Raw genomic sequence first — 107,624 nt, forward strand, 5'->3', positions numbered from 1 at the left:
GCACGGGTGTGACCCCTAAATCACGATGGATTCGCAAGCGAGCGACGCCGGACCCGCGCATTTCCTCATCACCCTCTAAACGGCCGCCGGCAAAACCAGTTCCGCACGCAACCCTCCCTCGTCCCGTCGTGACAGGGTGATGGTGCCCTGATACTCCCGGACGATCTCGCTGACGATCGAAAGACCGAGCCCGGTTCCGGGCTTGCTTTCGTCGAGCCGCTTGCCGCGCTTCATCGCCACTGCGATCTGGTCGGGATTGAGCCCCGGCCCGTCGTCGTCGATGTCGAGAACGATCCACTGCCGGCCGGGCTCCTTGGCATGAACCTCGCTCGGTGCCGGCCTGACATTCAGCCACACCTCGCCACGGGCGTGGCGGGCGGCATTTTCGAGCAGGTTGCCAACGGTCTCCTCGACGTCCTGCAGCTCCATGGCAAGAACCAGTCCCGGCGGGTTGATCGACAGATGGACCTGCTTTTCCGGATTGAGCTTGCGCATGACGCGCACGAGGCGTTCGAGCGCCGGCTGCGCTTCGGTCCGCGCCAGCACGGACTCGCGCTGCGCCGCAATCCGGGCGCGGCTCAGATAGGATTGAACCTGGGTCTGCATTGCATCGACCTGAGTGCGCACCAACTCGCCATGCGATGCCTCGAGCACCCGGGCCTCGTTGAGCAGGACCGCGATCGGTGTCTTCAGCGAATGGGCAAGATTGCCGACCTGCATGCGGGCGCGCTCGACGATGCGGCGGTTGCTGTCGATCAGGGCATTGACCTCGTTGGCGAGCGGCTGGATCTCACGCGGGAAAGCGCCGTCCAACCGTTCGCTTTCGCCGGCGCGGATCTTCTCCATCGAGCGCCGGACCTCATCGAGCGGCCTCAGGCCGAAGAGAATGGTGAGCGCGTTGACCCCGAGCCCTCCCAGACCGAAGATGGAGAGCGCGATCGTCAGGTTGCGGGTGAAGCGGTTGATATCGGCCTCGAGCACGTCGCGGTTGCCCGCCACGCGAAAGCGCGCCGTATGGCCCTGGATGTCGAGAACGACCTCGGTCTCGGAGACCTCGACCTCGTTCCCGAAGGGATCCTTGGTGGTGTAGAAGCGAACATAGCCGGTATCGAACGGCACCTCGTCGACGCTGGCGATCGGTAGCTTGCCGTTGCCGAGCGAGGTCGAGATCAGGGGCGGCGTATCGAACTCGCCGATCGGATCGACGATCCAGTACCAACCGGTCTGCGGCTGCGAAAACCGGAGGTCGCCAAGCTGCGGACTGCCCGACAGCACCGTCCTCTCGTTGACGGAGATCGAGTTGACGACGTTGAAGAGCTGGGCGCGCAGCAGGTCTTTGAAACCGCGCTCGGAGCCCTGGCGATAAAGCTCGGAAATCACCACGCCGATCACGACGAGAGCCACCACCGCCCAGACGGTGGAGACCACCAGAACGCGTGCGGTGAGCGATCTAATTGCCATTGCCCGGCGCTTGCATTCGGTATCCGAGACCGCGCACCGTTTCGATCAGATCGTTGCCGATCTTCTTGCGCAGCCGGCCGATGAACACTTCGATCGTATTGGAATCGCGATCGAAATCCTGATCGTACATATGCTCGACCAATTCTGTGCGCGAAACGACCTGGCCCATGTGGTGCATGAGATAGGAGAGCAGCCGGAACTCGTGCGACGTCAGCTTCAATGCGACGCCATCGACCGTTGCCTTGGAACCCTTGGTGTCGAGGCGGACCGGGCCGCAGACGATCTCCGAGCTCGCATGGCCGGCGGCGCGCCGGATCAGGGCGCGGATGCGGGCAAGAACTTCTTCGACGTGGAAGGGCTTGGCAACATAGTCGTCGGCGCCGGCATCGATGCCAGCCACCTTGTCGCTCCAGCGATCACGCGCCGTCAGGATCAGGACCGGCATGGTCTTGCCGTCGCCGCGCCATTTCTCAAGCACGGTGATGCCGTCCATTTCCGGCAGGCCGATATCGAGGATCACGGCATCATAGGGCTCGGCGTCGCCGAGATAGTGCCCCTCCTCGCCATCATAGGCCTGGTCAACGACGTAGCCGGCCTCCTTCAGCACCTCGGCGAGCTGCCGGTTCAGGTTGGCGTCGTCCTCGACAATCAGAATGCGCATCCGTCTTTACTTCCTCTCGCGGCCATCCTGCTGCATGCTTCGCCAAATCTGGCTGATTTAAGGATAAGAACATGCAGCCATTCAAAGTGCTACAGCGACCTTCGTACGCCAGATACGGCACGCGGCGCTGCAGGGATAGCCTACATCGGCACCTTGACGGTGACCTTCTTCGGCCTACCGCCATTGCCAGGAACAAGCACGGTGATCACGCACTGGCCATCGGACGTCGGCTGTGCCGACAGCAACTCGCCACCAGTGTCGGCAACGACCTGCGCTGCAGCCGCGCTGCAATCGCCGGACACACGAACGACAATATCCGACGGCACGCTGATCGCAGGCGGGCTGAAGCCGGCGAGGCCTGCAGCAAGCGCGGCTATGATCACTGGTGAAGACATGAACGCACTTTCGACTTGGGAAGCATCATGGCAGAAGCAATAACCGAACGAGGCTGAATGGCAAATGAATGTCGGCCATTTGGACCGGCAGGCACTACCGGGAAACGCATTACCTTCCCCGAATTCCGACCTTAGATTGCGGCGATTCTTCCCTGGTGGAAACCCGCATTGCTCATTCTCTTGCCAAGCCATAGCCGCTTCCTGCGACAGTTTTAGCGACGCAATCACGCGAGGAACACGGCCCGAAACCCAAGGCGGCCCGACGACGCCGGACAACGGTCAGCTTTCGTTAAGCATGTTTCGTTAGCATCTCTTCGCCGGCATGCGCTAACGCGAAAGAGCCCGTTCCCGATCAAGCGCGGCATGGCTGCGCACGCATTTTCTCGATTCTTTTGAATCCTTTGGCGGCTGTCGCTCGCAGCGTGAATCAAACATCTCAGAAACTGATTCAGGTCCGTCGGCGCCGCTCCCGAACAAGGCTCAGCCATCGTGTCCTTCGAACCAGTCGACGCAATCCGTCATGGCGGCACCGATCACGCCGCAGCACCGTTCTCTCTTAATAGAGAGCCGCGAAACGGCTGGCCCTTTGCCGCAATCTATGCGCGCAAATTACTTCAAAAGTAGCTGCAACTTAAACCTGTTGACGTCCGGACGCGATGCGTGCTGTGTATAAACGAAAAATTAATCGATTTAAAGATTTTTCAATCGTTTAAATGATTTAAGCCACTGATTTACAAAGCCTTTGCGATGTGAAATTGTCCGCCACACCTTACATCATGAAACCGTCACAGAACCCGGGAGGATCGCATGCAGACGCTCGCAAACAACCAGCCCGCATCTCAGCAGTCCAAAGTACCGCAATCGTTGCTCGACCGTTTCGAGAGCGAATGGCGTGAGATGCGCGCCGCGAGCGAGGCAACGCCGAAGCCGGTCGCACCGGCCGAATGAGGCCCGCCAGAGTGGCGCGCCTAGGCGTCACCGGCCCTTCATATCCATAGACTGTCGTCGGACAGCGCCTGTTTAAGGCGTTTTTCGACATTCCGTAGCGAACCGGCGGTGAGCCTACCACCGCCGGTCGCGGCGTTTCCGGCCCTATGCCGCAGGTGATCGACCACTGACCGCAAAAGCCATAAAGGCAGCCCGATCAGGCTCCGCCAGCGCCCTTCTCGAGCCCGCGCTTCAAGGACACCCCTTGCAATTTTTGTAGTGATTTTCAGCCTTTTTGCCATTCGGCAAAAGCATGTTAATCTTTCTTCATGCTGACGGAAGAGATCGAAAGACTCGCGCTGAGCCTGCCTGGAACGGAGGAAAATGCGCATTTCGGAACGCGAGATTTCCGCGTTGGGAAGCGTATTTTCATGAGCCTGCCGGAAGCCGGGCGCGCCGTTTTCAAGTTCACACCGGATCAGCAGCGCATGCTTCTGGAGATGGAACCCGGCGTCTGCGCCGCGGTGCCCGGCGGCTGGGGCGACCGTGGCTGGACCTCGCTCTATTTCGTCCAGGCCGACGAGGATCTCGTGCGGCAGTCGATGGAGACGGCGTGGCGCAACGTTGCGCCGAAGAGCCTCGTCAAGAAGAACGGCGGCAGCCATTAGAGGCGTCGCGGGCGACACACTGCCAAAACGATTCCGCCGCCTCGACTAACCCCTTGTCACTCCACGTTTTCCTGCCCCACTTCCAGCGGCCAGGTGACGAGATAATCCTCATAGTCGTCGACGTCGATGCCGTCTTCCGCAACGGTGCGGCCACGGACGGAAATGCCGGCGGCGTGAACCGTTTCCGGATCGGCCGAAATCAACGGATGCCACCAGTAGAGATCGCGCCCTTCAGCCACCAGCCGGTAGCCGCAGGTCGGCGGCAGCCAGGCGATCTCGCGCACGGCCTTCGGCGTCAGCTGGATGCAGTCGGGCACCGTCGCCTGGCGGTTGGGATAGTCCTTGCAGCGACAGCTCTCGCCATCGAGAAGCGTGCAGCGGATCGAGGTCCAGGCGATCTCGCCGGTGTCCCAATCCTCGAGCTTGTTGAGACAACAGAGGCCGCAGCCGTCACAGAGGCTTTCCCACTCGGTATCGGTCATGTCTTCAAGGCTTTTCGCCTTCCAGAAAGGCATTTCGCCCATCGTCATCACACTTTCGTCAAATCGCTCGCGATACAGAAATTTCGCAGAAAATTGCCGGTTTTTTAAGGCCGGCGGCGCGATATGCAAGTAGATTGGAATTTGACGCCGTGCAAATATTACATGGCGCCGGCATGATGCCGTAGAGCCTTCAGGTGGTTGAGACCGTGCGGGAACCGAGGAAAGACGATAATCGGCCGAAGAAACGGCACATCTTTCTCAGGATCGACTCCTGGATCGATTCCTCAGTCTGGAATGCCGGTTTCAAGCTGGGGCAATGGTGGGAAGACACTACCATCTTCTTCCGCCGCTTCCGCGTGACGGGCTGGAAAAAAGCCGTCTTCGAGGTGCTCGGCGAAGGCATGAACTGGGGCACTGTCGGTTCGGTGCTGATGCTGGCGCTCGCCCTTCCGGCCTTCGAAGAAACCAAGGGCAACTGGCGTGCCCAGAGCGATTTCGCCGTCACCTTCCTCGATCGTTACGGCAACGAGATCGGCCATCGTGGCATCATCCACGAAGATTCCGTACCGATCGACGAGCTGCCCGATCATCTGATCAAGGCGGTGCTGGCGACCGAAGACCGGCGCTTCTTCGACCATTGGGGCATCGACTTCCTCGGCCTTGCCCGCGCCATGACCGAAAATGCACGCGCCGGTGGCGTCGTCCAGGGCGGTTCGACACTGACGCAGCAGCTCGCCAAGAACCTCTTTCTGTCGAACGAGCGGACGATCGAGCGCAAGATCAAGGAAGCTTTCCTCGCCGTCTGGCTCGAATGCAACCTGTCGAAGAAGGAAATCCTCCGGCTCTATCTCGACCGCGCCTATATGGGCGGCGGCACCTTCGGTGCGGCAGCCGCGGCGCAGTTCTATTTCGGCAAGTCGATCACCGACGTGAGCCTTGCCGAGTCCGCGATGCTTGCCGGCCTCTTCAAGGCGCCAGCCCGCTACGCCCCGCACGTCAACCTGCCGGCCGCACGCGGACGCGCCAACGAGGTTCTGACCAACCTCGTCCAGGGCGGCCTGATGACCGAAGGCCAGGTGATCGCCGCACGCCTCAACCCGGCGACGGTCATCGACCGCGCCCAGGTGAAGGCGCCCGACTTCTTCCTCGACTGGGCTTTCGACGAAGTCCAGCGCATCGCCCGCCCCTTCGCGCAGCATTCGCTGATCGTGCGCACCACGATCGATATGGGCCTGCAGAATGCCGCTGAAGATTCAGTGGAATCGAGCCTGCGCCAATATGGCGAGAGCTTCCGCGTGAAGCAGGGTGCGCTGGTGATGGTCGAAAACGGCGGCGCCGTGCGGGCCATGGTCGGCGGCCGCGATTATGGCGAGAGCCAGTTCAACCGTGCGACACGAGCCCTGCGTCAACCGGGCTCTTCCTTCAAGGTCTATACCTACGCGGCAGCGATGGAAAAGGGCATGACGCCGGAAACGGTTGTCGTCGACGCGCCGATCACCTGGCGCGGATGGTCGCCGCAGAATTATGGCCGCAGCTATGCCGGCCGCATCACCATCCTGACGGCCATAGCCAAGTCGATCAACACCATTCCCGTGCGCCTCGCCAAGGACAAGCTCGGCACTGACCTGATCGCCCAGACGGCCAAGGACATGGGCATCGAGACGCCGATCCGCACGGACAAGACCATGCCGCTCGGCACCTCGGAAGTAACCGTGCTCGACCAGGCGACGGCGTACGCGGTCTTCCCGGCCGGTGGCATGCAGTCACGCCGGCACGGGATCAGCCAGGTCCTCAACTATGACGGCGACATTCTCTACGATTTCGGACGCGACGAGCCGCCGGCCCGGCGCATCCTCTCCGAAACCGCCAATACGTCGATGAACTCCATGCTGACGCAGATCCCGGTCATCGGTACGGCGCGCAAGGCTGCGCTCGACAACGGCATCGTCGTCGGCGGCAAAACCGGCACAACACAGGCCTATCGCGACGCCTGGTTCGTGGGCTTCACCGGCGACTATACGACCGCGGTCTGGTTCGGCAACGACGACTACACCTCGACCAACAACATGACCGGCGGCTCGTTGCCGGCGATGACCTTCAAGCGGCTGATGGACTACGCCGAACAGGGCATCGAACACCGGACGATCCCGGGGATCACCGCGCCGACGGCGCCGGCAAAGCAGCCGCCGCAGGTGGCAACCGCGAAGCCGGATGAAAACGCGTTGCCGCCGCTGGTGCGGCCGCGCTCGCTTTCGACCGATGTCACCCGGCTGCTGCGCAGCATCGGCGAGACCTTCGAAAAGGCCCCCGCACTGAAGGCGCCCGAGAAGGCCGGCGGCAAGCTTGCCTCTCTCGGCGCGGATGAGGAACCACGGTCCGCACAGGCGAAGCCCGATGCCGCCAGCAACTGACGTTTCGGGCATGTCCACTCTTCTTCCGCTTCGCGGTTGCGGTGTCGGGTTCGGGACCGGCGACGCGGTCGCCGTTGCGCCGGGCGCGGATTTCGGCGACATAGGGTGTCAACGCGGCGGTGCTGAGCCGCAGGACCATATCCGGTAGAGTCGCCCTTGTTTCGAATCCCCTTCCTCGTCGCGCTTACCCTTGCCATCGCCTTCGGCGGCGGCATCGCCTCGGCGGTATGGGCGTTGAAAGCGACCGTCGGCTTCGGCTCGATCGCGATCGGCCCCTGGGTCGCCTTTCCCGAGGCGCAGACGGCCAATGCCGACCCCTATGCCAAGGCACATCGGGCGCGCGCCGGCGAACTGCTCTATGGCGGCGCTGAAGGGCTGATGTTCAGTGCCCAGGTCGATAGCAAGGGCGAGAAGCTTCAGGCGGCCTGCTCCTATGATGTTGCGGGGCTGACGCCGCAGGCCCGCTTCTGGACGCTTTACGCCGCAAATGCCGAAGGCCTGCCACTGAGGCCCGGTTCCGACCTCCCCTCGGCGCTCAATTCCTGGAGCGTTCTGCGCGGCGAAAACAGCAACTTCAGCATCCATGTGTCGCCGAATGCGAGGCCCGACAACTGGCTTGCCGTGCGCCACTCGGGCACGTTCCGGCTGGTGCTGACGCTGCTCGATACGCCGACGGCCGGCTCGTCCGGCCTGATCGATCTCGCCATGCCGGTAATCACCAAGACGGGTTGCGGCGATGCGTAGCGTGCTCTTCGCCACAGTTCTCGGCCTGGTCGGCGCCGCCCTGCTGCACATCATCATCGTGCTGGCGCTGCCGCAGTTCACCGGCCGCGATGCCTATACCCGCATCCTCGGGCTTTTGGAGATGGACAGTTTCTTTGCGCTGACCAGCACACCAGGGCCGACCGGCCTTGCCAATGACGATCCTTATCTGAGAACCGCGGTCTGCAGCTTCTCGATCTCGGATGGGCCGGCGCGTTTCCTCGCCAGCGGCAACGTGCCTTTCTGGTCGCTCGCCGTCTTCGACGGCAATTCGAACGAGGTCTTCAGCATGAACGACCACACGGCGGTCAACGGCAAGCTGGACCTTGTCGTCGCAACGCCAATCCAGTTGGTCGAGTTGCGAAAATCTCCGCCACAGGCGCTTGCACAATCGATCATGGTCGAGATGAAGGAACAGGATGGCTTTGCCGTGCTGAGAGCGATGGCGCCGGTCGACAGCTTCGAAGAGCAGGTCCGGAACTTCCTTGCGGAATCGACCTGCGAACCGTTCCGTCGCTAGAGCATCCGCTGTGGTCGTCGAGCAACAGGGGCAAGCTAAGAAAATCCACGCCGAGATGCGCGGCGATGATTCGATGCCGCGTCAGGCGCAGCAGTGCATGGGGGATGAGCCCGCAGAACCGGGCAAGGACAGTGTCTTGAACGCGACCGTTTGTGTCGCCTAATACGCAGGAGTGCCGCGGCTCACTGCTTCTTGATGCGGCGTCCGTCCGGCGCTGTCGGCTGCGGGTCGCAATCGAGGCGCTCGTAGCGGATGCCGGTGAACAGCAGCACTTTCGCTCCACCCGAAATGGCCGGAGGCCGGTGCGGAGGTATACGAACCTTGCGGTCCTGAATTCTGATAACGTCTGCCATGCTCGTCTCCACAAAGTCTTGAGACGGATGAACTACCGTACAGATTTCACCCTGCCCTTCTCGGGCCAGCGCATTTTCCCAGATCTTTCCTGGACAGGCGCGCCTTTCTCGTTTGCTCCTTCTTCCGGTCGCCCGGATGTTGCTGTTCTGGTTCACGACGCGACCCGATGATACCGGGTCCACTTCGATTGAGCCACAGGTTGGTTAACAGATTACTAATAAACGATCTGCAACCCCAACCTGCGTTCAGTATGTCTGTCGAACGGTCCCGGCGATGTATCCAAGGTAACAACGGCAATCCGGGCGAAGACCCGCCTCACCCGCTAGCGCCGGGACATCAAACCGAACAGGAAGGACACGCCCGCAACGGCAACCAGGGTCGACAGAGGCTCTTCGCGCACACGCTCGCGCACGCGCTCAGCCAGAAGATCCGCCTCGCCCTGCACAACCGCTTTCGTGCTCGTTCCGATCGCCGTGACCGCTTCCGTCAGGCGGGCGATTTCCGCGCGCAGCTCGGCGATCTGTGCGTCAACCTCGGCGCGGGCGTCCGATTCGGCTTCACTCACGGCAACTTTTTCCACCGCTTGCAGTTTCTTTTCGACCATTACAACGCTCCCTTGTCTGCGCGGGCTCAACGCGCCGGCTGGCGTTTGGTTCCGCCAAAAACCGTTGAAAGCAGGTTCGCGAAACGCAAAACGGGCGACCAGGGCCGCCCGTTTTTTTTCCCATCAGACAAGGCGCGCCGACGCGCCGTGTGCGGATCAGTTCTCGCAGTAGGGATCGTCGATCTGGCAGCGAACCATCGGAGCCGGACGGGCGCGCTCATAGACGGTGCCGTCGTCCTGCCGCACGCGCACGCCGTCGTCGCGGCGTTCCCAATCACGCCGATCCTCGCGTTCCGTGCGCTGACGGCGCCATTCGTCGTCGCGCCACTTGTCCTCGTCGCGCTGTCGGCGCTCCCAGTCGCGCTGATTGCTGCGCCGCTCACGCTCCCAGTCACGGCGCTCGCGCTCGCGCTGCCGCTCCCAATCGCGGCGATCACGCCGGTCATCGACCCAATCCGGTCCGCGGCGCCAGCGATCGCGTTCACGATAGAAATCGCGGCCGCGGTAGTTGCGGTCCCAATAGTTGTCGAACTGGAAGACAACCGTCGGAATGCCGAGCGGGCGATAATAACGCGGTTCGACATAGACGCGGTTGCGTCGATAGTCGGCCTGGACATAACGGCCGGCAACCCAGCCACGGCCGCCGTAGAACGACACGTCGCACCACGGCAGATCCGCAAGGCAGCCATGGATTTCGACTGATTCGCCCACCGGGATCATCGACACCGCCGGGTAGCGCGTGCTCGGACCGGAGCGCATGTTGACGTTGGCGGTAGCAAAACCCTCGGCAGCCTGCGCAATCGCCGGAGCCACAAGGAGCGCGCAGACCGCCGCTGCGCGCAGAATAAATTTCTTCACAGTTCCATATCTCCCATGGAGAGGCCCCTCTTCACACGGCCCCAAACGTCGGCGGGCGTCCGGGCCCTTCACCGTCGCCGCGATAACTCATGACAGCATGTGGATTTTTTATGGCTACGGCCGCGGATGTCCCCGAGATTTGCGGTGCCGGCGCGGCGATCCGTAGGCGCTCCGCCCGCCCTCGGTGTGCCGCAAGCCTGAATAAAGCTCCAACATCCATAGTTAACAGTACGCTAAAGTTGCGGCACGTATTACATACACACCCAGCGCTAACGCTTTCCTAAGTCCATGCGCTTAGTGATTTTGCTGGGGTTTCAATATGTTGCAGAACGCAAGTGAGCCGATGATCAAGGCATATTCCTACATACGAATGAGTACCGAACGACAGTTGTCGGGCGATAGTCTCCGTCGTCAGTTGGAACTGTCTCGCAAGTATGCAGCGGACAACAATCTGCTGCTCGATGAATCCCTTAAAGACATCGGCGTATCCGCTTACTCAGGCGCAAACGTCGAAGTCGGCGCACTCGGCAAATTCCTCGAAATGGTCAGAGATGGCCGGATCGAAGCAGGTAGTTACCTGATCGTTGAAAGCCTCGACCGACTAAGCCGTAAACGCGTACTCGACGCATTGCCGCCGTTCATCGATCTGCTCAAGGCGGGTATCATCGTCGTGACGCTCGCCGACAACCAAGTTTACTCGATTGAATCGGTTGGCGATAACTGGACTCAACTGATTATGAGCCTGTCGATCATGGCTCGTGCGCATGAAGAATCGCAGCGCAAATCAGATCGAATCAAAGCAGCGATCAAGGCCAAGCGAGAAGCCGCGCTTAACGGTGATGGCCGGTACAACTTCAATCTGCCGAAATGGATTGATGCTCAAAAGACCGGCGATGGCATCCGGTATGTTCTGAATGACCACCAACATGTTGGTTTCCGCGCGGAACTGAGCCGGTTAGGCGCATAATTTCCATTGAGAATTGAGCCATGTGAACCTTCCCCTCAACGCGGTGAGCGACGGGGGCAACGGAGTGATCCACATGGGACTTTTAAACATCATCCGTCGGATGGCACTGCGCGAGAAGCTGTCGGTTCGCGAGATCAGCCGACGAACCGGATTGTCGCGCAACACGATCGCGAAGTACTTGAGCGCTGGCACGATCGAACCGAAGTTCGCGATACCAGAGCGACCAAGCAAGCTCGATCCTTTTGCCGATAAACTGGCCGGCTGGCTGAAGACCGAGGCCGGGAAGTCGCGCAAGCAGCGTCGAACGTTGAAGCAGGTTCACGCCGATCTGGTGGCTCTTGGCTTTGCCGGCTCTTATGGCCGGGTGGCCGCTTTCGCCCGTGATTGGCGGGCTGATCGGCAGCGTGAGCAGCAGACGACGGGCCGCGGCATATTCGTTCCGCTGTCTTTCCGCCCAGGTGAGGCATTCCAGTTCGATTGGAGCGAGGACTATGCCGTCATAGGCGGAGAGCGCGTGAAGCTTCAGGTCGCGCACATCAAGCTGTCGCACAGCCGTGCTTTTCTGCTCAGAGCCTACTTACTGCAGACGCATGAGATGCTGTTCGATGCCCACTGGCACGGCTTCCGGGTGTTCGGCGGCGTGCCTGGTCGCGGCATCTATGACAACATGAAGACGGCGGTCGATCGCGTGGGACGGGGCAAGGAGCGGCAGGTCAACATCCGCTTCCTGGCGATGACGAACCACTACGTCTTCGAACCCGAGTTCTGCAATCCGGCGGCAGGCTGGGAGAAGGGTCAGGTCGAGAAGAACGTCCAGGATGCCCGTCCACGGCTGTGGCAACAGATGCCGGACTTCCCAGATTTGGCGGCATTGAATGCCTGGCTGGAACAGCATTGCCAGAACCTGTGGCGGGAGACATCGCACGGCACCTTGCCTGGCACGATCGCCGACATTTGGGTCGCAGAGCAGGCCGCGTTGATGGCGTTGCCTAGCGCTTTTGACGGCTTCGTCGAGCAAAGCAAACGCGTCTCACCGACATGCCTCATTACCTTCGAACGGAACCGCTACAGTGTGCCTGCATCCTTTGCGAACCGGCCCGTCAGCCTGCGGATTTACCCTGAGCGGCTGGTCGTTGCGGTACCGAGGGCAATATCCTATGCGAACATGCGCGGGTCATTGAGCGCAGCCACGACAAACCGCCGCGAACGATTTACGACTGGCGGCATTACCTTGCGGTCATCCAGCGCAAGCCCGGTGCCTTGCGCAATGGTGCGCCCTTCCTGGAATTGCCGTTGGCCTTTCGGCAATTCCAGGACCAGATGCTTCGCCGCCCTGGCGGTGACCGTGAGATGGTCGATATCCTCGCGCTTGTGCTTCATCACGACGAACAGGTCGTCGTCAGGGCTGTGGAACTGGCTCTGGATGCGGGCGTGGCGACCAAGACGCACGTGCTGAATCTTCTGCACCGGCTGATCGACGGCAAGACGACCGACGGCCCGGACATCGATACGCCACAGGCGCTGACCTTGCTGCGTGAACCCAAGGCCAATGTCGAACGCTACGACGGCTTGCGCGTCCGGATCGTAGGAGGTCGCCATGCGTCATGATCCTGCCAGCGCGGTACGTCGTCATCATGCTGCGCAGCCTGAAGATGTATGGCATGGCCCAGGCCGTCACGGACCTGATCGAGCAAGGGGCTCCGGCCTTCGACGCGGCCGTGCCGGTCCTGTCCCAGTTGCTGAAAGCCGAAATGGCCGAGCGCGAGGTTCGATCCATCGCCTATCACATGAAGGCTGCCCGCTTCCCGGCCTACAAGGACCTCTCCGGCTTCGACTTCGCCGCCAGCGAGATCAACGAAGCGACCGTGCGCCAGTTGCACCGATGCGAGTTCATGGACGGAGCGCAGAATATCGTGCTCGTCGGCGGGCCGGGCACAGGCAAAACACATGTCGCGACAGCACTCGGCATTCAGGCGATCGAGCATCATCGCCGAAAGGTCCGCTTCTTCTCGACCATCGAATTGGTCAACGCGCTCGAGCAGGAAAAGGCCAAGGGCAAGGCGGGCCAGATCGCAGAGACGTTGGTCAGGCTCGACGTGCTGATCCTGGACGAGTTGGGATACCTGCCGTTCAGCGCCTCCGGCGGCGCATTACTCTTCCACCTGCTGAGCAAGCTCTACGAGCGGACCAGCGTGGTGATCACCACCAACCTCAGCTTCAGCGAATGGGCCACGGTCTTCGGCGACGCCAAGATGACGACCGCTCTCCTCGATCGTCTGACCCATCGTTGTCACATCCTGGAAACCGGCAACGACAGCTTCCGCTTCAAAGCCAGCTCGGCCGCTGCGGCCCAGAAGAGAGGAGAAAAAGCCAATCCCTTGACCAAACCCTGATCAGAAAACCATACTCAGAGGTGGCTCACTTCTCGGTGGAAAAACCGGCTCAGTTCCGCGCGGAAACCAACATTTTAGTGCTTCTTCCTGCTTGTTTGCGATGTGAGTTGCAGATACGCCAACGGCCTCTTGCACTGCGTTTGCGATGCCGTTGACTAGCGCGTCCTCATCAACTCTCTTGATCTTGGTGATTTTCGCCATTGGGCCTTTCGCGGCGGTTGGTTCCGCCGTTCTCATTTTTATTATTGTTGCTCGTATTTACTGCGAGAACGCGTTTCCGGCGCGATTACTCGTACTGCGACAAGTTCTGCGGAGAACTCATGAAGCGATCCAAGTTGAATTGGCTTGCGTATCGCGTTGGCGAGATCGCAAACGTCAGGCAAAGCGCGTCTGCGAAGTCTGGCGAGTTGCCTTTCAACCGCTTGCGAATGCTGTCTTTCTTCTCGACCTTGATCTTGCCGTTATCGCTGTCATAGGTCGGCGTAACGAGTTCTTTGATCAGATCATCGTTGTTCGGGATGCTGAGACCGCCGTTGAGGAACCATTCTCGGCATTCCCACCAGATTTGATCGCGCAAGCGGCTGTAGAACTCGGGCTTACGCGTCGGTGAGTTCTGCACCATGATCTTGCGCGCAGGCAGACCCATGTAATGCAGGTTGACGTATGCGCCATTGCCGACGCCGTTAGCGTCTACGCAGATCGCCTTGGGGCGCAGTTTCGGAGGTGTTGCCTCGTACTCGTCGCGGACCTTCATCGCCAATTGCATGAGGTCCGTACCGTTCCATTTGCAGATGCCGATAATCTTGTTGTCGTGACGCTTCACGAGAACGCTACGGTCGCCGCCATCGGCAGGATCGAGACCCCAAATCACCGGATATGTCGGAGCCGGAACAGCGTCGGGATTGTCTACGGCTTCCTCTACTGCCCAACGCGGGATTAGGCCGTCCGTGTCGTTGTCGGGGAACTCGCCCTCGACCATGATCCGGTATAGGCGACTATCTTTGCCGCCATAGTCGATTGCTGCATCTTCTAGGTCTTGCGCCGTGATGTGCGGCGCATCGGTCATGCGACCGTGAACGTGGGTCCACAGTTTCGCGATTGTGCCGTTCCATGTTTCCCAAAAATAGCCGCTCGTAGTCGATGGGTTGGAGATCAGGCAGAGTTTAGCGTTCGGGTCGCGAATGATGTTGATGAGCGCTTCGTTGTAGATGAAGTCGGGAACACCAGTCGCCTCGTCAACGAAAATGAAGTTGTTCTTCTGGTGGAGACCACGCGCCGCCGCAACGTTGTCGGGACTGGCCAACGCGTAAGAGGCCATGCAACTCGCATGGTTGTGGTTGCGGCGAATTTTCTCGTTGTTGACGGTGAACCAGCCCTGAAAAGTTTCATCCATCCGACCGTAGAGGATTTGCAGTTCCTTCCAGATACCGCGTTCCAACTGGCCTTGGTTTGGTCCGTAAATTGTCACCTGCACATCATCGTGCGTGAACAACGACCACCAGACGAGGATTGCTAGTGCGTGCGTCTTACCGAAGCCAACTCCACCCTTGAAGGTAACGCGCTTATTGGCTTGAAATGCCCTGACAAACTCAATCTGCTTTTCCCTAAGCGTCGATCCAAATACGGTAAGTGCAAATAACGGAATGTCGTGGTGAAATTCATTGAGAAGCGCGATGATAGTGTCTTCTTCTTGCTTCTTCTCCTGCTTTGAAATGCTCATGCGTAAACAACCGGCTGTTAAATCCGGTGTATTTACCTGTTAGCCTTATTTTGCATGCTCAAACAGAAAAAGCCCCGTTTCCGGGGCTTTCCAATGCAATTTCCTGCTGCTTACTTCGATTTCTGGCGCGGTCCAGAACGTGCGGCGCGTTGCGCTTCCAGTTTGGCAACGAACCCCTTGTCGTTGACGAGTTCCTTACCGCCTTCGAGCAGGTCCAGCGCTTCCTTGAGGTCATCGACAAAGAAGAACTTCTTGTCGTCAACGACTTCGACAGCGGGGAAGCCGAAACTCACGCTGTAGCGGCCCTCTGCTTCCGGCTTCACCCAATGACCACGGTTCCACTTGACCGCGCCCGGCTTCTTAATCGCCGCATTTACAGTGTCGATCTGCCTTTCCAGCGCGGCAAGATAGGAATCTTGAACCGACTTGTTGCGAGCAACCGATTTAGTCGGACGGCTGGCCTTACCGATTTTAGAAAGGCGCGTGAGGAAGGGAGAAGTAACCATTGGTTCGTTCCTTATTGGGTTTGAGCATGCTTTTTGGCGGTTACACTTAAATACGGGGTAAACACCAATAGGACGACATCAATGAGAGTTCAATACGAAATCGCTAACGGACACAAACGCGGCGAAGATGGCTTGCTTGAGTTCATCAAGAGAAATCCCGGCATGACGAAGGATACCGCAATATCCTCGTGGATTGACAACAAGTTCGGAACATTCATCCGTGACAGCATTAGCGATGACTTCATAATCCCACTGACGAGCGAATCCGGTTTTGTCGTGGATTTTACATACGAGAGCGATGCCGACGACTTCATCAAACGCGCTGGCGGTCACAAGTTGGAGGAGTAATGGCGAAACGCCCAATGACAGAAAAACAACTGCAAAATCTCAAGAAGAACCACTTCCCGAAAGGCAAATCGGGCAATCCTAAAGGCAGAACCCCAACGCCGGAAGAACTGAAGATTTCGGCTGCGGAGATGTCGCCCGATGCGCTGAAAGAAGTACAGAGGCTTGCGAAGACCAGCAAGAATGACATGGTTCGCCTGAAGGCCAACGAATTGATCCTCAGTTACAACCTGTCTAAGGCCGCACAGAAGGTCGACGTATCCGGCGAGGTCCAACATACGTTTGGAAGCGATCTGCTGGCGAAGGCCGCGAAGGCCCGCGAAATCATCGAGGGGCACGTGATCGAAGTGAAACCGCTACCTCCGCCAGATAAAGACAAAGACGATAAGGACGAATGAGAGAAGCCCCGTTTCCGGGGCTTTTCCATGTCATTGCGATAGTTTCCAGGTCATGAGATATCGGCCTAGCGCGTCCCTGCCATCGATGCGGTCAATGACATACCAGTGCTCCCACTCTTCGTAGGTCTCCACGCGGCCACCCGATATGTGGTGAAACTCGTGCATCTCCTGTTTGAGCCGGAACACCACTCGGAATGTCTGCTCGCGGTCGCGAAGTTCCATACACTCGCCAACGCTATGGTAGCAGTATTCAAGTTGCCAATGCGTGTCCGGGCACATCATCGCATAATACGTATCGTGAGCCGGATAGTTGAGAAGGTTTGGATTCATCTTTTTGAGGATGACCTGTTCAAACCCCGCTCCCTGCGCATAGAAGTCACCCGCGACCTCTCCCAGCAAACAGCCATCGAAAAGTATGTCTTCGAGATCGGAGGTAGAGAGGGTCATTGCTGACCCTCCTTAGTTTTCCCTTGCTTGGCTGGCTTGGATACGAACGCATCCCATGACATCGTGTATTTGACACGCGGCCCAGTGGTCCGAACCTTCTTCGTGTCGAACACATAAGGATTGTCGAAGGCATCGCGCGAGACGATGTAGCGGGTCCGCTTACGGATGCTGGTCATGCTGCACCTCCTACGAAGGCTGCAAACTCGGCAAGCAAATGCTCCGGGCCGTAAGCGCCACTCTCGATATCATTAATGCGTCGAGCGAACGGCGATGTACGCGGAGCACGAGCCTGGGCGGGGACGAATGCAACGGAACGGAGGTCATGCGGGATGACCGCACGGAAGAGATCGCCGTTTCGGGTATCCACGAGAAGCGGCGAATAGAACTTGGTCTGCCCGTAGGGAAGCCAGTGCGCTTGGAAGCCGCCGCAAGCGGATACGTGAACTGCCACGCAAGTTGGCGACGGCTGAAATTGATTGCTCATTTTTTACTTCTTTCTAATGGACGAGCGCGCGCAACTCCTCGCGCCGAATCTTGCACTCGTCGGGATTTTGAAAATGGGATTCGATCTGCGGACCGGCCTAGCGGGTCCGTCACTGAAAGCAGCGATGTTGGGGTTCGATCTGGAACCTACCTTACGGGACCGAGACTCGATTTGTCGAAATTAAAAATCGCCAAGTCGAAAAAAGTTTTAAATCAAATCCGAATGATCTTTTTCGGCTCTGGTTAAGGTTAAGCGACTATCCGCGAAAAAACATATTGCCATCCCGAAATAAGACGGGTTAGAAGGAGCCCACACCGAGCCGATTACTTGCTCCGTGATCTTAGTCGAGCGCGACGGGACGCTCTTAGAGGTTCGACTCCTCTATCGACTACCAATTCGCAATAGCGCTGAATTGCACCCGAGGCGATGCCGGGGTGAACGATCACTTATGGAGTAAGACTATGGAATCCACCGCAAACGAAATCCTCGACACCCTTCGCAAGTATGTCCGCGCAACGGAAGCCCTTGAGATTCTCGGAATCGAATTCGCCGATCATATCAAGGACCTCACCGACAGCGCTCCGATCGACGTTGCGGACATCACCAATGCTTGCGAGGAATACAACGAGCGGAGTGAAGAACTCAGCAACGAGGTTAGCGAGACATGGGAAACGCTCTCGCAGTGGGCCATTCATAACTAATTTCTGAAATTTTAAGGGAACGCGACTAACCGGGACCGGAGAAATTCGGTCCCGCTTTTGGGGTATGGAGAAACGAATGGTACCGGCAGAACGAGTTATTGAACTACGGGATAGGACACGTGAATGGGCTGAGCGGCTACGCACCAGCATCGTGGATCGTGAGGAGAACTGGATTCGGATTGGCGTTAAAGGCGTCATTTGCGACATCGGAATTGGCCAAACGTTCAAGCCGAGTGAACCGGTCTTTATGGATCGGTTTGATGATTTCTTCGCGCAGCACGAAGCGTTTTTCATCGTCAACGACAAGCAGGCCAAGGCCGATGAAATCTTCGCGGGTGCAGACGAAGCGATGAGCATCCAGAGTATTGTCGAGATTGGACGTATCGGCGGCATGATCCGGCTTACGCTTATCGGTCTGAAGGATGCGAAGAAGGCTATGGAGTATCGGCTCGGACCGGCTGGAACCTATGTTGCACTCTTTGACCCGGAAACGATTGGCAATCGGTAAGTCCCCAACCGCTGAGGCCCCCAGGGAACTGGTGAGTTGAGGGCTGTTAGCCCTCAACCGTGATCTTGATAGCAGAAGGATCGACCCCGAACGTCAGAGCAAGACGGCGCTTGGCTTCGGGGATCGTGAGGCTTTCGTCCACAGTTGCGGACGGAATAGGAGCCGTGGGTGCCGGGCCGTCTGCTTCCACCAAATCCTCATCATCGACGTCATCGTTGGTGGTAGGGAAAAGCGGAATGCGATCAACAGGGGGAAAATCCAAACCGATCCCTGCGGCTATGAGTGAAATCGGATCGGTCGCCTCCTTGTTGTAGAGCGAAATCCAGTTGCCGTGCGAGATGTTCACGTTCGGATTGGCCTTGATGCGGGCCTTGTAGTTCTTGTTCAGACGAGCCTTAACTTCCTGAGCGGGAAACTCGTGAACAATACCGATCTTTTCCTTACCCTCTTCCCGCGTGTTTAGCGCGACCACGATCACGCGCTCAACGTCAACGTCTTCCATCCCCATCCAAGTACCCGTGTCGGGATCGCGGGGGAATGCGAACCACTGGTCCTGGGACGTGCGGATCGCGACGTTGAATTCGTTCTTACCCTTCTTGACGCGGCGCAGGCTCTTCTTCCCCGCGCGAGGGACACGCGACACTTCGTATCCCTGCTTCTCAAGATATTCGATGCCGATTTCGAGCAACCGCTTGGAGAAAAGCACCTTCTCAGGCGTCCCATAAATGTTCGTCATTTCGTTCTCATATGGTTTAAAGTGAACGCCATTATGCTCACACGAAATCCGGACGAACTCAACGGAAATTTCAGACAAATCATAATTTAGGATTCTGTTCTAAGTTTCTCCCGAAACAAACGATCGACAAATGCAGGACAAATAGATTTCGCGGGAGAAACGCAAACTTGTTCCAATTTTCTCGCGGACATATCAAATCTGCGGACACATGTTATTAAGATTTTTAAGAGCCCATAGGGGGTGGTGCGCGTGCGGCACCCTCAGAAGCGTCAAGGACGAGCGGCAGGGTTTCCCTGCTGCATTGCGTGTCCCTAGTCTTCGAACGCGGCGGAAGAGCCTCCGTGCTTCTTGCGTAACCCGAATTGATTACGCAACTAACCCCTCGATAGGGGTTGCGGTTAGTTAACGTTTTTGTAACGATACAACCGTGATGGCGCACCAAACACGCAGAACATCTGTGGTTGTGGTCGCATTGCGTGCCATCACATGAATGTTGGCAACGTATTGCGTTTTATGGTTTGACGACCTTCCACGGATGAAGCCCTGCTTTCCCTGCGGGGTTTCATTCGTTTTAGCCAGGCCAAAGGCTAGAAAGCCCTAGCCGTTTCCGACTAGGGCTGCATCAGTTCGCGCTAACTGATGTCCGCTGCTTACTTCTTCTTGCCCTTCGCACGGCCTGCCTTCAGCCGCTCCGAACGTTCCATGCTATGCAGGGCAATCGCATCCTGCAGTTTCTTGTCCTGCCCGATCGCTGCCTTTGCAGCCGTCAGCAGTTCGACCACGCCGTCCAGATCCGATGCACGGAACAGTTTGCTGCCGGCGATCTCAAAAGCGTTGCGGCCGATCCGAACCACGTAGCCAGCACCGTCCTTGCGGAACCACGTGCTGCGAGAGTTAACCGGCTTGCCTTCCTTGATCTGCTTGGCAAAAGCAATCTGCGTGTCGATCTTGCTGTAGAAGATGTCCAGCGGATTACGGCCACCAACGGTACCGGTCGTTGCACTTGCTTTGAGGAGTTCCAGTGCGTTCGTCATTTGCTAAGCCTTTGCACCAGCGCCCAATTGCGCTGTGCTGTCCGATCAATAGCCTTTGAGAAATCAGGGCAACCGAAGATAAATGCTCCTAAGCGGCTTTATCTCCCTAATGATGTCAGCATGGTATCGAGATTGTCAGCCAGCACTCCGGTAAAATCGTCAAGGTCGCGCTTCATTTCGAGCATTTTCACGAGGTCTGCGCCGCTTAAGCCTATAATCAGTTTGCCGTGCTCCCTAAGTGCTCCTTCCCTGGCATGCTTCGCTCCATCATCCTCCCCATTTCGAGCGATCATTATCGCGACCGTGCGGAGAGCATGTGTGAACAGATACTTTTCAGTCGAGTAAATCTGGTCCTGCCCAATCGCGTCTTTGTAGTTCTTGAACTCGAACACTATGTAACGAGATCTGAAATCAGAACGTAGATGAGCCCAAAAATTATCCGGCTCCGAAGGCTTTATGCTCGCTATCAAGTCAATAACATGGAAGCGATCGGCCACAGGATGTTGGTCGTGCAGTACTCCTAATTCGTCTCCGAAAAGTTCAGCGATTGCTTCGAAGCAGATTGCCTCGTAGGGAGGTCCTGAAGATTGCGGACAGGTATCGTGCCTACGAATGATGCTATTGATCCTCTCAGAACTGTCATCCAGAACGACCGGTTCCAGAGCGGTCAATTCTGTTCTCGGCTCAACTGCTTCTAAACTAGATACTCGCAATAATTCATTTAGTCGGTCAATTAGACGCAAGTTGCCCGAACTCAGTGATCTTAAATTTTCCGCAGTTATAATCTCGTACGGAACGGCGAAATCCGTACGGTAGCCGCCTCTTCCACTCGTTTCACTTACGATTAAGATCGCTTTTTGCTTTCCCGCTTCGTGAGCGACATTGGTTATTTTCTCAAGGATACGATTGATTACTCCGGGGCCGGGTCGGTGGGTGCGGTAAAATTTGATCTCTACGCCGACTTCGGCTCCGCTCGGGTCGACCCCTTCGAAATCGAAACCCTGCGCTGGGATAAACTTTGAGTCGCTGGCAGACATATCATGTAGCGGCCACTTCGACTTGTAGCCCGCCGACAAAAGGATTTGGATAGCGATATCCTCAAACTCATACGCGAACCCAATTACGCTTCTTATGTTCATCGGCCCTTCGCCCAATTTCAAAACTTGCAGAAAATCGCATCAAATGGTTTTCAAGCACATAAAGATTTTTAAGACCCCATAGGGGGTGGCGCATTTGCCTACCCTAGCCGTCGTAGCAGCCTCACCACCTGGCCAGCACCCCATAGTGACCCTCTGGGCGTCCGTATGCCGCGTTCGTTCAATGCCTATAGCGCGGCGATCAGGATGAGACGGCGGCGACAATCTGGATGAGACTCTTATGTCGCGGTCGGGATGAAAGTATCATGCTGATTGTCGCTGGCAAGAGTCTCGTCGTGTTCTGATTGCCGCTCCGCGACAATCTGGGAAGCACTTTTAATTGTCGCGAAGGCGGCAGGTCTGCCGCGCTGGCGTTTGGCTTCCATGGCGGAACGTCGCCGATAGCTTTCGACGTTCATTTCGAAGATCGTTGCGTGATGAACAAGTCGGTCCACCGCCGCAAGCGTCATGGCCGGGTCCGGAAAGACGCGGTTCCATTCCCCGAAGGGCTGATTGGCGGTGATCATGATGGAACGCCGCTCATATCTTGCGGAGATGAGTTCGAAGAGCACGCTGGTTTCGGCCTGGTCCTTGGTGACGTAGGCCAGATCGTCGAGGATGAGCAGATCGAACTTGTCGAGCTTTGCGATGGCGGATTCGAGCTGGAGCTCACGCCGTGCGACCTGCAGCTTCTGAACGAGGTCGGTCGTGCGCGTGAACAGCACTCGCCAACCGTTCTCGATCAGTGCGAGGCCAATGGCTGCGGCGAGATGGCTCTTTCCGCCTCCGGGCGGGCCGAACAACAGGATATTGGCACCTTTGGCGAGCCAGCTATCGCCGGCGGCAATGGCCATGACCTGCGCCTTGGAGACCATGGGCACAGCGTCGAAAGCGAAGCTCTCGAGGGTCTTTCCGGGCGGCAGATGCGCCTCGGCGAGGTGACGTTCGATCCTGCGATGCGCCCGTTCAGCCAGCTCGTGTTCGGCGATAGCGGAGAGGAAGCGAGCCGCGGGCCACCCTTCACGATCGGCCTGTTCGGCAAATTGCGGCCACAGCGTTTTGATTGTCGGCAGCCTCAGGTCTTTGAGCATGATGCCGAGGCGGGCTTCGTCGATGGTGTTGTGGACATTTTTCATGCGGCCTCTCCCGCATAAGCAGGCCCCATCAGGGCTTCATAGCTATTGAGCGATGCGAGCTGCACATGAACGGTCGGCAACTGGTCCGGGTCCGGGCCGAAGATGGCTCTCAAGGCCATCAGGTCGGGCAGTTTGCGGGCGTCGAGCGTTCTGGCAAGCTCCTCGGCCAGTTCACGCTCGCAACCACGATCATGAGCCAGGGCCAGCAGTTCGACGGTGACCTTGCAAGCCTGCCGGTCAGGCAGTTGCTCGATGAGAGTGTCGAAAGCCCTTCGGTATTCCGGCCGAGGGAAGAGCTTGTCGCGATAGACCAGGTTGAGAAGCGCCATCGGCTTTTTGCGCAGGGAATGAATGACGTGGTGATAGTTGACGACCTGATCGTGCTTGCCGCTCGCATGGGCGCGACCTCGCGGCAACGTCAGCAGATGCGTGCCGCCGATGAAGACGTCGAGACGATCGTCAAACAAACGCACACGCAGCCGATGGCCGATCAAACGGGAGGGGACGGTGTAGAAGACTTTGCGCAAGGCGAAGCCGCCGGTGCGCGACACGGTGACGACCACCTCCTCGAAGTCGGTGGTGCGGCGAGCGGGAAGTGCCTGCAGATGCGGGCGCTCGGCATCGATGCGCTTGCCATGCGCGGCATTGCGGCGGCTGACGATCTCGTCGATGAAGGCGCGGTAGGAGCGGAGATCGTTGAAGTCTCGGGTGCCGCGCATCAGGAGTGCATCGCGGACGGCGCTCTTGAGATGGCCGTGGGAACTTTCGATCGAACCGTTCTCGTGGGCGATGCCCTTGTTGTTACGGGTTGGCGTCATCCGGTAATGAGCGCACAGGTCCTCATAGCGGTTGGTGAGATCGACCTTGGCATCGGCATCGAGGTTGCGGAAGGCGGCCGACAGGCTGTCGCTGCGGTGATAGAGCGGCGAACCGCCGACCGACCACAGGGCGTTCTGCAGGCCCTCCGCCAAGGCGACGAAGCTTTCGCCGCCAAGGATGACATGGGCGTGTTCGAAGCCCGACCAAACCAGCCGGAAGTGATAAAGCAGATGGTCGAGCGGCTGGCCGGCGATCGTCACGCTGAGGCTGCCCATGTCGGTAAAATCCGACAGCCCCAACCGGCCGGGTTCGTGCGTCTGGCGAAAGATCACCTCCTGTGCCTCACCGTGAACGGCCCGCCAGGACCGAATGCGCCGCTCAAGTGTGCGGCGAATGCCTTCGGGCAGTTCCGGATGACGTCGCAGCATCTCGTCGTAAACGGCGACCGCACGAATGCCGGGAGCGGCCTTGAGAAGCGGAACAACCTCCGCATCAAAGATATGCTCAAGCGGATCGGGGCGACGCCGACCGCGCGGCGGCTTGTTCTGCGACGGAAGGCGCTGCTCTTTCTCGATGCGGAATGCCGTCGCCCGGCTGATCGACGCCTTCGCGGCGGCGACCTCAACAGAATGCGTTTGTCGATACTTCATGAATAATCTCATCTGATGATCGGTTACATGGCGACCCGGCACAAAGGTGGTTCTCCATTCCAGAAAACCGCCACCGTAGCGGGCCGACCGCGATCATGAGACGCCTAAAAATTGCGCCGCGGCGGGAGTGTAACTCCGGTCGGGCTACGCCCTCCCTTCGTCACACCCCCGCCGCCGAGTCTCATCCTGATTGACGCTGAATCTCACCTTGATTGCCGCCGCGCAAATGCCGCCGCAATTGCTGCAGGACTATCAATGCCGCTATCGATGAGCGTCTGTATGTGCCGTTGAATGCCCTCGGCAAATGTACTTGCTTCCTCAACACGTGCCGCATTGGTTCCCCACTCGGAACCACCTGCACGCTTCGCAGCAATTGCTACCTTCGTGCGATGGCTGATCATCTCACGTTCTTTTTCCGCTACTGCTGCCATTATGTGGAACTGGAAGTTATCTGCATGCGGCATATCACATGCCTTGATTGGCACGTTGCGCTTCAACAGCCCCGATATGAAATGCACATCTCGTGACAAGCGGTCGAGTTTGGCAATGACCAGTACGGCATTGCGCTGCTTTGCTACGTCCAGCGCTTTCTCTAGTTCGGGTCTGTCATCGCGCTTGCCAGATTCTACCTCTGTGAACTCGGCGATGATTTCCTGTCCGTGTGCTAATTGCCGAACTGCTGCGCGCTGCGCTTCGAGACCTAAGCCGGACTTTCCCTGCATAGTTGTGGAAACGCGATAGTATGCGACGTATTTCATGATGACCTCAGACAGTGAACGTGCGTTCATTGTCTGCTGCCAAACAAAGTGAAGGGCGAGCGCAAAGATCGGTTGCCCTTCGATGCAAAAGGCACAAAATGCTTCACTCTTCGGATTTTATCGTGTGGTTATGGTGATTACTGGTATCTGGTGTTGATTATGTGAAGTCTGCAAATGCTTTGCTGATACCTCGCTGATAGACTTCAATACACTTTATCATCACGTTCAATTTCGATTGCTACCGGCAACCGTAAATGAGGCTCAATCATCGCTTCTATCTTTTTCGAAGACAGATCATCGTATAATTGCATCTCTATTTCATGAACTTCGTCAATCAGTTTGTGCTGAGTTTCGACTTCATCCTTTTTCAACATTCTCTCGTTTGCCCTTGTGGCAAGTCTCTCGATGCGCAATTGCCTTCGCAAAGCGTTAGAGGACTTTTTCGACACATCAGCAAGCCAGCCTGACACATCATCCCCAAATACGAACCTTGCAGTCTCAGCGGCATCTCTTATTTTCCGCATTAATTCCCGTGTCACCGAACCTTCCGTGTGCAGTTCGTAGGCAATATCATTCAATTGGTTGTAGACGTGGATGCGCTTTTCAAAGAGAGCAAGTTGATAGTTGGCCTTCGCACTTGCAAGCGCGATACGCGTTTGTTCTTCTGCGGCGGCTGCTTGCTTGTCCATCACTACGCGTGACGCCGCGAATTCTCCCCGGGTCAGCGCCAGTTCCTGCCGCTGAATCAACACAGCGGCGACCAGCCAAAGGAAGGCAAGCGGAGCGAACAAACCACTAAGCGTGTCTCCCAGAAAGTTCATCTTCAGGTGTTCAGCCCACTCACCCGGAGTTGCCCTCATAGTATCGTGCGCGGACCACAAGGCCACGACATAGGCGACCGTCAAAACGAGCACGAGCCCCGCCCAGTCAACCGAGCGCCTTTTATGGTCTGTATCCATGATTTGCCTTTGAAACTGTCGAGGGGTCGTTTTCTAGTGGCCTTAAGCCGTGAAGTTCAGCAACTGCTTTTGCATGAACTCGTTACATTTCATTCCGTATTTGATATCGACATAGTTATGGTGGGATGAATTACCATTGGCCGAATAGAGCCCAACGATCTTTCTCTTTAACTTGACCTCAATATCATTGGTGAGCCCAAACCCCGTTGAGTAAACGCTCGTGTAATAGGGTTTGTTGTCGGGCAAACCTGCGTCCAACAGTTCCATGTTCTGATTTGCAAAGGCGAATCCAAGGAATACGATGTTTCGTGCGTCCTTAATGGCACCCTTGATGTGGTCCACAAGAGATCGATCCTCGACGGTTTCGGACCACGTTATCAGATTGTTTGCGACGTGATACAGATCGGCGTTTGCGAGCGGCGTTCCGTATGCGATCTGACTTAGACGCCCTAGCGATCCGTACGGATGAATTATGTTTATGCTCTCGACTATCTTCCTTGCATATTTCCTGTCGATGCCGCGATAGGCTCTTTGTATGGCGTACTCCAAGTAGTGCTCAATGCACCGATCATAATTGAAGCAGATGATCGTTATGTTGTCGCCAATCGTTTCAACATCATTCGCCCTAACACCCTCGAACAGTGCCCGAGCAAACGTGGATATCCAGGTGTCCTGAACATTGCTCCAATTGATGCCATCGCCTTCATGTCCCTTGGGTGGAACTAATTTCGATTTTCCTTCGGCATCCAAGATGGCGTGGGCGATCTGAATCTTTCCGAGTTCCGCTATCATCGAGTCCTCGCTATAGCGGTTTATGTACTCGTCGATTGACCCTGCTGTCTCAACACCCAAATTGATATCGCCAAAGGCGCGGAACGCCTTCTCCAGCATATGCTGGTCGCGCTCGTACTTGCCGTAAACGGTCTCGTAAATTTTGCGGTTGCCCTTCGACGGAAATCGTCCGTGCTCGAAGTAGAAGTGGCTGTTATCGCGTATCTGCTCCAACAGGTTCCAGCCCACCGGCAGGCCGAACTCATTGCTGGCTCCCGCGCCAACGACAAATACCGTGTTATCCTCGTACATAGCGCCCCGACTGGATCAGATTCCGTTTTCGTGAGTTGGCGAGCCTGTAGAATCCTACAATTTCGAACTCGCCGTGCCGCAACTATAACTGGCGCACTGATTCACGGAAGGGCTTGCAGATGGAATTCACGCTTTGGGCATATCAGGTGACGCCGCCTTACGACGACACCCTGTACTTCGCGGAGAATGAGGCTGACTGCCGACGCGCTGCGCTTGAGCAACGTGCTGAATTGAAGGCAAACGACCCCGAAGACTACGAGGAACTAGGCGCGATGGCTCTGTACGAGTTTGTGTTTCGTTCCATGGGTGCCGCCGACCTCGTTGCCGTCTTAAATGACGACGCATCGATTATCGAGGCGTGTGCGGTGGAGCGGAAACTTGTGGGGCTGATCGCGGACTAGCCAACTCGTGCGGTCATCAGTCAATTTTATCGCATATGCCTACTGTGATCGCTGGCGTATTCGTATTGTGGTCGGGATCCATATAACCGCCATCGTATGCGATCTGGAACTTCCTCGTTCCCAAGTTGAACCAATAATTGTAGGCAACTTGAGTGCAGCGGATCGCACGTCCTGTTGCCATGACGATATCTTTGGAACTCCCCCAATCTGAGCAGATTTCGCCATCCCCCGCTTCACCAAACTTTTTCACTCGCACGTCGTAAAGCCGGTACATTGAGTCCAGCAATTCATATTTGCCGGTCTTACCTGTAAACTTCACTTTTAGGAGCACCGCATCGTTCTCGGTATTGAATGAAACGGACTTCCATTGGTTTGTCGTTTGGTCGAAACGGATGCCAGCACTCGCCGTCGCCTTGCACAAGTACGAGCCGGAAAGGTCCGGTGGAAGGGTATCGCCGGCAACGGCTGAAGACGCGCCAATTAATAGCGCGACGCTTGGCAGTGTTCGCATTTAGGAAGCCCCCCAATTACCCAGCGAACCTACTACAGGGCAGAGCCACCCTGCAACTTGAACAGCATTGCCTCTTTCGCGTCCTCGAACAGGTAGAAATGCTCTTCCGTGCATGGGAGCGACCACGCGATTACCCTGTGTTTGCAGTTGGCATCGATCCAGTCCACAGCCTCATATGCGGCTAGGCTCGGGTAAACCATGTACGTGCCCGACATCGTGAATGCGCCGTTCAGCGCGTGCGTTGCCTTATTGCTGGCGTTGGCTCGGCACTCCGGGTGTTTGCGAGCGTAATCGTATTCGCGTGCCGTGTCGTTGCGCACGAACGTCCATGTGAAGCCGTTACCGCGGAATGGTGCCAGGTATTCCGGGTCGATCACTTGACCGATTGCGTCGAATAGTTCGGCCTCGCTATCTGCGAGCACGGTATGGCCGTTGATCTGGCAGTTATAGATGGTACCGGCTTGGTGGAGCCCGACATGACCGGGGATTGCTGCGCTGCTCATTACTCGCCTCCGTAGGTGATTTTGAACAGCACGGCTTGACGAGTGTCCTTGAATTGCAGTTGGACGCGTTGTGCGCGGTAGTCGTCGGGCGTGCAGGTCCACCCTTCAAGTGCGCCCTCCGCACGTGCTCTATGAAGCACGTTTACTGCGAAGCACGAGTAATTGTCCTGGCCGTGGTGATGGGTGCGCTCGATCATTGCTCACCCCCATGGACCAACTTGAACAACATGGCGTTGTCCCGTTGGGCTTCATCGAAAAACACCGTCAGAAGCAAACCGTCTCTAGCCGGATTTGGACCCACGCCGCTCAACGTTTCCGTGAACATGGAACGATCCGCTGCACCGGCTAGACGCGCTTGATGATAGATTTCGAGTGAGTCCGACCAATTATGAATCGGGATTTGAATTTCGATTGGATTTCTCATCATGATTACTCCTTGAGATTGTTGCTCAAGACTATTTATGTAACCACTTGCTCCGGCTTATTGGTTTGGCTTCTCGTCGCTCTTGATGATGTCCAACAGATCGCCTGCTGATGTTTGCTTTGGCAACTTCGGATTTGCTGCCCAACGATGCGCTAGTTTCAACACGCCTTCGGCCATATACATGCCGATCAATCCAACGCCGAAAGCCAGCCCCGGTGTCGCTGCTATTCCCACGTACAGGACGATAAGCGGGGTCAAATAGGTCGCGCATAGTGCGCCGACGACTACGTGACTAAGCAGTTCCCATGTCAGTTTCTTGTTCTGCACGATGGCGCGAACGAATGCACCGGCTAGGCCTGCAATGAAGTGAGTGGGATCAACACCGATGCTTGCGAAGAACGCAGATAGTGCTTTGAGGAACGCGACGATTGATTCAACCATGATGGGTTCTGCCTATGTTTGTGAACCCATCACAATGAGAGTCCTGCCATCCGTATTTAACGGGAAACAGGGAATTGGCTAGAAAATGACTAGCCGAGCAATTATCTACATTCTATTGTTCTCAACTAGATTTTCTTCCGCTTGCGTTAACAGCCCAGCGTGCTTAATTATTTTACTGTATTTTGTTATGATCGACTTTCCATCTTTGTTTGTGTTGGCGAACCGCTTTGAGTACTCGTCCGTCATAGCGGTGTGAGCCCACCTCTGATGCATGTTCTTTTCGCCCATGTTTCTCTGTGAATTCTCATTCATATAGGTGATGATCGTCTTCTTCGACACGGTAAGAAGTGTGTGCGCATAGTTTGTTATACTAACGAATTCCCCGCCGCCAATTTGAATATGAATGAACTGTAACTTCTTAACTTGCTCCCACAACCAACCGCTCTCTGTTATATGATCTATATTCTCACCGAGTATGTACCCGTAAATTAGTGGGTACATTATGCAGAGATGTATCTTTAAGTCGTATTGCCATACCGTCGTAATGCTCATGAGAACGTCTAGAGCAGCCTGAATCTCTCTGAGACTCATCCCCATTTGTTCAGAGGCTTGGGCAAGAAATTCACGTGCCTCCATTTGCCCGGGAGAAACACTCCAAAGGTTCTCCCTTGTTCCGCTTGCATCCAGCAGTGCACCGATTAATTGACGGTTGTTGGCTTCGGGCAGCGTGTAGGTTCTATTGAAAAACCTCTGAAGATACCGCTGACTGTCGAAACCTGCGCCATAAACACCTTTGATCGAATGCGCTAGTTGCTTTGTGTCGGTCGATATCAGAAACACTACGTTGTCTATATCGAACAGGTGCTTAATACGTTCAAGCATCGCAATTGCGTATGGAGGCCTGCATCGATCCAGTTCATCCACGAACACGAACAGCGGGAGATGTTTATTATTGCCGACGATCTCGTGTGCTCGTAACATCGCTGCCATGCTGTCTCGGAAGTTATCGAGGCTCTCTTTTGCCTCTTGGAAGTCCTTGATTCTTTTCGCAGCGAATGCGTCGATGATCTCGTCTGTGACTTCAGTAAGTTGGGCTTCCGCGCCGTCCGCCAGTTCCTTGACGAGCGCCGCATTGTCAGGCGTGTGTTTCTCAAAAAGTTCAATGATCTCGTCCGTCGATTCGCCGATTGCCCATTTGGAACCACGTTTCAGCCCGCCTTTCAGCCCCATCCAGAAGATCTTCGCAGCGTTGCTTTTCATAACCTCGTAGGCTTTCTTCAAGGCGGCAACATTCTTGCCTTTGCCACCGGCGGCTTTCTTGAAGAAACTTTCGATCTCGCTGATTACGGCTGTGTAGGGGTCGTCCGTGAAATCGCTCTTCCAAGCGTTGATGAAGACTGCCGGATGTTCCTTTGACAACTGCTGGAAGAACCGTTCCATGAAGAACGTCTTTCCGAATCCCCATTCGGCCTGCACATTGACGACATATGCGCCTTTAATCCCCGCTAACTGCCGCTCGTGAACACGACCAATCAGAAAGGCTCGAAGATACTCGGCCTTCTCCTGCCGACCGAGTTTGTCTTCGGCCCAAATTTCAGCGATATCGGTCACTTTGCGTCTCCCAGCAGCCACTTCGTCGCGCGATTACGGCAACATTCGTCGGAGAGTTGCAAGGGGCTCGCGAGTGCTAATCACAACCTGTAAAGGGCCATCTCCGCAGCGCGGCGATTGACGAGGCCTTGTAGGCGTTTGCCGCCAGCATTCACCCACTGCATCCAACTGCGCTCGATATCCGCGACGGGAGCCTTTGCGTTGATGCGCTTGAGCAGAGTGGACTTTGCAAGGTTCCCTTCCCCGAGATTGTAAGTCCAAGAGACGAGAGCGCCGCGTTGGTTCTCGGTGAGTTTTACCTTTACCAGTTTTGCGACCTGGGCTTCAAAATGGGCAAGGTCCACGAGAAGCAACCGCTCGGCCTCTGCTGCCGTGATCCGCTTCTTGCCGATGTCGGCGGGCTTGAGTGTCTTGGTGTGGCCGTAACCGATAGTTGCGACCCCGACTGCATCCGCGTAGCAGAGCAGTTTGCAGCCTTCGGAAATCTTGATCAGGTCAGTGGATGCTTTGTTTAACATCCGGTATTTACCGGATGGCGGCTTGACTCCCCTAGGAGTATGTTCCTAATTCGTTCTCATTTCCGCGAATGGAGAGGACCATGAAACACCCGCGAGGCATCGATTTGACACCGCCGTTCCGGCCCAAAGATTACACGGAGCACAATCCCTCGCAGTACCATACGATCAGAGGCATGGCAGAGTGGGAGGTGCTGGGCTGCAAGTGCGGGGCTTGCGGACACATCGGCTGGCTAAACAAAGAGACGGTGATGCGCGCTTTCGGAGATCAGTATCTGATGAACCTGCGCAACCGGCTGCGTTGCGAATGCGGCAACAAGGTTTATAGCGCGACATCGCAGATGACATAGCGAGCGACATCGCTGGTGACTGATTCTACGGCCACATTTAGGTAGTGACTGATCCGTTTCTTTTGATCAAGAGCGATGTCGCTGATCGATGTCGTGGAGCGACATCGGTCTGTTGATGCTGTGTTGGCTTTCATTTGTTTGATCGATGTCGCTGGCGCTGGTGGCCACTGTCGCTGAGTGCCGTTGCTCTGTGGCTGTTCGGCGTCGGAAGCTTTCGACATTCATCTCGAAGATGGTTGCATGGTGCACGAGCCTGTCGATGGCGGCGATGGTCATGGCTTTGTCGGGAAAGAGGCTATCCCAGGCTCCAAATGGCCGGTTTGCTGTAATCATGATGGATCGCCGTTCGTACCTGGCGGCAATGAGCTCGAACAGCACACTGGTCTCGGCTTGGTCCTTGTGAACGTAGGACAGGTCATCAAGGATGAGCAGATCGAATTTGTCGAGCTTGTCGATGGCGGCTGTCAATGCGAGTTCCTGCCGGGCCGTCTGGAGTTTTTGAACGAGATCGATGGTTCTCGTGAACAAAACCCGCAAGCCTTTTTCGACGAGAGCAGCACCGAGGGCCGCACTCAAGTGGGTCTTGCCTGATCCTGGCGGTCCAAACATAAGGATCGTGCCGCCTTTGGCGAGCCAGGCATCGCCTGCTGCCAGCGCCATGACATGAGCCTTTGAGATCATGGGAACGGCTGCGAAGTCGAAGCTGTCGAGGGTTTTTCCGGCTGGTAGCCGGGCCTCGGCGAGATGACGCTGGATGCGCCGTTGCACGCGCTCGGCCATCTCCAATTCGCAAAGCGTGGCCAACAGCCGTGCGGCCGGCCAGCCTTCGCGGTCGGCCCGTTGAGTGAGTTCAGACCAGAGGCGTGCGAAGGTGGGAAGCCGCAAGTTCGCCAGCATGAGCGGCAGTTTTGCGACATCGACGGATGAGGTGTTCATTGCATTGCTCCTGCTGTGAGAAGGCGGTCATAGTCGGCTGCTGTGGGCAGCACGACCTCGATGTCGGGGACGCTATTGCCGGCGACATCGAAGCGGGATTGCAAGGCGGCCAGATCGGGCAGCTTCCTTGCGTCGAGGATCATCTCCAATGCCAATGCGAGTTCGGCTTCGCATGCGCAGGAATGGGCAAGCCAGAGAAGGCCGACCATGGTTTTGCAGGCGGTGCGCTGATCGAGCCTCTTGTTCATGGCCTGCCAGGTCCGGGCAAAGGCGGCACGGGGAAACAACTGGTCGCGGTAAACGAGATTGGCCAGCGCTTGCGGCTTACGGCGAAGGCTGTGAATGACATGGCGGTAATCGACGACATGTGCGTGTTGGCCGCTCTTGCCACTGGACGGTGGACGTCCGCGCGGCAGGGTAAAGGCATGGCTGGATGCGAGATAACATTCCAGGCGATCGTCGTAGAGCCGGACCCGCAGGCGGTGGCCGATATAGGTGGAGGGGGCGGTATAGAAGACCCTGCGCAAGGTGAAGCCGCCAGACGACGTCACCACAACGACGGCATCATCGTAATCGGTGGTCTTGCGTTGCGGTAACGCCCTGAGATGATCCATCTCGACGGCCAGTTCCTGTCGGCGCAAGGCATTATGCCTGCTGATCTGCTCGGCGACGAAGCGGCGGTAGTCGTCGAGCGTGGCGAAGTCGTCCGAGCCGCGCAACAGCAACGCTTGTTCGAGCCTGTCCTTCAAATGACCATTGCGGCTTTCAATGCTGCCGTTTTCGTGGGCGACGCCGCGGTTGTTGCGGGTCGGCGTCATCTGGTAATGGGCGCAAAGTGCCTCGTAACGCCGGGTCAGGTCCTCTTGCGTCTCGTCGGCACGGTTGGTGAAAGCCGCCGACAACGAATCGCTGCGGTGCTCAATCGGACAAGCACCCAGGCTCCACAATGCGTTCTGCAGGCCGCTGGCCAGAGCAGTAAAACTCTCGCCGCCCAGAACGACTTCACCGTGTTCCCAGCCGCTGTAAACCAGAACGAAGTGGTACAGCCGATGGTCAAGTGGCACGCCGGCAATGGTCACGCCCAGCGACCGGCAGTCGGTAAAGTCTGACATGCCCTGGCGACCGGGTGGATGGTTCTGGCGGAAGATCACTTCCTGTTGCGGCCCATGGGCGGCTTTCCATTCCCGCACGCGCCGCTCAAGAGTGCGCCGTGCCGCTGTCAGCTCGCGCTCGGGGTAGCGCAGGCAAAGGTCACGCAGAATGGTCACCGGACGCAAGTTCGGCGCGCGCTCGAGAAGCGGAACCACCTCGCTTTCCCAGAGATCGGTGAAAGGATCGGGCCGACCGCCGCCGTGGCCGCGTTGCGCCTTTTTCTCGGAGGGAAGGCGCGGGTCTTTGTCGAGCCGAAAGGCGGTGCTGGCGCTAAAGCCAGACATCGCCGCGGCGGTTTCCCGAGGATGTTTTTTGTTCAATCTCATATACAGTCTCGCTTGCTGATCCGTGATCGGTTTGCCTGGCATCCAGGTCCTCTTCCTCGCAGTTGAAGATCCAGGACTTAAGGCAATCGTCGCGGCCGAAGGCGCGGAAAAATCCGCGCCGCGCGGGGCCAACCTACGGACGGGCTACGCCCATCCTCCGGTCGGCCCCGCGCGTCACCAGCGATGTCGCTGAGTAGTCAAGTGCGATGTCGCGCAGCAAAGGTTGGCAATACCGTGCTGATAGGCCGATTGCCGAGATAGCAAAAAAGTTTGAGATACTGGATGCCGTTCCAGAGTCTTGGGGCTAATTCGGTAACATAGGGAATAGGGGCAACAGTCGGAAGCCTGTTCCCTACGTTATAGGACGATAGCCGTCGGGCTTTTGTCCATTTTCATACAATTCAAGCCTTGAAAGGAGCCCCCCTATGGTGACTGCTATTATCGCTGCTGCGTGCGCGATATTTGGAACGACGATTGCAACGAAGATCGTTGAGGATATCTACAATTGGCTGAAGCCGCTCGTCGTGGCGAAGTTCAAGCGCCCCAAGCGGTATCGCATACTGTTCGTATAGGGCTGCGAATGGAGAAGCCCGAACGATGCCGGGCTTCTCCATTTGTTCAAGATATGCGCAAATCGCTTTGTACGTCAGTGAATATCCGTCTGAAAATTAGCGAATATCTCCCCGATCAACTTTGTACTCGATGCATTACCATACCTACGCTGATCATTCACGATCCCGAGTTTCTTCAATCTAATTTCCGTAGCCTGTTTCGAAACACGAAAATATTGCGATAGGTCTGTGAGAAGTTCATTGTACGGTTGATAGTTCCAAGGCTTATCGTCGACGTAGACATAGCCAAAGCCAATGTCGCGCATTTTAAGTCTTCTACAGCCAACCTCGGCAGCGAGACGGAAGACTCGGTCGGGTAGGATTATCTCCGACGCGAATAGGTTAGCCTGCAACTCTAGCCGCGTGAAATCGAACCGTTCTGCCGTCTCCACATCTACCAACAGGTCCCGCTCGATTACCGTCTCTGAGCGCAGATACGTTCCGTGCCCCAGGCAGAAATGGCCGATTTCATGACCGATGGTGAAACGTTCTCGAAAGTCGTTGTGATGTTCATTGATCTCAATTGAGTGCCGGTCGAAGTTAGCCGAACCCAAAATCAAGGTGCCATCCTCATCGAAAACAGTTGTTCGACTGGACTTCAGGTCTAGGGACATTGCCTCGCATACCTTCCGGAGATCAACGGCACCCTCCTTATAGCCGATCCCTTCCAAGATTTCGGTGGCGAAGGCCCTAATGTCTTCCGTGGACATATACGGCACCGAAACTCTGTCGCTGCCACCCGATGATTTCTCGGCAGGGTCCTGTTCAAAGTACTCCAGCAATTGACCCATGCTGTTGAAAAATTTCCCGTCAAAATAGGCCGAAAACTTCAACGACTTGACGCGATGTCCCTCCTCAAAAATCTGCGATTTTACGAAGGCACTTTCGACGGAGTACCGATGACGACGCTCTGCCACCACATCCGCTCCGGACTCGCTGAACTTCACGATGCCCATTGACCTGCTTCTAGCAATGTTTTCCGCGCCGGATTGCAAGCGCGACGACACGACGAGAATGCCTTTCACGGAATGCCCGAAAATCCGGCCCATCTTGTCTGAGAAATCCGTCACCCGACTTTCGGGAATACCGGACTTATAGTTCTTGCATTCAAACACGACGTGGGAATGCGGCGTCTCTGCGCCCTCCCGGTAAACCTCTATGACAACGTCAAATTCGACCGGCTTCTTCCTCTGTGGGCAATCATACTTTGGCTTCTTGCGAATCCTGCACAGTTCTGACGGATACAAGCCGTAGACGCGACCTCCGCGCTCTTGCTGTTCGATGAGATAATCGAACAGCGCGTCTTCAAGTTTATTGCCCTTGGCAGTGGTATTCACGAGTGGTCCCCGACCATAACAACCGACTCGGGATCATCCGTCATTTTTCTAATTTCCGCTATTTCTAAGTGCCGATGGGCAATTGGCACTCCCACCTACAATTGAACACCGCTGTCGATGTCGGTGAACTCGATTGAGCCGCAACCCGACAGGCGACGCCCCTTCGACAATTCCGCAATTAGATTTGGCAGATGGCGCAGTTGGCCTTCTGAGAAGTCGTTACGACCGGCGACTTTGTCATCGTAGAGTTCGACTACGAAATCTTCCCATGTCTGCGTGCGACCTGTGCCACGCTTCGCACTGGACGCGCTAAGCATGATGCTGGCATCCGCCTGGAATGCCTTGTGTATCGTGGTGAGTTCACGCAGCAGCAGATCGAGCCAGTTGCGATCCTTCTTCGTGAATTCCATGAATGCGCTTGTGCTGTTGCGCTTTATCTTGCGTTTGTAGGAAATGCGCGTGACCGGCTTTGCCATAAGATCGGCAAGCGGATCGAGGCTCTTAACTGCGGGCGAGACCTTTGCGGCTTCGAATAGGTTCTCAAAAATGCTTTCGTTTGCAAATTCCATTTTCTTTACTCCTTACTGAAATGAATTTGATTATTTGAACCAACTACGCTTTTGCGCTTTACCACACTGGATTTGAGACAGGTTCCATGCACTTTCCATTGCTCGCTGATGCTCTGCCATGATCTTCTCCTTGTCACGGCGAGTAAGAACACGCTCAAGAGCCTCTTCAATGACAGCATTCGATTGACGCCATATCGCATTTGTCTGTTCCGTCTGCGCAGCATCATATTCGGCTAGCAACTTGTGGCGGCCTTCATTATTCTCTGCAATGCCTTTGAGTAAGTTTATCGCCTTTGTAATGGCATTCTCGGCGTCTTTGATCGCTTTTATAAGTTCTGCATTGTCGCTCATTAGTAAGTTCTCCTTTTCTAGTATGTATTCTATTTATGCCTTGGCCTTCTTATTGGTGAAATATCTGCGCAATCCCTCTGAAATCTTTTTGCCATCTTCTGGGTTGCGCTTTTTTCCTGCCTTGCCAGCGCTAATTGCTGCTTTGGCTTCTTCTGTACGGGGAACACCGCGCTTTGCTGCTGCGATCTTCTCGCGGACTTCCTGCGGCTTTGTCGTGCCGATTAGTCCGTGCGGTTTCTTTGGCTTGTCCATGTGGCCTCCTTGTTCTGGTATTTACTCAAGGAAGCAAAACCCGGCTTGTTAGGCCGGGTTCTGAGGTCATCCGTTTCTCGCCGCCCTAACTGCGGCCCAACGTGCCGTCGCGGCCTCGCTCTTGCGGGCCTTCGTTTCGTCACTATCTCGCACGCCGTTTCGGGCTTTTGCGATAGCCGCCCGTGTTGCCTCGCTGACTGATTTCCCCCGGTTGCCTTCACCGATCTTGCGGCGGGTCTCATCGGAATGGCGCTGTCCGGTGCGCGCCTTGCGGATCTTCTCTATCGTCTCTTTGCTATGGGCCATTTTGTTTTTCCTTCTTATTGGGCTCTACGGGCCAGCATTGCGGCCCGGATTTTCGCCTTTGTCTCTTCCGACATTTTACGACCTCGCTTGGCCTCGGCCATCTTCTGGCGAGTTTCGTCCGAATGGGTCGTGCCGCGCTTCGCCTCGGACATCTTGGCCTTGGTCTCATCGCTATGCGTGGTGCCGATTTTCTTGGCTCGGATTTTCGACTTGCTCTCTTCACTATGCGTGTCACCGGCTTTGAACTGGTTCACGCGCTTGCTGTCTTCGGCATTGATGAAGGCCGCATTGGCGAAGTTCATCACGCGAGTTTCGTAGGCCTCGCTGGACTTCCACGAGAGCACGTAACGGCTCTTGCAGCGGAAGAAGGAATCGACCGTTCCCTTCTTGATCGCCTTGCGGATGGTGTTCATGCGGCTCGGCGTGATGAGCGCAATAAACTCTGCGAATGTCAGTTGGAAATCGACACCCTCGTTAATCTGGTAACGACGGGCAGCGTCGTATCGCCATGCGAGTACATCCAGGAGTTCGGGCTCAACGCTTGGAGAATGTCCGCTTCTGATGCTATCAAGAAATTGACGAACGGATGGGTGATCTTGTAGGTTCATCTTATAGGCCTCTGTTTGTTGTTGTTATAGGCTGGGAAACGCAAAGCAGTACGCGTCTAACCTTCTGGTTATATTTATACTGGAGCAGGTTTTCAAAAAGCAATATTTAAATTACTCGATGAAAAAACCCGGACTGCCGTTTGACAATCCGGGTCACTGCTTTGGAGTTGAAGACGGGCCTATTCGCCTTCAAGAGTATTTACTTCCTACCAGGAAATATGGCGCCTGTTCGTTGAAGTTAATTTATTACACCCATAAGATAATACAGGCATTACACTGACAGATATGAAGTTAATTAATAACATCCATATATTATTATATAATATATGTACGTCATCACTTAACCCCATTTCTATCAGCGCAAAGCGCTGGCGACTGCGTCTCGCTTCGCGTTCTTTCGTTGGCACTCAAGACCCGCTCACTCGACTTGGCGCGGTCGCTTTCGCTCCTTCCCGTTTGGGAAGTCCCATTCGGGACACAGGCATAGCCGTTGGGTTCAAGGGTCTCCGACGGGTGGTCGCTCCGCTCCTGATTGCCATTTGGGTTTGGTCGCTACGCTCCGCGTTCCCGCTTCGGGGTTTTGGGGTCATTGGCATAGCCGTTGGGTTTATCGAGAAAGATGGGCGCGACAATCCGACGAGCCACCAGCGTCAACGGATCGCACAGGAACACGTCACAGAGCGCCATCCGCTGCGTCCGCGACCATCCGTGCAGCATAACGCGCTGTATCGTCCTGGCGCTCTATGAGGCTCTATGGGCTTGCCGTCGCTGCGTGTTTCCGATCTGACCTAGCCATAACGGGTCGCTTCGCTTCGCGTCGATATCTTTTTGCAAGCCCCTAACTAGACCGGACGCAGGAGTGTCCGACTGCTCAGCCCGGAGGACAATAAGGTTCTCCGGGCATTTCTTTATCGCCCTACGGGATCGCACGGCTGCATAATACGAGTATGGAAAAAGACATTACCGATAGAATCAAAAAGAAGTTTCTGGAATACCGGAACTACCGGAGCAGCCGCCAAGGCGATCCGTGGGAAATCACACAAGCCGAATGGGTCGAGTTTTTCACCTCATCCGAAGCGCGATCCGATGTCGTATTAAAACCACGCGGACTTGGCCGCATCTATCGACACGACGAGGCTTTGCCGTGGAGCATCGACAACCTCGCAATCTCAGACAAGCAAATCCGTAAGGGTACTCATCACCAGTACGGGATTGAAAGAGAAGCCGACGCAACACTTAGCAGGGCATTCGACCGTTTCGCCATTGAGGAAACCCAAAACAGCACGAGAACGCTAACACGCAAGCAGTGGATCGCAGAACTCCAGGAATTGAGGCGGAATCTGTAAATACACTGTGAGAGCAATCCTTCCTCCAAACTAGCCGCTCTCACTCGCATCCCATTGGGCCTTACTCCACTCAATGGTTGATTCAGGAAGCCCACTTGGTTTGCTCATTGCCAAGTGGGCTTTTCCATACGCATTAAGCATATATTTTTTAAGTAAATTGCCCTTGGCAACGCGCGGCAATACACGTTAGCATTGCATAGCAGCAGGGGGTTATACCGATTATGTTTGGAATGATTGCGCCGGAAACGGCGCTCTTGATACTGATTACGTTAGTTGCTGTTCTGATACTGGTTGTCACTGATGTTAGTGGTCGACTCAATGCGCAAGCAAAGGCAATCAATGCAATGTCGGAGAAAATGGAAACGCAACAGGAAGCGATATCGGAATTTGCAATACTGAAACTGGAAGTTATCGATCCACTCGAACGGTTCATGGATCGTCACGATCCAACACTTCGACGGATACAGAAGGATCGAGACAGGCAGGAACTAATAGATGAATGGAATGAAAGCGGTCACTGGCCGAACAATCCAGAGGAAATCCTGAAACAGTACGATTGAAACGGAGGCGAACATGGAAATTTTTGGATACCTGATCGGCGCTGGTCTGCTCGTTCTGGCAATTCGCGCTTGGTTCGTATTGGGCAAGATCAGCGACTATCTCACAGCGGCCAATATCGAACTGACGAACAAGCGCATTGATCGCAACGCCCGTCTTTGAAACAGAAAAAGCCCCGGACGAACCGGGGCTTTTCCATGAGCGGCTGACCTAGAGCGGGTCTACAATGCGTCGTGCAGCCCTTGCAGCAGCCGTCCACACGCTCAATGGCTTGTCTGTGTAAAAGTGCAAGTCACGCTCGACACGCAAGCCAGCGGGACCTCTGATGTCTTGTAGTTCCTGCACGCTGACGTAGCCGAGTTCAGGTTCGCCATGACCGACGTCACAGAGGCCAAAGCAGCGACCGTCAGGCTCCATCTCCGTGATGATCCAAGTTGCGTTCGCCCAAGGAGTGAACCACTTGACGACCGGGATATGATCGGTGTCGCGTGCAGTCACGTTGTTGAGGATTAGTTGGGCGCGGATTTCCTTCGTAAGCAGTTGCATATCAATTCACCGACTTCATGCCATAAACTTCGATCTCGTACCGCGTTTCGTTGCAACGCCGCCAAGCGCGCCATGCTGCAACACTCGGAAACTCGCGATCGAATCGCTCACCAGCGAACTGCCCCCATACGCGAAACGGGGTGTTGTGTTCGTTTGTTTGCATCTGGATAACTCCTATAAGTTGTTGTCTACAACTCAGAGTTATTGCCAGTTGGATCAAAGGGCGAGCGGTATATTCCAGAATTCTGAAATACCTACATTCATGCTCTGTTAACCGTGAACCGTTACCCTTTGTTAGCGTCAGCCTAAAGCAAGGTGAAGCATGTATGAAGGGGAAAGCACGTAAAAACAAACGCTTAGCACATACCTGTGCAGTGTATGTAATGCGCGCTAGACTAACGCTTTTCTTCTAATTTTTGCGACGTGTGCCGTTCCGGATCGCCGGCAATGGCGATCATGTTTTGCGTGCAGGGAATTATCGTGACGGATCGCTTTCGTGAGTTGGAAAGGCCACAGACTGGCCGCTTGAAGGACGTCGTCCTGATGGCGACCGTCACCGGTTTCGAAAGCCTGCGTTTTCCCCGCAAGTCCGACATGAAGCAATTTGCCGAGCTGTTCGAGCCGCTCTTCCTTGGTTCCAGCAACGAAGCCCGCCGGCAGGCTGCAGCCGCCCTTTCGCAATGCCAGCAAATTCCAGAGACAGTCGCAGCGCTGATCGGCGGTATGCCGATCGCCATCGCGGCAATTTTCCTGACCCGTTCGAAGGCGATCGCGGACCGGACGCTGATAACGATCATCCGTGAGCGCGGGCCGGAACATGCCGCCGCCATTGGCCGCCGCCCGAACCTCTCTCCGCTCGTCGTCGATGCGCTCGTCGAACATCACAACCCGCCGGGACTGGCAGCGCGCAGCAGCGCCGTGAAAGCGGCAGCAGCAGAGCAAGCGAGCCAGGAAGACGAAGCCGCTTCATTGCGTACAGCGCGCGAAGAGGCGCTTCGCCGCGAGATCAAGGCGCTCGCTGGCGCCCGTCCGCAAAATATTCCACAGGCGCCGTCGTCCGCGACGATGACAGACGTACATGCCGCTCTGCTCGTGCGTTTTGCGAGGAGCGGCGAGATTATCCTGTTCTCGCGTCTCCTCGGTCAGGCGCTCGGCACCAGGGATGCGCAGGTCGAGCGCATCCTGCTCGATATTTCCGGACAACTGCTGGCAACGAGCCTGGTCGCACTCGACGTCGATGTGGCCGATGCCGGCTTCGTGCTTCAGGCCCTCTATCCACACCTTCGCGAGCCCTTTGGCGAAACCAGCCATGCCGCCGCCTTGATTGGCGCCATGGACCGCACCTCCTGTCGCGCGCAGCTCGATGCCTGGCTCGAGGCGGCAGCCGAAGACGCGGCGCCCGCGGCAAGGCACGAAGCCTATTTTGCCGAAAATACTGCAAACGACACGCGCCACGTCGGCCCGCGCAAAGTTGCAGCAACGTCCGTCAACGGCCAGCCGCAGCGACTATTTGGCCGCCGCCGCGGCTGACACATGCTGCCGTTCATGCGGGCATGTCTCGCAACTTCGGCGATCGAGCCGACCTCCCCGCCCTAGAAAAGCTGCTTCATCGCGTCGATGATCCAGCTCCACTCACGACCGGTCGGAGCCTGCGGCGCCTGCCCCTGCAACACCGCCATCAATTCCTGGTAACGCGCCGAACGGGCGTGGTGCTTGCAGTACTGTTCGAGCTGCCAATCCAGGAAAACCTGATCCGGAGCCCGCTTCATCGCCCTTGCCGACTGCGCCAGCCAATCGGCAGCGACCTCTCTGCCGAGGGCCGACTGGGGCCCCAGGCCATGGTCGATCGCCGCTCTCACCCGCGCAAAGGTGGCATCGGCGGCTTGAGCGTAGGCGGCGGGATCGAACTCCTGCGTCCACAGGTCCGACATGTGGGCGCGCATCTCGGCGGCATAGGCCTTGTCCGACAGCATCTCCATCAGTTCCGCCCAGGCGTCGACTTGTTCGGCTGTCGGGTCGTCCGGCAGGTCCGGCGTACCGGCATCCATCATTTTCGTCTTCCACGCCGCATCCATCGGCGCGCCGCCGGCGACGTCATCATAGAAACGCTCGAGCGCGGCACGAAATTCCGTCTTTGAAATCCTGGTCACGGTCCACAATCTCCTGAGATCCGTTGGGGAGGGTTCATGGATCCTCAAAGCCATTCTCAAGGCCGTGGCGATCCGGCGCTTTGACCGGATTTCCGTTTCGAGCGTTCGAAGCCGCAAAGCCAGAACGTCGGTAAACGAGGTTCGGTTGGCCAGGATCTTGCGGATGTCCGCGAGGCTGACGCCCGCTTCACGCAAGGCAAGAACGAGGTCCAGCCGCGCCAGGTCGGCCCCGGAATACATACGGTAACCGCTCTCCGTCCGTGTGGACGGTGGCAGCAACCCCTTGTCCGAGTAAAACCGAAGCCGCCGGACCGGTACGCCGCTCAGCTTCGAAACTTCGCCTATCGAAAAGATTTGATCGTCCATAAACGCGTCCTACGGCCTCCACCAAGTGGAGAGTCAAGCAGGTCGGCGCATTCGGCAAGACGGCGTCAGGGCCGGCCTTTTCCATCTTCGGCAACGACCTCGAACAGATCGCCGCGGTCGTCCAGCTCGATCTCCACGATCCAGCAATCCGGATCGAAGCGGATCTCGCTTGCAAGCGCCGCGTCGACCTGCTCAGCGTCGCTGTCGCTGAGCCGCACTTCGAACTTGCGGCCGAGATCAATCTCGTCGGCGAAGAAATTCTGCGGCGCCGGGGCAAAGAGCGTCTCGGTGCCCAAACGCGTCCGCTGGCGAATGAAGATCGCGCCGGCGTCCTCTGCTCCCTTGCGCAGCACCGCGGCATAGCCGCCAAGCGAAAACGCACGACGCAGCAGGGACGAGACGAAGATGTGGGACTTCAGGCGCATCGGAGGCTGATACACGCGCGGAGCGAAGGAGGCAAACCGCAGCTGGGCGACGACAGGCGCGAGCGTGCATTAAATGCATCAGAGCGCGCCGATTTCCTTGAGCTTCTTCAGCACCTGGGGATTGGGTTCGCCGGTCTGTGGCAGGCGGTAGTGCTTTTCGAAGTGGCGAATAGCTGCCCGCGTCTGTTCTCCGGCAACACCGTCGACCGCCACGTCCGCATAGGCGAGGTTGCTGAGACCCTTCTGGATGTTCAGCACCAGTTCGCTCGATACCGGAATTTCCGCGCGCGGAACGAAGGTGCTTTCCTTCTCGGCCGAGCGGATGGCCGCAGCGACCGGATCGATTTCCACGCCCCCGCCCTTCGTTTCGGAAAGCGGCCGTCCAGCCGGAACCGCGGCGGCCTTTTCAGCCGGTGCAGACTTCAAGGCCTGCAGCAGCTCGACGCTCGCCGCGCCGGTTCCCGTGCGACCCGCTCGCTCCTCGAACCTCAGGATCGCGGCTGCCGTGCGCGGACCGCTCCGTCCGTCCGGCGCGCCGTCATAAAGGCCGATCCGGCCCAATTCCTTCTGGATCTCGGAGACAAGCTTCGACTGCGCCGGATCCGGCACGCTCGCGACCCGTTCGGGCGACGGCTTTTCCGACGCCACGTCCGCGGAGGCAGACGCGATCACATCCTCAACGTTTTCAGCCTTTGCCTCACCCTCGCGCTCGATAACGAAGGTGGTCACCTTTCGCGGCTCGATCTCCTCGCCCTTGGCGATGGCGATTCGCTGCGCCGTTTCGGCGCTGACTAGCGGGACGCGGGTGCGCAACAGCGGCGACGGGTGCGTGCCGTGCTGATACCACATGGCATTGGCCGCAACGAAGGAGAACACGACGAGGAAGGCGGCCGAGCCACCGGACACCAACGGATGGCGCGCCATCAGACGACCGGCAAGCCCAGCACCCCGTCCGGCAAGGACCAGCCCGCGCACGGCCAGGCCGGGCGTTTGCCGCGCAGCCTTTTTCCGGTCAGGCTGTTTTCGCTTGCGCGGTACCATATCCCCGTTCCTCGTTCAAGCTTTTCCCCTCGAACCGCCCCCCTTCGGCGGCCGGGGCGACATCACAATCCTTCAGGCGCGGTGGAAATTCCACCGTCACCGGCGTACGCGCTTCTTCCTGCTCCGCGCAGGCGATACCGGAGCCATCACGCGGCAGCGTGACGACGATGACGGTACCCTCGCCTTCGCGGCTACGGATGGAAAGCTCTCCGCCGTGCAACGCAACCAGACCCTTGACCAGCGAGAGGCCAAGGCCGGTGCCTTCGTAGCGGCGGGTATAATCGTTCTGGATCTGGACAAAAGGTTGACCAAGCAGCGCCAGCTTGTCGGCCGCAATCCCGATGCCGGTATCGCTGACGGAAAGCTTCAGCATCGCGCCGTCGGCCTCCGCATCGATCGTGACGACGCCGCCCTGATCGGTGAACTTGATGGCATTGCCGACCAGATTGATGAGGATCTGCTGGAAGGCGCGCTGGTCTGCGTTGATCTCGCCGATGCCGCGGGTGATGCGGCTTGCAAGCTTCACGCCCTTTTCCGTGGCCTGGTGCGACAACATCGCCTCGCAGGCGGAAACGGCTTCGGCCACACCGAAGGGCTCGGGCATCAGCTCGTAGCGACCGGCTTCGATCTTACTCATGTCGAGCATGGTGTTGACGACGGAAAGCAGGTGCTCGCCGGACTTATGGATCAGGCCCACATATTCGCGCTGGCGATCGTTCTCGAGCTTGCCGAAATACTCGCCGGCAAGCACGTCGGAAAAGCCGAGAATGGCGTTGAGCGGCGTGCGCAGTTCGTGGCTGACGGCGGCAAGGAAGCGCGTCTTGGCATCGTTTGCCGATACCGCCTCGGCCGTTCTGGCCGCAGCTTCGGCGCGCAGGCCCGCTTCTTGCGAGACATCACGCGACTGAGCGAGGATCGCGACCAGCCGGCCATTGTCGTCGCGCAGCGGCGCCAGCTCACAGGACATATAGACGAACTGTTCGCCTTCGATCGGCAGCGTGCGCCGCTCGATGCGGATGTCGACCGTCGCCCGGTCGCCGCCCTGGCGAAGAATGTCGATCGCGCTCAGGAAGGTGATGCGATCGGATATGTGGATCTGCTCGATGAAACCGCGGCCCGCTGGATCGCGCATCAGGGTCAGATGCTCGGCCGCGTCGCGGCCGTGGACGGAAAGCACGTTGCCGCGCAGATCATGCACAGTCACAAGGCCCGCAAAGAGGTCATAGGCGGCAGACAGATCCGGAACGACCGGCTCCAATGGCGGTGCCACCTCTTCCGGCGCGCGGCCACGAACAATCGCGCCGGCAGCCGCAAGCAGCGAGGCCGAGGCCCAAAGAGCGGTGCCCAAAGGAAGAGCCGAAGACACGGGCATGGCGAGCGACAGGGCGAGCGGCACCACCGGCAGGGCCGTCAGGGAAACCGCTGCCAGCGTGCGCAAACGCTTCGCATGGCGGAGATCGGCCGGCGAAGACGCCTCACGACGGGGAAGCCACAGGGCCGCGACCTCGTCCACACGGGACGTCCATCTGCCAGCCATGTTACGCAATACGCTCACGCTTTACCCTGCTACATTTGTTGTTCTTGCGAGGCCGACGCTCTCTGTTTTCACGACCCTTTGGATCGAGACTCAAGCCGCCTCGTGACATGTCGGAATCTCGCATCCCCGGCTTAATGAAAGAATAAACGCGGCCGTGCCGGAACCGTGCGAAACGGTCGAAAAATCCCGTTTTGAGCCAAATCGGGCGACCTTCATTTCTTGTGGTTAATGGGGCGTAAGCAACGGATTTCTGTGCATTTTCTGCACTGTGTTAACGATTGTGGCGCGGCTTTTGGCGTGCGATTGCCGCGGCCTTCGGGGTTGCCGCGCCCGGCTCTGCCACGAACCTTAACGGCGAACGCTAAAATGCGACACAAATGCCCTGCAAATCGCCGGACACCGGCATTTCATTAAAATTTGAAGCAAATGCCGCTCGATTTCGAAAAGCCGTCTTGTGATTCCCGCCGTAATGTCGATCTCAACAAGGGGCCGGGCACCAAGAGAACGCCGGCAGGCTCCAAGGATTAGAAGGTGGCGTGAACGGGTATCAGGGGATACCACGGCGCTGCGGGATGTCGAAGGTGCAAAAGCCGGCTACAAGACTGGCGGGCCGCGGCAGCCGAACGAAGGATGGGCAGAACATGTGGTTTCTCATCAAGGCGACATTCTGGTTTTCGCTGGTACTGGTGTTGCTGCCGTTCCTCGACCCTTCGAGCGCGCAGAAACTCGAACACGCCCCGAAAGTAGAACTCGGCGACACCTTCTCTGCTGCCAATGAGGCGTTCCAATACATCAGCGCCATCTGCATCCAGAAGCCGGATGTCTGCCAGAAGGGTGCCGAAACCTTCGTTGCCCTCGGCCACCGAGCCCGCGAAGGCGCCCGCATCGCCTACGAATTCCTCGACACACAGTTTGCCGAAACCGATGCCACGACGCCGGATGCCAAGGTGACGACCGGTACGGTCACGCCGGCTGCCGACGTGGCAGCTCCGGCGACCGAGGTCAGCACCCTCGACGCCGAACCGGTCTTCAAGCGCACCCCGGTTCCGGAAAAGCGCCTCGACCCCAAGGCTGCCGTTATCCAGTGACCGCGCCGCATCCTGCACATTCCTGACTTACTGCCTGACTTGCCGTCCCGTTGCGGCCGCCGCGAGGATCCCATCCCCTCGCGGCGTTTTCTTTTTTGCACCCGCAACCGCTGATTTTCTCGCCGCACAGCCACACGCAAGCCCTGCCTGCTTAGGTCCGCCGCACCGACGGCTGGAGGCAGACAATGCAGATTTATGGGCTTTTCTCGAACTCCAGCGTGACACGCCCGGCGGCGTCCGGCGCCGCCCCCGGCGCAGTTGGCGAAAGCAAGAGCCCTGCCTCGACCGCCCTGCTTCTTGGCCGCGATGACGAAAGTGCTGCGAACCGCGCCGCTGCCGCTAAAAAGAAGCTCGACGAAGCCAAGGAGCAGCTCCGCATGATCCGGTTCTTCGCATCGGACCCGGAAACGCTTGCAAGGCTCGCCAAGCAGCTTGCACAACAGCTCGGCACGGCCGCCCAGCAGCTGGCCGGCGCCGGCGACGGGGGAGCTGCAAGCGGCGTTGCATCCGCCTCGGCCGCAGCCGTGCTTGCCGATGCCGGCCCCGTGCAAGCAGATGCGTCCAGCGCGCAAACCGATGCCCCCGTGGCCGGCGGTGAGGCTGAGCCCTCTACGGAACGGACAAGCTTTGCCGAGCGTGCCTATCGCGAATTCGGCGGGGATGACGGCGGCTCCGATCCCGTGGCGAAGGCGGCAGCCGAACTCAAATCCGTTGCCGAACAAGTGAAGCAACTGCTGCGCAAGGCGGAGCAGGAATTACGCGCCAAGGGATCCGGCCGCGATGCGGATGAGGCCCGGACCGCCGGCCAGTCGCTTTCGGCCGCCACCGGCAGTATCGAGGGCGCTGGCGGCAACGTGACCGTTTCAATCAGTATCCCGACAAGCATCTCGGTCTGACCAAGAGATAGGTGCTCCGCATCCGTCGTATATTTGCCGGTTCTCAATGGCTCTGCCATCGCCTATATGAAGGCTGAAAGCCCGAGTGCGTGAAAGCGGCGGGCAAGAACAGGAATGAAAGTGTTCGCGGCAAGGACCGGCGAGCCTATAATCTCCCGACGAATGGACCGGACCATGACGAAGCTCGACCAGATCATCGACGATTTCGCCTTTCTTGAAGAATGGGAGGATCGCTATCGCTATGTGATCGAGCTCGGCAAAGCGCTGCCGGAAATGCCCGAGGCCAAGCGCACGCAGGAAAACAAGGTTCAGGGTTGTGCCAGCCAAGTCTGGCTCGTCACCAATGCGGGCGGCAATCCCGAGGATCCCGTCCTTAATTTCGAGGGCGAGTCCGACGCCCATATCGTGCGCGGGCTCGTCGCCATCGTGCTTGCCATCTACTCCGGCAAACATGCCTCCGACATCGCCCGGATCGATGCGATCGACACCTTCGGCAAGATCGGCCTCATCGAGCATCTGTCGACCCAGCGCGCCAACGGTCTGCGCTCGATGATCCGCCGCATCAAGAACGAGGCGGAGCTTCGCCTGGCGGCTTGAACAGCGCGGGGCCGGACGCACGACCTTCTCCATTGCCATCGAAACACAAAGGCCGGACACTCTGGTCCGGCCTTTGTGAACATGCCTATATCCGCCATGCGCGGAGCAATTGGGCCCGCGGGACGACCAGTCTTACTTGCCGCGACGCTTGCGGCGCTGGCCGAGACCCATTTCCTTGGCGAGGCGCGAACGTGCTTCCGCATAGGCGGGCGCAACCATCGGGTAATCGGTCGGCAGGTCCCACTTCTCGCGGTATTCTTCCGGCGACAGATTGTGGTGGGTCATCAGGTGGCGCTTCAGCGACTTGAAGGTGCCGCCGCATTCGAGGCAGGTGATCTGGTCGTCCTGAACGGACTTGCGGACCGATACGGCCGGCTTCGGCTTTTCGACGGGGATGACGACCGGCGCGGGAGCCGCCGTGTTGTTCAGCGCCGAATGCACATCTGCGATCAGCGTGGAAAGCTCGGCGACCGGAACCACATGATTGCTGACGTAAGCGGCAACGATTTCCGCCGTCAGCTCAACCAGAAGTTCATGGCTCGCGCCAAGCGCTGTTTCAGTCATTTCTTTCTCCTATCGGACTTAAGCACAACCCGAAACGGCGTTTCGGGGGAGGAACGCTTGCAAGAGCCGTCAGGAAGCCTTGGCTGCCTTGGGATGGACCATCAACGCGGCAAGGAGAAACACCGGCCGCGATATCAAGAGCTGGAATTTGATTATAAAACCTGCTGCCGAGTCACCGGTGACGACCGAACTCTCAAAGCAACAATCAGCATTCACAACTCAAGCTGGAATTTCAGATCAAAGTATTTTCCACGACGACACTTTACATTTACTCGATTAACATCGATGCGCGAAAAATCCAAACATAAATTTAGCGACACTTAGCAAGTTTATCTCCAAATTGCTAAAATGGCCACACTCGATCGTAATGTTCTGAAATACAGTTTCAGAACTGTCGTCGATCAGTCGCGACGCGGCTCTTCCTTTTGCGGAAGCTGATCTATGACAGACAGCTTTGTCAGCCTGTAACCTACCTGATGTGCGGCTTTTGCCAGGAGATGAGCCGAGATCGGCGCAGTCAGAACGAAGAAAAAGAAGCCTGCGAGCGCGCGAATCAAGATGGCCGGATCGAGAGAATGCACGCCTGCGGCCAGAAGCAACAGGCCCGATCCGATCGTGCCGGCCTTGGAAGCCGCATGCATGCGCGTATAGAGATCGGGGAAACGGATGATGCCGATCGCCGCCAGCAGCGAAAAGATCGCGCCGACGACCAACAGAACGGCGACCAGCAGGGTGACGGCAATATCGAGGACCGGGTTCATCGGCGTCCCCCCTTGCGCTTGCGCTGCGTCGATTTGCCTCTCGTCGCCGACGCGCGTTTGACCTGCACCGCGCCCCCTTCGACAGCCGCCCTCTCTGGCGAGAGGCCGCGCGCGAGGACGAAGCGGGCGAAGGCGACCGTTGCCAGGAAACCGACAAGGCCGAGCGCGATGGCAATGTCGATGTAAAGGTTGAAGCCGGTGCGGATGGCGACGACGGCGATGAGGCCGATGGCGATCGCCACCAGCATATCGAGGCCGAGCACCCGATCCGGCAATGTCGGGCCGCGGATGATGCGCCAGACCGTTATCAGAAGCGCTGCGGACAGGACGACAAACGCAAAGCCGGTGGCAAGGGCGAGGATCTGCGCCGACAGGGTCATTCGAAAGCCTCCTTGATCCGGCGCTCGAAGCCATTGGCGATATCGCGCCTGAGGCCGCCCGGATCGGCGCAGTCGAGCGCATGAACATAGAGCGTGCGGCGGTCGTCGGAGACGTCGACCGACAGCGTTCCCGGCGTCAGCGTGATGAGATTGGCCAGCAGCGCGATTTCGAAGTCGCTCTTGACCGTCAGCGGATAGGCGAAGATGCCGGGCTTCAACACCATCTTCGGCTGAATGACCAGCAAGGCGACCTTGGTCGCCGAAATTGCCAGTTCCTTGAAGAACAGCGCCGTCAGCAGGAAAAGCTTGATCGGGCGCACAGGGTAGGCAACGGGCTGAAGCTCGCGCCGGATGAGAAAGAGCGACAGTGCTCCGACGGCAAAACCGAGGATCAGGTTAGCCGGTGAGAAGCTGGCGCTGATGGCGCCCCAGATCGCCGTGAACACGAGATTGATGGTCAGGAACTTGGTCACGGGGCACCTCCCGGGAAGACCGAGTTCAGGTAGGCCGACGGCTCGGAAAGGCCTGCCGCTGCACTCTGAACCATGGCAAGCAACGGCTCCGGATAAAGACCGATCGCGAGCGCCAGCACAGTCAAGGCTGCAAGCGGCAGAAGTGCCGCCGGCGCGATCGTCGCAGACGCAGCGCCGCCCTCACCAGAGGCCGCATCACGCCAATAAGCGAGCAGGAAGAAGCGGCCGGTGACGATGGTCGTCAGGAAGCCGGTCAGAAGCAGGACGGCCGCCAGCCACCAGGCGCCGATATCGAGCGCCGCCTTGACCAGCATCACCTTGGGCCAGAAGCCGGAGAACGGCGGCAGGCCGGAGACGGCGAAGGCAAGCATGAGCGTCAGCGCCGCGAAACCGGCATGGCGGCGATAGAGGCCCGCCAGAGAGACAAGCGAGAAGCTGCCGCCGAGCCTCGCCGCGACACCGGACGCGAGATAAAGCGCGGTCATGACGAGCATCGAATGCAGCGCGTAGAAGATCGCGCCGCCGATGCCGCCCGGGCCGCCGACGGCGACACCCGCAAGGATCGAGCCGATGCCGGAGACGACGAGATAGCCGAGCATGCGGCGGAAATCCGTCTGCGCCAACGCGCCCAGAACGCCGACGAGCATCGTCAGCGCGCCGGCAATGGCGATGACGAAGCTCAGTTCTTCGCGCTCGACCGGCAGCAGCATGACGGTAACGCGGATCAAGGCGTAGATCCCGACCTTGGTAAGCAGACCGGCAAAGAGCGCTGACACGACCACGCGCGGCGTATGATAGGACGCCGGCAGCCAGAAGTTCACCGGAAAGGCAGCAGCCTTCATGCCGAAGGCAAGCACGAACAGCGCCGTCAGCGTCATCAGCGGCGCCGTACCCGCGAGCCCCTCGGCCTTGCGGGCAATGTCGGCCATGTTGAGCGTGCCGAAGCTCGCATAGAGATAGCCGGTCGTGATCAGGAACAGGGTCGTCGCGACCAGGTTGAGGAAGCCGTATTTCACCGCTCCGTCGATCTGTTCGCGTTCGGAGCCGAGCACGATCAGGCCGAAGGACGAGATCAGCAACACCTCGAACCAGACATAGAGATTGAAGATATCGCCGGTCAGAAAGGCGCCGGAGACGCCGGCCATCAGCAGCATCAGGAACGGATAGAAGCCGTAGCGCCGGCCGCTGTCGTTGATGTCGGCGAGCGAATAGATGCCGCCGGCAAGCGCCACGACGGAGGCCGTCAAAGCAAAGAGCGCGCCGGTCAGGTCGACGGTGAAGGCGATGCCGAAAGGCGGCAGCCAGTGCCCCATGACCATCGTTACCGGTCCGCTTGCAAGGACATGGCGAAGTAGGAGCGCGTCGATGATGACGAGCCCGGCCAGGCCGGCAACGGCGATGTAGGGATGCCAATCAATTTTCCGGCGCAGCATCACGAGCAGCGCGCCGATTGCGAGGCACCAGGCAACTGGCAGGATGACCAGCCAGTCGGCAGACGCGACGGGCTCGAGCACGAGCGCGGCGGAGAGATCTGCGGGGGGAGAGGTTGTAGCGGCCATGGGTCGGTCAGTATCCAAGCGGCGCGGCCGGCTCGTCCTTCGGCTCGGCAACGCGCATCTCGTCGGTATTGTCGGTTTGCAGCTGCTCGTATGCCCGCCACGCAAGAACCAGCAGGAACGCGAAAAAGGAGAAGGAGATGACGATCGCCGTCAGGATCAGCGCCTGCGGCAGGGCGTTGGCGGCGGGGCCGACGAGCGCATCCTTGTGGCTGGGAACGACCGGCGGGATGCCACGCGTGAGCCTGCCACCGGTAAAGATCAGGAGGTTGACGGCATTTCCGAGGATGGCAACGCCAAGCAGCACCCGGATGACATACTTCGACAGGAGCAGATAGACGGCGACCGTGAAGAAGATGCCGACGAGCAGAGCGAACCAGGCTTCCATCATTCGCCTCCCCGCTCTTCGAGCGAAAGCGCAATCGAACTGATCGCGCCGACGACCACGAGATAAACGCCGCAATCAAACAGCATCACCGTCGAGAGCGGTACTTCCAGGCCGAGCACCGAGGGATAGACCCAAAGGCCGGTCATGAAGGGAACACGGGCGGCGATCGAGATCAGGCCGGCGACCGTCGCGGCCAGGAGGCCTGCCCCGGCGATCGTCATCGGGTGGAAATAGATCGCACGGCGCACCGTCTCGACACCGCAGGCGATGCCGTAGATCGCCAGCGCCGACACCGCGATCAAGCCGCCGATGAAACCGCCGCCCGGCTCGTTGTGGCCGCGCAACAGGACGAAGATCGAAAACAGCACCATGAGGCTCGTCAGGAACGGCGCGACGGCGCGGAAAATCACCGACTTCATGCGCCTTCCTCCGCATCCGGATCGTTATCGGCGACGCGTCGAAGCGAACCCGCCCTCAAGCGAACCAAGGACAGGATCGCAAGACCCGTGACCATCACCACTGCGATCTCGCCCAGCGTGTCCGTGCCGCGGAAATCGACGATGATGACGTTCACCACATTGGCGCCGTGGGCGATCGACTTCGAGTAGAGATTGAAGAAGTCGGTGAGCGTCGCATCGAAGGGTACACCCGTCACCTTCAACAGCATCAGCCCGAAGCCGAGACCGCAGGCAAGGGCGATCGCGACATCCGGGATTTTTTGCGCAAGCGGACGATGGTCCGATGGCGACAACCGGAGCCGCGTCATCACAAGCGCAAGGACGACGACCGAAAGCGTCTCGATCATGAACTGGGTGAAGGCCAGATCCGGCGCGCCATAGAGCAGGAAGATGACCGCGACGGCAAAGCCCTGGATGCCGAGCGAGACGATGGCGGTCAACCGGTCGGCAGCAAGCACCACAGCGATGAGGCCGATGACCGCGATCGCCATGATCGCCAATTCATGCAGCGGCACGTCGGCGGCAAAGAACGGCGCGCGCGGGAACTCGCCATAGGCGATCGGCACGACCAAAAGCACGAAGGCAATGAGGATGAAGGTCGCGGTCATGTAGACTTCGAGGCGCCCGGATTGCAGCCGGCGGGTCAGTGTGACGGAGAAACGAACGAGCCCGCGGATGAACTGGTCGAAGCCACGATCCGGACCCCAGCCGATATCGGCAAGGATCGTCGCCATGAAGGCGCGCACACGGTCTAGCTTCAGATAAAAGCCGATGCCGATGACTGCGGTCACGATCGACATGATCAAGGGCAAGCCGACGTGAGGAACGACCGAAATCGTGACCGCACGGGGTTCGCCCGCGATCGCCGACGCCATCGGCGTCGATACCAGTTCATGCGTCAGTCCGGAAAGCAGCGCCGCGGAGAGCCCCTTGGCGGCAAGCAGCGCCGGCCCGAGCCAGAGCAAGATCGGAGCCTCATGGGGCGCCTTCGGCGTCTCGATCTTCGCACCGACGAACGGCTTGAGCGCGACGGCAAAGGCCACCGCGAACATCAGTGCATTGCCGAGGATCGCAATCGCGGCAAAGACCAGGGAACGGCGATCGAAGCCTGAGAGTGCGTAGTAGATCTCCTCCTTGGCGATGAAGCCGAAGAAGGGAAACAGCCCGCCCATCGAGAATGCCGCGGCAAGCGCTATGACGAAGGTAAGCGGCATGGCGGAGCGAAGCCCCCCGAGCCTCGTCACGTCGCGCGTGCCGGTCTCGTGGTCGATGATGCCGGCGACCATGAACAGGGCGCCTTTGAACAGCGAATGGGCGACAAGATAGAGCACCGCCGCTTCGATCGCGTGGGGTGCGCCAAGCCCTGTCAGCATGACCAGCAGGCCGAGGGACGCCATCGTCGTGTAGGCGAGCATCAGCTTCAGGTCAGTCTGGCGGCAAGCGAGCGCCGCGCCGATGACGAGTGTGGCGCCGCCGAAGAGCGGCAAAAGGATCTGCCATTCGGGTGTGCCGCCGAGCACCGGGTTCAGCCGCATCAGGAGATAGACACCGGCCTTCACCATGGTCGCCGAATGCAGATAGGCCGAGACGGGCGTCGGGGCTTCCATCGCGTTCGGCAGCCAGAAATGGAAGGGGAACTGGGCCGACTTGGTAAAGGCGCCGCCAAGTACCAAGAGCAGCGCCGCCAGATAGAACGGGCTTTCGCGCATCTCCGACCCGAAGGCAGACAGCAGCGAGAGCTGGGTGACGCCGCTGACATTCCAGATGATCAGCAGTCCGGCAAGCAGGAACAGGCCCCCGCCTCCGGTTACGACCAGCGCCTGCAGGGCTGCGCGCCTTGCCGCCTCGCGCGAATGATCGAAGCCGATCAGCAGGAACGAGGTGATCGAGGTCAGTTCCCAGAACACAAAGAGCATCAGGAAGCTGTCGGAGACGACGACCCCGAGCATCGAGCCCATGAACATCAGGATGAAGGAAAAGAACCGCCCCTGCTGCGGGTGGCCTTTCAGATAGCCGCCGGAATAGAGCACGATCAGCGCGCCGATGCCGGCAATCAGCAGGACGAATGTGAGCGACAGGCCGTCGATCAGCCAGGAAAAGCTGACGTTGAACGAGGGTATCCAGGCATAGCCGCCCGTAACCACCTCGCCCTTGGCGACTTCCGGCCAGAAACGGATAAAGTGCAGCACGATCGCCAAGGGAAACAGCGCAAGCACCCAGGCGGCGTTGTGCCCGAGAAGGCGTGTCAGAAGCGGCGCGAGCAATGCCGCGACGAAAGGCAGTGCGAGGGCCAGAAATGTCAGGGCCGCAACATCCATCGTCCTGGCCTGCTCCTTTTATTTCATCGTATGATCGATCGGACTCCCGACATAAAAGAAGGGTGTTGGGGTCTCAAGCCTTATCCGGATAAAATCGGCGTTATATATCCGTCAGTTCGGCCGGACGAACCGAAGCGGAAGCCTTGCATTACCAGATTCGCGCGATTTACGCGGTGGCCGCCAACAACAATTAAAATGCTGTTAGCAAAATATTCATCGGGCGGCGGGGGATAGATCGAACATTCTGGAAACGGAACTGCAAGACGTGATAGTTGTATTTGCAGACTTTCTCAATTCAGAGCGAACCGACCACAAGCCTCCGCCGGCAGACCTTGCAACGGCTCAGAAGCGGTTGCCCGCTTCAGTATCGATAACGGCAGGCACGGAACAGAAGATCACTATCTCGAATAGGGCGGGACCCGCTTGGAACGATCTCGCATAGTCGTCATCGCCAGTATCCTGGCCGCCCTCGGCGCGATCCTGCCGATGCTTGCGGCCTACTATCTTTCCTGGTCGATCGCCGTGCGCGGCGAACAGGCCCGGCTCGCCCGCCTGGCCGACTATGCCATCATGCGCGCAGACGCCGCGCTCGGGGAAGCGTCCCGGGCGCTGAAGACGGCCGACCGGTTCGACATGCCGCCATGCATGGCCACGCATATCGCAGCCTTGCGCTCCCTCGTCGTCAACACGACCGCCATCGAGGATATCGGCTACTTCGAGAACGGGTTGCTCAGATGCACCTCGTGGGGTTACCCGCCGCGTCGGCTCACCCGCTCGCCGCCTGCCGATTTCTTTGCGAGCAACGGCGTCGAAGTCATCCCGCGGATGTATCCGACGATCAGCACCGGCGCGCCCATGACGGCGTTCCGGTATCGCTCCTACACGGTGCTGACCAACCCGGTCCGGTTCGTCGACGTGATCGCCGAGCCCGGCACCCGGCTTGCAGTCGCCACCAAAAACGGCGTGCTGGTCAGCACCCTCAACGATCCTGACCCGTCGCTGACGGAACGGCTCGCCGATCTTCCGAAGACCGGCAGCAACGCCGACGACCTTTTTGCAACATCACGGGACGCAAACTGGATCGCCGTTGCCACTGCGCCCAGCATCGCCATTCTAAGCGACATGGATCGGGAACGCCTGCTGCTCTTGCCAGGCGGGGCGCTGGTCGCGGCGCTGATGGTCGGGCTTGTCGTCTGGCTATCCCGGCGTCGTCTGTCGCCGCTTGGCGAGCTTTCGATTGCCGTGCAGCGGCGCGAGTTCATCGTCCACTACCAGCCGCTGATCGAGCTCAAGACTGGCATCTGCGTCGGTGCGGAGGCGTTGGTGCGATGGCGGCGACCGGATGGGCAGATGGTCCGGCCAGATCTCTTCATCCCTCTTGCGGAAGAAAACGGACTGATCGAGGAAATCACCGATCAGGTCCTCTATGCGACGATCGCCGAATTGAAGAGCGTGCTCGTCGCCGACCGCTCGCTGCACATCGCGATCAACCTCGCCGCCGACGACCTGAAATCCGGGCGCATCCTGCCGGTGATCGAGGCGGCGCTTCGAAACACCGGCGTGCTCACAGAACAGATCTGGCTGGAGGCAACCGAACGCGGTTTCATGGACGTCAAATCCGCCCGGGCGACGATAGAGGAGGCGCGCCGGCGTGGCCACTCTGTGGCCATCGACGACTTCGGCACCGGCTATTCGAGCCTGCAATACCTGCAGGAGCTACCGCTCGATGCGCTGAAGATCGACAAGTCGTTCATCGATACTGTCGGCACCGATTCGGCCACCAGCTCGATCACGCCGCATATCATCGACATCGCCAAATCGCTCGATCTCTACATCGTCGCCGAGGGGATCGAGCGGCAGGAACAGGCCGACTATCTCATCGAGCGCGGCGTGCAGTACGGCCAGGGCTGGCTGTTCTCCAAGGCGCTGCCGGCGGCCGAGTTCATCGCCTTCTACAATGACAGCAAACGCAGACTCGGGGCCGGGCCGGCGGTGATCCGCCGCGAAATCGCTTGAGGCCCCTTCACGCGGACGCGGCCTGGTGATGTTTGCGCGCGCGGTCCTGCATTCCTATATAGTCGCGGCAACGACAGGAGACGTTCATGACGACCGTAAAGACGCCGAAAGTGGTGAAAACCGATGCGGAATGGCGGGCACAGCTCTCGCCGGAGCAGTATCGCATCACGCGACAGCAGGGCACCGAGCGTCCGTTCACTGGTCCGTTCCTCAACAACAAACAGACGGGCACCTACGAATGCGTCTGTTGCGGCCGGGCGTTGTTCCGCTCCGACACCAAGTTCGATTCCGGTTGCGGTTGGCCGAGCTACTTCGCCGCGGTCGACGATCAGGCGATCCGCGAGATCGAGGACCGCTCCCACTTCATGGTGCGCACGGAAATCCGCTGCGCCGATTGCGATGCGCATCTCGGCCACGTCTTTCCCGACGGCCCGCCGCCGACGGGGCTGCGCTACTGCCTGAACGGCCATGCGATGACGTTTACCGAGGATTGACACCGCGGCGCGGAAGGAGTGGCATGGGATGCTGTTCCGCCGGGAACGGCCCCATGGCGCCAGCTGCGCTAGAAGCAATAGATCGAGCAAGCGAGAGGAGGTCCGCATGCTACGCATCCTGACAGCACTCGCATTGCTGCTGCCCTCCGCCCTCACAGCGACGGCGGCCGAAGACTGGGTTCCCTACGCCAACGCCCGCTTTGGCTACGTGCTCGACATTCCTCCCGGTTTCGAGCTGCAGAGCCAGGGCGACAATAGCGATGGCGCGAGTTTTCACGCCAACGACAACGGCGCGACCCTTTCGGTCTTCGGCAGCACGCTCATGGACGGTGACTTCGAGACCGACGTCAACGACCGCATGGGCTACGAGCGGGAGGGTGACTGGCGGATTTCCTATTCGCGTGTGACGGCCGCCTGGGCGAGTTTCTCGGGCGCGCGCGGTGACGAAGTGTTCTACACCCGGGCGATCGCGCTCTGTGACGGCAGCGCCGCCTATTTCCGCCTGCAGTACCGCAAGACCCGGCTCACCAGCTTCGATGGCGTGATTTCGCGCATGGCGGAGGCGCTGAGACCTTCAGAAGGTTGCCAGCATCCACCGGTCGCCGCGGCCGCCGGCGAAGCGCCAAACTGATCGCCGCTCAGGACGCGGCGCTGAAACAGGTCAGCACGGCCGAATAGTGTACCGCCGCTCCGGTTACGACGAAGCCATGCCAGATGGCGTTCTGGAAGCGCAGCTTTTCCCACACATGGAAGATCACGCCGGCAGAATAGATAATGCCGCCGATCAGGATCAGCACGAGCGTCGTTGCCGTCAGCGCCGACAGCAGCGGGCCGACCGCGAGCACGCCGCTCCATCCCATGGCGAGATAGAGCAGGATCGCCAGCCGGTCGAAGCGGCCCGGGAAAAAGCACTTGATGGCGACGCCCAGACCGGCGATCGCCCAGATGCCGATCAGCATCACGAACAGGAAGGGATCATCGAGGCCGCGCTGCAGGAAGGGCGTATAGGTCGCGGCGATCAAGACGAAGATCGAGGAATGGTCGAAGCGGCGCAGGAACCACTTGGTGCGTGAAACCGGATAGAGGTTGTAAAGAAACGAGATCGAGAGCGTCGCGAGCAGTCCCGCGCCATAGACGGCGGCGGCGGCAAGCTGGCCGGTCGTGCTCCACAGCGTTGCGTAGAAGATCAGCGCGGTCACGCCAACCAAGGCAGCCGCCAGGCCGATGCCGTGAACGATGCCGTCGGCAATCAGTTCCGAACGGTCATAGTTCCATTTGACGCCTGCGAATTCCACGTCTTCCCTCTCCCCGAGCCTTTTCTTCTCCGGCGGCGCGCATGCCCCGTCACACCGCAACGTTTCCACCATCCTGCCACAAGGCCGCGCCGCGGCAAAGAAGCAGGGACATGGCAAAAGCATCAACTTTTGCAACGCATTACAACAATCGCATGACCGGTCTGAGAAGTTTGACGGGAGACTTGCCGAAGGCCACGGCGATGACCACATGAACGGCCGAAGGATGCGATCGGGAGGATCATCATGTCAGTCTTGCGTAGCCCTCAGCCGGATCAGGCGGCCGCGCTCAGCGACCTCTGCGTGCGATCAAAGGCCGTTTGGGGTTATGACGCCGCCTTCCTTGAGGCATGCCGCGCGGCTTTGACGCTCACAGCCGACGACTGGATGGATTCGGAGCTTCAGGTCGCCATGGAGGGCGAGCGCATCCTCGGCCTGGCGCAGGTCCGCGGGAGCGGCCAGGTGGTTGAACTGGACAAGCTGTTCATCGAGCCGGAAGCACGGGCGGCAGGCATTGGCCGGCAGCTTTTCGACTGGTGCGTCGCAGCCGCCCGCAAGCGCGGCGCAATGGTCATGACGATCGATGCGGATCCCGGCGCTGCCGACTTTTACCGCCGCATGGGGGCAATCGATGACGGGGTCGTCGCGTCGAGCGTGATCCCCGGGCGGTTCCTTCCCCGACTGAAAGTGGATTTGGCGAGCGGTCCGACCGCCTGACGTCAACGCCCGCCGCGGGCGACCTCGGCCGCGCACTCCTGACAGAGTGGCGCATGAGGCACAGCCTGCAGGCGCGCCGCCGAAATCGGCAGGCCGCAGCGCACGCAGGTTCCGAAGGTGCCGGCGGCGATCCGATCGAGCGCGGCATCGATCGCACGGATCTCCTCCTGGCCCGCAAGGCCAAGGCCTTCGAGAACCTCGTCCCCTTCCCGCTCGGTCACCCGGTCCGGGACATCAGCGTTCATCGGCTCATCGAGATCGTGCTCGATCCTGACCAGACGCCCCTGCAGCTCCGCCTTGCGGCGTGTCAGGCGGTCGTGAAAGTCGTCAAGCCCATGTTTGTCCATCTGAAGACTCCTTGGCGGTGGCGGCGCGAAGGTCTCGCGCCGCATGCGCTCTTGTTGTTCGTGGCTTACCGGTCGACGAGAACGGCGCAGGGGCAATGGCTGACGACCCGGCTTGCCGTCGATCCGATGAAGTAGTCGATGAGGCCCGGCCGATGGGACGCGATGATGACGAGATCGGCGTTTTCTTCGCTGGCAAGGGCGTTGATGGTGCCGGCGGCCCCGCCGGTGCGGATTTCGATGCGGCCCTTGATCCCATGCTTGGTTTTGAGCGCCTCAAGCGTCTTTAACGCCTGCTTTCGGGATTCCTCGACCATTTCCAGCGGGAAATCCACGATCATGTAGCCTTGCGCATAGGCGTTCAGATCCTCGACGACGTTGAGCAGGATAATCTCGCCCCCCTCATCGATCAGCTTTTCGGCAATGCCGAGCACGGACTCGCCGTGTTCGAGCTGATCCATGGCAATCGGGACGATGATCTTCTTGTACATGCTGTACTCCTTCTGTTGCCCACGCGGATCGCCAGGCTGTTGCCACAGGCCAATCCCTCGTCTCAAGATTGCGCCTCGACGGCATCTTCGGCTTTGATTGAAATCAAATCGAAAGCGCTGCGCGCGCATGGCCCCACTCGAAATGAGGTAGGGCGACGACAACCACTGTCAACGCGCGTCGAACACAACATCAAGTGACTGACAGGCTTCCGTGAACGAACGAGGCGGCCCATATTCTCAACAGTTTCGATGAAACTGAAACGGCGAACCGGCCGTAGCTTCGATGCCAAGGAGACAGACATGACCTCGCAGGAGACTTTCGACATGCCAACCGACCATGCGCTTGCCATGCCCGCGCATGTCGAGCATGCGCATCTGGTCGTCCAGGATCTGCCGGCCGTGTCCGCCTGGTATCAGAAGATCATGGGCCTGAGCCCGATCGAAGCGAGCAAGAGCGGCGAGACGCTGGGCGTCAATGGCCACCCGCTGCTGACGCTGACGACCGAAGGCAACGCCGCGCGGGCGCCACGCAACGCGCCTGGCCTCTTCCACAACGCCTTTCTTGTTCCGAGCCGCGAAGAACTCGGCCGCTGGCTCGCCCATATCGCGCACAACAATATCAGGCTGCAGGGCGCGTCCGACCACCTGGTCAGCGAGGCGATTTACCTCGCCGATCCGGAAGGCAACGGCATCGAAGTCTATCGCGACCGACCGCGGAGCGAATGGACGTTTAAGCCGGATGGGACCGTCGGCATGGATACGCTGCCGCTCGATCTGCAGGCGCTCTACGACGAAGCACCCAAGGACAATTGGGGCGGCATGGCGGACGGGACGGCCATCGGCCATATCCATCTGCAGGTGTCCGATATTCCTCAGGCCGATGCTTTCTTCCGCGACGTGCTGGGCCTGGGGCTGATGGCACGCTATCCCGGCGCGAGCTTCTTCGGCGCGGGCAAGTACCACCATCACGTCGCCGCCAATATCTGGAACTCGCGGGGTGCGCCGAAGCGCGAAGGCCACATGACCGGACTTTCGGATTACACGATCCAGTACAAGGAGCCGGGCGAGCTCACAGCGGCGCTCGCGAAGCTCGATACGCTGGAAATCGCTGTCAGCCGCAACGGCAATGGCCACAGCCTCGTCGACCCCTGGGGCATCGGCCTCAAGCTCGTCGCCTGATCCTCTCTCCCAGGCCACAGGCGCCTTTGCGCCAGTGGCAAACTTGCCGGCCGCAGCCGCCTCAGGCGCTGCGGTCGTATTTTTGCTGGGCTTGCAGCACAGCCTCGATGTTCTCCTCCGCCCAGCGCGTCAGCGCCGCGACCGTCGAGGTCAGCGTGCGACCGAGCGGAGTGATCGCATATTCCACGGTCACCGGCACCGTCGCAAAGACGCTGCGGCTGACGAGCCCGTCCCGCTCCAGCTTCTTCAGGGTCTGCGACAGCACCTTCTGCGAGATGCCGTCGATCTCGCGCTTCAACTGGTTGAAGCGCACCGGCTGTTCATCGAGCTTTCCAAGCACCAGCACGGCCCATTTGTCGGCAAGCCTGTCCAGCACCAGGCGGGTCGGACAGGTCTGGATATAGACGTCGTACTCCATCGGGCACCCCATCGCGGTTTCCGGGCGGAAACCATGTCACCAAAAACTGCCTCCTTTACAGCATTTTCCCGGACCAATATCCAGTATCCATCCGCAACATGGTTTCATTTGGATACTTAGGAGAACGGTGATGGCAGGCAAGATTCTGGTTCTTGGATCGAACGGGACGATCGGCAGCAAGGTGGTACGGGCGCTGGTCGCACGTGGCGAAACGGTCAGGGCTGCGTCCCGAAAGGCGACAGCCGTTGATGGCGCGGAAGCCGTCGCCTTCGACTACGAGGATGCCACGACCTTTGGCCCGGCGCTCGACGGCGTCGACCGCCTGTTCGTTCTGACACCGGCGGGATATCTCGACCCGGTCGGGCTGGTCGGACCGATCATGGCCGCCGCTGCCGCGCGCGGCATCAAGGTCGTGCTGATGACCGTCATCGGCGTCGATGCGGACGACAACATCCCCTATCGCCAACTTGAGCTGCAGCTCGAGAAAACCGGAACACCCTTCGTCATCCTCCGGCCAAACTGGTTCTCCGACAATTTCCAGAGCTACTGGATCGAGGGTATCCGCCACGGCGCGATCGCGGTTCCGGCGGCCGAAGGCAGGACGAGCTTCATCGATACACGCGACATTGCCGAAAGCATCGTGGCAGCGTTGACCAGCGAAGCCTTCAACGGCCGCGCCTTCAACCTCACCGGGCCGGAAGCGCTGAGCTACGGCGAGGCGGCATCGATCCTGTCACGCGTGACCGTTAAGCCCATCGCCTACACGCCTGTCGATGACGAGACCTTCGTCGGCGTGCTGGTCGGCGCCGGGGTGCCCGAGGACTACGCCCGCTTCCTCGCGTCGATCTTCCATCCCGTGCGCGAAGGCTGGGTGGCAAACCCTACCGGCGACGTAAAGATATTGACAGGCCACGAGCCGCGTAGCCTGGAAACCTACGCCAAGGACAATGCCGAGGCTCTCAGGGCCTGACCGAACCCGGACGATGGCCGCTCGTTCCCGCGCGGGCGGCCTGCGTCAACACGCCGCTGGATAGTTCCCAGATAACCGATCAATAAACTTGAGTATTATACTCACATATTTTAACCGCATGCCCAATCGGCCTCGCCCAAGGTCGCATTCATGCGGAGTTAATAATATGAAAAATAAGAATTTTCTTGCGGCTGCCCTGGCGAGCAGCACCCTTCTTTCGAGCCCCGCGCTGGCGGTGGATTTTCGTCCGCAGGCGGAAATCGAAGGCGGCTTCTTCAGCGGCGGGTCAGCTGCCGGCGGCGGCTTTTTCCTCCCCTTCGTGCTCGATTCGGGCGATGCGATTTTCATCGATACACGCGGGGCCATTGCCAACGATTCCGTCCGCCAGGGCTCCGTCGGCGTGGGCTATCGTTTCCGCGCCAACGACCAATGGGTCATCGGCGGCTACGGCTACTACGACTATCTGAAGAGCGACCACGGCAACGCCTTCAGCCAGCTGTCCTTCGGCCTCGAGGCGCTCAGCGGTGACCTCGAAATGCGCAGCAACTTCTATCTGCCTTTGACCGGCGCCAAGACGCTGAGCGCCTTCAATGCCGCCTATGTGCGCGACCACGTGCTCGTCTTCCAGGAAGGCAAGGAACGGGCGCGACGCGGCATCGACGCCGAAATCGGCGGGCGCCTGCCTGTCTTTGCGGAAGACTCCAACGTTCAGCTGAAGGTTTTCGGCGGCAGCTACTGGTATGGCGGCCGCAACCTCGGCGACATGTTCGGCGCCAAGCTGCGTGCGGAACTGACCTTTGCCGACCTGCCGGGCCTTTCCGAGGGATCGACCGTCTCGCTCGGCGTGACCGGCACCTATGACAACGAGGACAAGCTGAAGGGCGCCGTCATGGCACGGCTGCGCATCCCGTTCGGCGCGACCGGCTCGACCGCCGATGCCTTCGATCCGATGACCCAGCGTGTCGAGCGCGCCACCCGCATCCGCACCCATGCGGGCGCCACCGGCGAAGTCGAGGCCGCGCAGCTTGCCGGCACCGGCCGTAACGCCGGCCGGGTGGTGACCGTTTCCTCGGCTTCCGGCAATGCCTCCGACATCAACGCCCTGATCGGGGCTGCCGGCGCCGACGCGCTGATCCTCGCGGACGGCAACCTCGGTCTCGACCGCACACTCGCGCTCGGCAGCGGCCAGACACTCCTTGGCGGCGGCGGCGCAATTGCCGTTAGCGGCGCGCGCAGCGGCGCGACCGCAACCTTCGTCAATCAGGGTGCGGCCACCACGATCACCGGCTACAACCCGGCCCAGGACGTGATTGCCATGGCGTCGGGCAGCACCATCTCGTCGCTTTCGGTCCGCGGCGGCCTAGCCGGCATTTCGGCCACGAACGCCGCAGATGTCACCGTCGACAAGGTCGACATTGCCGCCACCAACCACGACGGCATTCGCTTCACGCGCGTTAATGGCGCGCTGGTTCAGGACAGCCGCATCCACGACCTCTATATTTGCGAGAACAACACGACCTGCGAATTCTCGATCTACAACCCCAACAAGGCGCCCTATGCCGCCGTCAGCTCCGTCGGCAGCCGAAACGTGACGGTGCGCGACACTGACATCGACAAGGTCACCTATGGGGTCTTTGCCGGCGGCGAGTTCAGGAAGGTCGGACGGACAGACTACGAACTGGTCACCGGCACGCAGAACGTCACGCTCGACAAGGTGACGATCAGCAACTCCCGCCGCGAAGGCGTGCTGCTCGTCGCCGGCAAGGATGTCAGGCTCAACCGCGTAACGGTCGACAATGCCAAGCAGGACCGGGACATGGATCTCGTTGTGCTGCAGGGCACCTCCAACGTCGCGATCAACGACATGCGGCTCTTTGGCGGCATCAACGGTCTGATGCTGGTCTCGAGCCCGAACCTCGATGCGACGACCACCAACGTCAACGTCAAGGGACTGACCGTCGACGGTACCCGCAACGCCGGCATCTTCTTCAATCCGGTCTCGAGGATTTCGCTTGAGGACGTCAAGGTAACGAATGCCGGCACCTATGGCGCCTTCATCTACGGCAACGAGTTCGAGTTCCTTGGAGGACCGGTGCGCGACGTCGTGCTGAAGAACATGACCGTCGACAAAGCTGGCAAGGCGGGCCTCTACTTCTCGGGCCCGACCGAAGACATCAACGGCAATGTCAGCGTGAGCAACACGCCGAAGGATTGCTTGCTCGACAACGGCTGGTCGGCCGGGACGATCACCCAGTCGCCGGGTTCGGTGCTGACCGTCAACGGCGTGAAGCTCGATCAGGGCAACGCCGCGGCCCGTTGCCGCTGATAACCGAAGCCACGCCCGGGCGACCGGGCGTGGCTCTTTTGTCCGGTTTGCTTCGGCGCGCGATCTATACCGGGCGTCGGCATTCGAAGGTGACCACGTGGTCACCATCTCGTGGAACTCTACCGAAGGCATAATCGCCGGAAACGACGATATCGGCGAAACCGGCTGCCTGCAGCGTCAGTGCCATTTCCTGAACGCCCCACCAGCGCATGGTGAAGAATTCGAGCTCACTCGACGCCAGCCGTCCCTCTTGCCAGAGGTCGTAGCGCAGGTGCGAAACGGTCGTCTGGCCGAGGATGTCGGTCTTCACCCGCTGGCTGGTCAGGGTCAAAAGGTCGCCCGCCTCCGTTTGCCAGCTGCGGATATTCGGCTGCAGGTCGGCGACCATGTCGCCCGGGTAAAGATCGAAGATCAATCGACCACCCGGCGCCAGGTGATCGTAAAAGCGCTTCAGCACGGCTGATGCCGCTGCATGGTCGGCGATCAGCTGCAACGAACCGGCGGGCACGACAATCGCATCGAAGCGCTTTGCATAGGTGAAGGTCTCGAAGGTCTGGCGAGACAGGGCCGGCGCTAAGTCGCGGCCGGCGCATTGGGCGAGACAATAGTCGAGCATGTCCTGCGAGGCATCAAACCCGCAGACATCGAAACCGGCCTCCAGCAACGGGATCAGCGCTCGGCCGTTGCCGACGGCTGGTTCGAGGATCGGCCCACGATAGCCGTCCAGCCTCTGCCGATAATACTCGATGTCGCCGAAGGACTTTCCAATATATTTGTCTAAATTATAAACATGAGAGGCAAGCCTGCCATAGGTATTGTTCACGATACCTCTGCTCCCGATAAAACAAAGCAACGCTGTGCTTTATACGGGAGTATGCGACCAGGGCTGTTGTTTGCCAGCCACGCCGACGCTTTATCGTCATCGCCCAAACGTGTCAGAAGCGCGCCGGCCGGATGAACTTGCCGTAAACCCAGCCCTCCTGCCAGTTTCCACTGCGCTGCGGATCGTGCCAAATCTGGCACCAGGTGGCCCGCACGGCCTGGCGCTGGGCGGAAGCCGACCAGCGGGCGATGCGCTTGAGATCGACACCGTTCATGCAGCGGCCGGTCATCTGCAGTTTCGTGCCGTTGGGATAGCCGGCGCGGATCGCCGAGGAGGAGGATGGCCAGGCGCGCGCGTTGAGCACGTCGTTCCAGTCGACCCCGGACACTTCCCAGGCGGCGAACGTGCTTGCGGTAGCGGGAAGTGCGGTGGAGAGCGCCCCGGCCAGAATGGCCGCCTGCACCAGCTTGTTCAACATGCCCATCTCCATTGCCCCTTGATCAGACCGCCAGTCGTTGCGGCAGAAAACAGAATGCGACCCCTCGGCTGAATTGCAACTGAATGGATTTCACGACGAGAGCGCCCCTTATCCCATGACGACGTGGGCACGCCGCCCGTCCCGGTTTTCCGGGACGGGGTCTTGTCAGCCCGGCAGGCGGCAGACGACGCCGACCAGCCGCGCGACCACGGGGCGGACCATGAGCACGCAGACGAAGGCGACGGGCATGGCGAGCGCGTAGGAACCGAGCACGCGGGCCGGGTAGCCGGCGTCGATGCCGGTGTTGACGCCGACGATGACGCAGCACATCAGGAACGCCATGATCGCCGACATGAAGAAGGCGAAGGCAACGGGGGCCGCACGCGGCGGCAGCTTGCGGCTGCGCGCGAGCCGCGGCGCCGATAGGGTGTCTTCCATCAGAAGTCTCCTGGTTTGATCGAGGGGACCACCCCCTCGTTTCTGGCTGCACTATACGGATCGCGTCGCAGCCAGGTAGGCCATTGCAGCCTTGTTCAGAAACAGGCAAAACTATCGAATAGATGTTTCTATTCGATGGATTGGATTATGGACACTTTGCGTGGCGTCGAGAGTTTCGTCAGGAGCGTCGAGGAAGGCAGCATCGCCGCGGCGGCACGAAAGCTCGGGATTACACCCGCTTCCGCGAGCCAGAACATCGCCCGCCTGGAGCGAACGCTCGGCAGCCGGCTGCTCAGCCGCACCACGCGCCAGTTGGGCCTGACCGAGAGCGGGCGGATTTACTACGAGAGGGTGCGCGGCGTCGTACACGAGCTGGAGCTTGCAGCCGCCGCCGTTTCGGCACTCAGCACCGAGCCGCGCGGGCCGCTCAAGATCGCCTCATCCGTCGCCTTCGGTCGTCATGTGGTGGCGCCGCTCGTCCCCTCCTTCGCCGCCCGGTATCCGGATGTCTCGATCGAGCTCGTCGTCACCGACCGCGAGATCGATCATATCGGCGAAGGCATCGACATCAGCGTGCGCTTCGGCCTGCAGCTCGAACAGGGGCTGATTGCCCGCAAGCTTGCCTCCGTGCCGATGATCATCTGTGCAGCCCCCTCCTATCTGGAGCGACGCGGCCGCCCGCAGCAACCCGAAGATCTCGTGCACCACGATTGCCTCGTCTACCGCTATGCGGGGCATGGCCGGATCTTTCGCTGGGCGTTTACCCGCGACGGCCTGCGCTTCGAGCCGGAACTGAAGGCGACGATCGTCAGCAACGATATCGACACGCTCGCCGAGATGGCGATCGCCGGCGCCGGCATCACCCGGCTCGGCGCCTTCATCGCAGCGCCGCTGATCGAACGCGGGCTGGTGGTGCCGCTGTTCGGCGAACTGCCGCAGGAGGGATTGGCCAGCACCGACCACGAGCCCTTCGATTTCTATGCCTGCTTTGCCGACCGCCAGGCGCAAACGCCGAAGGTGCGCGCGTTCATCGAGCATGCGGTGCAGAGCCTGAAGGGGCGCTGGTAGGTCTTACCCACCGGTGACCGGGACCGGAGCGGCAGCCGTTTCCTTGCGCACGACCTCGACGCCTCGCCGCTGCTTCAGCCGATAGCCGACCTCGACGATGGCATGGATGGCCGGGATGAACTCCGCGCCGAGCTCACTGAGGCTGTATTCCACGGAAGGCGGCGACGTCGGCATGATCCGCCGCTCGACAGCACCCTTCTCCTCAAGTTCCTTCAACCGAGTGCTCAGCACCTTTGCCGAAATACCGGGCACGTCGATCCTCAGTTCGCTGAAGCGGCGCGGTCCGGCGCTCAAGGACCAGAGGATGTTCGGCGTCCATGCGCCGCCGAGTAGCACCATGCACTCGCCGACCGGGCAGTTCGGCGGCAAGGCCGCGGCCCGATTTTTCCGAATTTTCAAGCTCATGGGCAAAACTTTCCAGTTACCGCCGGGAAACCGGAAAGGGAGGTAACATAAGGTTATCTGATATACAAAGGTTATCGCTTCCGCTTAGGTTCCGCCGTCTTCGACAAACGGACAATCATTTCAGAAGGAACCAGATGATGAAGCTCTATTACGCCCCCGGCGCCTGTTCGCTTTCCCCCCATATCAGCCTGCACGAGGCCGGTGCCGATTTCGAGATCGTCCGGGTCGATACCAAGACTCATCGCACCGAGACCGGTGCGGATTACAAGGCGGTCAACGCCAAGGGCTACGTACCGGCGCTGGTGCTGGAAAGCGGCGAGGTCGTTACCGAAGGTGCTGCTGTGGTGCAGTACATCGCCGATCGCTTTCCGGCGGCGAAACTTGCGCCTGAAAACGGCACGCTGGCGCGCACCCGCCTTCAGGAACAGTTGAACTTCATCTCATCGGAACTGCACAAGGCCTTCTCGCCGCTGTTCAACCCGACCGCATCCCCCGATGCAAAGGAGGCAGCCACGCTGCAGGTGGCGAAACGCTTGACCCATGTCGAAAGCCTGCTCGCGGACGGGCGCCCTTACCTGCTCGGGGAGGTCTTCTCCGTCGCCGACGCCTATCTCTTCACGGTCGTCAACTGGAGCAGCGGCACCGGGATCGCGCTCACGCAATGGCCGCATCTCGCAGCCTACATGCAACGGATCGGCACACGTCCTGCCGTGCGCAGCGCAATGCAGGCGGAAGGCCTGGTCGCGGCATGAGCGCGTCACCGAAGGATCCGCAGTTCGCAGCCATCGTCGACGTCCTGCAACGCTACTTCGACGGGCTCTATCGCAGCGACACCGACATTCTCAGGCAAGTCTTGCACCCGAAGGCGCTCTATGCCACCGCAACGGACGGAACCCTGCTCGAACTCGACATGAACAGGTACTTTCCGATCGTCGAAAAACGTCCCTCGCCCGAAAGCCGAGACGAAGCGCGCATCGACCGTATTCTTTCCATCGAGTTCGCAGGCCCCGTAACCGCATTTGCCAAGGTGCAATGCGCCATCGGCGAGAAGGCCTTCACCGACTTTTTGTCCCTGGTCTTTCTTGACGGCCGCTGGCAGATCATCGCCAAGGTCTTCCATTACGACATCGCATCCGCGCAATAGGAGAAGCTTGTGCCCTACGTAAACATCAAGATCACCCGCGAGGGTGCAACCCCCGAGCAGAAAGCAACCCTGATCAAGGGCGTCACCGATCTGCTTCACACCGTGCTCAACAAGGATCCGGCCACCACCTTCGTTGTCATCGACGAAGTGGCGCTCGAAGACTGGGGCGTCGGTGGATTGCCGGTTGATGCGTACCGGCGAAAGGTCGGCGAATAATCGTAGCAACACGCTGCCCCTACCAACCACGATGGAAGGGGCAGCCGCCCGCCCGATGCCGCGGTGATCCGCGCGTAGCTCGATTGCGCTTGATCGCTTTCGACAGGGTCTCTATCTCATTGTCTCCCGCCGCATTGATCCCGGAGACGTATCTTGTCCGTATTCAGCAACCTCCCCAAAGCTCCCGTCGCCGCAAAGAAGCCGGTCAGCGACACGCGCCACGGCATTACCCGCACCGACGACTATGCCTGGCTGCGCGCGGACAATTGGCAGGCGATGTTCAAGGATCCCTCGATCCTCGATCCTGATATCCGCAAGCATCTGGAGGCCGAAAACGCCTACATGAATGCGGCGATGGATGACACCAAGGCACTTCAGAAGACGCTGTTTGCCGAGATGCGCGGCCGGATCAAGGAGGACGACAGCTCGATCCCGGTCAAGGACGGTCCCTTCGCCTACGGCCATGCCTATGTCACCGGCGGCGAGCAGCCGCGTTACTTCCGCATTCCCCGTGACGGCGACCACAAGGACGAGGCGATCCGACAATTGCTGCTCGACGGCGACAAGGAAGCCGAAGGCAAGGCCTATTTCCGCCTTGGCGGGCTCGACCATTCGACCGACCATAGCCTCGGTATCTGGGGCTATGACGACAAGGGTTCGGAGTATTTCACGCTTCGGGTGCGCGACCTCGCAACGGGCGAAGACCTGGCAGACGTGATCGAGAACACCGGCGGCGGCGGCGCCTGGGCGCCCGATGGCAAGAGCTTCTTCTACACAGTGCTCGACGACAACCACCGCCCGTCGAAGATCTTCCACCATATCCTCGGCACCGCCCAGACCGACGACCGGCTGGTCTTCGAGGAGACGGATCCCGGCTTCTTCATGTCGGTCGGCGGCTCGCTGCTCGACGATTTCATCTACATCGACATCCACGATCACGAGACGAGCGAATACCGACTGCTCTCGACAAAGGATCTGACGGCTGAGCCGAAGCTCGTCGCCGAGCGCGTCACCGGGCTCGAATACGCGATGACCGAAGGCGGCAACGTCTTCTACATCCTCACCAATGCCGACGGCGCCAAGGACTTCAAGATCGTCGAAGCGCCGGTCACGGCACCGGGCAAGGAGAATTGGCGCGAGGTGGTGCCGCATAAGCCCGGCACACTGATCCTCAGCCACATGGCCTATGCCCGCCACCTCGTCTGGCTGCAGCGCCGCGAAGGCCTGCCGGAGATCGTCATCCGCGACCGCAAGACCGGCGAAGAGCACGCGATCGCCTTTGCCGAAGAGGCCTATTCGCTCGGCCTTTCCGGTGCTGCCGAATACGACACCGACGTCATCCGCTTCTCCTACTCGTCGATGACCACGCCGTCGCAGCTCTTCGACTACGACATGGCGACGCGCGCGCGCACGCTCTTGAAAACCCAGGAAGTGCCTTCGGGCCACAACCCGGACGACTATGTCACCCGCCGCGTCTTCGCGCCGTCCTGGGATGGCACCGAAGTGCCGGTGACGCTGCTTTACCGCAAGGACACGCCGCTCGACGGTTCGGCGCCCTGCCTGCTCTATGGCTATGGCGCCTACGGCATCACCATTCCGGCCGGCTTCAACACCAATTGCCTGTCGCTGGCCGATCGCGGCTTCGTCTATGCCATCGCCCATATCCGCGGCGGCAAGGATCGCGGCTTTGCCTGGTACGAAGACGGCAAGATGGCAAAGAAGACCAATACCTTCAAGGATTTCATAGCGGCCGCTGACTATCTGAATCAGCAGAAGTTCACGTCCTACGCGAAGATCGTCGCAGAAGGCGGCTCCGCCGGCGGCATGCTCATGGGCGCGATCGCCAATATGGCGCCGGAGAAGTTCACCGGCGTTATCGCGGCCGTACCCTTCGTCGACGTGCTCAACACCATGCTCGACGACACCCTGCCGTTGACCCCGCCGGAATGGCCGGAATGGGGCAACCCGATCGAGAGCCGCGAGTTCTACGACATCATCGCCGGCTACTCGCCCTACGACAATGTCGAGGCGAAGTCCTATCCCGCGATCCTGGCACTCGGCGGTCTCACCGATCCGCGCGTCACCTATTGGGAGCCGGCGAAGTGGGTCGCGCGGCTGCGCGAGAAGACGACGGGCAGCGCGCCGATCCTGTTGAAGACGAATATGGACGCCGGCCATGGCGGCGCTTCGGGCCGCTTCCAGCGGCTCGAGGAGATCGCCTTCGAATACGCCTTTGCCATCAAGGTCGCCGGCAAGATGTAAACGGATCGGGATGAGGAAACCTGTTTGCGGTTTTTCTCATCCCGTTGCCACCTGAGGTGAAAGGTCCCGCCATGCCCGTCCACGTCGCCCTGCTGCGAGCCGTCAATGTCGGTGGTACGGGATCGCTTCCAATGGCCGACCTCAAGGCGATCTGCGAAGGGCTCGGCTTTGCCGACGTCAAGACCTACATCCAGAGCGGCAACGTGCTGTTCCGCTCCGATCTGCCGGCGGCAGACGCGGCGGCAATGCTGGACAGCGCACTTCAGGAAAAGCTCGGTAAGGCGCCAGGCGTGATGATCAGGACCGGCGCGCAATTGCAGGCGATCGCCGATCAGGCCCCCTTCCCGGACGCCAAGCCAAATCTGCTGCTTGTCGTTTTCCTGCGCGAGCCGGCACCATCAGACGCGCTCGACAAACTCGTGGCGCCCGATGGCGAAGAAGCCCAGGTTGCCGGAGCTGAGATCTATATCCACTTCCCGAACGGCTCCGGCCGTTCGAAGTTCAAGCTGCCGGCCGCCAAGCCAGGCACCGCGCGCAACCTCAACACGGTGCGCAAGCTTGCTGCCTTGGCGCTTGATATGGAAGGTTGACGCACCGCAAGGCGCCATTCCGGACGGAAAACCGCGTCACACTTTTCCTGGAATTGCTCAGGCTGCCGGCTGGAAAAGCAGCCGGACGAAGGATCGGAGTACGAGCAGCTGCTGCGGTAGGCTTTCAGGCTGCTTCAGCGCCTTCGACAGGATGATGCCGCCTTCAAGCACGGTCGAAACCATATCGGCCAGATGGTCGACGTCGAGCGGCTCGCGTGGCCGGTAGACTTGCATGATCGCCTCGAACATCGTGCCGAAACGCCGACGCCACATCAGCGCCGCCTGCCGGTTGATCTCCTGGATCTCGCGATCGAAAGCGCGCTCCTGCGTGCACATCACCGCGACCAGGCAGCCGGGATGGCCGTTCGGCAGGTCAGCGAGAATTTCCGACAGCATCTTCAGTCCCAGAAGAAAAGCCTGCAGCGGGTCGTCTGACAATTGATGGGCGCGGCCGAAGATCTCGTCGTAGATGCGCTCGTCGTTCTCGATGTAGCGCTCGAGCAGAGCCCGCGCGAGTTCGTTCTTGTCGCGGAAATGGTAGAAGAATCCGCTCTTGGTGATGCCGGTCTCGGCGATCAGCTCGTCGATCGAAGTCGCGCCGAAACCCTTGGCAAGCACCGCCGCCTCGGCGACGTCGAGGATTCTGGCGCGCGTTTCCTCACCCTTTCGCATTAGCTGCTCCCTACCATTGGTACGGTTTCCAGCAATTACTCGGCGGCCAGCTCCTAGCGCAGCGTCGGCTGCAAGCCAGTAAGTCACTGATTTTTCGACACTAATTTAGTATATTAGCAATAGTATACCGCAAGTCGTCTAGTTTAGAAGATGATCATAAGGCAGAAATTTACTTGGTTCTGCGGTGTTGGAGGCATCCGCGGGCCCTTCAGCCAAGACTGAACCGGTGGAGACCGATATGGCCAAATACAGACGCAGCCTGCCGCTCTTGAAGGGTGGACTGTTCCTGAGTGACGGTGGCATCGAAACGACGCTGATCTTTCATGAGGGCATCTCCCTCCCGCATTTTGCCGCCTTCGTGCTCATTTCGACGGCGGACGGGCGCCGGCGCTTGCTCGACTACTACAAGCGATATCTCGCAATTGCACAGCAGCACGGCACCGGCTTCGTGCTCGACACACCCACCTGGCGCGCCAGCGCCGATTGGGGCGTGAAGCTCGGCTATGACGCCGCGGCCCTGGCCGAGGTCAACCAGAACGCCATCTACATGCTGGCGGAACTGCGCGCCGAGTACGAACGTCCGCAAGCGCCGATCGTGCTTAGCGGCGCCATCGGGCCGCGCGGCGACGGCTATCGCCTGGGCCGCATGAGCGCGGATGAGGCCGAGGATTATCACGGACCACAGATCTCCGCCTTTGCCGCCAGTGACGCCGATATCGTCGGCGCCTATACGCTGACCAGCATCGACGAGGCGACCGGCATTGCCCGGGCGGCCCAGAGCCATGGCATGCCCTGCTCGATTGCCTTCACGGTGGAAACCGACGGCCGGCTCCCAGACGGCCGAACCCTTCGGGCCGCGATCGAGACCGTTGATGCGGCGACCGGCGGCTATCCGCACTACTACATGATCAACTGTGCCCACCCCGATCATTTCGAGACCAGCCTCGATACGGGGAGCGCCTGGGCGCAGCGCATCGCCGGTATCCGAGCCAACGCTTCCAGGATGAGCCATGCCGAGCTCGACAACAGCGAAATCCTGGATGCCGGGGATCCCCTCGACCTCGGCCAGCGTTATCGAACACTGACGACGCATTTGCCACGATTGCGCATCCTTGGCGGTTGCTGCGGCACCGACCATCGCCACATCGCGGCAATCTGCGAGGCCTGCCTTCCACCGACGGCGCTTAGCGCCTGAGGCGCGGGGCCTCGCCCTCCCGGCCCTCTCGCAAGCAATTGCGGGAGGGCGCCTTCTCGTCGCCACCCTCGCGAAAGCCACAGTGTTTGTGTAGACTTGAACGGAAAGGACGGCAGCCGGACATCCCGGCAAAGGCCGTTGACCGCCCTGTCATGAATTACGCTCCCGCCTCGCCGACCGGAAATGCCGAAGCCTTTGCCTTCGACAACAGCTACGCGCGCCTGCCGCAGCAGTTCTTCGCGCGCGTCGCGCCCACTCCGGTGGCGGAGCCCTGGCTGATCAAGCTCAACAAGCCATTGGCCGAGGAGCTCGGTCTCGACGTGGCGACGCTCGAACGCGAGGGCGCCGAGATCTTTTCGGGCAACCGCCTTCCCGCCGGTGCCGATCCGCTTGCCATGGCTTATGCCGGCCACCAGTTCGGCACCTTCGTGCCGCAACTCGGTGATGGCCGGGCGATCCTCCTTGGCGAGGTGATCGACCGCAACGGGAAGCGGCGCGACATCCAGCTCAAAGGACCGGGCCAGACCCCCTTCTCACGGCGCGGCGACGGGCGCGCGGCACTCGGTCCAGTCTTGCGCGAGTACATCGTCAGCGAGGCGATGTACGCGCTCGGCATTCCGACGACACGGGCGCTTGCCGCCGTCGTCACCGGGCAACCGGTCTATCGCGAACAGATCCTGCCGGGCGCCATCGTCACGCGGGTCGCGGCAAGCCATATGCGCGTCGGCACGTTCCAATTTTTCGCGGCGCGCGGCGATATGGAGTCGGTGAAGGTGCTTGCCGACTACGCGATCGATCGCCACTACCCTGAGGTCAGGGACGCTGAACGGCCCTATCTTGCCTTCTACAAGGCGGTGACCGCGCGCCAGGCGGAGCTGATCGCGCGCTGGCTGCACGTCGGCTTCATTCATGGCGTGATGAACACCGACAACATGACGATCTCGGGCGAGACAATCGACTTCGGCCCTTGCGCCTTCCTCGATGCCTATGATCCCAAGAAGGTGTTTTCCTCGATCGATCAGATCGGTCGCTATGCCTATGCGAGCCAGCCGGCGATCGGGCAATGGAACCTGGCGCGCCTGGCAGAAACCCTGGTGCCGCTCTTCGACGACAACCAGGATACTGCGGTGGAACTGGCCAATGATGCGCTCGGCGAGTACGGCGCGATCTTCCAGCGCCACTGGCTGGATGGCATGCGGCGCAAGATCGGATTGGCCATGAGCGAAAAGGGAGATCTCGACCTGTTGCAGGCGCTGCTGACGGCCATGCATCAGGGGGAAGCGGATTTCACCCTCACCTTCCGGCGGCTGTGCGACAGCGCCCGCGACCCGGCCGCCGATGCCGCACTCGCCTCGACCTTTGCCTCTACCGGGGCAATCGGGCCGTGGCTGCAAGAGTGGCGTCAGCGTCTCAGCCGCGAGAAGGCGACGCCGGATGAACGCGCGACCGCCATGACGGCGGTCAACCCGGCCTTTATTCCGCGTAACCACCGGATCGAAGAGGCGATCGCGGCCGCGACCGAGGATGCGGACTTCTCGCTCTTTGAGGCCCTGGTCGAAGTTACCGCCAACCCCTATACCGACCAGCCGCAGTTTGCCCGCTACCAGGCTCCGCCGAGCCCGGGAGAGGAAGTCCAGCGCACCTTCTGCGGCACATAGCCGTCTCGGGAATGCGGCATTCCGGTGCGCCGTATTTCCGCGGCCTTGCGCTTCTGCTGCCAGGCCGATTCATCAAATCGTTCTATGCCGCTGTTTTTACGCGGGGACGGGCACCTGGCTGCCCTCAGCCAACGCGCCGCCAGCGGCGCTTAAACGCACCGGTCGTCCACGTTCGGTCGCCTTGACCGCAACTTTATTGCGGGCCTGCGAATATTTCCGCGTTGCGGAATGTGGCTATTGAAAGGCAGAGACGGCGCGTTAGGTGCTAACAGGACAGGCGCTCTGCGCCTTCCCTGACCGGGCGGCCGCGACAGGCTTGCGACCGCCGCTTCGAAGCCACCTGTCTCACGCGGTCCCGGCGACGGACCGCCGCAATGGAAAGAACCGTGCCACTGCACCGTTCTTCGATGCGGGAGTTCCCATCATGCTCGTTCTGACGGCCATCGTCTTTGCAATCATCGGCCTCGCGCTTGGCGGCGGCGGCGCCAAGCTGCTGATGCTTGGCGGCAGCCCCTATTACCTCGCAATCGGCATCGGCTTCCTGCTGACGGCGGTGCTGCTGTTCATGCGGAAATCGGCGGCGATCTGGCTCTATGCGTTCATGATCCTGGGCTCGCTCGGCTGGGCGGTGTCTGAGGTCGGTTTCGACTGGTGGCAGCTTGGCCCGCGTGGCGGCGTCATCGTCCTTCTGGGGCTCTGGCTGCTGTTGCCGGCCGTGCGCCGGCCGCTCGGCTTCGAAAGCCCGACGGGCGAGCGTTATGCCGTGAGTGGCTGGCCGCTGGCATTTGCGGTGCTGGTATCGGTTGGTGTCGCGGGCTACGCAATCATGCAGGACCCGCACGACATACGCGGCGATCTGCCGAGCGATGTCGTCGCTGAAAATCCACCGCTCGGCGGCTCGGTACCGCCGGACGAATGGCACCAGTACGGGCGCACCGCCTTCGGCCAGCGCTACTCGCCGCTCGATCAGATCACGCCTGAGAATGTCGGGGGGCTGAGGGTTGCCTGGCAATACCAGACCGGCGACATCAAGAGACCCGACGACGTGGGCGAGACGACCTATCAGGTGACGCCGCTCAAGATCAAAGACACGCTCTATGCCTGCACACCGCACAACTGGGCGATCGCGCTCGATGCGGCAACCGGCGAAGAGAAATGGAAATATGACAGCAACTCGGGCATGAACCCGGACCGCCAGCACCAGACCTGCCGCGGCGTTACCTATTGGGCCGACCCGGCTGCAGCCCCGGGCAGCCCCTGCGCCGAACGGGTGTACCTTCCGACCTCCGACGCGCGGTTGATCGCGCTCGATGCGGCGACGGGGTCCGTCTGCACCAGCTTTGCCGACAATGGCGTCCTGCATCTCGAAACGGGCATGAAATACAACCCGGCCGGTTACTATTATTCGACGTCGCCGCCGGTTGCCGTCGCCGGCAAGCTGATCATCGGCGGTGCGGTCAACGACAACTATTCCACCCAGGAACAGTCCGGCGTCATCCGCGCGTTCGACATCAACACCGGTGCTCTGATCTGGAACTGGGACAGCGGCAACCCTGATGTGACGGCACCGCTCCCCGAAGGCCAGACCTACACCACCAACTCGCCGAACAGCTGGTCGGTCTTCAGCTATGACGAGGGTCTCGGCCTCGTCTACATCCCCATGGGCAACCAGGTGCCCGACCAGCTCGGCATGGGCCGCAGCGAACACGTCGAGAAATATTCCTCCTCGATCGTCGCGCTCGACATCAATTCGGGCGCGGTGCGCTGGGTTCGCCAGACCGTACATCACGACCTCTGGGACATGGACGTGCCGGCGCAGCCGGCGCTGCTTGACATCACCAAGGAGGACGGCACCGTCGTGCCAGCTTTGGTCGGACCGACGAAACAGGGCGACATCTACGTGCTCGACCGCAGGAGCGGCGAACCGATCATCCCGGTCGAGGAGGTGCAGGCGCCGGGTGGCGCGATCCCCGAGGACTTCACCGCCCCGACCCAGCCGGTCTCCGGCCTCACCTTCATGCCTGCACCGCTACAGGAAAAGGACATGTGGGGCGTCACGCTGTTCGACCAGCTTGCCTGCCGCATCGCGTTCCGCTCGCTGAAATATGAGGGACGCTACACGCCGCCGTCGATCGAGGGCACGCTCGTCTATCCCGGCAACTTCGGCACCTTCAACTGGGGTTCCGTCGCGATCGATCCGGAGCGGCAGGTGATGTTCGGCATGCCGACCTATCTCGCCTTCACCTCGCGGCTCGTGCCCCGCGACCAGGTGCCGCCGAAGGGCCAGGACGAGAAGGGATCGGAGCAAGGGCTCAATCGCAACGATGGAGCGCCCTATGGCGTCTTCATGGGCCCCTTCCTTGGACCGCTCGGCATTCCCTGCCAGGCGCCGCCGTGGGGTTACGTCGCTGGAGCCGATCTCAGGACCGGCAAGATCGCCTACAAGCACAAGAACGGCACCGTCGAGGACATGACGCCGTTGCCGCTGCCGTTCAAGGTCGGCGTACCGGGCATCGGCGGGCCGATGATCACCAAGGGGGGCGTCGCCTTCCTGGGTGCCGCTGTCGACGATTATCTGCGCGCCTATGACCTCACGACCGGACGCCAGCTCTGGGAGGCGCGCCTTCCCGCCGGCGGCCAGTCGACGCCGATGAGCTATGCGGTCGGCGACAAGCAATATGTGCTGATCGTTGCCGGCGGCCACGGCTCGGTCGGCACCAGGCCCGGTGACTACATCATCGCCTACACTCTGCCTTGACGCGCGCGAAGCATCCCTAATTCTCGCTAGAAGGTTGCAAAAGTAAGCTCCGCGCAAGCCCGCGACAGCAGCTTCCCCCGGACGACAGATTCCGGGGGATTCCCATGAAGATCGACAACAGCATTTCGAACTACTACTTCTCCCAGCGCCGCCAGCAGGCGGGCACTATCGCGCCGATCGAGGAGAGCGGCGGTGATGCGCGCCCGCGCCAGGCCCCGACGATCGCGCCGCCTTCGACCTCGAACGCCCTTTCCAACGCGCTGTGGATGACGGCGGCGCGCGACGGCGAGAGCACGGCTTCGATTTCCGCCAAAGAAGGCCCTGCGGCCTCGGACGGTTCGGTCAGCGACGAGTTTCTGAAGGAAGCGAAGAAGAGCCTGGTTGAGAAAATCCGCGAACAGGTCCTCAAGGCGATGGGCCTGACCGAATCGGATCTCAAGGAGATGCCCCCCGAGCAGCGGCAGGCCGCCGAGGAAGAGATCCGCAAGGCTGTCGAGCGCGCGATGGGTGTCGAGCAGCAGCGCGACGTGGCGACCGCCGATCTCGCCAACGGCGGCGACGACATCCCCTGAGAGGGCGGTTTGCGCCGATCGGCTTGTCTCGGTCGGACAATCGATGATATCCAGCGATCCTCCAAAGAGGACCAAGATCCATGCGCCTGATCCGTTAGCGACTTTCGCCGGCAGAAAACGACCGACGCCACAGCCGCCCTTCGGCGGTTTTTGGCATGGCTTTTTTTTCGGCCGCCTGAACGTCCTGACACGGACATGACCGTTCACCGGCCATCGCTAGGATCATCCTCATGACCACCAAAGACGGATTTGTTTCCGAAGCCGGCAGCCTTGGCGCCGGCCCCTTCGACCTCGGCTATAGGATCGAAGGCAGTGGCACGCCGCTGCTCGTCATCGGCAGCGCCGCCTACTACCCCCGCACCTTCTCCCAAGCGCTTCGCGAGAAGTTGCGGCTGATCTTCATCGACCACCGCGGCTTCGCACCGGCGCGGACCAACTATGCCGCTGGCGACATCGGCTTCGAGACGGTGCTCGATGATATCGAGCGAATGCGGGCGCATCTGGGGCTCGAACGCTTCGCCATTCTCGGACACTCCGGCCATGGCTATATGGCCCTCGAATATGCCAAGCGACACCCGGAGCGCGTCAGCCACGTGATCATGGTCGGCACCGGTCCGAGCCATTCGGCTCGTCATATGGCGCTCGCCGACCGGATCTGGGAAGAAACGGTGTCGCCGACCCGTAAAGCGATCTTCGCACGGGAGATGGCCAAGCTTGGCGACGATATCACGGCGCGGCCTGAGGAACGTTTCAAAGCCCTGCTGATCCGGCTCGGCGCGAAGAGCTGGCATCAGCCGGACTTCGACGCAACGACTCTTTGGCGAGATGTCACTGCCAACAACGCGGTATTCGACCATCTCTGGGGCGAGGTGTTTCGCGATATCAATATCCGCAAGGGTTTGAACAGGCTGGCAGCGCCGGTGCTGCTTGCGCTCGGCCGCTCGGACTATCTCGTCGCCCCGGCCTTCAGCTGGGACGAGTACCGGGCGGACTTCACGAACCTGACGGTGCGGCTCTTCGAACAGAGCGGGCATACGCCGCAGCTGGAAGAAAGCGATCTCTTCGACGAAGCCCTGCTCTCGTTCCTCGAAAACGACCGCGGCTAGGACAAGCCGCCCTCGCAGCGTCCAGCATTCAGAGGGGCCGAGACCGGCCCCTCCCCTTCCCAACCATTGACACTTGGTCGCGCCCAACTATCTATTGCTCCAGAAGCTATAGGTTTGAGGCGAACATGTATTCCATCGGCGATCTCTCCCGGCGCACCGGCGTCAAAATCCCGACGATCCGCTACTACGAGCAGATGGGATTGATCGCAGCGCCCGAGCGCTCCGAAGGCAATCAGCGGCGGTACGAGAAAAGCGAACTTGAGCGACTGGCCTTTATCCGCCATGCGCGCGACCTCGGCTTGTCGATCGATTCGATCAAGGATCTGCTCGCCCTCAGCCAGCATCCGGAGCGACCTTGCGGCGAAGCCGACCGCATCGCCAGCGAGCACCTGGCAACGGTGCGCGAGAAGATCGCGCGATTGAGGAAGCTGGAGCAGGAACTGGAACGCATCGTCGCCTGCGACGGCAATCACACCGTCGGCGACTGCTACGTGATCCGGGCGCTCGCCGACCATTCCATGTGCGAGAGCGAGCACTGAGGCGGCAGCTTAATTGGTCGCCTTGAAAAATCCCCGTTGACAAAATCACGAAAACAAACAATCTAGCGCCCATGATCAAGAACGCACCCATTTGCCGCGTGTATTTTTGGCTGTTCCGATAGGAGCGGCCTGCTGATCATATTCAACAAGGCCGCCATCAGGCGGCTTTTGTTTTTCCGGCTCCTGATGGCGAGAAAACCCGAGGAGCCCAGACATGCTACAGACCGCCATCCCCACCCTTCATGCGACACCGGCGACGCGCCCGCCGATGGTGACGATCCGTTGCGCCAAGCAGCGCGACCTGCCGGAACTGCGCGACATGATCGCCGAACTTTCGGCCCATCACGGCGACGCCGCCCCGATCACGCCGGAACAGCTGGAGCGTGACCTTTTCGGCCGTACGCCGTGGATTACGGCGCTCGTCGCCGAGGCCGGCAACCGGCTGATCGGCTACGCGATCCTCGTGCCGATCTACCGGGCCGCCGAAGGCGCACGCGGCATGGAGCTGCATCACCTCTTCGTTCGCCCGGAAAGCCGCGGCACCGGCATTGGCCGCCACCTGGTCGCCAAGGCGCGTGAGCAGGCGAAAATGGCCGGCTGCGACTTCCTTTCGGTCAGCGCCGCCACGGGCAACTTCCAGGCACACCATTTCTACGAATCCGAACGCTTCGTCCCTCGCCCGGTGACCGGCATGCGCTATATGCAGAAGCTGGGCTGAGGAGCTGCCGATGCGTCTTGCAATCGTCCTGTGCGAAGGCTTCGCCGATTGGGAATGTGCGCTGTTGATGGCGGCGGCGCGCACCCATCTCGGCGTCGATATCGAGGTTGCCACCGTCGACGGCGCGCGTGTCACCTCGATGGGCGGCCTCGACGTCTCGGCGCATCTCTCCGTCGATGCCCTCGACCCGGCCGGCTTCGACGGGCTGGTGATCTGCGGCGGCGCAATCTGGGACACGAACGAGGCGCCCGATCTCTCCTCGACGATCCGTGCCTTCGATCGCAACAAGCGTGTGGTCGCAGCCATTTGCGGCGGCGTCCATGCCCTTGCGACATGCGGCCTTCTCGACCGCGTCGACCACACCGGCAACAGCGCCGAAAGCCTTGCGGCGCTGACCGGCTATCATGGTGCTTCGCACTATCGCGATCAGCCGCAGGCGATGCGCAGCGGCCACGTCGTCACCGCCGCCGGCACCGCGCCGATCAGCTTTTCCGGCGAGATCCTGCATGGCCTCGGTCTCGGCTCACCGGAGCTCGACGGATTTCTTGCACTCTACGGGCGGGAGCATCGGCCCGACGACAGCGGCAGCATCGGGTAAGCCGCCTTCCATTTCGGTGCAGAAAGCGGCCTCTCCACTTTTGGCAACAGGCCTAGAGCCAGTTCGAGATCTGATCGAGCGGCTTCTTCACCTTGCCGGCCACCGGCACGGTCGCATCCGGGGCTGGATAGCCGGCCACCAGAATCAGGAACGGCTTTTCACTGTCCGGCCGACCACAAATCTCGTTGAGGAAGTTCATCGGCGCCGGCGTATGGGTCAGTGTCGCAACGCCCGCATGATGCAGCGCCGTGATCAGGATGCCGGTAGCAATGCCGACGCTTTCGTTGATGTAGTAGTTCTTTTTCAGATCGCCCGGATTGGGACCACCGCGCTTCTGCGAGAAGACGACGATCAGGTAGGGAGCAGTCTCAAGGAAGGGCTTGTCTTCGTCGGTGCCGAGCGGCGCCAGCGCGTCGAGCCACTCCTGCGGCGCCTTGTCCCGATAGAAGATACGCTCCTCCTCTTCCGCCGCGTGGCGCACCTCGGCCTTGATCCGGGGGCTCTCGATCACGGTGAAATGCCAGGGCTGATGGTTGGCGCCGCTCGGCGCCGTGCCCGCCGCCTTCAGACAGGTTTCGATGACCTCACGCGGCACCGGACGATCGCTGAAGTAACGCGTGGTGCGGCGGCGGTTGACCTCTTCATAGAAGTCCGCAGCGCGGGCCACCATCTCCTCGGGGCTGCGTTCGATCCACTGGTCGTAGGGCGCGGTTTCGTGTGGGCGCATTCAGTCTCCTCCTCGTTATGAAGCCGAGTTGAGCGCGCCTTGCTACGAAGATCAAGCGTTAGAGCGCCGGTACCGCTTTCAGGTAGGCGGCGATCGCCTCACGGTCGGCCGGCGTCAGTTTTGCCATGTTCTTCTGCACTTCCACCATGGAGCCGCCGACGGAATCGAACTCCGGCGTGAAGCCGGTTTCCAGATAGGAGGCGATATCGGAGGCGCTCCAGCTGCCGATGCTCTTGGAGCCGGGCGTGATATCGGGAATACGGCCCTCGCCTTCCGGGTTCGGCGCGCCGGCGAGCCACTGATCCGGCTCGAAGCCTCCGAGCGCGTTTCTCGGCGTGTGGCATTCGCCGCAGTGGCCAAGCCCCTCGACAAGATATTGCCCGCGGGCGAGCTTCGGGTCGTTGGCGTCCACCGCGGCGCGTGGCTTGTCGGTCAGGAACAGCAGCTTCCAGCCACCCAAGGCTATCCGCACGTTGTAAGGGAATGGCAATTCGTGCGGCGGCGCCACCTCGGTGCTCTTCGGCAGCGTCTTCATGAAGCCCCAGAGGTCGTTGACGTCCTTGGCCGCCATGCGCGCATAGGAGCCGTAGGGGAACGACGGATAGAGATGCTCGCCGTTGCGCCCGACGCCGCGGGTCATGGCGTTGCCGAACTCGGCGAGCGTCCAGGCGCCGATTCCGGCCGTTTCGTCCGGAGAGATGTTCGGCGCGTGGAAGGTGCCGAACGGACTCTTCAGCGGCGAGCCACCCGAAAGCACCAGACGCGCGTCACCTTCGGCGCCCTTGTTGGCATGACAGCTGACGCAGCCGCCGGCCCAGAAGACCTGTTCGCCATTGGCAAGATCCGGTTCTCCGAGACCCTCCCAATGGGAGGCGCTCCAGGGTGCCGGCTTCGTCAGCCACCAGAAGGCGGCACCGCCGACGACGCCCAGCACCACAAGACCCGATATCAGCTTTCTCGCCCGACGACCCATAGTCTCCCCTCATGCCCTGCCGCAAACAGTGTGCTCAATACGAGTGAAGGCACGCGGCGGGACGTCGCGTGCCTCCTCTTTCAGCCGGATAGGACGTTGCCGCCGGTCAATTCTTCTTCAGGCGGTAGCTCTCATGACAGCTGCCGCAGTCCTTGCCGATGCCCCCGAGGGCCGCGCCGACGGCCGCCTGGTCAGCGGGCAGCTGCGCCAGAACCGCCTCGGCATCGGTGCCGAGCTTGGCGGCCTTTGCCTTGAAGTCATCCAGGTTTTCCCAGATCTTCGGGCTCGCCTCGGTCTCGTGGCCCGCTTCCGAGCCGGCCGGGAAATGGTCCGGGAAGGTCTTCATCGTCTCGCTGATCGTCGTCAGCGATGCCTTCACGACCTCCGCGTCATAGGGCTTCTCGCCCTTGGCGATGCCGGCAAGCGCGCCAGTCGCAGCGCCCACCTTCTTCATCGCCTGCTGGCGAACCACCTGCGGCTCGTCGGCTGCAGTCACAGCAGTAACACCCAGGCCCGCAAGAGCGGCAGCCAACATGAGTGCGCGTATTTTCATCAGGATCTCCCGGTCAATGAAATCTATTCGGCGAATCTGCCTGCCTGGCCTTCATGCCCAATGCGGCCGCATGATGTCATCTTGAGTATTCGGCGGAAGTAACATTTTTTTGATGTGCTTGTTAGGACAAAGGAATTTCCGTCGGCCGGCGTAATTCCGGGATTTCAACAGGCCCGCCAATAACATGACTTTAAAATTCATGTTTATACTTTAGAGAAACCGGGACAGCTTCACTGTGCCGACCAGCCCTGCCACACCGTGAAAGCCGCGACCAGAACGAGCACCGCCCCGGCGGCCCGGCCGATCCACACGGTCGTCTCGGGGCTGCCGACCAGAAAATCCCGGCCGCGGCCGGCAGCAAGGGCAAGGCCGCCATAGACAGCGAGCTGCGTCGCCGCAATCATCGCGGCCATGACCAGGGCCTGCGACCAGATCGGCCCGAACTGCGGCTTGAGGAACTGGGGATAGACCGCCAGCATGAAGAGATAGGCCTTCGGGTTCATCAGGCTCGTCAGCGCGCCCTGGCGAAAACTCGCCCAGCGCGACAGCCGGTCCGCGCCGTCGATGCCGCCGATGGTGATCGAGCTTTTGACCAGGGAAAAGCCGATCCAGGCGATATAGGCTGCACCCGCGACGAGCAGCACGTTGAAGAGGCCGGGCACCAGATGCAGGATGACGCTGACGCCGAGTGCCGCATAGAGCGTGTGCAGCACGCCGCCCGCCATGATGCCGGCCGTCGCCGACAGACCGGAGGCCCGCCCTCCCGTTAGCGAGTTCGCAAGGACGAAGACCATGTCCATACCCGGCACGATGATGATGCCGAACAGAAGGGTGAAGAAGAGCCAGAGGTTTTCCGTGTAGGTCATGTCAGTTGTCCGTCGTCCAGGTTTTCATTTCTCAATCGAATTGCTGTTTTTTCAATCCGTTGGCTGATGGTATAGATCCGGGCAACTGACAAGGTAGTGTCAGGAGCGTTGACGACGGGGGAGGTTTTCTATGCGCAAGGCGGCACGGCTTTTCGAGATCATCCAGATCCTCCGGCTTGCGAGAAAGCCCGTGACCGGCGCGCAAATGGCCGAGACGCTGGAGGTGACGGTGCGCTCGATCTACCGCGATATCGCGGCACTCCAGGCGATGCGCGTGCCGATCGAAGGCGGCCGCGGCATCGGCTATATTCTTAGGCCCGGCTTCGACCTGCCGCCGCTGATGTTTTCGATCGAGGAAACGGAAGCGATCGCCTTGGCTCTGGCGCTGCTGGCACGAACCGGCGACGAGGAACTGAAGGCAGCCGCCGGCCGCGTCAACCAGAAAATCACTGCAGCCGTGCCCGAGCCGCTGAGACTGGCCTTTCGTTCGCAGGCGCTGCACGCCTGGGGAACGATCGCACCCTCGCCCGCCGGCATCGATCTCGCTTTGGTACGCCGGGCGATCCGCGACGAGCAGAAGCTCGAACTCGACTATCGCGACGAACTCGGCCGCGCCACAGAACGCACGATCCGGCCGGTGGCGCTGATCTACTATTCGGAAACTGCCAACATCGTCGGCTGGTGCGAGTTGCGCCAGGCGATCCGCAACTTTCGCGCCGACCGTGTCGAGCACTGCGAGGCGGTCGGCGCCTATTTTCCAGGCGAGGGAAACCGCCTCAGGGAACTCTGGATCAGCGGCTGGAAGACCACCTGAGCCTGGCCTCATCGGTACCCAGCACAAACGAAAAGACCCGGCGCAAGCGCCGGGTCCAAACGTCATGCATCGAAGACGGGCAGCTTACTTGGAAGCCGCTTCGTACATTTCGAGCACGTAATCCCAGTTGATCAGGCTGTCGACGAAGGCTTCGAGGTACTTCGGACGGGCGTTGCGGTAGTCGATATAGTAGGAGTGTTCCCAGACATCGACGCCGAGGATCGGCGAGGCGCCGTGAACGAGCGGGTTTTCGCCGTTCGGGGTCTTGGAGATTTCGAGCTTGCCGTTCTTGACCGAGAGCCAGGCCCAGCCCGAGCCGAACTGGCCGGTGCCGGCGGCGATGAAATCGGCGCGGAACTTGTCGTAGCCGCCGAGGTCGGACTTGATGGCCGCGTCGAGCTTGGCCGGCAGGCTGGTGCCGCCGCCGCCCTTCTTCATCCACTTCCAGAAGTGGATGTGGTTGTAGTGCTGGCCGGCATTGTTGAACAGCGGCTGGTTGGTGCCGTAGGACTTCTTGACGACTTCCTCCAGCGACAGGTCGGAGAGGCCGGCCTCTTCAGCAAGCTTGTTGCCGTTGGTCACGTAAGCCAGATGGTGCTTGTCGTGGTGGTACTCGAGCGTCTCGCGCGACATGTAGGGCGCCAGCGCATCGTAGTCATAGGGAAGGTTCGGCAATTCGAAAGCCATGTGGGCATCTCCTCTTGGCATGGAATTTCGTCGGGAAATCCGTGAGCGGGAACATAGGCACCGACCCTCATGGAGGCAACCGATGCAATGCCAATTTTTCCTCAACCCACGGAATATACTTTCAACATCATTTTGAAAGCATGACACTTTCAAGCACATTCATGCCACGGTTTGGCTGCAGCTTCGCGACCGTTGCAACCATGCATAAAGGACAGTCCATGCCGCAGCGTCTCATCCCTGCCCTCGCCCTTTCCGCCATCGCCGCTTTTGCTGCGTCCAGTGCAGCAGCCTCTTCCGGCGACGCGTGGGAGACATTCCGGGCAGAGGTTTCGAAGAAGTGCCTCGCCGCCGCCACCTCGCTGCAAAAACCCAGCGTCGTCGTCGACCCCTTCGGCTCGCAGAGCTTCGGGCTGGCGCTGGTGATCGGCACGCCCAAGGGCTCCAAGGTCACCGTCACGCAGATCTGCGTCTTCGACAAGCAGAAGAAGACGGTCGAGCTCGGTGGTGAGCTTGCACCCGACGCGGTCAAGGTGGGCGTGCCGGCAAAGAAGAAATAGCGCGCGCGACCCGGCGCAAGCCGTCCAGTTGCCGTCCACGTCGGCCCCGGTCACTGCATATGTGGACTGCTCCTCACTTGAGCTTCGACCGACCGGTTGATAGATCTTGCTCATGGTGAGCGATACTTCCGAACGAATCCTGGACGCAACCGAACGCCTGATGGTGTCGCGGGGCTACAGCGCGTTCAGCTACGCGGACATCTCGGCCGTGGTCGGCATCGGCAAGGCGACGATCCACCATCACTTCCCGACCAAGGCGGACCTGGCCGCAGCCGTGCTTGCCCGCTACCGCAAGAACAATCGCCGCAGCGTTGAAGGACTGCTAGCAGCTGTCGGCGATCCGGCGGCCCGGCTCGAGGCCTATGTCGGCTTCTGGGAAGAATGTATCGCCAAACGGGACATGCCCTTCTGTATCGGCGCCCTTCTGGCCTCGGAAATACCTTCGCTTCCCGATATTGTCGTCGCGCAAGTGCGCGGTCATTTTGCCGACCTTTCCGGCTGGCTCGGAGCCGTGATCGAGGATGGCGTAGCGAAGGGATCCCTGAGGACCGCTCACGGCCCCAAGGCGGCCGCCGAGGCGCTCATGGCGACGGTCCACGGCGCAATGCTCGCGGCCCGCGTCGCCGGCTCGGATCAAGCCACGTTTTCGGCGATCGCACGGCCCGCCTTGGCACAACTTCAGGCGCCAAGCGATGCCTGACCCCGAAGCTCCGACCCTTCGAAGCGACACCGGTCGAAAAAGACAGTTGTTCCCGTGGGAACGGCGGGCCACATTTGCGAGCGCTAGAAATCAATCCGAACGGACGCGATGGCAGGTGAAATCATCGCGTTTCTTTTTCAAATCTCTCCCGACCAACTAGTCGGTCCAACGAAGGAGGAAGATCATGGCAAATCCGCTTTCCACACTCGGCATCATCCATACCGTCATCAGCCTCGCCCCCGTCGTGGCGGGCCTCTATGGCTTTGCCCGGTATGGTGCGATTGTTCCCGGCACGCGCTCCGGCAAGCTTTACCTCGCCGCGATCATCCTGGCGGTGCTGACGTCCGCGGGGCTTTCGAGCACCGGCGGCTTCAACGCGGGCCATGCGCTCGGGATCGTCACGCTGCTCGTCATCGGTGGAAGCCTTGCAGCACAAAGGCTCGAATTTTTCGGCCGCCTGCGCCCCTACCTGGCAACGCTTGGCCTTTCGTTCAGCTATTTCCTGCTGATCGTGCCGGCGATCGCCGAGACGTTGAAGCGCCTGCCCGCCTCGCAGCCACTTGCCAGCGGCCCGGAATCGCCGATCGTGCAGACGACGCTGCTTGCCTGGCTGGTGATCTTCCTCGCAGGCCTCTCCGTCCAGGCCTACCTGATCCACAGGCGCGCCGTGGTCGGCGCGCGCGCGCCCCGCTCGCGCTGAGTGCCTGAACCGAAGGCCATCTTGCCCCGGCGCAGCGGGTACGACCGTGCGCCGGGGTTTTGCATGCGCGCAGTTCAGACGTCGCGGGCCGCGTGCGCCCAGTCCATGTAAAGATCGCGCGCCTTGGCGGCGACCGGGCCGGCCTGCAGGTCGCGGCTTTCGAGACGCGTCACAGGCAGCACCTTGGAGTAGTTGCCGGACGTGAAGATCTCGTCGGCCGCTTCGAAGTCCGCCATCGTCAGCGTCGCCTCGACCACTTCGAAACCGGCTTCGCGCAGCAGCGTCATGACGCGGAAGCGGGTGATGCCGGCAAGGAAGGTGCGGTTGGCGGCCGGCGTAAAGACGACACCGTCCTTGACCAGGAAGACGTTGGAAGAACCGGTCTCGGCGATGTTGCCGAGCATGTCGCGCACCAGCGCATTGTCGAAGCCGCGCGAACGGGCCTCGGTCAGGATGCGCGCGTTGTTGGGATAGAGGCAGCCGGCCTTGGCGTCGGTCGGCATCGATTCCAGTGTCGGACGGCGGAAGGGCGACAGCGTCAGCGACGAGCCGCCGTGGCCGTTGCCCATCGGCGCCTCGAACAGGCAGAGCGCAAAACGGGTCGATTCCGGGTCGATGGCGACGACACCGGCCGCGCCGTGCTCGGCCCAGTACATCGGCTTCACATAAAGCGCTGTCTTGCCGTCGAACTTCTTGGCGCCTTCCCAGGTCAGCGCCTCGATCTCTTCCGCCGCCATCGTCGGCTTCAGGCCAAGTGCGGCGGCCGAGCGGTTGACGCGCTGGCAGTGCAGGTCGAGGTCGGGAGCGACGCCGTCGAAAACGCGGGCGCCGTCGAACACCGTCGAGCCCAGCCACATCGCATGCGAGGTCGGGCCGATCAGCGGCGGATTGCCCGAGAGCCATTCACCATCGACATAGGTCCAGGTCACTGAGCGGGGGGATGTATCGACGGCCATCTGCGTCTCCTTGAGGTTTTTATTCTAGTCTTTCCGCATACCCCGAAAAAACAGCATCGGGGTGAATGGGTCTATCAAAAAATGTCATGGCGGCCGTTCTGGTACCGCGAAGGCCTCTCGCTTAGTCTCTTCGCCAAAGAAAAGGGAAAGCCGTGCGCATCAAGCATCTCGACGCAGACGACGTGGACATCTTCCGCCGCATCAGGCTGGAAGCGCTCAACCGCGAGCCGCAGGCCTTCGCCTCGACAGCGGCCGACTGGGAGCGCCTTTCGGCTGAGGAATGGCGCGCGCGGCTGATCGCCAACGCCGTATTCGTGGCCTTCGACAGCGATGAGCCGGTCGGCATCATGGGCCTGATGCGCGAGCGTGCGAGCCGGCTGGCGCATCGGGGCACGATCATCATGGTCTATGTGTGCGACGAGGCCCGCGGGTCCGGCGTGGCGCGACAGCTGCTTGCGCAACTGACCGATCATGCGCGCTCGGCCGGCATCCGACTGCTCGAACTCGTGGTGCGTGCCGACAATCCGACGGCGATCCGCTTTTATGAACGTGCGGGTTTCTACAAGATCGGGCACGTTCCCGGCGGCATGCTCGACGGCGACCGGGAGGTCGACGAATTTCTGATGGCACGCCACATCGACGGCCGCGCCCCACCCATTGAGACATTGCAAGGAGCGACCCGATGAAAGCCATGTATTACGACGCCTTCGAGAAGATGCCGGAAATCCGTACCCTTCCCGATCCGACACCGACGGAGAACGGCGTGGTCATCAAGGTCGAGGCAACAGGGCTTTGCCGGTCCGACTGGCACGGCTGGATGGGCCATGACGCCGATATCCGCCTGCCGCATGTGCCCGGCCACGAGCTGGCGGGCGTGGTGACCGCCACCGGCCGCGGCGTCATGCGCTACAAGGTCGGCGATCGGGTGACCGTGCCCTTCGTTTCCGGATGCGGCCGTTGCGGCGAGTGCCGCTCCGGAAACCAGCAGGTCTGCGAGGCGCAGTTCCAGCCGGGCTTTACCCACTGGGGCTCGTTTGCCGAATATGTCGCGCTCGACTTTGCCGACCAGAACCTCGTGCATCTGCCTGAAAGCATGGACTTCACCACGGCTGCGAGCCTCGGCTGCCGCTTCGCAACGTCGTTCCGCGCCATCGCCGACCAGGCCAAGGTCAAGGGCGGCGAGTGGGTGGCGGTGCATGGCTGCGGCGGCGTCGGCCTCTCGGCAATCATGATCGCGGCGGCCCTCGGCGCCCAGCCGATCGCGATCGACATCGCCGAAGACAAGCTCGCCTTCGCCAAAAAACTCGGCGCGGTCGCTGTCATCAATGGCCGTGACGTGCAGGACGTGGCAGCGGCGGTGAAGGATATCACAGGCGGTGGCGCCCATGTCTCGATCGACGCGCTCGGCAATCCCGTGACCTGCTTCAACTCGATCAAGAACTTGCGCCGGCGCGGCCGCCACGTCCAGGTTGGCCTGATGCTCGGCGACCAGGCGACGCCACAGATCCCGATGGCGCAGGTGATCGGCCACGAACTCGAAATCTATGGCAGCCACGGCATGCAGGCCTGGCGCTACGACGCCATGCTGGCGATGATCGCCGACGGCAAGCTGAAGCCGCAGCAACTGATCGGGCGGGAGATTTCTCTTGAAGAGGCGATCCCTGCCCTCGTCGCCATGGACCGCGCCACCGATCTCGGTATCAGCGTCATCACCCGCTTCTGACGGCCACGGCAAGCCGTGAACGCCGCAGCCGGCAGGCAATATGATGACCGCCCATTCCGACTCACCATCCGCATGCGCTAGCCTTGCCTCCAATCGGGGGCAAGGCAGATGACCATTGCGAGACGGCGAAGACTGATCAAGCGGCAGCGCACCGGCACGGCGCTGGCCGTCGCCGCGACGATCTCGTTTCTCGCCGGGATGACCGACGCGATCGGGCTCTTGAGCATCGGTGACTTCGTCTCCTTCATGAGCGGCAACACGACGCGGGCGGCGATCGCGCTCGGCGACGGCGACTTCACCGGCGCCCTGCTGCTCGTCGGCGCGCTTGGAGCGTTCATCATCGGCAACGCGCTCGGCGTGATTGCGGCCGCACGCCTCGGCGTCGTCGGCGTCCTCTCGATGGTCAGTTTGGTGCTAATGCTCTGCGCTGGCTTCGGAACCTCGATGCCAAAGCCCTTCTATTTCTACGGCATCGTGCTTGCCATGGGCCTGGTCAATGCCGCCGTCGAGCACATCGAGGGCCTGCCGATCGGACTCACCTACGTGACCGGTGCCCTTTCCCGTTTCGGGCGCGGCCTCGGCCGCTGGCTGCTCGGCAACACCAACCGCCAATGGCTCATGCAGATCGTGCCCTGGCTTGGCATGTTCTCTGGCGCTGTCGCCGGCGCCGTCCTGCAGCGCCATTTCGGCCCGGCGTCTCTTTGGGCTTCCTTCGCGCTTAGCGCCGGGCTCACGCTGGCCACCATTCTGGTGCCGTCGCGCTGGTCGAAGCGCTACATCCATCCGGGCTGATCCCGCTCCGGCCACAGCTTTTCGCCTCCCCCCAAGATTTTGCCCTTAAGCCCGGACGGGTTTCAGGGCAAAATCCGCGCTGAAGAATCACGAGCGAGGTCCTGCCATGGCGCTTGCGGCAGCCGTTACTGCGGATGAACTTTACCATCCCATCCTCAACGCCAATCCGGCGCATCCGGCCGGCTGGCCGATCCGGGTCATCGTCAGCTCGCAGACCGAGGCGCGGCACAATCGTGCGCTTTGGGCGCCGACGCATCTCATCTCCATGCGCGCGCCCGGCAGCCGGCTTTTGTCGATGATCGAGCTGCCGCCGGAAAATCACCTGGAACTCTTTTTCGGCGACACCATCGATCCGGACGAACCGGATGCGGCGCGTCCGCAGGCGATCGACGCCGCATTCGCTTTCATCGACCGCTTGCCCGAGGACGCGCATCTGCTCGTCCATTGCCTGCGGGGCATTGGCCGAGCGACGGCGCTGACGCTGGGCATTCTGGCACGCTACATGCCGCCGGAAGAGGCAGCCGCGGCCCTGCATGCGCTTCGCCCGGAAGCCAAGCCGAACCGGCATTTGGTCAACCTGTGCGACACGGCGCTCGGGTTCAAGGGCAAGCTCGCCAAGCAGGCGCTACGCTTCCCGGCAAAAGTCTGGAAACCGGCCAAGGGCTAAGGCAGGAAACCTGCCTTTGAGCGGCCAGCCGTTGTGCGACGCACAAATATTTGACATGATCCGCGTAAAGAACGGTGACAGCGGGCTGTCCGATCGGGCGTGATGCTGTAAGCCTTTGTTTTCGGATAGGCTTTGACGTGGCATGTTCGCCATGTCAGCCAGCACCGAAGACAACTGACGGGAGGAAACGATGTCCCACGCGGCCTATGTGTTTGACGCCTACGGCACGCTCTTCGACGTGCATGCGGCCGTCAGGCGCCACGCTGAGGAGATCGGTCCGGACGGACAGGCTTTTTCCGAACTCTGGCGCGCCAAGCAGCTCGAATATTCCTGGGTGCGCTCGCTGATGGGCAGCTACCAGGATTTCTGGAAGCTGACCGAACAGGCGCTCGACTTTGCCTTCGCGCGCTTTCCCTCCGCCGACCCGAAGCTGCGCAAGCGGTTGCTGGACGCCTACTGGACGCTCGACTGCTATCCGGAAGTGCCGGCTGTTCTGAAAGGTCTCAAGGAGCGCGGGGCGCGGATCGCCATCCTCTCCAACGGTTCGCCGGCCATGCTCGCGTCGGCCGTGCGCAACGCCGCACTCGATATCGTCATCGACGACGTCTTTTCGGTCGACGCGGTGAAGGCGTTCAAGACGGCGCCCGCCGTCTACGATCTCGTTACCACCAGCTACCGGCTCTACCCGCACGCAGTCTCGTTCCAGTCGTCGAACCGCTGGGACATTGCCGGGGCGACGAAATTCGGCTTCCGCACCGTGTGGATCAATCGGGCAGATATGCCGGACGAATACCGCGATCATGGGCCTGCCTTGATCCTGCCCTCTCTCGAAAGCCTGCAATTCGGTATCTGAAGGAGTTCTTTGATGGTCTGGTCGCCCGCGCAGTATCTCAAGTTCGAAGACGAACGCACCCGACCAGCCAGAGACCTTCTCGCCCAAGTGCCTGACCTGCCAGAAGGCCTCGCCTTCGACCTCGGCTGCGGCCCGGGGAACTCGACCGAGCTCATCCGCGACCGGTTTCCCTGGACCACGCTTTCCGGCCTCGACAGCGACGAGAACATGCTCCTTGCCGCCGCCAAGCGGCTGCCCGGGGTATCCTTCGAAAAGGCGGATCTTGCGGCCTGGGTTCCTCCCGCCGGCGCCTCGCTGTTTTACGGCAACGCGGTCTTCCAGTGGCTTCCGAACCATCTCACTATCTTCGAAAGGCTGATGAAGGCGCTTGCCTCCGGCGGTACGCTCGCGGTGCAGATGCCGGACAACCTCGGAGAGCCAAGCCACCTCCTGATGGAAGAGACCGCGCGCAGCCCGGCTTTCGCTGAAACCTTTGCCGGCAAGACCATCCGCCGCAACCCGATGCCGCCGCCGGCAACCTATGTCGAATGCCTGGTTCCGTGGGCAGCGCGCATCGAGGTCTGGCATACGATCTACTATCATCGCCTCGCCAATGCCGAAGCGATCGTCGAGTGGGTGAAGGGGACCGGCCTCAGACCTTATCTCGATACCTTGCCCGAGGACCGGCGGAGCGCCTTTCTCGCCGATTACACCGACCGGATACGCGCGGCCTATCCGGCAACGAGCGACGGCAAAGTACTCTTGCGTTTTCCGAGGTTCTTCATCGTGGCGGTCAAGGCGGGCTGAGTTCGTCTGCCCGCCGGGCGCTTACATGCGCTCTGCCAGAAAATCGATAAAGGCGCGGATACGGGCAGCGAGATGCTCGTGGCCGGCATAGACGGCGTAGACCTTCTCGATCTCGCCCGACTGATAGTCCTCGAGCAGCGGCACCAGCGTTCCAGCCTCGAAATCCGGCTCGACATGGAAACGACCGATGCGCCCGATGCCGACGCTGGCAAGGCAAAGCTGGCGGACGATCGAACCGCTCGATACCTGCATATTGCCGGAGACGGTTCGGTGCGCGATCTGAGACTGGCCCGGCCCACGAAACGCCCACTCGTCGACGCTGCGGCGAAAGTTGAAGCGAACGCAGTTGTGGCCGTCGAGATCGTCAGGGGTTTGCGGGATCCCATACTTTTCAAGATAGGCGGGCGAGGCGATCACCACCGGCCGGGTTTCCATCAGCTTGCGCGCCTTCAGGGATGAATCACGCAGCGGTCCGGTGCGGATCGCCACGTCCGTGCGTTCGCCGACGACATCGATCATGCTGTCGGTCAGCGTCAGGTCGAGCTGGACCTCCGGGTATCGCGCCAGGAACTCCGGCGCGAGCGGCATGATGTAGCGCTCGCCGAAGCCGACGGCGGCGTTCACCCGCAAGAGCCCACGCGGCGCCATGCGTCCGCCGGCGGCAACGACATGCTCGGCCTCGGCGATATCTCCGAGGATCCGTTGCGCCCGCTGGAAATAGACTTCGCCTTCCGGGGTCAGCTGCAATGTCCGGGTCGAGCGCACGAGCAGGCGCGTGCCAAGCCGGTCCTCGATGCGGGTCACCAGCTTGCTGACGGCCGACGGCGACAGTTTCAGGCGCCGCGCCGCAGCGGAGAAGCTGCGGGTCTCCGATACGGCGACAAAAACCTCCATCTCACCGGCTCGGTTGTCCATGCGCTTCCCTTTGAACTCAATTCACAAACGTTTGTCTGATTATGCGTATTATCGTGATGAGTGCAAAGGCTCATATTCCACCCGACTTCAACAACAACCACACGCCCGGCGCTCCCAGCCGGGTGGGAAAGGTCTCGTCGTGCCTATTGCCATACTTGCGCTGACGATCGCGGCCTATGCGATCGGAACAACGGAATTCGTGATCGTCGGCCTCCTGCCGACGGTTGCCACCGACCTCAATGTCACCCTGCCGCTCGCCGGCCTGATCGTCAGCGTCTACGCGCTCGGCGTCACCTTCGGCGCGCCTGTTCTCACCGCGCTCACCGGCCGGATCGAGCGCAAACCGCTGCTGATCGGCCTGATGGCGCTGTTCATCGTCGGCAATGCCGCCGCAGCATTGTCGCCGAGCTATGAACCGCTGCTCGTCGCCCGCGTCATTTCTGCCTTTGCCCATGGCGTGTTCTTCTCGGTCGGCTCGACCATTGCCGCCGACCTCGTACCGGAAGACCGCCGCGCCTCGGCCATTGCCATGATGTTCATGGGCCTGACCGTCGCGATCGTCACCGGTGTGCCGCTCGGCACCTGGATCGGCCAGACCTTCGGCTGGCGCGCCACCTTCTGGGCCGTCACCGGTCTCGGCGTCGTCGCTCTTGTCGCGATCGCAGCCCTGTTGCCGAACACGCTGTCCAAGGCGCCGCCGGCAAAGCTCATCGACCAGGTGCGCGTGCTCGGCTCCGGCCGCCTGCTGATCGTCTTTGCCATGACCGCGCTCGGCTACGGCGGCACCTTCGTCGCCTTCACCTTCCTGGCGCCGATCCTGCAGGACATCACCGGCTTTTCGGAAAGCGCCGTCAGCCTGATCCTGGTGCTCTACGGCATCGCGATTGCCATCGGCAACATTGCCGGCGGCAAGATCGCCAACCGCGACCCGGTCAAGGCGCTGATCGGCCTGTTCCTGGCGCAGGCGGCGGTGCTCGTGCTCTTCACCTTCACGGCCCCCTCGCCGATGCTGACGCTGGTCACGCTTGCAGCCCTTGGCTTCCTGTCCTTCGCTAATGTGCCGGGCTTGCAGCTCTATGTCGTGCAGCTTGCCAAGCAACATCGTCCGGGCGCTGTTGATGTCGCCTCGGCGCTCAACATCGCGGCCTTCAACCTCGGCATCGCCGTCGGCGCCTGGCTCGGTGGCGTCATCGTCGCCTCGCCGCTCGGCCTTGGCATGACGCCCGTGATCGGTGCCCTGCTCGTCGCCGCAGCCCTGCTGCTCACGCTCCTGAGCGGCGCCCTTGATCGTCGCACCGGGGCGGCCTACCAAACGGCTTGAACCGCCGTCTGTGAGGACCACCTATAGCCTCATTCCTTTTTCGCCCGGCCAGGTGGCCGGGCGCTTATCAAGCATAACATGCCCAGTACAAGGAGTTACCCACGATGCATTCCGTCAATTCCAACGGCGCCAACATTCCGGCGCTCGGCTTCGGCACTTTCCGCATGCCCGGCGCCGATGTGCTGCGCGTTCTGCCGGAAGCCCTGAAGCTCGGATTCCATCACGTCGATACGGCGCAGATCTACGGCAACGAGGCCGAAGTCGGCGAGGCCATCCATAATTCCGGCGTGTCACGCGCCGATATCTTCCTCACCACCAAGGTCTGGGTCGACAAATATGCCCATCGCGACTTCCTCGCCTCGGTCGACGAAAGCCTGAAGAAGCTGCGGACCGACCATGTCGACCTGCTTCTCCTGCACTGGCCGGGCGGCAGCGACGTGCCGATGGCCGAGCGCATCGGCGCTCTCAACGAAGTGCACAAGGCCGGCAAGGTTCGCCACATCGGCGTCAGCAACTTCAACACGGCGCAGATCGAAGAGGCCGTGAAGCTCAGCGACGCGCCGATCGCCACCAACCAGGTCGAGTACCACCCCTATCTCGATCAGACCAAGGTGCTTCAGACCGCCCGCAAGCACGGCATGTCGATCACCGCCTACTATGCGATGGCGAACGGCAAGGTGCCGAGCGATCCACTCTTGAAGGAGATCGGTGCCCGCCACGGCAAGACGGCCGCGCAAGTAGCGCTGCGCTGGCTCGTGCAGCAGAAGGACGTGATCACCCTTTCAAAGACCGCGACGATCGATCGCCTGAAGGAAAATTTCGCGATCTTCGACTTTGCGCTCGGCGACGGCGAAATGGCCGAAATCCACGCCCTTGCGCGTGCCGACGGCCGCATCGTCAACCCGGAAGGCCTTGCCCCCGTCTGGGACAAGGCTGCTTAACGAACGCAATCATTTCGCCGCCGGCCAATTCCCTGCCGGCGGCGGATACGATATGGACATCGCCTCAAGGACACGGATCGTAGGGAGGGGGCGATGTCGTTGCACGAGGCACAGGCGAGCGATTTTGCTCCCGACTGGCCGGCGATTATCGCCGTCGTTCTCGGTGTCACCGCCTTCTCGGTGGCGCAGGGGCTCACCTATCCGCTGATCTCGCTTTCGCTTGAGAGCCGCGGCGTTTCGGCGGGCATGATCGGCCTCAATGCCATGGGCTTTGCCGCCGGTCTCGGTGTTGCGACGCTTATTCTAGGGCGGCTGACGCGGCTCGCCTCGGCCGACAAGCTGATCATCGCCAGCCTCATCGGCTGTTCCATCTGTCTCGCGACACTTGCCTCGTCGTCGGAACTCGTCATCTGGTTTATCGCCCGCTTTGCCCTGGGTTTCTTCGTCAGCATGGTCTTCATGCTTGGTGAAGCGTGGCTGAACACCGCCTGCCCGGACCGGCTGCGCGGCCGCGTCTCCGGCCTCTATGGGGCCGGCATGTGCGGCGGCTTTGCGGCCGGTCCGCTGGCGATCCCGTTGCTCGGCACCAGCGGCGGTCTCGGCTTTGCCCTCTTGGCGATCTATATCGCACTCGTCGCCTTCCTCACTGGGCTGCTGACCATGGGCGCCCGCACCCGGCCCGAGCCGTCCTCGACGCGGGACCTCTTCGCCTTTTTCGGGAAGGCGCCGATGCTGATCCTCATGGTGCTGATGTTCGGATTTGCCGATATCGCCGCGATCTCGGCGATGCCGGTCTATTTCGTCAAGACCGGTCACAGCCAGGCCTTTGCCGCGCTGAGCGTAACGGCGCTGGCGATACCGACAGCTGTGGCACAGCCTTTCATCGGCGTGCTTCTCGACCGCCTGCCGCGCCGCCGGGTGGCGATCTCGGCGGCCGCGGTCGCTGCCAGCGGCTATCTGCTCGTGCCGTTGCTGTCGTCCGATATCGCTCTGCTTCTGACCTTCGCCTTCATCGGCGCGGCGAGCTTCGCGCTCTATACGGCGGCGCTCACCATGCTCGGGGAAGAGTATCGCGGCAGCATGCTGGTTGCCGGCAGTGCCGCCTTTTCGCTCGCCTATGCCGCCGGCAGCGCGGCTGGATCCGGCGCGACCGGCGCGCTGATGAACTTCATCAACCCGATCGCTGGCCCGATCGGCGTGGGCGTCGTGCTGGTGGTCTTCACGCTCGCCTTCGCGCTCAACGGCCGACGCTAGCCCTCCGCGCAGATCCGGGCGAGAGCCTCGTTGAAGACGCGGGCGGCCGGCCCGAGCGGCTCGTCGATCCGGTGAACGAGATAGGCTTCGGCCCCCACCTGGCTGTTGCGACCAAGGGCGGCCGTCGGCATGCGCACGAGCCGGCCTTCCGCAAGGTCGCGCTCCACCTGCCAGAACGGCAATCGACCCCAGCCGAGGCCCGAGCGGATCATCGCATGTTTTGTGTCCTGGCTGCTGACACGGCAGGTTTGCGGCGAGAGCACGCCGTAGTCGCGCCCGACCGTGCGCTGCGACTGATCCGACAGGACGATCTGCAGATGGTCCGCAAGCTCGGCATTGTCGAGCACGTCTCCCCCTGCGCGCAGCCCCAAGGGATGATTTGCGGCAACGACCGCGACGAGTTCGACCGTCGCAAGCGCCCGACGGGCGATCGCCGGGTCGCGGAAATCTTCGCCGACAGTGATGCCGAGCGTGAAGCGGCGATCGACCAGGCCGTCGAGCGGCCCACCGAGCGGCAGGACCGCAAGCCGGATCGACACATCCGGATAGGCGCCGCGCATCTCCTTCAGCGCCAGGCCGACGGTCTCGATCGGAAACAGCGTATCGACGACCAGAGAAAGCTCAAGCTCGATGCCTTCGCCGAGCCCGCGTGCCCGGGCGCGCATCGCGTCCACCCGCAACAGGATGTCGCGCGCATTGGCGAGCAGCGCATGCCCTTCCGCCGTCAGGACCGGCCGGTGGCCGGAACGGTCGAAAAGGGCGACCCCCAGTTCGGCCTCCATGTTGGCGATGGCGTGGCTGACGGCCGATTGCACCCGTGAGAGCCTGGCGGCGCCGGCGCGGAAGCTTCCGCTTTCGGCGACGGTCACGAAGGTCCGCATCTGATCGAGAGTAAGGGCATCGAGCATGATCGATTCCATAGATCATCTTGATGAAAATTATATCACTCCAAGAGATCGAGAAAAGCACCCATCTTTTCTGTGAACGGCAATGCCACCCACAAAAAGGAAACCGAAATGACCAAGGTGCTCGTGCTCTACTATTCCTCCTACGGCCACATCGAGACCATGGCGAAGGCCGTCGCCGAGGGTGCGCGCACCGCCGGCGCCACCGTCGCGCTCAAGCGCGTGCCGGAAATCGTCCCGGAAGCCGTGGCCGTCAAGGCCGGCTACAAGCGCAACCACGATGCGCCGGTGGCAACAGTCGCCGAACTGCCCGACTATGACGCGATCATCATCGGCACGCCGACACGCTTCGGCAACATGGCTGCCCAGATGAAGAACTTTCTCGACCAGGCGGGTGGGATCTGGGCGCGCGATGCCCTGGTCGGGCGTATCGGCAGCGTTTTTACCTCGACCGGAAGCCAGCATGGCGGCCAGGAATCGACGATACTCGCCACGCATACCGTACTGCTGCATCTCGGAATGGTGATCACCGGCCTTCCCTACAGCTTCAAAGGCCAGATGCGCATGGACGAAATCACCGGCGGATCACCCTATGGCGCCTCGACGCTGGCCGATGACGGCAGCGGCGGCGACCGGCAGCCGAGCGCCAACGAACTGGAAGGCGCACGCTTCCAGGGGCGCCACGTGGCGGAACTGGCGGCAGCGCTGGTTGCCGGACGCACCCGCGTTGGGGAGATCGCCTGATGGCCACGGCCGCAGCCTTTGTTCGCGAAAGAACCGATTGGTCGGGCGTGATGACCGTTGTTGCGGCCGGCGTGGTCGCGGCGATGCAGGTGGGCAAGGGGCTGATTGCAGGCCCGCTGCTTCAATCCGATCTTGGGCTCAACCTTTCTGCCCTCGGCTGGATCACCTCCGTCTTCGCAGTCGTTGGCGTCGTCGGGGGCATGGCAGCCGGCGCGTTCGTCACAGCTATCGGCGACCGGCGCCTGCTTGGCATCGGCATGGCGCTGCTGGCGTTCGGTTCCTTTGCCGGCGCGGCGAGCCCAGCATTCACGCTGCTTCTGCTGTCGCGCATCATCGAGGGCTTCGGCTTTCTGCTTGTCGTCGTCGCCGGCCCCGCCATCCTCATGCGTCTGGTGACGCAGGAGCGCCGCGACCTCGTCTTTGCCCTCTGGAGCTGTTTCATGCCCGCGGGCATGGCGATCGCCATGCTGACGGGGCCCGCCTTTACCGGTTGGCAGGCGATCTGGTGGAGCAACGGGCTGCTCACGCTTGCGAGCCTCGCCTCCATTTTCCTGGCCGTGTCGCCATCCCGGCAAACGCCCCGTGTCGCCACCCGCTTCCGGGATGATGCCGCGGAAACGCTGACGAGCCGCGGGCCCGTGCTGCTCTTCGCGCTGTTTTCGCTCTACAGCCTGATGAGCTTCACGCTTTCCAGCTTTCTGCCGATCCTGCTGATCGAGCGCCTGCAGGTCTCGCTTGGAACCGTTGGCCTGTTGAGCGCCGTCATCACGCTGGTGAACGTCTTCGGCAATCTGGCCGCCGGCCATCTTCTGTCCCGCGGCTTCGCCCGCGGCAGGCTGGTCGCAAGCGCCGCGTTGCTGACCGGCGTGTCAGGCCTTTGGATCTTCCTGAGCCCTTCAGGCGGACATCTGATCCTGGCGCTCTGCCTCCTGTTTTCCGCGATCGGCGGGCTCATTCCGGCGACGCTGATCTCATCGGTGCCGCTCCTGTCGCCACGTCCGGCGCTTGCGCCGATGGCGATGGGCCTGCTGATGCAGGGCAGCAATCTCGGGCAACTCGTCGGCCCCGTCGCGGTCGGAACCGCGATCGAGTTCTACGGATGGACATCGGGTGCGGCTTTTATCGGCGCCAGTGCCGTTCTTTGCATCGCGCTGACGCCCACACTCGAACGGACGCTACGGGAAAGCAGGCCGGAACGCTGACGGCCGCCGCAGGCAACAAAAAACCCACCGGCAGACGCCGGTGGGCTTCGTTTTTTAGATTCGAGTCGCCGGTATCAGACGAACTGGCTGAGACCCGGAACCGAAGCGACAACTTCGTCGACCACGTCTGCGCCGGCCTTCTCCTTGGCGAACGCGATGGTTTCCTTTGCAAGTCCGGTGATTTCACCCATGCCGAGGCCCTGGCTCATCAGCTGCTGGCCGAGCGCCATGACGCCGCCACCACCGATCGCCGACATCAGACCGCCGAGCAGGCCGCCGCCGCCGGTGCCTTCGCCGTTGTACTGAGCGATCAGTTCGGACGCGCCCGGGATCGCTTCAATCATCTGGGCAACCGGACCGTCGGCGGCTTCGCGCTGCAGGAAGCCGAGGATCATGCCGACAGCCTTTTCGGCGGTTGCCGGCTCGATGCCGACATTTTCAGCAACGCGCGTGACCAGTTCATTCATGGAGAAACTCCCTCATTTTGGATTTTTGACGTTGACGTCAAGGTAAATGATCGCCCACCAAATAACAAGCCGTGAGCCGTGACTATCGACCTATCGATATCGCCGCATTCCGGTCGCGGATAGGCACAGCCTTGTTGCCGGGCGCAACCGCACCACCTATAACAGAAATCCAGGCACATTTCGATGACGGCGCGCCCCTGCGACACTGCGAACCGCCCGCTTTCATTGATGAAACGGAGATGAAGCCCACATGTTGGAAGAAGGCAAGCTCTTTATCGGCACCAGCCGCAAGCCTGATGATTCGATCAACAAGGGCGAGTATCTGGAGCTCAAGTTCGGCAATCGACACGGCCTGGTCACCGGCGCCACCGGCACCGGCAAGACGATCACCCTGCAGGTGCTTGCCGAAGGCTTTTCCAACGCTGGCGTCCCGGTCTTCTGCGCCGACGTCAAGGGCGACCTCTCCGGCATCGGCGCGATCGGCGAGGCCAAGGATTTCATCCTGAAGCGTGCCGAACAGATCGGCCTGCCGACCAATCCTTACGAGTTTCAGGAATTCCCGGTCATCTTCTGGGATATCTACGGCGAGAAGGGCCATCGCGTTCGCACCACCATGTCGGAGATGGGCCCGCTGCTCCTGTCGCGGCTTATGAACGCGACCGACGCGCAGGAAGGCGTGCTCAACATCGCCTTCAAGATCGCCGATGAGGGCGGACTGCCGCTGCTCGACCTCAAGGATCTGCAGGCGCTGCTCAACTACATGGGCGACAATGCCAGCACGCTCTCCAATCAGTTCGGTTTCATTTCCAAGTCCTCGGTCGGCTCGCTTCAGCGCGAGCTGCTGATCCTCGAACAGCAGGGCGCCGAACATTTCTTCGGCGAGCCGGCGCTGAAGATTTCCGACATCATGCGCACCACCAATGACGGCCGCGGCGCGATCTCGGTGCTGGCGGCCGACAAGCTGATGATGAACCCGCGGCTCTACGCCACCTTCCTGCTCTGGCTACTGTCGGAACTGTTCGAGGAGCTGCCGGAAGTGGGCGACCCGGACAAGCCGAAGCTGGTCTTCTTCTTCGACGAGGCGCATCTGCTCTTCAACGACGCGCCGAAGGCACTGATCGAGCGCGTTGAACAGGTCGTGCGCCTCATCCGCTCCAAGGGCGTCGGCGTCTATTTCGTCACCCAGAACCCGCTCGACGTGCCCGACACGGTTCTCGGTCAGCTCGGAAACCGCGTTCAGCACGCGCTGCGCGCCTATACGCCGCGCGACCAGAAGGCGGTGAAGACCGCCGCCGACACCTTCCGCCCGAACCCGGATTTCGACTGCGCCACGGTGATCACCAATCTCGGCACCGGCGAGGCTCTGGTCTCCACGCTCGAAGGCAAGGGCGCGCCCTCGATGGTCGAGCGTACGCTGGTGCGACCGCCACAGTCCCGCGTCGGTCCCCTGACGGAGGCCGAACGGAAGAAGGTCATGGACGTCAGCCCGGTCCGTGAGCTTTACGATGAGGATTTCGACCGTGAATCGGCCTACGAAATTCTGGCAGCGCGCGCCAAAAAGGCAGCCGACGCACAGGCCGAGGCACAGTCTCAGGCCGAGCAGCAGACGAGCGAGGCGAGCACCGGCGGCAGCCGCTGGACGCTGCCGGGCTTTGGCGACGACGATCAGGCGGCACCGGCCGGCAAGCAGGCGCGCCCGCGCAGCTCCGGCTACCAGCGCGAGACGGTCGTCGAAGCGGCGATGAAATCGGTCGCCCGCACAGTCGCGACCCAGGTCGGCCGCGCCCTGGTGCGCGGCATCCTCGGCAGCCTTAGCCGACGCTAACCAAGACCGGCCGACGCGGCCCATCCATTCCCACGCGCCCTGACCAAATCAGGGCGCGTCGTCATTTCTGGAACATCCGCATGGATGTGAAGGATTCAATCGGCGCCATCCTCAAGGACGGCGACAACGTCACCCTGATCAGAGACCTGAAAGGCAAGGGAACCGCGACGACGCTGAAGCGCGGGACGATGGTCAAGCGCATCCTCCCCCGATGAAGTCGAGTGCCGCGTCGAAAAGACCAAGGGTCGGGTGATGCGCACCGAATTTCTGAAGAAGGCTTAAGGCCCGCGCGGGATGCCGGAACGGCACGGCGAAATGACTCGACGGCCCGCCGTGCCGATCAATGCCGTGTCTTGTCAATGCCGTGTGTTGGGGAGGGTGAAGCGCTCAAGCGGCGCCCGCTCACCGCAACGGCGGCCCGCTGGGTGGCGGCGTATTCGTCCGTCAACTCCAGCAGAGCCAAGGCGATCTCGTCCCAATGCCACCCTACCCGCTCGGCGAGATCCGTCAGCAGTTGGAACTCCTCGCGCAATGCGGTCGCGCATTCGAGCTCTCGCTGCGCAAGCGCGCAGGTTCTGGTTTTCGGCCTGGCGATCATCCTATTTTACCTCCTGCTCATCAACTCCTCAGCCCGAGCATAGGTTCCAGCAGCTCCCAGTCGAAGCATAGGTTCCCGCGCCGCGGCAGGGGAACCAATCGGTCGCCGGACCGTTGGCTAGGGACAGGAGGTACTGTCATGAAGAAAATCATCCTAGCCGGTTTTGTGGCAAGCCTTGCCTTTTCCGGCGTCGCCCTGGCTCAGACCACGACGGTCATCGTTCCCGGCGAGGTCAAAACCTACGTCCTTCAGCAAACCAGCCCATCCGTGACCTATGACGGCACTGTCGTCGTGGGCGAACCCCTGCCCGACACGGTCGAGGTCTACCCGATCCCGCAGCAACCGACCTACGGCTATGTCGTCGTCAACCAGCAAAGGGTGCTGGTTGATCCGCAGAGCAGGCGGGTCATCGAGGTTTTGCAGTAGACCGGCACAGCATGCCTGAAAAAAGAAGCCCGACGGAGACCGCCGGGCTTCTTTCAACAGGGGATCTGAGAGAACTCAATCTGAGAAACTCACGCGACGGTCAGCTTGACGTCGATGTTGCCCTTGGTTGCATGGCTGTAGGGGCAAACGATATGCGCCTTCTGGACGAGATCTTCGAGCACGGCCTTGTCGACGCCCGGCGAAGTGATTTCGAGCGCAGCATCGATGCCGAAGCCGGTGCCATCCTCGCGCGGACCAATGCCGACGGTTCCCGTCACCGTGGTGTCTTCCGGAAGCTTTACCTTCTCCTTGCCGGCCACGAATTTCAGCGCGCCGAGGAAGCAGGCCGAGTAGCCGGCTGCAAAGAGCTGCTCGGGATTGGTGCCGCGGGCGCCGTCGCCGCCAAGTTCCTTCGGAACGGTGAGCGTGACGTCGAGCACGCCGTCGGCGCTTTTGGCCTGGCCGGCGCGGCCACCGGTTGCGGATGCAGTGGTGCGGTAAAGAATGGGCATTGGCGGGGTCTCCTTTGCGTTTCCTGAGTGAATGCGATTTAGATAGCGCAAAATTCAATTGTACGCAAATTAATTTTGCAAATTGCATTTCGAGCGTCTTTTTGCGACAATGGCGCATGACGAACAAGGCGGCACATAGCGACACCATTCCCGAGGAAGCACTCGCGCTCGGCAAGCAGCTGTGTTTTGCGGTCTACTCTGCGGCGCATGCATTCAACCGCGCCTACAAGCCGCTGCTCGATCGTTTCGGCCTCACCTATCCCCAATATCTCGTGCTCCTGGCGCTCTGGCAACAGGACGAGATGACGGTCAAGCGGATCGGCGAGGAGATCGGTCTGGATTCAGGCACGTTGTCGCCGCTTCTCAAGCGCCTGGAGGCAGCCGGTTATGTCGGTCGCCAGCGCGACCCGAGCGACGAACGTCAGGTGATCGTGCGGCTGACGGACAAGGGCCAGGACCTGAAAAACGAGGCCTTCGGCATCCTGATCGGCATCAGCAAGGCCTCGGGATGCAGCCTGAAGCAAGCAGAAGACATTCGCGAGACGCTGCATCAGCTGACGCGGCAGCTCAATGCCGGCCCCGGCGAGGATTGACCGACCTGCCTTCCGCTCCACGCGGTGGGTGCTGTGCGGAAACGTGAGGGGCGGATATCCGTCCCTGACCGTCATCAGATAACGAGGATCGGCGCCTTGCCGCGGACGCGATCGTAGAGATCCATGACATCCTGGTTGAGCATGCGCACGCAGCCCGACGAGACCGCCTTGCCGATCGACTTCCATTCCGGCGTGCCGTGAACTCGGTAAAGCGTGTCCTGGCCGTTCTGGAAGATGTAGAGCGCGCGCGAACCAAGCGGATTGTTGAGGCCTGGGGCCATACCGCCGTTCTGGGCCGAATAGGGCTTTAGCTGTGGCTGGCGGGCGACCATGCTGTCCGGCGGGGTCCAGCGCGGCCACTTCTGTTTCCACTGGATGACGCCGCGACCCGACCAGGCAAAACCCTCGCGACCGAGGCCGACGCCGTAACGCAGCGCCCGGCCACCCGGCTGGATCAGATAGAGGTAGCGGTCGCCGGTATCGACGACGATCGTGCCCGGCTGCTCGCCGAAGGGATCGCTGACCTCCTGGCGGTAGAAGCGCGC

129 protein-coding genes and 2 pseudogenes (1 of these 131 only partly in view) are annotated in these 107,624 nt (G+C 60.5%); 62 read left to right on the top strand and 69 right to left on the bottom strand.

Translation table 11 applies throughout. The annotated features are described in order from the left end of the window. Positions 1-75: 75 nt before the first annotated feature. From OVA00_RS13705 to OVA00_RS13715, 3 genes are all read right to left on the bottom strand, one after another. Positions 76-1,461: an ATP-binding protein gene (locus OVA00_RS13705; protein WP_034789363.1), complete on the bottom strand. Its 1,386-nt coding sequence runs from the start codon at positions 1,459-1,461 to the stop codon at positions 76-78. Next, a complete protein-coding gene (feuP, locus tag OVA00_RS13710) occupies positions 1,451-2,122 on the bottom strand; it encodes a two-component system response regulator FeuP (RefSeq protein ID WP_034789361.1) in 672 nt (223 codons plus the stop codon). The genes OVA00_RS13705 and feuP overlap by 11 nt, the downstream gene beginning before the upstream one ends. A gap of 140 nt (positions 2,123-2,262) precedes the next feature. Beyond that, positions 2,263-2,517: a hypothetical protein gene (locus OVA00_RS13715; protein WP_034789359.1), complete on the bottom strand. Its 255-nt coding sequence runs from the start codon at positions 2,515-2,517 to the stop codon at positions 2,263-2,265. An 807-nt stretch (positions 2,518-3,324) separates the two neighbouring features. Between OVA00_RS13715 and OVA00_RS13720 the strand changes: the two genes are divergently transcribed. Continuing rightward, the gene (locus OVA00_RS13720) at positions 3,325-3,465 is read left to right on the top strand and encodes a hypothetical protein (RefSeq protein WP_164475066.1); all 141 of its coding nucleotides are present in this window, start codon (positions 3,325-3,327) and stop codon (positions 3,463-3,465) included. Positions 3,466-3,773: 308 nt separating this feature from the next. Continuing rightward, positions 3,774-4,112: an MmcQ/YjbR family DNA-binding protein gene (locus tag OVA00_RS13725; protein WP_034789357.1), complete on the top strand. Its 339-nt coding sequence runs from the start codon at positions 3,774-3,776 to the stop codon at positions 4,110-4,112. Between the two features lie 56 nt (positions 4,113-4,168). Here OVA00_RS13725 and OVA00_RS13730 read toward each other — a convergent pair whose 3' ends face one another. Next, on the bottom strand, positions 4,169-4,636 hold the full coding sequence (locus OVA00_RS13730; RefSeq protein ID WP_268090331.1) for a YcgN family cysteine cluster protein: 468 nt from the start codon (positions 4,634-4,636) through the stop codon (positions 4,169-4,171). A 152-nt stretch (positions 4,637-4,788) separates the two neighbouring features. Here OVA00_RS13730 and OVA00_RS13735 point away from each other — a divergent pair, with 152 nt between their 5' ends. The 3 genes from OVA00_RS13735 (at position 4,789) to OVA00_RS13745 (ending at position 8,287) form a co-directional block, all read left to right on the top strand. Further along, positions 4,789-7,005, top strand: coding sequence for a transglycosylase domain-containing protein (locus tag OVA00_RS13735; RefSeq protein ID WP_060516207.1), 2,217 nt, complete (start codon positions 4,789-4,791; stop codon positions 7,003-7,005). Positions 7,006-7,161: 156 nt separating this feature from the next. Continuing rightward, positions 7,162-7,749, top strand: coding sequence for a DUF1214 domain-containing protein (locus OVA00_RS13740; RefSeq protein WP_060604076.1), 588 nt, complete (start codon positions 7,162-7,164; stop codon positions 7,747-7,749). Next, positions 7,742-8,287, top strand: a complete 546-nt coding sequence (locus OVA00_RS13745) for a DUF1254 domain-containing protein (RefSeq protein WP_060516209.1) — start codon at positions 7,742-7,744, stop codon at positions 8,285-8,287. The genes OVA00_RS13740 and OVA00_RS13745 overlap by 8 nt, the downstream gene beginning before the upstream one ends. A 182-nt stretch (positions 8,288-8,469) precedes the next feature. Here the strand turns inward: OVA00_RS13745 and OVA00_RS13750 are convergent, their stop codons facing one another. The 3 genes from OVA00_RS13750 to OVA00_RS13760 all read right to left on the bottom strand — a co-directional run bounded on the left by OVA00_RS13750 (position 8,470) and on the right by OVA00_RS13760 (position 10,103). Continuing rightward, positions 8,470-8,640, bottom strand: a complete 171-nt coding sequence (locus tag OVA00_RS13750) for a hypothetical protein (protein WP_268089138.1) — start codon at positions 8,638-8,640, stop codon at positions 8,470-8,472. A 323-nt stretch (positions 8,641-8,963) separates the two neighbouring features. Then, complete coding sequence (locus OVA00_RS13755; RefSeq protein WP_060516210.1) at positions 8,964-9,245, bottom strand: hypothetical protein; 282 nt, start codon at positions 9,243-9,245, stop codon at positions 8,964-8,966. A gap of 156 nt (positions 9,246-9,401) precedes the next feature. After that, on the bottom strand, positions 9,402-10,103 hold the full coding sequence (locus OVA00_RS13760; protein WP_082566256.1) for an SH3 domain-containing protein: 702 nt from the start codon (positions 10,101-10,103) through the stop codon (positions 9,402-9,404). 319 nt (positions 10,104-10,422) lie between these two features. Here OVA00_RS13760 and OVA00_RS13765 point away from each other — a divergent pair, with 319 nt between their 5' ends. The 3 genes and pseudogenes from OVA00_RS13765 (at position 10,423) to istB (OVA00_RS13775) (ending at position 13,463) form a co-directional block, all read left to right on the top strand. Further along, entirely contained in the window at positions 10,423-11,070 is a 648-nt protein-coding gene (locus OVA00_RS13765) for a recombinase family protein (RefSeq protein WP_268089140.1), read from the top strand. Between the two features lie 73 nt (positions 11,071-11,143). Next, a pseudogene (gene istA / locus OVA00_RS13770) lies at positions 11,144-12,678 on the top strand (IS21 family transposase). Then, positions 12,675-13,463 (top strand): IS21-like element helper ATPase IstB, encoded by a 789-nt coding sequence (gene istB, locus OVA00_RS13775; protein WP_326494134.1) that lies wholly within the window; start codon positions 12,675-12,677, stop codon positions 13,461-13,463. The pseudogene istA (OVA00_RS13770) and the gene istB (OVA00_RS13775) overlap by 4 nt, the downstream one beginning before the upstream one ends. Before the next feature lie 286 nt (positions 13,464-13,749). Here istB (OVA00_RS13775) and OVA00_RS13780 read toward each other — a convergent pair whose 3' ends face one another. Continuing rightward, the gene (locus OVA00_RS13780) at positions 13,750-15,183 is read right to left on the bottom strand and encodes a terminase large subunit domain-containing protein (protein ID WP_268089141.1); all 1,434 of its coding nucleotides are present in this window, start codon (positions 15,181-15,183) and stop codon (positions 13,750-13,752) included. Between the two features lie 110 nt (positions 15,184-15,293). Further along, a complete protein-coding gene (locus OVA00_RS13785) occupies positions 15,294-15,689 on the bottom strand; it encodes a hypothetical protein (protein WP_268089143.1) in 396 nt (131 codons plus the stop codon). A gap of 81 nt (positions 15,690-15,770) precedes the next feature. Here OVA00_RS13785 and OVA00_RS13790 point away from each other — a divergent pair, with 81 nt between their 5' ends. After that, positions 15,771-16,037 (top strand): hypothetical protein, encoded by a 267-nt coding sequence (locus OVA00_RS13790; protein WP_268089144.1) that lies wholly within the window; start codon positions 15,771-15,773, stop codon positions 16,035-16,037. After that, positions 16,037-16,432: a DUF5681 domain-containing protein gene (locus OVA00_RS13795; protein WP_268089145.1), complete on the top strand. Its 396-nt coding sequence runs from the start codon at positions 16,037-16,039 to the stop codon at positions 16,430-16,432. The genes OVA00_RS13790 and OVA00_RS13795 overlap by 1 nt, the downstream gene beginning before the upstream one ends. A gap of 30 nt (positions 16,433-16,462) precedes the next feature. Here the strand turns inward: OVA00_RS13795 and OVA00_RS13800 are convergent, their stop codons facing one another. Genes OVA00_RS13800 through OVA00_RS13810 form a run of 3 tightly spaced genes read right to left on the bottom strand, consistent with a single transcriptional unit; the run spans position 16,463 to position 17,363 of the window. Continuing rightward, positions 16,463-16,879: a hypothetical protein gene (locus OVA00_RS13800; protein WP_268089146.1), complete on the bottom strand. Its 417-nt coding sequence runs from the start codon at positions 16,877-16,879 to the stop codon at positions 16,463-16,465. After that, positions 16,876-17,055 carry a hypothetical protein gene (locus OVA00_RS13805; RefSeq protein ID WP_268089147.1) on the bottom strand — a complete coding sequence of 60 codons (180 nt, stop codon included), beginning with the start codon at positions 17,053-17,055 and terminating at the stop codon, positions 16,876-16,878. Before OVA00_RS13805 ends, OVA00_RS13800 begins: the two co-directional genes overlap by 4 nt. Further along, positions 17,052-17,363 carry a hypothetical protein gene (locus OVA00_RS13810; protein ID WP_268089148.1) on the bottom strand — a complete coding sequence of 104 codons (312 nt, stop codon included), beginning with the start codon at positions 17,361-17,363 and terminating at the stop codon, positions 17,052-17,054. Before OVA00_RS13810 ends, OVA00_RS13805 begins: the two co-directional genes overlap by 4 nt. Positions 17,364-17,824: 461 nt before the next feature. On the opposite strand from OVA00_RS13810, the gene OVA00_RS13815 reads away from it, so the two are divergent. Together OVA00_RS13815 and OVA00_RS13820 are read left to right on the top strand one after the other, a co-directional pair. Further along, entirely contained in the window at positions 17,825-18,064 is a 240-nt protein-coding gene (locus tag OVA00_RS13815) for a hypothetical protein (RefSeq protein ID WP_268089149.1), read from the top strand. Positions 18,065-18,140: 76 nt separating this feature from the next. Beyond that, positions 18,141-18,572: a hypothetical protein gene (locus OVA00_RS13820; protein ID WP_268089150.1), complete on the top strand. Its 432-nt coding sequence runs from the start codon at positions 18,141-18,143 to the stop codon at positions 18,570-18,572. A gap of 46 nt (positions 18,573-18,618) precedes the next feature. Here OVA00_RS13820 and OVA00_RS13825 read toward each other — a convergent pair whose 3' ends face one another. The 8 genes from OVA00_RS13825 to OVA00_RS13860 form a co-directional block, all read right to left on the bottom strand. Then, positions 18,619-19,308, bottom strand: coding sequence for a hypothetical protein (locus OVA00_RS13825; RefSeq protein WP_268089151.1), 690 nt, complete (start codon positions 19,306-19,308; stop codon positions 18,619-18,621). Positions 19,309-19,958: 650 nt separating this feature from the next. Then, positions 19,959-20,342 (bottom strand): hypothetical protein, encoded by a 384-nt coding sequence (locus OVA00_RS13830; RefSeq protein WP_268089152.1) that lies wholly within the window; start codon positions 20,340-20,342, stop codon positions 19,959-19,961. Positions 20,343-20,440: 98 nt separating this feature from the next. Next, positions 20,441-21,481: a hypothetical protein gene (locus OVA00_RS13835; protein ID WP_268089153.1), complete on the bottom strand. Its 1,041-nt coding sequence runs from the start codon at positions 21,479-21,481 to the stop codon at positions 20,441-20,443. Positions 21,482-21,717: 236 nt separating this feature from the next. Next, a complete protein-coding gene (gene istB / locus OVA00_RS13840; RefSeq protein ID WP_268088791.1) occupies positions 21,718-22,614 on the bottom strand; it encodes an IS21-like element helper ATPase IstB in 897 nt (298 codons plus the stop codon). Beyond that, complete coding sequence (gene istA, locus OVA00_RS13845; protein ID WP_034803536.1) at positions 22,611-24,125, bottom strand: IS21 family transposase; 1,515 nt, start codon at positions 24,123-24,125, stop codon at positions 22,611-22,613. The genes istB (OVA00_RS13840) and istA (OVA00_RS13845) overlap by 4 nt, the downstream gene beginning before the upstream one ends. A 161-nt stretch (positions 24,126-24,286) precedes the next feature. Beyond that, positions 24,287-24,841, bottom strand: a complete 555-nt coding sequence (locus OVA00_RS13850; protein WP_268089155.1) for a recombinase family protein — start codon at positions 24,839-24,841, stop codon at positions 24,287-24,289. 203 nt (positions 24,842-25,044) lie between these two features. Beyond that, on the bottom strand, positions 25,045-25,800 hold the full coding sequence (locus OVA00_RS13855; RefSeq protein WP_268089156.1) for a hypothetical protein: 756 nt from the start codon (positions 25,798-25,800) through the stop codon (positions 25,045-25,047). Positions 25,801-25,842: 42 nt separating this feature from the next. Next, positions 25,843-26,883 carry a hypothetical protein gene (locus tag OVA00_RS13860; protein WP_268089157.1) on the bottom strand — a complete coding sequence of 347 codons (1,041 nt, stop codon included), beginning with the start codon at positions 26,881-26,883 and terminating at the stop codon, positions 25,843-25,845. A 119-nt stretch (positions 26,884-27,002) separates the two neighbouring features. Here OVA00_RS13860 and OVA00_RS13865 point away from each other — a divergent pair, with 119 nt between their 5' ends. Further along, a complete protein-coding gene (locus OVA00_RS13865; protein WP_268089158.1) occupies positions 27,003-27,284 on the top strand; it encodes a hypothetical protein in 282 nt (93 codons plus the stop codon). A 16-nt stretch (positions 27,285-27,300) separates the two neighbouring features. On the opposite strand, the gene OVA00_RS13870 is transcribed toward OVA00_RS13865, so the two are convergent. From OVA00_RS13870 to OVA00_RS13900, 7 genes are all read right to left on the bottom strand, one after another. Beyond that, positions 27,301-27,795 (bottom strand): hypothetical protein, encoded by a 495-nt coding sequence (locus tag OVA00_RS13870; RefSeq protein ID WP_268089159.1) that lies wholly within the window; start codon positions 27,793-27,795, stop codon positions 27,301-27,303. A 32-nt stretch (positions 27,796-27,827) separates the two neighbouring features. Continuing rightward, the gene (locus OVA00_RS13875; protein WP_268089161.1) at positions 27,828-28,298 is read right to left on the bottom strand and encodes a hypothetical protein; all 471 of its coding nucleotides are present in this window, start codon (positions 28,296-28,298) and stop codon (positions 27,828-27,830) included. Next, positions 28,298-28,495: a hypothetical protein gene (locus tag OVA00_RS13880; protein ID WP_268089163.1), complete on the bottom strand. Its 198-nt coding sequence runs from the start codon at positions 28,493-28,495 to the stop codon at positions 28,298-28,300. Before OVA00_RS13880 ends, OVA00_RS13875 begins: the two co-directional genes overlap by 1 nt. Continuing rightward, entirely contained in the window at positions 28,492-28,722 is a 231-nt protein-coding gene (locus OVA00_RS13885) for a hypothetical protein (RefSeq protein ID WP_268089164.1), read from the bottom strand. Before OVA00_RS13885 ends, OVA00_RS13880 begins: the two co-directional genes overlap by 4 nt. A 57-nt stretch (positions 28,723-28,779) precedes the next feature. Further along, a complete protein-coding gene (locus tag OVA00_RS13890) occupies positions 28,780-29,163 on the bottom strand; it encodes a hypothetical protein (RefSeq protein WP_268089165.1) in 384 nt (127 codons plus the stop codon). Positions 29,164-29,268: 105 nt separating this feature from the next. Beyond that, positions 29,269-30,774, bottom strand: a complete 1,506-nt coding sequence (locus OVA00_RS13895; RefSeq protein ID WP_268089166.1) for a KAP family P-loop NTPase fold protein — start codon at positions 30,772-30,774, stop codon at positions 29,269-29,271. An 80-nt stretch (positions 30,775-30,854) separates the two neighbouring features. Further along, positions 30,855-31,292: a lysozyme gene (locus OVA00_RS13900; protein WP_268089167.1), complete on the bottom strand. Its 438-nt coding sequence runs from the start codon at positions 31,290-31,292 to the stop codon at positions 30,855-30,857. 80 nt (positions 31,293-31,372) lie between these two features. On the opposite strand from OVA00_RS13900, the gene OVA00_RS13905 reads away from it, so the two are divergent. Then, positions 31,373-31,639, top strand: coding sequence for a hypothetical protein (locus OVA00_RS13905; protein ID WP_268089168.1), 267 nt, complete (start codon positions 31,373-31,375; stop codon positions 31,637-31,639). A 66-nt stretch (positions 31,640-31,705) separates the two neighbouring features. Here the strand turns inward: OVA00_RS13905 and istB (OVA00_RS13910) are convergent, their stop codons facing one another. Both istB (OVA00_RS13910) and istA (OVA00_RS13915) read right to left on the bottom strand, forming a co-directional pair. Next, entirely contained in the window at positions 31,706-32,575 is an 870-nt protein-coding gene (istB, locus tag OVA00_RS13910) for an IS21-like element helper ATPase IstB (RefSeq protein ID WP_268088741.1), read from the bottom strand. Next, on the bottom strand, positions 32,572-34,095 hold the full coding sequence (gene istA, locus OVA00_RS13915; protein WP_442780504.1) for an IS21 family transposase: 1,524 nt from the start codon (positions 34,093-34,095) through the stop codon (positions 32,572-32,574). Before istA (OVA00_RS13915) ends, istB (OVA00_RS13910) begins: the two co-directional genes overlap by 4 nt. A 383-nt stretch (positions 34,096-34,478) precedes the next feature. Between istA (OVA00_RS13915) and OVA00_RS13920 the strand changes: the two genes are divergently transcribed. Continuing rightward, the gene (locus tag OVA00_RS13920; RefSeq protein WP_268089172.1) at positions 34,479-34,625 is read left to right on the top strand and encodes a hypothetical protein; all 147 of its coding nucleotides are present in this window, start codon (positions 34,479-34,481) and stop codon (positions 34,623-34,625) included. 74 nt (positions 34,626-34,699) lie between these two features. Here the strand turns inward: OVA00_RS13920 and OVA00_RS13925 are convergent, their stop codons facing one another. The 6 genes from OVA00_RS13925 to OVA00_RS13950 form a co-directional block, all read right to left on the bottom strand. Beyond that, complete coding sequence (locus OVA00_RS13925) at positions 34,700-36,001, bottom strand: ImmA/IrrE family metallo-endopeptidase (protein ID WP_268089173.1); 1,302 nt, start codon at positions 35,999-36,001, stop codon at positions 34,700-34,702. 95 nt (positions 36,002-36,096) lie between these two features. Next, complete coding sequence (locus tag OVA00_RS13930; RefSeq protein ID WP_268089174.1) at positions 36,097-36,570, bottom strand: hypothetical protein; 474 nt, start codon at positions 36,568-36,570, stop codon at positions 36,097-36,099. A 30-nt stretch (positions 36,571-36,600) separates the two neighbouring features. Then, on the bottom strand, positions 36,601-36,921 hold the full coding sequence (locus OVA00_RS13935) for a hypothetical protein (protein ID WP_268089176.1): 321 nt from the start codon (positions 36,919-36,921) through the stop codon (positions 36,601-36,603). Positions 36,922-36,954: 33 nt separating this feature from the next. Further along, positions 36,955-37,173, bottom strand: a complete 219-nt coding sequence (locus tag OVA00_RS13940) for a hypothetical protein (RefSeq protein WP_268089178.1) — start codon at positions 37,171-37,173, stop codon at positions 36,955-36,957. Between the two features lie 66 nt (positions 37,174-37,239). After that, complete coding sequence (locus OVA00_RS13945; protein ID WP_268089179.1) at positions 37,240-37,479, bottom strand: NUMOD3 domain-containing DNA-binding protein; 240 nt, start codon at positions 37,477-37,479, stop codon at positions 37,240-37,242. Between the two features lie 14 nt (positions 37,480-37,493). Beyond that, positions 37,494-38,087, bottom strand: coding sequence for an NUMOD3 domain-containing DNA-binding protein (locus OVA00_RS13950; RefSeq protein WP_268089180.1), 594 nt, complete (start codon positions 38,085-38,087; stop codon positions 37,494-37,496). 947 nt (positions 38,088-39,034) lie between these two features. Between OVA00_RS13950 and OVA00_RS13955 the strand changes: the two genes are divergently transcribed. From OVA00_RS13955 to OVA00_RS13965, 3 genes are all read left to right on the top strand, one after another. Beyond that, entirely contained in the window at positions 39,035-39,433 is a 399-nt protein-coding gene (locus OVA00_RS13955; RefSeq protein ID WP_268089181.1) for a hypothetical protein, read from the top strand. 221 nt (positions 39,434-39,654) lie between these two features. Then, on the top strand, positions 39,655-39,993 hold the full coding sequence (locus OVA00_RS13960; RefSeq protein ID WP_268089182.1) for a hypothetical protein: 339 nt from the start codon (positions 39,655-39,657) through the stop codon (positions 39,991-39,993). A 13-nt stretch (positions 39,994-40,006) separates the two neighbouring features. Further along, positions 40,007-40,153, top strand: coding sequence for a hypothetical protein (locus OVA00_RS13965; RefSeq protein WP_268089183.1), 147 nt, complete (start codon positions 40,007-40,009; stop codon positions 40,151-40,153). Between the two features lie 48 nt (positions 40,154-40,201). On the opposite strand, the gene OVA00_RS13970 is transcribed toward OVA00_RS13965, so the two are convergent. Beyond that, positions 40,202-40,537, bottom strand: a complete 336-nt coding sequence (locus OVA00_RS13970) for a DUF2958 domain-containing protein (RefSeq protein ID WP_268089185.1) — start codon at positions 40,535-40,537, stop codon at positions 40,202-40,204. A gap of 456 nt (positions 40,538-40,993) precedes the next feature. Here OVA00_RS13970 and OVA00_RS13975 point away from each other — a divergent pair, with 456 nt between their 5' ends. Then, complete coding sequence (locus OVA00_RS13975) at positions 40,994-42,067, top strand: DUF2336 domain-containing protein (RefSeq protein ID WP_268090332.1); 1,074 nt, start codon at positions 40,994-40,996, stop codon at positions 42,065-42,067. Positions 42,068-42,129: 62 nt separating this feature from the next. Here the strand turns inward: OVA00_RS13975 and OVA00_RS13980 are convergent, their stop codons facing one another. The 4 genes from OVA00_RS13980 to OVA00_RS13995 all read right to left on the bottom strand — a co-directional run bounded on the left by OVA00_RS13980 (position 42,130) and on the right by OVA00_RS13995 (position 46,056). Continuing rightward, positions 42,130-43,053 (bottom strand): MerR family transcriptional regulator, encoded by a 924-nt coding sequence (locus tag OVA00_RS13980; RefSeq protein ID WP_113554575.1) that lies wholly within the window; start codon positions 43,051-43,053, stop codon positions 42,130-42,132. Between the two features lie 65 nt (positions 43,054-43,118). Continuing rightward, positions 43,119-43,478: a DUF1491 family protein gene (locus OVA00_RS13985; RefSeq protein WP_034789344.1), complete on the bottom strand. Its 360-nt coding sequence runs from the start codon at positions 43,476-43,478 to the stop codon at positions 43,119-43,121. Between the two features lie 78 nt (positions 43,479-43,556). Then, positions 43,557-44,519 carry a peptidoglycan-binding domain-containing protein gene (locus tag OVA00_RS13990; protein WP_268089188.1) on the bottom strand — a complete coding sequence of 321 codons (963 nt, stop codon included), beginning with the start codon at positions 44,517-44,519 and terminating at the stop codon, positions 43,557-43,559. Beyond that, positions 44,491-46,056 (bottom strand): sensor histidine kinase, encoded by a 1,566-nt coding sequence (locus OVA00_RS13995; protein ID WP_082566257.1) that lies wholly within the window; start codon positions 46,054-46,056, stop codon positions 44,491-44,493. The genes OVA00_RS13990 and OVA00_RS13995 overlap by 29 nt, the downstream gene beginning before the upstream one ends. 641 nt (positions 46,057-46,697) lie before the next feature. Between OVA00_RS13995 and OVA00_RS14000 the strand changes: the two genes are divergently transcribed. From OVA00_RS14000 to OVA00_RS14010, 3 genes are all read left to right on the top strand, one after another. Continuing rightward, positions 46,698-47,144 (top strand): DUF5330 domain-containing protein, encoded by a 447-nt coding sequence (locus OVA00_RS14000; RefSeq protein WP_060604068.1) that lies wholly within the window; start codon positions 46,698-46,700, stop codon positions 47,142-47,144. Between the two features lie 185 nt (positions 47,145-47,329). Continuing rightward, positions 47,330-48,040, top strand: coding sequence for a hypothetical protein (locus tag OVA00_RS14005; protein WP_268089190.1), 711 nt, complete (start codon positions 47,330-47,332; stop codon positions 48,038-48,040). Between the two features lie 174 nt (positions 48,041-48,214). Further along, on the top strand, positions 48,215-48,637 hold the full coding sequence (locus tag OVA00_RS14010; protein ID WP_089044046.1) for a SufE family protein: 423 nt from the start codon (positions 48,215-48,217) through the stop codon (positions 48,635-48,637). A 132-nt stretch (positions 48,638-48,769) separates the two neighbouring features. Here the strand turns inward: OVA00_RS14010 and mucR are convergent, their stop codons facing one another. The 8 genes from mucR to OVA00_RS14050 form a co-directional block, all read right to left on the bottom strand. Beyond that, positions 48,770-49,201, bottom strand: coding sequence for an exopolysaccharide biosynthesis transcriptional regulator MucR (gene mucR, locus OVA00_RS14015; protein ID WP_034789336.1), 432 nt, complete (start codon positions 49,199-49,201; stop codon positions 48,770-48,772). A 401-nt stretch (positions 49,202-49,602) separates the two neighbouring features. Further along, a complete protein-coding gene (gene mnhG / locus OVA00_RS14020; RefSeq protein ID WP_060516217.1) occupies positions 49,603-49,962 on the bottom strand; it encodes a monovalent cation/H(+) antiporter subunit G in 360 nt (119 codons plus the stop codon). Then, positions 49,959-50,342 (bottom strand): cation:proton antiporter, encoded by a 384-nt coding sequence (locus OVA00_RS14025; RefSeq protein ID WP_268089191.1) that lies wholly within the window; start codon positions 50,340-50,342, stop codon positions 49,959-49,961. The genes mnhG and OVA00_RS14025 overlap by 4 nt, the downstream gene beginning before the upstream one ends. After that, a complete protein-coding gene (locus tag OVA00_RS14030) occupies positions 50,339-50,815 on the bottom strand; it encodes a Na+/H+ antiporter subunit E (RefSeq protein ID WP_034789330.1) in 477 nt (158 codons plus the stop codon). Before OVA00_RS14030 ends, OVA00_RS14025 begins: the two co-directional genes overlap by 4 nt. Next, complete coding sequence (locus tag OVA00_RS14035) at positions 50,812-52,374, bottom strand: Na+/H+ antiporter subunit D (RefSeq protein WP_268089192.1); 1,563 nt, start codon at positions 52,372-52,374, stop codon at positions 50,812-50,814. The genes OVA00_RS14030 and OVA00_RS14035 overlap by 4 nt, the downstream gene beginning before the upstream one ends. Positions 52,375-52,381: 7 nt before the next feature. Beyond that, positions 52,382-52,759, bottom strand: coding sequence for a Na+/H+ antiporter subunit C (locus tag OVA00_RS14040; RefSeq protein ID WP_060604062.1), 378 nt, complete (start codon positions 52,757-52,759; stop codon positions 52,382-52,384). After that, positions 52,759-53,178, bottom strand: a complete 420-nt coding sequence (locus OVA00_RS14045) for a Na(+)/H(+) antiporter subunit B (RefSeq protein ID WP_268089193.1) — start codon at positions 53,176-53,178, stop codon at positions 52,759-52,761. Before OVA00_RS14045 ends, OVA00_RS14040 begins: the two co-directional genes overlap by 1 nt. After that, positions 53,175-55,535: a putative monovalent cation/H+ antiporter subunit A gene (locus OVA00_RS14050; protein ID WP_268089194.1), complete on the bottom strand. Its 2,361-nt coding sequence runs from the start codon at positions 55,533-55,535 to the stop codon at positions 53,175-53,177. The genes OVA00_RS14045 and OVA00_RS14050 overlap by 4 nt, the downstream gene beginning before the upstream one ends. A 423-nt stretch (positions 55,536-55,958) precedes the next feature. Between OVA00_RS14050 and OVA00_RS14055 the strand changes: the two genes are divergently transcribed. The 3 genes from OVA00_RS14055 to OVA00_RS14065 all read left to right on the top strand — a co-directional run bounded on the left by OVA00_RS14055 (position 55,959) and on the right by OVA00_RS14065 (position 58,676). Then, positions 55,959-57,551 carry an EAL domain-containing protein gene (locus OVA00_RS14055; RefSeq protein WP_112770406.1) on the top strand — a complete coding sequence of 531 codons (1,593 nt, stop codon included), beginning with the start codon at positions 55,959-55,961 and terminating at the stop codon, positions 57,549-57,551. Positions 57,552-57,637: 86 nt separating this feature from the next. Continuing rightward, positions 57,638-58,045, top strand: coding sequence for a peptide-methionine (R)-S-oxide reductase MsrB (gene msrB / locus OVA00_RS14060; protein ID WP_034789321.1), 408 nt, complete (start codon positions 57,638-57,640; stop codon positions 58,043-58,045). Between the two features lie 106 nt (positions 58,046-58,151). After that, positions 58,152-58,676, top strand: coding sequence for a hypothetical protein (locus OVA00_RS14065; protein WP_268089196.1), 525 nt, complete (start codon positions 58,152-58,154; stop codon positions 58,674-58,676). Positions 58,677-58,683: 7 nt separating this feature from the next. Here the strand turns inward: OVA00_RS14065 and trhA are convergent, their stop codons facing one another. After that, positions 58,684-59,340, bottom strand: a complete 657-nt coding sequence (gene trhA / locus OVA00_RS14070; protein WP_029742916.1) for a PAQR family membrane homeostasis protein TrhA — start codon at positions 59,338-59,340, stop codon at positions 58,684-58,686. 243 nt (positions 59,341-59,583) lie between these two features. Between trhA and OVA00_RS14075 the strand changes: the two genes are divergently transcribed. Beyond that, positions 59,584-60,054: a GNAT family N-acetyltransferase gene (locus OVA00_RS14075; protein WP_268089197.1), complete on the top strand. Its 471-nt coding sequence runs from the start codon at positions 59,584-59,586 to the stop codon at positions 60,052-60,054. A gap of 2 nt (positions 60,055-60,056) precedes the next feature. On the opposite strand, the gene OVA00_RS14080 is transcribed toward OVA00_RS14075, so the two are convergent. Next, positions 60,057-60,401, bottom strand: a complete 345-nt coding sequence (locus OVA00_RS14080) for a TraR/DksA family transcriptional regulator (RefSeq protein ID WP_029742914.1) — start codon at positions 60,399-60,401, stop codon at positions 60,057-60,059. A gap of 65 nt (positions 60,402-60,466) precedes the next feature. Next, a complete protein-coding gene (locus OVA00_RS14085; RefSeq protein WP_029742913.1) occupies positions 60,467-60,889 on the bottom strand; it encodes a universal stress protein in 423 nt (140 codons plus the stop codon). 300 nt (positions 60,890-61,189) lie between these two features. Between OVA00_RS14085 and OVA00_RS14090 the strand changes: the two genes are divergently transcribed. Then, the gene (locus OVA00_RS14090; protein ID WP_034789472.1) at positions 61,190-62,068 is read left to right on the top strand and encodes a VOC family protein; all 879 of its coding nucleotides are present in this window, start codon (positions 61,190-61,192) and stop codon (positions 62,066-62,068) included. Positions 62,069-62,129: 61 nt separating this feature from the next. On the opposite strand, the gene OVA00_RS14095 is transcribed toward OVA00_RS14090, so the two are convergent. After that, the gene (locus OVA00_RS14095) at positions 62,130-62,498 is read right to left on the bottom strand and encodes a winged helix-turn-helix transcriptional regulator (RefSeq protein WP_370689517.1); all 369 of its coding nucleotides are present in this window, start codon (positions 62,496-62,498) and stop codon (positions 62,130-62,132) included. Positions 62,499-62,616: 118 nt separating this feature from the next. Here OVA00_RS14095 and OVA00_RS14100 point away from each other — a divergent pair, with 118 nt between their 5' ends. Both OVA00_RS14100 and OVA00_RS14105 read left to right on the top strand, forming a co-directional pair. Next, on the top strand, positions 62,617-63,456 hold the full coding sequence (locus OVA00_RS14100; RefSeq protein WP_268089199.1) for an SDR family oxidoreductase: 840 nt from the start codon (positions 62,617-62,619) through the stop codon (positions 63,454-63,456). Positions 63,457-63,622: 166 nt separating this feature from the next. Next, complete coding sequence (locus tag OVA00_RS14105; protein WP_268089200.1) at positions 63,623-65,782, top strand: inverse autotransporter beta domain-containing protein; 2,160 nt, start codon at positions 63,623-63,625, stop codon at positions 65,780-65,782. A 64-nt stretch (positions 65,783-65,846) separates the two neighbouring features. Here OVA00_RS14105 and OVA00_RS14110 read toward each other — a convergent pair whose 3' ends face one another. The 3 genes from OVA00_RS14110 to OVA00_RS14120 form a co-directional block, all read right to left on the bottom strand. Continuing rightward, the gene (locus OVA00_RS14110) at positions 65,847-66,605 is read right to left on the bottom strand and encodes a class I SAM-dependent methyltransferase (protein ID WP_268089202.1); all 759 of its coding nucleotides are present in this window, start codon (positions 66,603-66,605) and stop codon (positions 65,847-65,849) included. 112 nt (positions 66,606-66,717) lie between these two features. Beyond that, positions 66,718-67,083, bottom strand: a complete 366-nt coding sequence (locus OVA00_RS14115; protein ID WP_112975671.1) for an SH3 domain-containing protein — start codon at positions 67,081-67,083, stop codon at positions 66,718-66,720. A 165-nt stretch (positions 67,084-67,248) separates the two neighbouring features. Next, on the bottom strand, positions 67,249-67,521 hold the full coding sequence (locus OVA00_RS14120) for a DUF2798 domain-containing protein (RefSeq protein ID WP_060516228.1): 273 nt from the start codon (positions 67,519-67,521) through the stop codon (positions 67,249-67,251). Between the two features lie 147 nt (positions 67,522-67,668). Here OVA00_RS14120 and OVA00_RS14125 point away from each other — a divergent pair, with 147 nt between their 5' ends. Continuing rightward, positions 67,669-68,589, top strand: coding sequence for a LysR family transcriptional regulator (locus OVA00_RS14125; RefSeq protein WP_034789469.1), 921 nt, complete (start codon positions 67,669-67,671; stop codon positions 68,587-68,589). A gap of 3 nt (positions 68,590-68,592) precedes the next feature. On the opposite strand, the gene OVA00_RS14130 is transcribed toward OVA00_RS14125, so the two are convergent. Beyond that, positions 68,593-68,994, bottom strand: coding sequence for a winged helix-turn-helix transcriptional regulator (locus OVA00_RS14130; protein WP_060584291.1), 402 nt, complete (start codon positions 68,992-68,994; stop codon positions 68,593-68,595). A 137-nt stretch (positions 68,995-69,131) separates the two neighbouring features. On the opposite strand from OVA00_RS14130, the gene gstA reads away from it, so the two are divergent. The 5 genes from gstA to OVA00_RS14155 all read left to right on the top strand — a co-directional run bounded on the left by gstA (position 69,132) and on the right by OVA00_RS14155 (position 73,206). Beyond that, complete coding sequence (gstA, locus tag OVA00_RS14135; protein WP_268089206.1) at positions 69,132-69,746, top strand: glutathione transferase GstA; 615 nt, start codon at positions 69,132-69,134, stop codon at positions 69,744-69,746. Continuing rightward, positions 69,743-70,138: a nuclear transport factor 2 family protein gene (locus OVA00_RS14140; RefSeq protein ID WP_268089208.1), complete on the top strand. Its 396-nt coding sequence runs from the start codon at positions 69,743-69,745 to the stop codon at positions 70,136-70,138. Before gstA ends, OVA00_RS14140 begins: the two co-directional genes overlap by 4 nt. 9 nt (positions 70,139-70,147) lie before the next feature. Further along, a complete protein-coding gene (locus tag OVA00_RS14145; RefSeq protein WP_060584287.1) occupies positions 70,148-70,354 on the top strand; it encodes a tautomerase family protein in 207 nt (68 codons plus the stop codon). Between the two features lie 153 nt (positions 70,355-70,507). After that, positions 70,508-72,616 (top strand): S9 family peptidase, encoded by a 2,109-nt coding sequence (locus tag OVA00_RS14150; RefSeq protein WP_089043861.1) that lies wholly within the window; start codon positions 70,508-70,510, stop codon positions 72,614-72,616. A gap of 71 nt (positions 72,617-72,687) precedes the next feature. Then, on the top strand, positions 72,688-73,206 hold the full coding sequence (locus OVA00_RS14155) for a DUF1697 domain-containing protein (RefSeq protein ID WP_112770418.1): 519 nt from the start codon (positions 72,688-72,690) through the stop codon (positions 73,204-73,206). A gap of 57 nt (positions 73,207-73,263) precedes the next feature. On the opposite strand, the gene OVA00_RS14160 is transcribed toward OVA00_RS14155, so the two are convergent. After that, a complete protein-coding gene (locus OVA00_RS14160) occupies positions 73,264-73,878 on the bottom strand; it encodes a TetR/AcrR family transcriptional regulator (RefSeq protein WP_268089210.1) in 615 nt (204 codons plus the stop codon). Positions 73,879-74,116: 238 nt separating this feature from the next. Here OVA00_RS14160 and OVA00_RS14165 point away from each other — a divergent pair, with 238 nt between their 5' ends. From OVA00_RS14165 to OVA00_RS14200, 8 genes are all read left to right on the top strand, one after another. After that, a complete protein-coding gene (locus OVA00_RS14165; RefSeq protein ID WP_034789288.1) occupies positions 74,117-75,073 on the top strand; it encodes a homocysteine S-methyltransferase family protein in 957 nt (318 codons plus the stop codon). Between the two features lie 152 nt (positions 75,074-75,225). Further along, positions 75,226-76,731: a protein adenylyltransferase SelO gene (locus OVA00_RS14170; protein WP_268089212.1), complete on the top strand. Its 1,506-nt coding sequence runs from the start codon at positions 75,226-75,228 to the stop codon at positions 76,729-76,731. Between the two features lie 424 nt (positions 76,732-77,155). Beyond that, the gene (locus OVA00_RS14175; RefSeq protein WP_210338948.1) at positions 77,156-79,489 is read left to right on the top strand and encodes a glucose/quinate/shikimate family membrane-bound PQQ-dependent dehydrogenase; all 2,334 of its coding nucleotides are present in this window, start codon (positions 77,156-77,158) and stop codon (positions 79,487-79,489) included. A gap of 104 nt (positions 79,490-79,593) precedes the next feature. Further along, the gene (locus OVA00_RS14180) at positions 79,594-80,061 is read left to right on the top strand and encodes a hypothetical protein (protein WP_034789284.1); all 468 of its coding nucleotides are present in this window, start codon (positions 79,594-79,596) and stop codon (positions 80,059-80,061) included. Between the two features lie 230 nt (positions 80,062-80,291). Beyond that, positions 80,292-81,167, top strand: coding sequence for an alpha/beta hydrolase (locus tag OVA00_RS14185; protein ID WP_034789280.1), 876 nt, complete (start codon positions 80,292-80,294; stop codon positions 81,165-81,167). Positions 81,168-81,292: 125 nt separating this feature from the next. Next, the gene (locus tag OVA00_RS14190) at positions 81,293-81,706 is read left to right on the top strand and encodes a MerR family transcriptional regulator (RefSeq protein ID WP_060604026.1); all 414 of its coding nucleotides are present in this window, start codon (positions 81,293-81,295) and stop codon (positions 81,704-81,706) included. A gap of 214 nt (positions 81,707-81,920) precedes the next feature. Beyond that, positions 81,921-82,424, top strand: coding sequence for a GNAT family N-acetyltransferase (locus tag OVA00_RS14195; RefSeq protein WP_034789278.1), 504 nt, complete (start codon positions 81,921-81,923; stop codon positions 82,422-82,424). Positions 82,425-82,434: 10 nt separating this feature from the next. After that, positions 82,435-83,022, top strand: coding sequence for a DJ-1/PfpI family protein (locus OVA00_RS14200; protein WP_034789277.1), 588 nt, complete (start codon positions 82,435-82,437; stop codon positions 83,020-83,022). Positions 83,023-83,074: 52 nt separating this feature from the next. Here OVA00_RS14200 and OVA00_RS14205 read toward each other — a convergent pair whose 3' ends face one another. The 4 genes from OVA00_RS14205 to OVA00_RS14220 form a co-directional block, all read right to left on the bottom strand. Further along, entirely contained in the window at positions 83,075-83,749 is a 675-nt protein-coding gene (locus OVA00_RS14205; protein WP_034789276.1) for a nitroreductase family protein, read from the bottom strand. Between the two features lie 58 nt (positions 83,750-83,807). Further along, positions 83,808-84,722 (bottom strand): c-type cytochrome, encoded by a 915-nt coding sequence (locus tag OVA00_RS14210; RefSeq protein WP_268089216.1) that lies wholly within the window; start codon positions 84,720-84,722, stop codon positions 83,808-83,810. A 106-nt stretch (positions 84,723-84,828) separates the two neighbouring features. Beyond that, entirely contained in the window at positions 84,829-85,275 is a 447-nt protein-coding gene (locus OVA00_RS14215) for a c-type cytochrome (protein WP_034789273.1), read from the bottom strand. Positions 85,276-85,505: 230 nt separating this feature from the next. After that, positions 85,506-86,141 carry a LysE family translocator gene (locus tag OVA00_RS14220; RefSeq protein WP_060604012.1) on the bottom strand — a complete coding sequence of 212 codons (636 nt, stop codon included), beginning with the start codon at positions 86,139-86,141 and terminating at the stop codon, positions 85,506-85,508. A gap of 130 nt (positions 86,142-86,271) precedes the next feature. On the opposite strand from OVA00_RS14220, the gene OVA00_RS14225 reads away from it, so the two are divergent. Continuing rightward, positions 86,272-86,955 (top strand): helix-turn-helix transcriptional regulator, encoded by a 684-nt coding sequence (locus OVA00_RS14225; RefSeq protein WP_060584270.1) that lies wholly within the window; start codon positions 86,272-86,274, stop codon positions 86,953-86,955. An 84-nt stretch (positions 86,956-87,039) separates the two neighbouring features. Here the strand turns inward: OVA00_RS14225 and OVA00_RS14230 are convergent, their stop codons facing one another. After that, complete coding sequence (locus OVA00_RS14230) at positions 87,040-87,642, bottom strand: superoxide dismutase (protein WP_060516240.1); 603 nt, start codon at positions 87,640-87,642, stop codon at positions 87,040-87,042. Positions 87,643-87,860: 218 nt separating this feature from the next. Here OVA00_RS14230 and OVA00_RS14235 point away from each other — a divergent pair, with 218 nt between their 5' ends. From OVA00_RS14235 to OVA00_RS14245, 3 genes are all read left to right on the top strand, one after another. After that, a complete protein-coding gene (locus tag OVA00_RS14235; RefSeq protein WP_268089218.1) occupies positions 87,861-88,199 on the top strand; it encodes a hypothetical protein in 339 nt (112 codons plus the stop codon). A 112-nt stretch (positions 88,200-88,311) separates the two neighbouring features. After that, positions 88,312-88,899: a TetR/AcrR family transcriptional regulator gene (locus tag OVA00_RS14240; RefSeq protein WP_060516242.1), complete on the top strand. Its 588-nt coding sequence runs from the start codon at positions 88,312-88,314 to the stop codon at positions 88,897-88,899. 184 nt (positions 88,900-89,083) lie between these two features. Next, on the top strand, positions 89,084-89,599 hold the full coding sequence (locus tag OVA00_RS14245) for a hypothetical protein (protein WP_034789260.1): 516 nt from the start codon (positions 89,084-89,086) through the stop codon (positions 89,597-89,599). Positions 89,600-89,673: 74 nt separating this feature from the next. On the opposite strand, the gene OVA00_RS14250 is transcribed toward OVA00_RS14245, so the two are convergent. Beyond that, positions 89,674-90,555, bottom strand: coding sequence for a branched-chain amino acid aminotransferase (locus tag OVA00_RS14250; protein WP_034789259.1), 882 nt, complete (start codon positions 90,553-90,555; stop codon positions 89,674-89,676). Between the two features lie 152 nt (positions 90,556-90,707). Between OVA00_RS14250 and OVA00_RS14255 the strand changes: the two genes are divergently transcribed. The 6 genes from OVA00_RS14255 to tam all read left to right on the top strand — a co-directional run bounded on the left by OVA00_RS14255 (position 90,708) and on the right by tam (position 95,376). Next, positions 90,708-91,241 carry a GNAT family N-acetyltransferase gene (locus OVA00_RS14255; protein ID WP_051659155.1) on the top strand — a complete coding sequence of 178 codons (534 nt, stop codon included), beginning with the start codon at positions 90,708-90,710 and terminating at the stop codon, positions 91,239-91,241. Beyond that, complete coding sequence (locus tag OVA00_RS14260) at positions 91,238-92,278, top strand: zinc-dependent alcohol dehydrogenase family protein (protein WP_034789258.1); 1,041 nt, start codon at positions 91,238-91,240, stop codon at positions 92,276-92,278. The genes OVA00_RS14255 and OVA00_RS14260 overlap by 4 nt, the downstream gene beginning before the upstream one ends. A gap of 108 nt (positions 92,279-92,386) precedes the next feature. After that, entirely contained in the window at positions 92,387-93,070 is a 684-nt protein-coding gene (locus OVA00_RS14265) for a YoaK family protein (RefSeq protein WP_034789257.1), read from the top strand. 106 nt (positions 93,071-93,176) lie between these two features. Continuing rightward, positions 93,177-93,737: a phosphatase gene (locus OVA00_RS14270; protein WP_268089219.1), complete on the top strand. Its 561-nt coding sequence runs from the start codon at positions 93,177-93,179 to the stop codon at positions 93,735-93,737. A 190-nt stretch (positions 93,738-93,927) separates the two neighbouring features. Continuing rightward, the gene (locus tag OVA00_RS14275; protein ID WP_034789254.1) at positions 93,928-94,590 is read left to right on the top strand and encodes a haloacid dehalogenase type II; all 663 of its coding nucleotides are present in this window, start codon (positions 93,928-93,930) and stop codon (positions 94,588-94,590) included. Positions 94,591-94,602: 12 nt separating this feature from the next. Next, positions 94,603-95,376 carry a trans-aconitate 2-methyltransferase gene (tam, locus tag OVA00_RS14280; protein ID WP_268089220.1) on the top strand — a complete coding sequence of 258 codons (774 nt, stop codon included), beginning with the start codon at positions 94,603-94,605 and terminating at the stop codon, positions 95,374-95,376. Positions 95,377-95,397: 21 nt separating this feature from the next. On the opposite strand, the gene OVA00_RS14285 is transcribed toward tam, so the two are convergent. Beyond that, positions 95,398-96,291, bottom strand: coding sequence for a LysR family transcriptional regulator (locus OVA00_RS14285; RefSeq protein WP_268089221.1), 894 nt, complete (start codon positions 96,289-96,291; stop codon positions 95,398-95,400). Positions 96,292-96,430: 139 nt separating this feature from the next. Here OVA00_RS14285 and OVA00_RS14290 point away from each other — a divergent pair, with 139 nt between their 5' ends. The 3 genes from OVA00_RS14290 to OVA00_RS14300 all read left to right on the top strand — a co-directional run bounded on the left by OVA00_RS14290 (position 96,431) and on the right by OVA00_RS14300 (position 99,807). After that, the gene (locus OVA00_RS14290) at positions 96,431-97,612 is read left to right on the top strand and encodes an MFS transporter (RefSeq protein WP_060584254.1); all 1,182 of its coding nucleotides are present in this window, start codon (positions 96,431-96,433) and stop codon (positions 97,610-97,612) included. A 104-nt stretch (positions 97,613-97,716) separates the two neighbouring features. Further along, positions 97,717-98,553, top strand: a complete 837-nt coding sequence (locus OVA00_RS14295; RefSeq protein WP_060584252.1) for an aldo/keto reductase — start codon at positions 97,717-97,719, stop codon at positions 98,551-98,553. Between the two features lie 93 nt (positions 98,554-98,646). Next, positions 98,647-99,807, top strand: a complete 1,161-nt coding sequence (locus OVA00_RS14300; protein ID WP_268089222.1) for an MFS transporter — start codon at positions 98,647-98,649, stop codon at positions 99,805-99,807. Here the strand turns inward: OVA00_RS14300 and OVA00_RS14305 are convergent. Continuing rightward, positions 99,804-100,715, bottom strand: a complete 912-nt coding sequence (locus OVA00_RS14305; protein ID WP_060516543.1) for a LysR family transcriptional regulator — start codon at positions 100,713-100,715, stop codon at positions 99,804-99,806. The two genes, OVA00_RS14300 and OVA00_RS14305, sit on opposite strands and share 4 nt — an antisense overlap. Before the next feature lie 108 nt (positions 100,716-100,823). Between OVA00_RS14305 and wrbA the strand changes: the two genes are divergently transcribed. Both wrbA and OVA00_RS14315 read left to right on the top strand, forming a co-directional pair. Next, complete coding sequence (gene wrbA / locus OVA00_RS14310; RefSeq protein ID WP_113293446.1) at positions 100,824-101,456, top strand: NAD(P)H:quinone oxidoreductase; 633 nt, start codon at positions 100,824-100,826, stop codon at positions 101,454-101,456. After that, positions 101,456-102,658: an MFS transporter gene (locus tag OVA00_RS14315; RefSeq protein ID WP_268089223.1), complete on the top strand. Its 1,203-nt coding sequence runs from the start codon at positions 101,456-101,458 to the stop codon at positions 102,656-102,658. Before wrbA ends, OVA00_RS14315 begins: the two co-directional genes overlap by 1 nt. A 74-nt stretch (positions 102,659-102,732) precedes the next feature. Here the strand turns inward: OVA00_RS14315 and OVA00_RS14320 are convergent, their stop codons facing one another. Continuing rightward, positions 102,733-103,125, bottom strand: a complete 393-nt coding sequence (locus OVA00_RS14320) for a hypothetical protein (protein ID WP_034789243.1) — start codon at positions 103,123-103,125, stop codon at positions 102,733-102,735. A gap of 250 nt (positions 103,126-103,375) precedes the next feature. Between OVA00_RS14320 and OVA00_RS14325 the strand changes: the two genes are divergently transcribed. Both OVA00_RS14325 and OVA00_RS14330 read left to right on the top strand, forming a co-directional pair. Next, positions 103,376-104,950 carry a helicase HerA-like C-terminal domain-containing protein gene (locus OVA00_RS14325; RefSeq protein WP_060516251.1) on the top strand — a complete coding sequence of 525 codons (1,575 nt, stop codon included), beginning with the start codon at positions 103,376-103,378 and terminating at the stop codon, positions 104,948-104,950. 80 nt (positions 104,951-105,030) lie between these two features. Further along, a pseudogene (locus OVA00_RS14330) lies at positions 105,031-105,232 on the top strand (PhnA domain-containing protein). Between the two features lie 58 nt (positions 105,233-105,290). Here OVA00_RS14330 and OVA00_RS14335 read toward each other — a convergent pair. Continuing rightward, on the bottom strand, positions 105,291-105,548 hold the full coding sequence (locus tag OVA00_RS14335; protein WP_060516252.1) for a hypothetical protein: 258 nt from the start codon (positions 105,546-105,548) through the stop codon (positions 105,291-105,293). Between the two features lie 138 nt (positions 105,549-105,686). On the opposite strand from OVA00_RS14335, the gene OVA00_RS14340 reads away from it, so the two are divergent. After that, entirely contained in the window at positions 105,687-105,974 is a 288-nt protein-coding gene (locus OVA00_RS14340) for a DUF1236 domain-containing protein (protein ID WP_060584245.1), read from the top strand. An 89-nt stretch (positions 105,975-106,063) separates the two neighbouring features. Here the strand turns inward: OVA00_RS14340 and OVA00_RS14345 are convergent, their stop codons facing one another. After that, positions 106,064-106,486 carry an organic hydroperoxide resistance protein gene (locus OVA00_RS14345; RefSeq protein ID WP_060603983.1) on the bottom strand — a complete coding sequence of 141 codons (423 nt, stop codon included), beginning with the start codon at positions 106,484-106,486 and terminating at the stop codon, positions 106,064-106,066. Between the two features lie 116 nt (positions 106,487-106,602). Between OVA00_RS14345 and OVA00_RS14350 the strand changes: the two genes are divergently transcribed. Then, positions 106,603-107,079, top strand: a complete 477-nt coding sequence (locus OVA00_RS14350; RefSeq protein WP_060584243.1) for a MarR family winged helix-turn-helix transcriptional regulator — start codon at positions 106,603-106,605, stop codon at positions 107,077-107,079. Positions 107,080-107,153: 74 nt separating this feature from the next. Here the strand turns inward: OVA00_RS14350 and OVA00_RS14355 are convergent, their stop codons facing one another. Next, positions 107,154-107,624 carry the 3' portion of a L,D-transpeptidase family protein gene (locus tag OVA00_RS14355; protein WP_034789236.1) on the bottom strand. The gene runs 318 nt beyond the window's last position, so the window shows 471 of its 789 coding nt (coding positions 319-789); the start codon falls outside the window, past its right edge; the stop codon is at positions 107,154-107,156.

This window comes from Ensifer sp. SL37, assembly GCF_026672675.1.
In the GTDB taxonomy this organism is placed as follows: domain Bacteria; phylum Pseudomonadota; class Alphaproteobacteria; order Rhizobiales; family Rhizobiaceae; genus Ensifer; species Ensifer adhaerens.

Excerpts from the sequence above, each read along its gene's own strand:
- OVA00_RS14270 (WP_268089219.1), top strand. The coding sequence starts at position 93,177 with ATGGCGCTTGCGGCAGCCGTTACTGCGGATGAACTTTACCATCCCATC.
- istB (WP_326494134.1), top strand. The coding sequence starts at position 12,675 with ATGATCCTGCCAGCGCGGTACGTCGTCATCATGCTGCGCAGCCTGAAG.
- OVA00_RS13955 (WP_268089181.1), top strand. The coding sequence starts at position 39,035 with ATGGAAAAAGACATTACCGATAGAATCAAAAAGAAGTTTCTGGAATAC.
- OVA00_RS13795 (WP_268089145.1), top strand. The coding sequence starts at position 16,037 with ATGGCGAAACGCCCAATGACAGAAAAACAACTGCAAAATCTCAAGAAG.
- OVA00_RS13715 (WP_034789359.1), bottom strand. The coding sequence starts at position 2,517 with ATGTCTTCACCAGTGATCATAGCCGCGCTTGCTGCAGGCCTCGCCGGC.
- OVA00_RS14165 (WP_034789288.1), top strand. The coding sequence starts at position 74,117 with ATGGCCAAATACAGACGCAGCCTGCCGCTCTTGAAGGGTGGACTGTTC.
- OVA00_RS13985 (WP_034789344.1), bottom strand. The coding sequence starts at position 43,478 with ATGCGCCTGAAGTCCCACATCTTCGTCTCGTCCCTGCTGCGTCGTGCG.
- OVA00_RS14035 (WP_268089192.1), bottom strand. The coding sequence starts at position 52,374 with ATGGCCGCTACAACCTCTCCCCCCGCAGATCTCTCCGCCGCGCTCGTG.
- OVA00_RS13990 (WP_268089188.1), bottom strand. The coding sequence starts at position 44,519 with ATGGTACCGCGCAAGCGAAAACAGCCTGACCGGAAAAAGGCTGCGCGG.
- OVA00_RS14320 (WP_034789243.1), bottom strand. The coding sequence starts at position 103,125 with ATGAATGAACTGGTCACGCGCGTTGCTGAAAATGTCGGCATCGAGCCG.
- OVA00_RS14125 (WP_034789469.1), top strand. The coding sequence starts at position 67,669 with ATGGACACTTTGCGTGGCGTCGAGAGTTTCGTCAGGAGCGTCGAGGAA.
- feuP (WP_034789361.1), bottom strand. The coding sequence starts at position 2,122 with ATGCGCATTCTGATTGTCGAGGACGACGCCAACCTGAACCGGCAGCTC.
- OVA00_RS13880 (WP_268089163.1), bottom strand. The coding sequence starts at position 28,495 with ATGATCGAGCGCACCCATCACCACGGCCAGGACAATTACTCGTGCTTC.
- OVA00_RS14045 (WP_268089193.1), bottom strand. The coding sequence starts at position 53,178 with ATGAAGTCGGTGATTTTCCGCGCCGTCGCGCCGTTCCTGACGAGCCTC.
- OVA00_RS14285 (WP_268089221.1), bottom strand. The coding sequence starts at position 96,291 with ATGGACAACCGAGCCGGTGAGATGGAGGTTTTTGTCGCCGTATCGGAG.
- OVA00_RS13970 (WP_268089185.1), bottom strand. The coding sequence starts at position 40,537 with ATGCAACTGCTTACGAAGGAAATCCGCGCCCAACTAATCCTCAACAAC.
- OVA00_RS14180 (WP_034789284.1), top strand. The coding sequence starts at position 79,594 with ATGAAGATCGACAACAGCATTTCGAACTACTACTTCTCCCAGCGCCGC.
- OVA00_RS13805 (WP_268089147.1), bottom strand. The coding sequence starts at position 17,055 with ATGACCAGCATCCGTAAGCGGACCCGCTACATCGTCTCGCGCGATGCC.
- OVA00_RS13765 (WP_268089140.1), top strand. The coding sequence starts at position 10,423 with ATGTTGCAGAACGCAAGTGAGCCGATGATCAAGGCATATTCCTACATA.
- OVA00_RS14090 (WP_034789472.1), top strand. The coding sequence starts at position 61,190 with ATGACCTCGCAGGAGACTTTCGACATGCCAACCGACCATGCGCTTGCC.
- OVA00_RS14005 (WP_268089190.1), top strand. The coding sequence starts at position 47,330 with ATGCAGATTTATGGGCTTTTCTCGAACTCCAGCGTGACACGCCCGGCG.
- OVA00_RS14215 (WP_034789273.1), bottom strand. The coding sequence starts at position 85,275 with ATGAAAATACGCGCACTCATGTTGGCTGCCGCTCTTGCGGGCCTGGGT.
- OVA00_RS13785 (WP_268089143.1), bottom strand. The coding sequence starts at position 15,689 with ATGGTTACTTCTCCCTTCCTCACGCGCCTTTCTAAAATCGGTAAGGCC.
- OVA00_RS13825 (WP_268089151.1), bottom strand. The coding sequence starts at position 19,308 with ATGACGAACATTTATGGGACGCCTGAGAAGGTGCTTTTCTCCAAGCGG.
- OVA00_RS13940 (WP_268089178.1), bottom strand. The coding sequence starts at position 37,173 with ATGGACAAGCCAAAGAAACCGCACGGACTAATCGGCACGACAAAGCCG.
- OVA00_RS14265 (WP_034789257.1), top strand. The coding sequence starts at position 92,387 with ATGACCATTGCGAGACGGCGAAGACTGATCAAGCGGCAGCGCACCGGC.
- OVA00_RS14195 (WP_034789278.1), top strand. The coding sequence starts at position 81,921 with ATGCTACAGACCGCCATCCCCACCCTTCATGCGACACCGGCGACGCGC.
- istB (WP_268088791.1), bottom strand. The coding sequence starts at position 22,614 with ATGAAAAATGTCCACAACACCATCGACGAAGCCCGCCTCGGCATCATG.
- OVA00_RS13860 (WP_268089157.1), bottom strand. The coding sequence starts at position 26,883 with ATGTACGAGGATAACACGGTATTTGTCGTTGGCGCGGGAGCCAGCAAT.
- OVA00_RS14175 (WP_210338948.1), top strand. The coding sequence starts at position 77,156 with ATGCTCGTTCTGACGGCCATCGTCTTTGCAATCATCGGCCTCGCGCTT.
- OVA00_RS14245 (WP_034789260.1), top strand. The coding sequence starts at position 89,084 with ATGGCAAATCCGCTTTCCACACTCGGCATCATCCATACCGTCATCAGC.
- OVA00_RS13980 (WP_113554575.1), bottom strand. The coding sequence starts at position 43,053 with ATGGACGATCAAATCTTTTCGATAGGCGAAGTTTCGAAGCTGAGCGGC.
- OVA00_RS14025 (WP_268089191.1), bottom strand. The coding sequence starts at position 50,342 with ATGACCCTGTCGGCGCAGATCCTCGCCCTTGCCACCGGCTTTGCGTTT.
- OVA00_RS13750 (WP_268089138.1), bottom strand. The coding sequence starts at position 8,640 with ATGGCAGACGTTATCAGAATTCAGGACCGCAAGGTTCGTATACCTCCG.
- OVA00_RS13920 (WP_268089172.1), top strand. The coding sequence starts at position 34,479 with ATGGTGACTGCTATTATCGCTGCTGCGTGCGCGATATTTGGAACGACG.
- OVA00_RS13965 (WP_268089183.1), top strand. The coding sequence starts at position 40,007 with ATGGAAATTTTTGGATACCTGATCGGCGCTGGTCTGCTCGTTCTGGCA.
- OVA00_RS14345 (WP_060603983.1), bottom strand. The coding sequence starts at position 106,486 with ATGCCCATTCTTTACCGCACCACTGCATCCGCAACCGGTGGCCGCGCC.
- OVA00_RS14095 (WP_370689517.1), bottom strand. The coding sequence starts at position 62,498 with ATGGGGTGCCCGATGGAGTACGACGTCTATATCCAGACCTGTCCGACC.
- OVA00_RS13905 (WP_268089168.1), top strand. The coding sequence starts at position 31,373 with ATGAAACACCCGCGAGGCATCGATTTGACACCGCCGTTCCGGCCCAAA.
- OVA00_RS13960 (WP_268089182.1), top strand. The coding sequence starts at position 39,655 with ATGTTTGGAATGATTGCGCCGGAAACGGCGCTCTTGATACTGATTACG.
- OVA00_RS14085 (WP_029742913.1), bottom strand. The coding sequence starts at position 60,889 with ATGTACAAGAAGATCATCGTCCCGATTGCCATGGATCAGCTCGAACAC.
- OVA00_RS14010 (WP_089044046.1), top strand. The coding sequence starts at position 48,215 with ATGACGAAGCTCGACCAGATCATCGACGATTTCGCCTTTCTTGAAGAA.
- OVA00_RS14185 (WP_034789280.1), top strand. The coding sequence starts at position 80,292 with ATGACCACCAAAGACGGATTTGTTTCCGAAGCCGGCAGCCTTGGCGCC.
- OVA00_RS13725 (WP_034789357.1), top strand. The coding sequence starts at position 3,774 with ATGCTGACGGAAGAGATCGAAAGACTCGCGCTGAGCCTGCCTGGAACG.
- OVA00_RS13870 (WP_268089159.1), bottom strand. The coding sequence starts at position 27,795 with ATGCGAACACTGCCAAGCGTCGCGCTATTAATTGGCGCGTCTTCAGCC.
- OVA00_RS14315 (WP_268089223.1), top strand. The coding sequence starts at position 101,456 with ATGGCCACGGCCGCAGCCTTTGTTCGCGAAAGAACCGATTGGTCGGGC.
- OVA00_RS14140 (WP_268089208.1), top strand. The coding sequence starts at position 69,743 with ATGAGCGCGTCACCGAAGGATCCGCAGTTCGCAGCCATCGTCGACGTC.
- OVA00_RS14170 (WP_268089212.1), top strand. The coding sequence starts at position 75,226 with ATGAATTACGCTCCCGCCTCGCCGACCGGAAATGCCGAAGCCTTTGCC.
- gstA (WP_268089206.1), top strand. The coding sequence starts at position 69,132 with ATGAAGCTCTATTACGCCCCCGGCGCCTGTTCGCTTTCCCCCCATATC.
- OVA00_RS13900 (WP_268089167.1), bottom strand. The coding sequence starts at position 31,292 with ATGTTAAACAAAGCATCCACTGACCTGATCAAGATTTCCGAAGGCTGC.
- OVA00_RS14275 (WP_034789254.1), top strand. The coding sequence starts at position 93,928 with ATGTCCCACGCGGCCTATGTGTTTGACGCCTACGGCACGCTCTTCGAC.
- OVA00_RS13755 (WP_060516210.1), bottom strand. The coding sequence starts at position 9,245 with ATGGTCGAAAAGAAACTGCAAGCGGTGGAAAAAGTTGCCGTGAGTGAA.
- OVA00_RS14235 (WP_268089218.1), top strand. The coding sequence starts at position 87,861 with ATGCCGCAGCGTCTCATCCCTGCCCTCGCCCTTTCCGCCATCGCCGCT.
- OVA00_RS14250 (WP_034789259.1), bottom strand. The coding sequence starts at position 90,555 with ATGGCCGTCGATACATCCCCCCGCTCAGTGACCTGGACCTATGTCGAT.
- OVA00_RS14040 (WP_060604062.1), bottom strand. The coding sequence starts at position 52,759 with ATGGAAGCCTGGTTCGCTCTGCTCGTCGGCATCTTCTTCACGGTCGCC.
- istB (WP_268088741.1), bottom strand. The coding sequence starts at position 32,575 with ATGAACACCTCATCCGTCGATGTCGCAAAACTGCCGCTCATGCTGGCG.
- OVA00_RS13855 (WP_268089156.1), bottom strand. The coding sequence starts at position 25,800 with ATGGATACAGACCATAAAAGGCGCTCGGTTGACTGGGCGGGGCTCGTG.
- OVA00_RS14340 (WP_060584245.1), top strand. The coding sequence starts at position 105,687 with ATGAAGAAAATCATCCTAGCCGGTTTTGTGGCAAGCCTTGCCTTTTCC.
- OVA00_RS14305 (WP_060516543.1), bottom strand. The coding sequence starts at position 100,715 with ATGCTCGATGCCCTTACTCTCGATCAGATGCGGACCTTCGTGACCGTC.
- OVA00_RS13865 (WP_268089158.1), top strand. The coding sequence starts at position 27,003 with ATGGAATTCACGCTTTGGGCATATCAGGTGACGCCGCCTTACGACGAC.
- OVA00_RS14100 (WP_268089199.1), top strand. The coding sequence starts at position 62,617 with ATGGCAGGCAAGATTCTGGTTCTTGGATCGAACGGGACGATCGGCAGC.
- OVA00_RS14065 (WP_268089196.1), top strand. The coding sequence starts at position 58,152 with ATGCTACGCATCCTGACAGCACTCGCATTGCTGCTGCCCTCCGCCCTC.
- OVA00_RS13730 (WP_268090331.1), bottom strand. The coding sequence starts at position 4,636 with ATGGGCGAAATGCCTTTCTGGAAGGCGAAAAGCCTTGAAGACATGACC.
- OVA00_RS13890 (WP_268089165.1), bottom strand. The coding sequence starts at position 29,163 with ATGGTTGAATCAATCGTCGCGTTCCTCAAAGCACTATCTGCGTTCTTC.
- OVA00_RS13885 (WP_268089164.1), bottom strand. The coding sequence starts at position 28,722 with ATGAGAAATCCAATCGAAATTCAAATCCCGATTCATAATTGGTCGGAC.
- OVA00_RS14205 (WP_034789276.1), bottom strand. The coding sequence starts at position 83,749 with ATGCGCCCACACGAAACCGCGCCCTACGACCAGTGGATCGAACGCAGC.
- OVA00_RS13930 (WP_268089174.1), bottom strand. The coding sequence starts at position 36,570 with ATGGAATTTGCAAACGAAAGCATTTTTGAGAACCTATTCGAAGCCGCA.
- OVA00_RS13835 (WP_268089153.1), bottom strand. The coding sequence starts at position 21,481 with ATGAACATAAGAAGCGTAATTGGGTTCGCGTATGAGTTTGAGGATATC.
- OVA00_RS13830 (WP_268089152.1), bottom strand. The coding sequence starts at position 20,342 with ATGACGAACGCACTGGAACTCCTCAAAGCAAGTGCAACGACCGGTACC.
- OVA00_RS13705 (WP_034789363.1), bottom strand. The coding sequence starts at position 1,461 with ATGGCAATTAGATCGCTCACCGCACGCGTTCTGGTGGTCTCCACCGTC.
- OVA00_RS14130 (WP_060584291.1), bottom strand. The coding sequence starts at position 68,994 with ATGAGCTTGAAAATTCGGAAAAATCGGGCCGCGGCCTTGCCGCCGAAC.
- OVA00_RS14220 (WP_060604012.1), bottom strand. The coding sequence starts at position 86,141 with ATGACCTACACGGAAAACCTCTGGCTCTTCTTCACCCTTCTGTTCGGC.
- mucR (WP_034789336.1), bottom strand. The coding sequence starts at position 49,201 with ATGACTGAAACAGCGCTTGGCGCGAGCCATGAACTTCTGGTTGAGCTG.
- OVA00_RS14160 (WP_268089210.1), bottom strand. The coding sequence starts at position 73,878 with ATGCGAAAGGGTGAGGAAACGCGCGCCAGAATCCTCGACGTCGCCGAG.
- OVA00_RS14200 (WP_034789277.1), top strand. The coding sequence starts at position 82,435 with ATGCGTCTTGCAATCGTCCTGTGCGAAGGCTTCGCCGATTGGGAATGT.
- OVA00_RS14105 (WP_268089200.1), top strand. The coding sequence starts at position 63,623 with ATGAAAAATAAGAATTTTCTTGCGGCTGCCCTGGCGAGCAGCACCCTT.
- OVA00_RS13790 (WP_268089144.1), top strand. The coding sequence starts at position 15,771 with ATGAGAGTTCAATACGAAATCGCTAACGGACACAAACGCGGCGAAGAT.
- tam (WP_268089220.1), top strand. The coding sequence starts at position 94,603 with ATGGTCTGGTCGCCCGCGCAGTATCTCAAGTTCGAAGACGAACGCACC.
- OVA00_RS14120 (WP_060516228.1), bottom strand. The coding sequence starts at position 67,521 with ATGGAAGACACCCTATCGGCGCCGCGGCTCGCGCGCAGCCGCAAGCTG.
- OVA00_RS13810 (WP_268089148.1), bottom strand. The coding sequence starts at position 17,363 with ATGAGCAATCAATTTCAGCCGTCGCCAACTTGCGTGGCAGTTCACGTA.
- OVA00_RS14190 (WP_060604026.1), top strand. The coding sequence starts at position 81,293 with ATGTATTCCATCGGCGATCTCTCCCGGCGCACCGGCGTCAAAATCCCG.
- OVA00_RS13935 (WP_268089176.1), bottom strand. The coding sequence starts at position 36,921 with ATGAGCGACAATGCAGAACTTATAAAAGCGATCAAAGACGCCGAGAAT.
- OVA00_RS13815 (WP_268089149.1), top strand. The coding sequence starts at position 17,825 with ATGGAATCCACCGCAAACGAAATCCTCGACACCCTTCGCAAGTATGTC.
- OVA00_RS13800 (WP_268089146.1), bottom strand. The coding sequence starts at position 16,879 with ATGACCCTCTCTACCTCCGATCTCGAAGACATACTTTTCGATGGCTGT.
- OVA00_RS14050 (WP_268089194.1), bottom strand. The coding sequence starts at position 55,535 with ATGGATGTTGCGGCCCTGACATTTCTGGCCCTCGCACTGCCTTTCGTC.
- OVA00_RS13975 (WP_268090332.1), top strand. The coding sequence starts at position 40,994 with ATGTTTTGCGTGCAGGGAATTATCGTGACGGATCGCTTTCGTGAGTTG.
- OVA00_RS13950 (WP_268089180.1), bottom strand. The coding sequence starts at position 38,087 with ATGAACCTACAAGATCACCCATCCGTTCGTCAATTTCTTGATAGCATC.
- OVA00_RS13945 (WP_268089179.1), bottom strand. The coding sequence starts at position 37,479 with ATGGCCCATAGCAAAGAGACGATAGAGAAGATCCGCAAGGCGCGCACC.
- OVA00_RS14000 (WP_060604068.1), top strand. The coding sequence starts at position 46,698 with ATGTGGTTTCTCATCAAGGCGACATTCTGGTTTTCGCTGGTACTGGTG.
- OVA00_RS13875 (WP_268089161.1), bottom strand. The coding sequence starts at position 28,298 with ATGAGCAGCGCAGCAATCCCCGGTCATGTCGGGCTCCACCAAGCCGGT.
- OVA00_RS14300 (WP_268089222.1), top strand. The coding sequence starts at position 98,647 with ATGTCGTTGCACGAGGCACAGGCGAGCGATTTTGCTCCCGACTGGCCG.
- msrB (WP_034789321.1), top strand. The coding sequence starts at position 57,638 with ATGACGACCGTAAAGACGCCGAAAGTGGTGAAAACCGATGCGGAATGG.
- OVA00_RS14210 (WP_268089216.1), bottom strand. The coding sequence starts at position 84,722 with ATGGGTCGTCGGGCGAGAAAGCTGATATCGGGTCTTGTGGTGCTGGGC.
- OVA00_RS14295 (WP_060584252.1), top strand. The coding sequence starts at position 97,717 with ATGCATTCCGTCAATTCCAACGGCGCCAACATTCCGGCGCTCGGCTTC.
- wrbA (WP_113293446.1), top strand. The coding sequence starts at position 100,824 with ATGACCAAGGTGCTCGTGCTCTACTATTCCTCCTACGGCCACATCGAG.
- OVA00_RS14225 (WP_060584270.1), top strand. The coding sequence starts at position 86,272 with ATGCGCAAGGCGGCACGGCTTTTCGAGATCATCCAGATCCTCCGGCTT.
- OVA00_RS14240 (WP_060516242.1), top strand. The coding sequence starts at position 88,312 with ATGGTGAGCGATACTTCCGAACGAATCCTGGACGCAACCGAACGCCTG.
- OVA00_RS13820 (WP_268089150.1), top strand. The coding sequence starts at position 18,141 with ATGGTACCGGCAGAACGAGTTATTGAACTACGGGATAGGACACGTGAA.
- OVA00_RS14350 (WP_060584243.1), top strand. The coding sequence starts at position 106,603 with ATGACGAACAAGGCGGCACATAGCGACACCATTCCCGAGGAAGCACTC.
- OVA00_RS14325 (WP_060516251.1), top strand. The coding sequence starts at position 103,376 with ATGTTGGAAGAAGGCAAGCTCTTTATCGGCACCAGCCGCAAGCCTGAT.
- OVA00_RS13995 (WP_082566257.1), bottom strand. The coding sequence starts at position 46,056 with ATGGCTGGCAGATGGACGTCCCGTGTGGACGAGGTCGCGGCCCTGTGG.
- OVA00_RS13720 (WP_164475066.1), top strand. The coding sequence starts at position 3,325 with ATGCAGACGCTCGCAAACAACCAGCCCGCATCTCAGCAGTCCAAAGTA.
- OVA00_RS14230 (WP_060516240.1), bottom strand. The coding sequence starts at position 87,642 with ATGGCTTTCGAATTGCCGAACCTTCCCTATGACTACGATGCGCTGGCG.
- OVA00_RS14075 (WP_268089197.1), top strand. The coding sequence starts at position 59,584 with ATGTCAGTCTTGCGTAGCCCTCAGCCGGATCAGGCGGCCGCGCTCAGC.
- OVA00_RS13850 (WP_268089155.1), bottom strand. The coding sequence starts at position 24,841 with ATGAAATACGTCGCATACTATCGCGTTTCCACAACTATGCAGGGAAAG.
- OVA00_RS14155 (WP_112770418.1), top strand. The coding sequence starts at position 72,688 with ATGCCCGTCCACGTCGCCCTGCTGCGAGCCGTCAATGTCGGTGGTACG.
- OVA00_RS14115 (WP_112975671.1), bottom strand. The coding sequence starts at position 67,083 with ATGTTGAACAAGCTGGTGCAGGCGGCCATTCTGGCCGGGGCGCTCTCC.
- OVA00_RS14335 (WP_060516252.1), bottom strand. The coding sequence starts at position 105,548 with ATGATCGCCAGGCCGAAAACCAGAACCTGCGCGCTTGCGCAGCGAGAG.
- istA (WP_442780504.1), bottom strand. The coding sequence starts at position 34,095 with ATGCCAGGCAAACCGATCACGGATCAGCAAGCGAGACTGTATATGAGA.
- OVA00_RS13780 (WP_268089141.1), bottom strand. The coding sequence starts at position 15,183 with ATGAGCATTTCAAAGCAGGAGAAGAAGCAAGAAGAAGACACTATCATC.
- OVA00_RS13745 (WP_060516209.1), top strand. The coding sequence starts at position 7,742 with ATGCGTAGCGTGCTCTTCGCCACAGTTCTCGGCCTGGTCGGCGCCGCC.
- OVA00_RS14080 (WP_029742914.1), bottom strand. The coding sequence starts at position 60,401 with ATGGACAAACATGGGCTTGACGACTTTCACGACCGCCTGACACGCCGC.
- OVA00_RS14260 (WP_034789258.1), top strand. The coding sequence starts at position 91,238 with ATGAAAGCCATGTATTACGACGCCTTCGAGAAGATGCCGGAAATCCGT.
- mnhG (WP_060516217.1), bottom strand. The coding sequence starts at position 49,962 with ATGAACCCGGTCCTCGATATTGCCGTCACCCTGCTGGTCGCCGTTCTG.